This is a genomic window from Flavobacterium flabelliforme, assembly GCF_017948675.1.
Classification (GTDB): Bacteria; Bacteroidota; Bacteroidia; order Flavobacteriales; family Flavobacteriaceae; genus Flavobacterium; species Flavobacterium pygoscelis.
In genome coordinates, this window is the sequence record NZ_JAGFBU010000001.1 from 346,029 (window position 1) to 461,371 (window position 115,343).

Annotated in this window: 95 protein-coding genes and 4 tRNA genes (1 of these 99 only partly in view); 13 read left to right on the top strand and 86 right to left on the bottom strand. The window is 31.5% G+C overall.

Annotated features, from left to right (window positions below; genetic code table 11):
* The 6 genes from J3S90_RS01465 to J3S90_RS01490 form a co-directional block, all read right to left on the bottom strand.
* On the bottom strand, positions 1-251 hold the 5' end (the start) of the coding sequence (locus J3S90_RS01465) for a C40 family peptidase (protein ID WP_210644241.1). The gene continues 1,120 nt to the left of window position 1, outside the view; the window shows 251 of its 1,371 coding nt (coding positions 1-251); its start codon is at positions 249-251; its stop codon lies beyond the left edge, outside the window.
* Positions 252-881: 630 nt separating this feature from the next.
* Complete coding sequence (locus J3S90_RS01470; protein ID WP_210644243.1) at positions 882-3,143, bottom strand: aconitate hydratase; 2,262 nt, start codon at positions 3,141-3,143, stop codon at positions 882-884.
* A 288-nt stretch (positions 3,144-3,431) separates the two neighbouring features.
* Positions 3,432-6,203: a bifunctional aconitate hydratase 2/2-methylisocitrate dehydratase gene (locus tag J3S90_RS01475; RefSeq protein ID WP_188049622.1), complete on the bottom strand. Its 2,772-nt coding sequence runs from the start codon at positions 6,201-6,203 to the stop codon at positions 3,432-3,434.
* Positions 6,204-6,570: 367 nt separating this feature from the next.
* Positions 6,571-7,200: a PAS domain-containing protein gene (locus tag J3S90_RS01480; protein WP_188049621.1), complete on the bottom strand. Its 630-nt coding sequence runs from the start codon at positions 7,198-7,200 to the stop codon at positions 6,571-6,573.
* Positions 7,201-7,370: 170 nt separating this feature from the next.
* Positions 7,371-8,324, bottom strand: a complete 954-nt coding sequence (locus J3S90_RS01485) for an AAA family ATPase (protein ID WP_210644245.1) — start codon at positions 8,322-8,324, stop codon at positions 7,371-7,373.
* Positions 8,325-8,441: 117 nt separating this feature from the next.
* The gene (locus J3S90_RS01490; RefSeq protein WP_210644247.1) at positions 8,442-9,875 is read right to left on the bottom strand and encodes a peptidylprolyl isomerase; all 1,434 of its coding nucleotides are present in this window, start codon (positions 9,873-9,875) and stop codon (positions 8,442-8,444) included.
* 494 nt (positions 9,876-10,369) lie between these two features.
* On the opposite strand from J3S90_RS01490, the gene J3S90_RS01495 reads away from it, so the two are divergent.
* Positions 10,370-11,959 carry a peptide chain release factor 3 gene (locus tag J3S90_RS01495; RefSeq protein ID WP_188049618.1) on the top strand — a complete coding sequence of 530 codons (1,590 nt, stop codon included), beginning with the start codon at positions 10,370-10,372 and terminating at the stop codon, positions 11,957-11,959.
* A gap of 80 nt (positions 11,960-12,039) precedes the next feature.
* Here the strand turns inward: J3S90_RS01495 and J3S90_RS01500 are convergent, their stop codons facing one another.
* From J3S90_RS01500 to J3S90_RS01595, 20 genes are all read right to left on the bottom strand, one after another.
* Positions 12,040-12,399 (bottom strand): hypothetical protein, encoded by a 360-nt coding sequence (locus tag J3S90_RS01500; protein WP_210644249.1) that lies wholly within the window; start codon positions 12,397-12,399, stop codon positions 12,040-12,042.
* 411 nt (positions 12,400-12,810) lie between these two features.
* Positions 12,811-13,122, bottom strand: a complete 312-nt coding sequence (locus J3S90_RS01505) for a DUF3467 domain-containing protein (protein WP_188049616.1) — start codon at positions 13,120-13,122, stop codon at positions 12,811-12,813.
* A gap of 3 nt (positions 13,123-13,125) precedes the next feature.
* Positions 13,126-17,439 carry a DNA-directed RNA polymerase subunit beta' gene (rpoC, locus tag J3S90_RS01510; RefSeq protein ID WP_188049615.1) on the bottom strand — a complete coding sequence of 1,438 codons (4,314 nt, stop codon included), beginning with the start codon at positions 17,437-17,439 and terminating at the stop codon, positions 13,126-13,128.
* Positions 17,440-17,737: 298 nt separating this feature from the next.
* On the bottom strand, positions 17,738-21,550 hold the full coding sequence (gene rpoB, locus J3S90_RS01515) for a DNA-directed RNA polymerase subunit beta (RefSeq protein ID WP_210644251.1): 3,813 nt from the start codon (positions 21,548-21,550) through the stop codon (positions 17,738-17,740).
* A gap of 274 nt (positions 21,551-21,824) precedes the next feature.
* Positions 21,825-22,193 carry a 50S ribosomal protein L7/L12 gene (rplL, locus tag J3S90_RS01520; RefSeq protein ID WP_188049613.1) on the bottom strand — a complete coding sequence of 123 codons (369 nt, stop codon included), beginning with the start codon at positions 22,191-22,193 and terminating at the stop codon, positions 21,825-21,827.
* 89 nt (positions 22,194-22,282) lie between these two features.
* Positions 22,283-22,795 carry a 50S ribosomal protein L10 gene (rplJ, locus tag J3S90_RS01525; protein ID WP_188049612.1) on the bottom strand — a complete coding sequence of 171 codons (513 nt, stop codon included), beginning with the start codon at positions 22,793-22,795 and terminating at the stop codon, positions 22,283-22,285.
* Between the two features lie 22 nt (positions 22,796-22,817).
* Positions 22,818-23,507: a 50S ribosomal protein L1 gene (gene rplA / locus J3S90_RS01530; protein ID WP_188049611.1), complete on the bottom strand. Its 690-nt coding sequence runs from the start codon at positions 23,505-23,507 to the stop codon at positions 22,818-22,820.
* A gap of 13 nt (positions 23,508-23,520) precedes the next feature.
* Positions 23,521-23,958, bottom strand: coding sequence for a 50S ribosomal protein L11 (rplK, locus tag J3S90_RS01535; RefSeq protein ID WP_121925843.1), 438 nt, complete (start codon positions 23,956-23,958; stop codon positions 23,521-23,523).
* A 68-nt stretch (positions 23,959-24,026) separates the two neighbouring features.
* Positions 24,027-24,578 (bottom strand): transcription termination/antitermination protein NusG, encoded by a 552-nt coding sequence (gene nusG / locus J3S90_RS01540; RefSeq protein ID WP_188049610.1) that lies wholly within the window; start codon positions 24,576-24,578, stop codon positions 24,027-24,029.
* A gap of 11 nt (positions 24,579-24,589) precedes the next feature.
* The gene (secE, locus tag J3S90_RS01545; RefSeq protein WP_188049609.1) at positions 24,590-24,787 is read right to left on the bottom strand and encodes a preprotein translocase subunit SecE; all 198 of its coding nucleotides are present in this window, start codon (positions 24,785-24,787) and stop codon (positions 24,590-24,592) included.
* A 16-nt stretch (positions 24,788-24,803) separates the two neighbouring features.
* A tRNA-Trp gene (locus J3S90_RS01550) sits at positions 24,804-24,874 on the bottom strand.
* A gap of 61 nt (positions 24,875-24,935) precedes the next feature.
* Positions 24,936-26,123 carry an elongation factor Tu gene (gene tuf / locus J3S90_RS01555; protein WP_210644253.1) on the bottom strand — a complete coding sequence of 396 codons (1,188 nt, stop codon included), beginning with the start codon at positions 26,121-26,123 and terminating at the stop codon, positions 24,936-24,938.
* Positions 26,124-26,176: 53 nt separating this feature from the next.
* Positions 26,177-26,248 (bottom strand) — tRNA-Thr (locus J3S90_RS01560).
* A gap of 182 nt (positions 26,249-26,430) precedes the next feature.
* Positions 26,431-26,511: transfer RNA gene (locus J3S90_RS01565), tRNA-Tyr, on the bottom strand.
* A 52-nt stretch (positions 26,512-26,563) separates the two neighbouring features.
* A tRNA-Thr gene (locus J3S90_RS01570) sits at positions 26,564-26,637 on the bottom strand.
* 91 nt (positions 26,638-26,728) lie between these two features.
* Positions 26,729-27,031, bottom strand: coding sequence for a ribosome hibernation-promoting factor, HPF/YfiA family (gene hpf / locus J3S90_RS01575; RefSeq protein WP_188049607.1), 303 nt, complete (start codon positions 27,029-27,031; stop codon positions 26,729-26,731).
* Positions 27,032-27,065: 34 nt separating this feature from the next.
* On the bottom strand, positions 27,066-27,962 hold the full coding sequence (locus tag J3S90_RS01580) for a tyrosine-type recombinase/integrase (RefSeq protein ID WP_210644256.1): 897 nt from the start codon (positions 27,960-27,962) through the stop codon (positions 27,066-27,068).
* 67 nt (positions 27,963-28,029) lie between these two features.
* On the bottom strand, positions 28,030-28,224 hold the full coding sequence (rpsU, locus tag J3S90_RS01585; protein ID WP_035670421.1) for a 30S ribosomal protein S21: 195 nt from the start codon (positions 28,222-28,224) through the stop codon (positions 28,030-28,032).
* 196 nt (positions 28,225-28,420) lie between these two features.
* Positions 28,421-29,590, bottom strand: a complete 1,170-nt coding sequence (locus J3S90_RS01590; RefSeq protein ID WP_188049605.1) for an acyl-CoA dehydrogenase family protein — start codon at positions 29,588-29,590, stop codon at positions 28,421-28,423.
* A 183-nt stretch (positions 29,591-29,773) separates the two neighbouring features.
* The gene (locus tag J3S90_RS01595) at positions 29,774-30,661 is read right to left on the bottom strand and encodes a ComEA family DNA-binding protein (protein WP_210644258.1); all 888 of its coding nucleotides are present in this window, start codon (positions 30,659-30,661) and stop codon (positions 29,774-29,776) included.
* 355 nt (positions 30,662-31,016) lie between these two features.
* On the opposite strand from J3S90_RS01595, the gene J3S90_RS01600 reads away from it, so the two are divergent.
* A complete protein-coding gene (locus J3S90_RS01600; RefSeq protein ID WP_188049603.1) occupies positions 31,017-32,495 on the top strand; it encodes an amino acid permease in 1,479 nt (492 codons plus the stop codon).
* 78 nt (positions 32,496-32,573) lie between these two features.
* On the opposite strand, the gene J3S90_RS01605 is transcribed toward J3S90_RS01600, so the two are convergent.
* From J3S90_RS01605 to J3S90_RS01795, 39 genes are all read right to left on the bottom strand, one after another.
* Positions 32,574-32,801, bottom strand: a complete 228-nt coding sequence (locus J3S90_RS01605; protein WP_188049602.1) for a PspC domain-containing protein — start codon at positions 32,799-32,801, stop codon at positions 32,574-32,576.
* Positions 32,802-32,893: 92 nt separating this feature from the next.
* Complete coding sequence (locus tag J3S90_RS01610; protein WP_210644260.1) at positions 32,894-34,168, bottom strand: DUF2851 family protein; 1,275 nt, start codon at positions 34,166-34,168, stop codon at positions 32,894-32,896.
* A gap of 120 nt (positions 34,169-34,288) precedes the next feature.
* A complete protein-coding gene (locus J3S90_RS01615; protein ID WP_188049600.1) occupies positions 34,289-34,771 on the bottom strand; it encodes a 3'-5' exonuclease in 483 nt (160 codons plus the stop codon).
* 156 nt (positions 34,772-34,927) lie between these two features.
* Positions 34,928-36,289 (bottom strand): pyridoxal-phosphate dependent enzyme, encoded by a 1,362-nt coding sequence (locus tag J3S90_RS01620; protein ID WP_188049599.1) that lies wholly within the window; start codon positions 36,287-36,289, stop codon positions 34,928-34,930.
* A 197-nt stretch (positions 36,290-36,486) separates the two neighbouring features.
* Positions 36,487-38,412 carry a putative porin gene (locus J3S90_RS01625; protein ID WP_210644262.1) on the bottom strand — a complete coding sequence of 642 codons (1,926 nt, stop codon included), beginning with the start codon at positions 38,410-38,412 and terminating at the stop codon, positions 36,487-36,489.
* A gap of 273 nt (positions 38,413-38,685) precedes the next feature.
* The gene (locus tag J3S90_RS01630) at positions 38,686-39,807 is read right to left on the bottom strand and encodes a glycosyltransferase (protein ID WP_210644264.1); all 1,122 of its coding nucleotides are present in this window, start codon (positions 39,805-39,807) and stop codon (positions 38,686-38,688) included.
* The gene (locus J3S90_RS01635) at positions 39,804-40,901 is read right to left on the bottom strand and encodes a glycosyltransferase family 4 protein (protein WP_210644265.1); all 1,098 of its coding nucleotides are present in this window, start codon (positions 40,899-40,901) and stop codon (positions 39,804-39,806) included. The genes J3S90_RS01630 and J3S90_RS01635 overlap by 4 nt, the downstream gene beginning before the upstream one ends.
* A gap of 219 nt (positions 40,902-41,120) precedes the next feature.
* The gene (locus J3S90_RS01640) at positions 41,121-42,119 is read right to left on the bottom strand and encodes a glycosyltransferase family 2 protein (RefSeq protein ID WP_210644267.1); all 999 of its coding nucleotides are present in this window, start codon (positions 42,117-42,119) and stop codon (positions 41,121-41,123) included.
* 3 nt (positions 42,120-42,122) lie between these two features.
* The gene (locus tag J3S90_RS01645) at positions 42,123-43,661 is read right to left on the bottom strand and encodes a glycosyltransferase family 2 protein (RefSeq protein ID WP_210644269.1); all 1,539 of its coding nucleotides are present in this window, start codon (positions 43,659-43,661) and stop codon (positions 42,123-42,125) included.
* Positions 43,658-44,800 carry a glycosyltransferase family 4 protein gene (locus J3S90_RS01650; protein WP_210644271.1) on the bottom strand — a complete coding sequence of 381 codons (1,143 nt, stop codon included), beginning with the start codon at positions 44,798-44,800 and terminating at the stop codon, positions 43,658-43,660. The genes J3S90_RS01645 and J3S90_RS01650 overlap by 4 nt, the downstream gene beginning before the upstream one ends.
* A gap of 66 nt (positions 44,801-44,866) precedes the next feature.
* Entirely contained in the window at positions 44,867-45,748 is an 882-nt protein-coding gene (locus tag J3S90_RS01655) for a hypothetical protein (protein ID WP_210644273.1), read from the bottom strand.
* Positions 45,748-47,181 carry an MBOAT family O-acyltransferase gene (locus tag J3S90_RS01660; protein WP_210644276.1) on the bottom strand — a complete coding sequence of 478 codons (1,434 nt, stop codon included), beginning with the start codon at positions 47,179-47,181 and terminating at the stop codon, positions 45,748-45,750. The genes J3S90_RS01655 and J3S90_RS01660 overlap by 1 nt, the downstream gene beginning before the upstream one ends.
* A gap of 22 nt (positions 47,182-47,203) precedes the next feature.
* Positions 47,204-48,277, bottom strand: a complete 1,074-nt coding sequence (locus J3S90_RS01665; protein ID WP_236023867.1) for a glycosyltransferase family 4 protein — start codon at positions 48,275-48,277, stop codon at positions 47,204-47,206.
* The gene (locus J3S90_RS01670; RefSeq protein WP_210644278.1) at positions 48,259-49,659 is read right to left on the bottom strand and encodes a hypothetical protein; all 1,401 of its coding nucleotides are present in this window, start codon (positions 49,657-49,659) and stop codon (positions 48,259-48,261) included. The genes J3S90_RS01665 and J3S90_RS01670 overlap by 19 nt, the downstream gene beginning before the upstream one ends.
* A gap of 6 nt (positions 49,660-49,665) precedes the next feature.
* Entirely contained in the window at positions 49,666-50,502 is an 837-nt protein-coding gene (locus J3S90_RS01675) for a GNAT family N-acetyltransferase (protein WP_210644280.1), read from the bottom strand.
* A complete protein-coding gene (locus tag J3S90_RS01680) occupies positions 50,499-51,422 on the bottom strand; it encodes a polysaccharide deacetylase family protein (RefSeq protein WP_210644282.1) in 924 nt (307 codons plus the stop codon). Before J3S90_RS01680 ends, J3S90_RS01675 begins: the two co-directional genes overlap by 4 nt.
* 121 nt (positions 51,423-51,543) lie before the next feature.
* Positions 51,544-52,341 (bottom strand): hypothetical protein, encoded by a 798-nt coding sequence (locus J3S90_RS01685; RefSeq protein WP_210644284.1) that lies wholly within the window; start codon positions 52,339-52,341, stop codon positions 51,544-51,546.
* Entirely contained in the window at positions 52,334-53,104 is a 771-nt protein-coding gene (locus J3S90_RS01690; RefSeq protein WP_210644286.1) for a class I SAM-dependent methyltransferase, read from the bottom strand. The genes J3S90_RS01685 and J3S90_RS01690 overlap by 8 nt, the downstream gene beginning before the upstream one ends.
* A gap of 40 nt (positions 53,105-53,144) precedes the next feature.
* On the bottom strand, positions 53,145-54,092 hold the full coding sequence (locus J3S90_RS01695; protein ID WP_210644288.1) for a polysaccharide deacetylase family protein: 948 nt from the start codon (positions 54,090-54,092) through the stop codon (positions 53,145-53,147).
* Positions 54,089-55,213, bottom strand: a complete 1,125-nt coding sequence (neuC, locus tag J3S90_RS01700; RefSeq protein WP_210644290.1) for a UDP-N-acetylglucosamine 2-epimerase — start codon at positions 55,211-55,213, stop codon at positions 54,089-54,091. The genes J3S90_RS01695 and neuC overlap by 4 nt, the downstream gene beginning before the upstream one ends.
* Positions 55,214-56,266: 1,053 nt before the next feature.
* On the bottom strand, positions 56,267-57,307 hold the full coding sequence (gene neuB / locus J3S90_RS01705) for an N-acetylneuraminate synthase (protein ID WP_210644293.1): 1,041 nt from the start codon (positions 57,305-57,307) through the stop codon (positions 56,267-56,269).
* Positions 57,308-57,331: 24 nt separating this feature from the next.
* Positions 57,332-58,054, bottom strand: a complete 723-nt coding sequence (locus J3S90_RS01710; RefSeq protein WP_210644296.1) for an FkbM family methyltransferase — start codon at positions 58,052-58,054, stop codon at positions 57,332-57,334.
* Positions 58,047-58,712: an acylneuraminate cytidylyltransferase family protein gene (locus J3S90_RS01715; RefSeq protein ID WP_210644298.1), complete on the bottom strand. Its 666-nt coding sequence runs from the start codon at positions 58,710-58,712 to the stop codon at positions 58,047-58,049. The genes J3S90_RS01710 and J3S90_RS01715 overlap by 8 nt, the downstream gene beginning before the upstream one ends.
* A gap of 8 nt (positions 58,713-58,720) precedes the next feature.
* Entirely contained in the window at positions 58,721-59,629 is a 909-nt protein-coding gene (locus tag J3S90_RS01720) for a glycosyltransferase family 2 protein (RefSeq protein ID WP_210644300.1), read from the bottom strand.
* A gap of 5 nt (positions 59,630-59,634) precedes the next feature.
* Positions 59,635-60,657: a glycosyltransferase gene (locus tag J3S90_RS01725; protein WP_210644302.1), complete on the bottom strand. Its 1,023-nt coding sequence runs from the start codon at positions 60,655-60,657 to the stop codon at positions 59,635-59,637.
* On the bottom strand, positions 60,657-61,346 hold the full coding sequence (locus tag J3S90_RS01730; RefSeq protein ID WP_210644303.1) for an FkbM family methyltransferase: 690 nt from the start codon (positions 61,344-61,346) through the stop codon (positions 60,657-60,659). The genes J3S90_RS01725 and J3S90_RS01730 overlap by 1 nt, the downstream gene beginning before the upstream one ends.
* The gene (locus J3S90_RS01735; RefSeq protein WP_210644305.1) at positions 61,336-62,556 is read right to left on the bottom strand and encodes a glycosyltransferase family protein; all 1,221 of its coding nucleotides are present in this window, start codon (positions 62,554-62,556) and stop codon (positions 61,336-61,338) included. The genes J3S90_RS01730 and J3S90_RS01735 overlap by 11 nt, the downstream gene beginning before the upstream one ends.
* Positions 62,553-63,461: a glycosyltransferase family 2 protein gene (locus J3S90_RS01740; RefSeq protein WP_210644307.1), complete on the bottom strand. Its 909-nt coding sequence runs from the start codon at positions 63,459-63,461 to the stop codon at positions 62,553-62,555. The genes J3S90_RS01735 and J3S90_RS01740 overlap by 4 nt, the downstream gene beginning before the upstream one ends.
* Before the next feature lie 10 nt (positions 63,462-63,471).
* Positions 63,472-64,725 (bottom strand): glycosyltransferase, encoded by a 1,254-nt coding sequence (locus J3S90_RS01745; RefSeq protein ID WP_210644310.1) that lies wholly within the window; start codon positions 64,723-64,725, stop codon positions 63,472-63,474.
* A 32-nt stretch (positions 64,726-64,757) separates the two neighbouring features.
* On the bottom strand, positions 64,758-65,888 hold the full coding sequence (locus J3S90_RS01750) for a glycosyltransferase WbsX family protein (protein WP_210644312.1): 1,131 nt from the start codon (positions 65,886-65,888) through the stop codon (positions 64,758-64,760).
* On the bottom strand, positions 65,875-66,780 hold the full coding sequence (locus tag J3S90_RS01755; RefSeq protein WP_210644314.1) for a glycosyltransferase family 2 protein: 906 nt from the start codon (positions 66,778-66,780) through the stop codon (positions 65,875-65,877). The genes J3S90_RS01750 and J3S90_RS01755 overlap by 14 nt, the downstream gene beginning before the upstream one ends.
* Positions 66,773-67,717, bottom strand: coding sequence for a glycosyltransferase family 4 protein (locus tag J3S90_RS01760; RefSeq protein ID WP_210644316.1), 945 nt, complete (start codon positions 67,715-67,717; stop codon positions 66,773-66,775). Before J3S90_RS01760 ends, J3S90_RS01755 begins: the two co-directional genes overlap by 8 nt.
* A 98-nt stretch (positions 67,718-67,815) precedes the next feature.
* The gene (locus J3S90_RS01765; protein WP_210644318.1) at positions 67,816-68,436 is read right to left on the bottom strand and encodes a methyltransferase domain-containing protein; all 621 of its coding nucleotides are present in this window, start codon (positions 68,434-68,436) and stop codon (positions 67,816-67,818) included.
* 2 nt (positions 68,437-68,438) lie between these two features.
* Positions 68,439-69,722, bottom strand: coding sequence for an ABC transporter ATP-binding protein (locus J3S90_RS15900; RefSeq protein ID WP_236023868.1), 1,284 nt, complete (start codon positions 69,720-69,722; stop codon positions 68,439-68,441).
* Positions 69,723-70,002: 280 nt separating this feature from the next.
* Positions 70,003-70,872, bottom strand: a complete 870-nt coding sequence (locus tag J3S90_RS01775) for an ABC transporter permease (protein WP_210644321.1) — start codon at positions 70,870-70,872, stop codon at positions 70,003-70,005.
* A gap of 237 nt (positions 70,873-71,109) precedes the next feature.
* Positions 71,110-72,543, bottom strand: a complete 1,434-nt coding sequence (locus J3S90_RS01780) for a RagB/SusD family nutrient uptake outer membrane protein (RefSeq protein ID WP_188049569.1) — start codon at positions 72,541-72,543, stop codon at positions 71,110-71,112.
* 18 nt (positions 72,544-72,561) lie between these two features.
* The gene (locus tag J3S90_RS01785) at positions 72,562-75,699 is read right to left on the bottom strand and encodes a SusC/RagA family TonB-linked outer membrane protein (protein WP_210644323.1); all 3,138 of its coding nucleotides are present in this window, start codon (positions 75,697-75,699) and stop codon (positions 72,562-72,564) included.
* Between the two features lie 381 nt (positions 75,700-76,080).
* Positions 76,081-77,487, bottom strand: a complete 1,407-nt coding sequence (locus J3S90_RS01790) for a RagB/SusD family nutrient uptake outer membrane protein (RefSeq protein ID WP_210644325.1) — start codon at positions 77,485-77,487, stop codon at positions 76,081-76,083.
* A gap of 4 nt (positions 77,488-77,491) precedes the next feature.
* Complete coding sequence (locus J3S90_RS01795; RefSeq protein ID WP_210644327.1) at positions 77,492-80,599, bottom strand: SusC/RagA family TonB-linked outer membrane protein; 3,108 nt, start codon at positions 80,597-80,599, stop codon at positions 77,492-77,494.
* Between the two features lie 355 nt (positions 80,600-80,954).
* Between J3S90_RS01795 and J3S90_RS01800 the strand changes: the two genes are divergently transcribed.
* Positions 80,955-81,614, top strand: a complete 660-nt coding sequence (locus J3S90_RS01800) for a ribonuclease HII (protein WP_210644330.1) — start codon at positions 80,955-80,957, stop codon at positions 81,612-81,614.
* Between the two features lie 68 nt (positions 81,615-81,682).
* Here the strand turns inward: J3S90_RS01800 and lipB are convergent, their stop codons facing one another.
* Positions 81,683-82,381: a lipoyl(octanoyl) transferase LipB gene (lipB, locus tag J3S90_RS01805; RefSeq protein ID WP_210644332.1), complete on the bottom strand. Its 699-nt coding sequence runs from the start codon at positions 82,379-82,381 to the stop codon at positions 81,683-81,685.
* A gap of 200 nt (positions 82,382-82,581) precedes the next feature.
* Entirely contained in the window at positions 82,582-83,316 is a 735-nt protein-coding gene (locus J3S90_RS01810; protein WP_210644334.1) for a hypothetical protein, read from the bottom strand.
* Between the two features lie 284 nt (positions 83,317-83,600).
* Here J3S90_RS01810 and J3S90_RS01815 point away from each other — a divergent pair, with 284 nt between their 5' ends.
* From J3S90_RS01815 to lysS, 3 genes are all read left to right on the top strand, one after another.
* The gene (locus J3S90_RS01815) at positions 83,601-84,833 is read left to right on the top strand and encodes a hypothetical protein (RefSeq protein ID WP_210644336.1); all 1,233 of its coding nucleotides are present in this window, start codon (positions 83,601-83,603) and stop codon (positions 84,831-84,833) included.
* A 14-nt stretch (positions 84,834-84,847) separates the two neighbouring features.
* The gene (locus J3S90_RS01820; protein WP_236023869.1) at positions 84,848-85,858 is read left to right on the top strand and encodes a hypothetical protein; all 1,011 of its coding nucleotides are present in this window, start codon (positions 84,848-84,850) and stop codon (positions 85,856-85,858) included.
* A 179-nt stretch (positions 85,859-86,037) separates the two neighbouring features.
* Entirely contained in the window at positions 86,038-87,741 is a 1,704-nt protein-coding gene (gene lysS / locus J3S90_RS01825; protein WP_188049561.1) for a lysine--tRNA ligase, read from the top strand.
* Between the two features lie 96 nt (positions 87,742-87,837).
* On the opposite strand, the gene J3S90_RS01830 is transcribed toward lysS, so the two are convergent.
* From J3S90_RS01830 to J3S90_RS01860, 7 genes are all read right to left on the bottom strand, one after another.
* Positions 87,838-88,863, bottom strand: a complete 1,026-nt coding sequence (locus J3S90_RS01830) for a cytochrome-c peroxidase (protein WP_210644340.1) — start codon at positions 88,861-88,863, stop codon at positions 87,838-87,840.
* 80 nt (positions 88,864-88,943) lie between these two features.
* Positions 88,944-89,816, bottom strand: a complete 873-nt coding sequence (locus J3S90_RS01835) for an MbnP family protein (protein WP_210644342.1) — start codon at positions 89,814-89,816, stop codon at positions 88,944-88,946.
* Positions 89,817-89,884: 68 nt separating this feature from the next.
* Complete coding sequence (locus J3S90_RS01840; RefSeq protein ID WP_210644344.1) at positions 89,885-90,256, bottom strand: hypothetical protein; 372 nt, start codon at positions 90,254-90,256, stop codon at positions 89,885-89,887.
* A gap of 1 nt (position 90,257) precedes the next feature.
* A complete protein-coding gene (locus J3S90_RS01845; protein WP_210644346.1) occupies positions 90,258-92,240 on the bottom strand; it encodes a TonB-dependent receptor plug domain-containing protein in 1,983 nt (660 codons plus the stop codon).
* Positions 92,241-92,245: 5 nt separating this feature from the next.
* Positions 92,246-93,172 carry a hypothetical protein gene (locus tag J3S90_RS01850; protein ID WP_210644348.1) on the bottom strand — a complete coding sequence of 309 codons (927 nt, stop codon included), beginning with the start codon at positions 93,170-93,172 and terminating at the stop codon, positions 92,246-92,248.
* 341 nt (positions 93,173-93,513) lie between these two features.
* Entirely contained in the window at positions 93,514-93,882 is a 369-nt protein-coding gene (locus J3S90_RS01855) for a PH domain-containing protein (protein ID WP_210644351.1), read from the bottom strand.
* Between the two features lie 95 nt (positions 93,883-93,977).
* Complete coding sequence (locus tag J3S90_RS01860) at positions 93,978-95,792, bottom strand: hypothetical protein (protein ID WP_210644353.1); 1,815 nt, start codon at positions 95,790-95,792, stop codon at positions 93,978-93,980.
* 265 nt (positions 95,793-96,057) lie between these two features.
* Between J3S90_RS01860 and J3S90_RS01865 the strand changes: the two genes are divergently transcribed.
* The 3 genes from J3S90_RS01865 (at position 96,058) to J3S90_RS01875 (ending at position 98,511) form a co-directional block, all read left to right on the top strand.
* Positions 96,058-96,654, top strand: coding sequence for a Crp/Fnr family transcriptional regulator (locus tag J3S90_RS01865; protein ID WP_188049553.1), 597 nt, complete (start codon positions 96,058-96,060; stop codon positions 96,652-96,654).
* Between the two features lie 2 nt (positions 96,655-96,656).
* Positions 96,657-97,889, top strand: a complete 1,233-nt coding sequence (locus J3S90_RS01870; RefSeq protein WP_210644355.1) for a hypothetical protein — start codon at positions 96,657-96,659, stop codon at positions 97,887-97,889.
* A gap of 67 nt (positions 97,890-97,956) precedes the next feature.
* Positions 97,957-98,511 carry a fasciclin domain-containing protein gene (locus J3S90_RS01875; RefSeq protein WP_188049551.1) on the top strand — a complete coding sequence of 185 codons (555 nt, stop codon included), beginning with the start codon at positions 97,957-97,959 and terminating at the stop codon, positions 98,509-98,511.
* 134 nt (positions 98,512-98,645) lie between these two features.
* Here J3S90_RS01875 and J3S90_RS01880 read toward each other — a convergent pair whose 3' ends face one another.
* From J3S90_RS01880 to J3S90_RS01910, 7 genes are all read right to left on the bottom strand, one after another.
* Positions 98,646-99,017 carry a group III truncated hemoglobin gene (locus J3S90_RS01880; protein WP_210644357.1) on the bottom strand — a complete coding sequence of 124 codons (372 nt, stop codon included), beginning with the start codon at positions 99,015-99,017 and terminating at the stop codon, positions 98,646-98,648.
* 121 nt (positions 99,018-99,138) lie between these two features.
* Positions 99,139-99,906 (bottom strand): ABC transporter permease subunit, encoded by a 768-nt coding sequence (locus J3S90_RS01885; RefSeq protein WP_210644360.1) that lies wholly within the window; start codon positions 99,904-99,906, stop codon positions 99,139-99,141.
* The gene (locus J3S90_RS01890) at positions 99,890-100,612 is read right to left on the bottom strand and encodes an ABC transporter ATP-binding protein (protein ID WP_188049548.1); all 723 of its coding nucleotides are present in this window, start codon (positions 100,610-100,612) and stop codon (positions 99,890-99,892) included. Before J3S90_RS01890 ends, J3S90_RS01885 begins: the two co-directional genes overlap by 17 nt.
* The gene (locus tag J3S90_RS01895) at positions 100,609-101,838 is read right to left on the bottom strand and encodes a nitrous oxide reductase family maturation protein NosD (RefSeq protein WP_188049547.1); all 1,230 of its coding nucleotides are present in this window, start codon (positions 101,836-101,838) and stop codon (positions 100,609-100,611) included. Before J3S90_RS01895 ends, J3S90_RS01890 begins: the two co-directional genes overlap by 4 nt.
* 165 nt (positions 101,839-102,003) lie before the next feature.
* Complete coding sequence (locus J3S90_RS01900; RefSeq protein WP_236023870.1) at positions 102,004-103,020, bottom strand: nitrous oxide reductase accessory protein NosL; 1,017 nt, start codon at positions 103,018-103,020, stop codon at positions 102,004-102,006.
* 62 nt (positions 103,021-103,082) lie between these two features.
* The gene (gene nosZ, locus J3S90_RS01905; RefSeq protein WP_210644362.1) at positions 103,083-105,056 is read right to left on the bottom strand and encodes a Sec-dependent nitrous-oxide reductase; all 1,974 of its coding nucleotides are present in this window, start codon (positions 105,054-105,056) and stop codon (positions 103,083-103,085) included.
* 25 nt (positions 105,057-105,081) lie between these two features.
* Complete coding sequence (locus J3S90_RS01910) at positions 105,082-105,570, bottom strand: c-type cytochrome (RefSeq protein ID WP_210644364.1); 489 nt, start codon at positions 105,568-105,570, stop codon at positions 105,082-105,084.
* A gap of 191 nt (positions 105,571-105,761) precedes the next feature.
* On the opposite strand from J3S90_RS01910, the gene J3S90_RS01915 reads away from it, so the two are divergent.
* A complete protein-coding gene (locus J3S90_RS01915; RefSeq protein ID WP_210644367.1) occupies positions 105,762-106,202 on the top strand; it encodes a hypothetical protein in 441 nt (146 codons plus the stop codon).
* Positions 106,203-106,252: 50 nt separating this feature from the next.
* On the opposite strand, the gene hemL is transcribed toward J3S90_RS01915, so the two are convergent.
* The 5 genes from hemL to J3S90_RS01940 form a co-directional block, all read right to left on the bottom strand.
* Positions 106,253-107,539 carry a glutamate-1-semialdehyde 2,1-aminomutase gene (hemL, locus tag J3S90_RS01920; protein ID WP_210644369.1) on the bottom strand — a complete coding sequence of 429 codons (1,287 nt, stop codon included), beginning with the start codon at positions 107,537-107,539 and terminating at the stop codon, positions 106,253-106,255.
* Between the two features lie 34 nt (positions 107,540-107,573).
* Complete coding sequence (locus J3S90_RS01925; protein WP_188049542.1) at positions 107,574-108,485, bottom strand: glucosaminidase domain-containing protein; 912 nt, start codon at positions 108,483-108,485, stop codon at positions 107,574-107,576.
* Positions 108,478-109,374 carry a 1-aminocyclopropane-1-carboxylate deaminase/D-cysteine desulfhydrase gene (locus tag J3S90_RS01930; RefSeq protein ID WP_210644370.1) on the bottom strand — a complete coding sequence of 299 codons (897 nt, stop codon included), beginning with the start codon at positions 109,372-109,374 and terminating at the stop codon, positions 108,478-108,480. The genes J3S90_RS01925 and J3S90_RS01930 overlap by 8 nt, the downstream gene beginning before the upstream one ends.
* Before the next feature lie 90 nt (positions 109,375-109,464).
* On the bottom strand, positions 109,465-111,297 hold the full coding sequence (locus J3S90_RS01935; protein ID WP_210644372.1) for a T9SS type A sorting domain-containing protein: 1,833 nt from the start codon (positions 111,295-111,297) through the stop codon (positions 109,465-109,467).
* A gap of 485 nt (positions 111,298-111,782) precedes the next feature.
* On the bottom strand, positions 111,783-112,121 hold the full coding sequence (locus tag J3S90_RS01940; protein ID WP_210644374.1) for a hypothetical protein: 339 nt from the start codon (positions 112,119-112,121) through the stop codon (positions 111,783-111,785).
* Positions 112,122-112,241: 120 nt separating this feature from the next.
* Between J3S90_RS01940 and J3S90_RS01945 the strand changes: the two genes are divergently transcribed.
* The 3 genes from J3S90_RS01945 to J3S90_RS01955 all read left to right on the top strand — a co-directional run bounded on the left by J3S90_RS01945 (position 112,242) and on the right by J3S90_RS01955 (position 115,102).
* Positions 112,242-112,424: a DUF5522 domain-containing protein gene (locus J3S90_RS01945; protein ID WP_210644376.1), complete on the top strand. Its 183-nt coding sequence runs from the start codon at positions 112,242-112,244 to the stop codon at positions 112,422-112,424.
* A 105-nt stretch (positions 112,425-112,529) separates the two neighbouring features.
* Positions 112,530-114,512, top strand: a complete 1,983-nt coding sequence (locus J3S90_RS01950) for a urocanate hydratase (RefSeq protein WP_210644378.1) — start codon at positions 112,530-112,532, stop codon at positions 114,510-114,512.
* Positions 114,513-114,559: 47 nt separating this feature from the next.
* Positions 114,560-115,102: a DUF4136 domain-containing protein gene (locus J3S90_RS01955; RefSeq protein WP_188049538.1), complete on the top strand. Its 543-nt coding sequence runs from the start codon at positions 114,560-114,562 to the stop codon at positions 115,100-115,102.
* Positions 115,103-115,343 lie beyond the last annotated feature (241 nt).

The following is a 115,343-nucleotide window of genomic DNA, read 5'->3' on the forward strand; positions in this document are numbered from 1 at the left end:
TGAACAACTTGACTTGAAGTGGTAACTGTCTTAGTTGAAGAGGCAACAGGAATTAATAATATTGAATTTAGTTTTAGAAGATTTTTAGCTTTGGGATTTAATTTTAAAATCGCACTTTGTTTTACTTCATATTTCTCTGCAATGCTGGATATAGTTTCTCCTTTTACGATAGTGTGTTTTGTTATTTTTTCTTGTGAAAAAAGCACGATGCTATTTAAAAAAACTAGTATTACAATTACTCTTAAACTCATATTCATTTATTTCAAATTACTTATCCCTGGATATTTTTATGACGATTTCGGGATATAATTATTAAATTTCGCCATTATGAATTTCTAAAAAATTAGGAAATTCTCTACATAAAATTGCTTTATAACTTCATAGAAAATATCTATTGATTAATGTACAAACAGTAGAATTCTAATAAATGCTAATATAGAATTATTTATCAAAAAACACACTATTTTGTTTCAAAATTTTCAAACATTCTTATATAATAACGGTATTTTCAAGTTTTTCCGCTGTTTTTTGAATATTTCAATAGCCTTAAACTATAATATACTTAGATTTTTATTTTTTATTACTATAGTAGTAACCTTATTATAATAAATCGGTATTCTTAAATGAAAGAACTAATCAAGGATTAAAAAAACATTCTTTTTTTTTATAAATAAAATTAGACTCCCAAATTTATTGTGGTTTTGTAAAAAATAAAATGAGTCAAAACCTTTTAAAATAACATAAAAAAAAATTCAAAATTAAATGTAAAAAAAATGTTTAGTACTTAATTTGCAGTTTTTAAAAAACAACAAACCAAGTCCTAAACACTTTATATTGTAATAATGTTTTTTTTTTAAAAGATCAATTTAAGATTTTTTAAATTATGCTTCAGCTGCAATTAAATTTAGTGCCGAACCAGCAACAAACCAACCAATTTGTCCTTCATTATAGGTATGATTTGCCATTATAACATCTGTTGTTCCGTCAGTATGGACAAATTCTAATGTTAATTGTTTTTCTGGAGCAAATTCTACTAAATCTAAGAAATTTATAGTGTCATCTTCCTGAATTTTATCATAATCCGCTTCGTTTGCAAAAGTCAATCCTAACATTCCTTGTTTTTTAAGGTTCGTTTCGTGAATTCGAGCAAAAGACTTAACCAAAACCGCTTTAACACCAAGAAAACGAGGTTCCATAGCAGCATGTTCACGAGAGGAACCTTCACCGTAATTATGATCTCCCACAACTACTGAAGGAACACCAGCCGCTTTATATGATCGTGCTACCGAAGGAACAGTATCATAAATACCGGTTAACTGATTCTTAACTGTATTTGGTTTTTGATTGAAGGCGTTAATAGCACCAATCAACATATTATTGGAAATATTATCTAAATGTCCACGGAAACGCAACCACGGTCCAGCCATAGAAATATGGTCTGTTGTACATTTTCCAAAAGCTTTGATAAGCAATTTAGCCCCTGTAATGTTTTTTCCATCCCAAGGTGCAAATGGAGCCAATAACTGTAAACGTTCTGAATCTGGATTTACAGAAACTACTATATTCGAACCATCGTGAGCGGGTGCTTGAAAACCGGGATCAACCACATCAAATCCGTTAGGTGGTAATTCATCTCCAGTTGGTTCTTCTAAACGAACTTCTTCACCATCTTCGTTAATTAAAGTATCTGTCAAAGGATTAAACCCTAAATCTCCTGCAATTGCCATAGCAGTAACTAATTCTGGAGACCCTACAAAAGCTAATGTATTTGGATTACCATCCGCTCTTTTTGAGAAATTACGGTTAAAAGAATGCACAATTGTATTTCTTTCTTCTTTCTCTGCTCCTTCTCTATCCCACATTCCGATGCAAGGTCCGCATGCATTTGCAAAAACAGTAGCACCAATTTTCTCGAAAGTATCAATAAATCCATCACGTTCGATTGTGTAACGAATAGTTTCAGAACCTGGATTTATAGTAAACTGCGCTTTTGTTTTTAACTTTTTATCTGCAACTTGTCGTGCTAAAGAAGCTGCACGTGAAATATCTTCGTAAGAAGAGTTAGTACAAGAACCAATTAAGCCAACTTGAATTTGTAATGGCCAATCATTTTTAATAGCTTCTTCTTTCATTTTAGAGATTGGAGTGGCTAAATCAGGAGTAAATGGACCATTTAAATGAGGCTCTAATTCAGATAAATTAATCTCGATTACTTGATCAAAATATTTCTCTGGCTCGGCATAAACTTCAGGATCACCAGTTAAATAAGGCGCAATTTTATCTGCAGCATCGGCAACATCTGCTCTGTTAGTAGCACGTAAATAACGCCCCATCGAATCATCGTAACCAAAGGTTGAAGTGGTAGCTCCAATTTCAGCACCCATATTACAAATTGTACCTTTACCAGTACAAGACATCGCTATCGCTCCTTCACCAAAATATTCAACAATAGCGCCAGTTCCTCCTTTTACAGTCAGAATACCAGCTACTTTTAAAATAACATCTTTTGGTGCAGTCCAACCTGATAGTTTACCAGTTAATTTTACTCCAATTAATTTAGGAAATTTTAATTCCCAAGCCATTCCTGACATTACATCTACTGCATCGGCTCCACCAACACCAATGGCAACCATTCCTAAACCACCTGCATTAACCGTGTGAGAATCGGTACCAATCATCATTCCGCCTGGGAAAGCATAATTTTCAAGAACTACTTGGTGAATAATTCCAGCTCCTGGCTTCCAAAAACCGATACCATATTTATTAGAAACTGATGATAAGAAATCAAAAACTTCATTACTTTGTGTTTTGGCTCTAGCCAAATCTTTCTCTGCTCCTACTTTTGCTTGAATTAAGTGGTCGCAATGTACCGTAGTAGGAACTGCTACTTTGGGTTTTCCAGCGTGCATAAATTGCAATAATGCCATTTGTGCAGTTGCATCTTGACAAGCGACTCTATCCGGAGCAAAGTCAACATAATCAGTGCCTCGCGTAAAAGCCTGAGTAGGTTTTCCTTCCAAAAGGTGATTGTACAAAATTTTCTCAGTTAAAGTAAGTGGACGACCAACTATTTTTCGTGCTTCGTCAACACGACTTGTCATGTTATCATACACTTTTTTAATCATTTCAATATCAAAAGCCATAGTATATAGGTATAATTATTATTCATTTTTTAAACACTACAAGTTACAAAAAAATAGTATAGCTCACAAAAGTTAGGAGTCTGAATATTTCTAAACAAAAAGTTAAACTACTAAATGTTATTTAATCACAAATAATCAAGATAAAGAATAATCAAGATAAAGAATAATCAAGATAAAGAATAATCAAGATAAAGAATAATCAAAATGAATTTGCATTTTAGCAAAGTGTAAAAACAAAAAAAGCCTGAATTAAATCAGGCTTTTAAATAATATATAAAATATAGAATATTATTTAACTAACAATTTATGAGAAGGTGCAAATTGAGTTAAATTAATTCCTTTTACTGCCGTTTTATATTCATCTATTGTAGGTGTTCTACCTAAAATAGTCGAAAGCACTACTACAGGAGTTGATGAAAGTAACGACTCCCCTTTTTTACCTTCACTATCCTCAACAACTCTTCCTTGAAAAAGACGTGTAGAAGTTGCCATTACAGTATCTCCTTTTGCTGCTTTTTCTTGGTTACCCATACAAAGGTTACAACCAGGACGTTCTAAATATAACATCTTTTCATATGAAGTACGAGCAACACCTTTTGGAGCATTATCATTGAATTCAAAACCAGAATATTTTTGTAAAATATCCCAATCTCCTTCAGCTTTAAGCTCATCTACAATATTATAAGTAGGAGGCGCTACAACTAATGGTGCTTTAAACTCAACTTTACCATATTGTTCGTCAATATTCTTAAGCATTTGAGCCAAAATTTTCATATCACCTTTATGTACCATGCAAGATCCAACAAATCCAAGATCTACTTTTTTCACTCCACCATAAAAAGACAACGGTCTAATGGTATCGTGCGTGTATCTTTTAGAAACGTCAGCATTGTTAACGTCTGGATCTGCAATCATTGGCTCATTGACTATATCTAAATCAATAACAACTTCAGCATAATATTTAGCATTTGCATCCGGTACTAAAGCTGGTTTTACACCTGATTTAATTTCCTCGATTCTGTTATTTGCTATATTGATCAATCCTTGAAGGACTTGTTTTTCATTATCCATCCCTTTATCGATCATGATTTGAATTCTACCTCTTGCAATTGCAAGTGATTGAATCAAAGTATCATCTTCAGAAATACAAATAGAAGCTTTCGCTTTCATTTCTGCAGTCCAGTCTGTAAAAGTAAAGGCTTGATCTGCAGTCAAAGTCCCTAAATGAACTTCAATAATTCTTCCTTGGAAAACATTCTCTCCACCAAAAGTTTTAAGCATTTGAGATTGTGTAGCATGAACCACATCACGGAAATCCATGTAAGTTTTCATTTCTCCTTTGAAAGTAACTTTTACAGATTCCGGAATTGGCATTGAAGCTTCACCAGTAGCCAGTGCCAATGCAACTGTTCCTGAATCTGCACCAAAAGCAACCCCTTTGGACATTCTGGTATGAGAGTCACCACCAATGATAATTGCCCACTCATCTACAGTAATATCATTTAAAACCTTATGTATAACATCGGTCATTGCAGGATAAACTCCTTTTGGATCACGTGCAGTAATTAAACCGAAGTCATTCATAAATTTCATTAATCGAGGAATATTTGCTTTCGATTTATTATCCCAAACGGAAGCAGTATGACAACCTGATTGGTAAGCACCGTCAACGATTGGAGAAATAACCGTAGCAGCCATAGACTCTAATTCCTGAGAAGTCATCAAACCAGTGGTGTCTTGCGAACCTACAATATTTACAGTAACACGAACATCAGAACCAGCGTGTAAAACTTTACCCGGAGTGTTTCCAACTGCATTTTTATTAAATATTTTTTCTACAGCCGTAAGACCTTGCCCTTCAATAGTAACTTCTTTCGATGGTGCAAATACTGGCACAATACCAATACCTAAAACCTTTGATGCAAAAGTTTGCAGTTTTTTTCCAAATACAATTGCATACGAACCACCCGCTTTTATAAACTCCATTTTCTGAGGAGTAAATGCCTTAGAAATATCGATTAATTCTTGATCGCCATTATATAATTTCTTAGTTTTTGTATTAATAGTAAGTACTGTTCCGGTAGCAACAGAATAGGCTTCCTCTAAAATAACATCACCATTTTCATTACGAATTGCATTGCCGTTTTCATCTAGTTTTTTAACCCAGTTTTTAAGATCCAAACCAATACCGCCCGTAACATCTACAGTGGTTAGGAAAATAGGAGAAATTCCATTTGTCCCAGCAACAATAGGAGCAACATTAATAAAGGGAACATATGGACTTGCTTGTTTTCCTGTCCAAAGTGCTACGTTATTTACACCCGACATCCTTGAAGAACCCACACCCATAGTTCCTTTTTCAGCAATTAACATCACACTTTTATCTGGATGCTGCATTTGTAAAACTCTGATTTCATCTTGAGCTTCAGGAGAAATTAAACATTTCCCGTGCAATTCTCGATCCGATCTTGAGTGCGCTTGATTTCCTGGAGAAAGTAAATCTGTTGAGATATCTCCCTCACCAGCTATGTAAGTAACTACTTTAATTTCTTCAACTACTTCTGGAAGTTTAGTAAAAAATTCCGCTTTAGCATAACTTTCTAAAATTGCTGCAGCAATAGGATTTCCTTCTTTGAAAGCTACTTCTAAACGATTTGTATCTGCTTCGTATAAGAAAAATTGTGTTTTAAGAACTTCAGCAGCATCATTTGCGATAGCAGCATCACTCCCTAAAGCTAAATCTAGCAAAACCTCTATAGAAGGACCACCTTTCATGTGAGATAATAACTCAAAAGCAAAAACAGGAGTAATTTCTTTAACGACTGCTGTTCTTAGAATAATTTCCTTTAGAAATACCGCTTTTACAGCAGCAGCAGGAGTAGTTCCAGGAACTACATTATAAATAAAGAACTTAAGAGATTCTTCTCTATTGGCATTATCTATTTCTTTAATTTGTGCAATGATTGCGCTTAGCAATTCAGAACCATCAATTGGCTTAGGATGAAGACCCTGAGCTTTTCTTTCTTCGATTTCTTTGAGATAATCGTTATAAATGTTCATAATAGCAGTATTTCAATGTTAAAGGCAGATTATTCTGATTGACTCAAAATAAAAAACCAAATAGTTAGGTTTTTTTTATTGTTATGCAAATTTAGTTATTTCATATGATATTAGAAAGAATTTAATAAAACACATCTTTCCAAAAATTATTATTATTAAATAGCCAAATTCATTGTATAAAGTTGCGAAAAAAACAAAATAATTGTTTTAAATTATAATATTATCATTGAATTTACTAATCTCTTTTACTATCTGTAATAGTAGTATTTTAGCTTGACACTTAAAAAAAAATTATAAATAAAAAACTGGAATTGCATTTTATTAAAATACAATTCCAGTTTTTTATTTTTGTTTATTTAATATAAATCTACCTTCCAAACAATCTTGAGAAAAAACCTCTATTACCAGAGTCTTCTTCTACCTCTAATTCTTCTCTTTTTAAAGAATTCTGAGTTTTTTCATAATCTAAAATGCATTCCTCTACAAACTCTACATAGGTTCTTTTTTTCTCTTCTAAAAAACCAATTAAGTAACGCTCACTCGCTTCCATTCCACTCGCTTGCTCAATTTGCAACAATCTTTTATACAAGGGCTCAATGTGTTTACTAATTACTTCTTGAGGAACAGCTTTTCTTCTTCCAAAATAATGAGTAATCTCTCCATTAGAGTCTTTAGAAATTTCGAAATCAGTTACTACCCAATAGTATCTTCCAGATTTAGCTAAGTTTTTAACAACCGCATAAAAATTCTTTCCCGCTTTTAAGTTATCCCAAAGTACTTTAAAAATTACTCTAGGCATATCTGGATGCCTTATCATACTATGAGGTTGAGACATTAATTCGTAATCCTCGTATCCACTAACATCAACAAAAACTTCATTGGCATATTCTATAATTCCTTTAGAATCTGTCTTACTCATAATTGTTTGGGTTTTATCCCAAGAAACCTCTTTATCAATTGGAATTGGTCTTGTAAAAATCACATTGTTCTGGCTCATATTAAAGTATATTTTGTGAATAAATTATACGCAAAAGTATGATTACAATCACAAACCAAATATGATTATTATCATGACATATAAAAAAAATCAACAAAATAATCCTAATTTGAAATTAGAAAGTTTAAGCTTTAATGATACACAAATAATAGATTATTGCTACTTACTGATTACATCAATTTAGCAATAATCATTTCTTCGGTTATCCCCTCTGCATCTGCTTTGTAATTTTTAATAATACGATGACGCAAAATTCCAGTTGCAACAGCTTTAACGTCCTCTATATCTGGAGAAAACTTACCATTAAAAGCAGCATTTGCTTTAGCAGCCAAGATTAAATTTTGTGAAGCTCGCGGACCCGCACCCCAATCTAAATAGTTTTTAACAAACTCATTTGAAAGCGGATTATCAGGTCTAGTTTTACTTACCAACGCAACAGCATACTCAATTACATTATCAGCTACTGGGATTCGGCGAATTAAATGCTGAAAATCAATTATTTCCTTTGCCGTAAATAATGCATTTATAGTAGTTTTAACATCCGAAGTTGTACGCTTTACTACTAAAACCTCTTCTTCAAATGAAGGGTATTCTAATTTTATAGCAAACATAAATCGATCCAGTTGCGCTTCAGGCAAAGGGTAAGTTCCTTCTTGCTCGATAGGATTTTGAGTAGCTAGAACAAAATAAGGCAAATCTAACTTGTAATTTTCTCCCGCAATAGTAACAGAGCGTTCTTGCATTGCCTCAAGTAAAGCCGCTTGAGTCTTAGGAGGTGTTCTGTTAATTTCGTCTGCTAAAACTATATTTGAAAAAATAGGCCCTTTTATAAATTTAAAGTTTCTGTTTTCGTCTAAAATTTCACTCCCTAAAATATCAGAAGGCATTAAATCTGGTGTAAATTGAATTCTTTTAAAATCTAAACCTAAGGCTTGAGCCAGCGTATTTACCATTAATGTTTTTGCCAATCCAGGAACACCCACCAACAAAGCATGGCCTCCAGAAAAAATGCAAAGCAAAATTTGATCTACTACTAAATCTTGGCCTACAATTACTTTTGCTATTTCATTTTTTAATTCATTTCTCTTTTGAACTAAGTTTTGTATTGCAACGACGTCTGACATTTATTAAGTATTTAAAATTAAAAAGAGTTAGCATTATGAAAACATAAAACTAACTCTTTTTATTTATTTAACGAAAAATTATTTAAGCTCTTGTTACTTCTACGAAGTAACATCCAATTATTTTTTTAACCAATTATTTGTAAAATCACAGTCTCTGTATTCACCAATAATTTTAATATAGGTTTCTTTAATTTTTTCATCAAACCATTTACCTATAGCAGTAATTTGTTTACTTTTTAATGCTAAATCTTTTATTTTAATATAATCTTTAGCATAATCTGCTGCATGCTCATCAATTCTATTAGTTACAGTAATCAATTTAAATTTTTTCTTACCTTCTTCAGTTTGATCTAAAATTGGTTCAGAAATTTGATTGGTTTTCAAATTAGAAACTTGGCTATAAAAAACAGGATCCATTTTTGTTAATTCAAAACGAGTATCTTGTGTTTTAGGATTAATCAGTGCACCACCATTAGCTCTTGTTTCTTTCTCATCAGATAAAGTTCTCGCCGCTTCAGCGAATGTAATTTCTTTATCTTCAATTCTCTTTTTAATCAAAGTAATTTTCTCTTTAGCCTCCGCCAAAGAAGCTTCGGTAGCAACAGGAGCTAATAAAATATGTCTCAATTCTATCTCTTGTCCTTTAATCTTCTCTACATATATAATATGAAAACCAAAATCAGTTTCAAAAGGAGCAGAAATCTCACCTTCTGCCAAACTAAAAGCAACATCTTTAAATTCTTTTACAAATGGTGTCTTACGATTCATTTTATAATATCCTCCTGTTGCTCTAGATCCAGGATCTTGAGAATATAAAACTGCTTTTGTAGAAAAACTCGACCCTTCTTCTATTTCTTTTTTGAAACCATTTAAACGGTCAATAACTTTTTGCTTATCTTCAGCCGAAACCTTTGGAGTAACAACAATTTGTGCTACTTCTAATTCTACACCAAAGAATGGCAAATCATTTTTAGGAATTGTTTTGAAGTAATTACGTACTTCTTCTGGAGTAATTTCTACTGCATCTACAATTTTCTTTTGCATTTCAGAAGTTAACCTACCTTCTTTTAAGATATCAGAAAAGTAGCTTCTGAATTCTTCTTCAGAATCTTTTTTATAATATTGAACTACTTTTTCCATAGATCCGATTTGCTCAACCATATAACGTAATCTATCTTCCATCATACCTTTAACCTCAGAATCTGTAACAACAATACTATCCTGAACAGCCTGATGAGCATATAATTTATCCTCTAATAACTTCCCTAACATTTGACATCTTGTGATGTCTTTTACAGATCCGCCTTGAGCTGAAATTTCTAGAAATGACTTGTCAATATCTGAATCTAAAATGATATAATCACCAACTGTTGCAATAATGCCATCTATTTTAAGCTTTCCTGTTGATTGCTTTTTAATTATTGGAGAGGAAACCACGGAATCTTTAATAATCTCTTGAGCACTTGTAACGAAACTTGTAAAAACTAAGAGAAAAAAGGCAAGTGCAAATCTATTATTAATGAATTTCATTGGTGTTTTATTTATTGGCATTGGTATAATTTAATATTAAAAGGGAATAAAGTGTGCTATTATTAGTTTTTATAAAGAACTAAATATTTTCGGCAAATATACAGTTTTAAGAATCAAGTTTATAAAGTACATAATACAATAGACATTTTCAAATTTTAAAACAAACAAAAATAGTAATTCAATTAGATAATACAAGTTTCCTAAGTAGTATTAACAAAAAATTATATCGCATTTTTTTCATTACTCAAACTCTTTAGATTGCTTATAATAAAACAGCAAAAATTACCCTAAAATACTGTAGCATTTATTTAAAAAAAGATTAGTTCAATAATTAAGACTGCATAAAAACATCTTGATTAATTGAAATAAATTAAAAAAAAGATATTAAAAATAATATTAAATAAGTCAATTATTAATCTTGCATTAAATTTTGAAAATCCAACAGAGTAATTAAAGGATAGTATTTTTTTAATTGGCATTTATAAATAGTACTTTTGCACCCTATTTATATAAATATGGGCTTTTTAGAAGAAATACAACGCAGAAGAACTTTCGGGATTATCTCACATCCTGATGCAGGAAAAACAACACTTACGGAAAAATTACTACTTTTTGGTGGTGCTATTCAAGAAGCTGGTGCTGTAAAAAATAATAAGATAAAAAAAGGTGCAACGAGTGACTTTATGGAGATTGAACGCCAAAGAGGTATTTCCGTTTCCACCTCTGTCCTAGCATTTAATTATAAGGACAAAAAAATAAACATTCTGGATACTCCAGGACACAAGGATTTTGCCGAGGATACTTTTAGAACATTAACAGCTGTTGACAGTGTTATTGTAGTAATTGACGTAGCTAAGGGTGTGGAAGAGCAAACAGAAAAATTAGTAGCTGTTTGTAGGATGCGAAAAATTCCAATTATCGTGTTCATCAACAAATTAGACCGAGAAGGAAAAGATGCTTTTGACTTAATGGACGAAGTAGAACAAAAACTAGGTTTAAGGGTTACCCCTTTGAGTTTCCCGATAGGAATGGGTTACGATTTTCAAGGTATTTATAATCTTTGGGAGCAAAACATTAATTTATTTAGTGGAGACAGCAGAAAAAACATCGAAGAAACGATCGCTTTTTCAGATGTACAAAGTCCTGAATTAGAAAAAATTATAGGTCAAAAACCAGCCAATACACTTAGAGAAGAAATAGGATTAATTGACGAAGTATATCCAAAATTTGATCGTCAGGAATATCTAGATGGTAAATTACAACCCGTATTTTTTGGTTCTGCTTTAAATAATTTTGGAGTAAGAGAATTATTGGACTGCTTTGTTCAAATTGCTCCTTCACCAAGACCAAAAGATTCAGAAACGCGATTGGTTGATCCAAAAGAAGAAAAAATGACCGGTTTTGTATTTAAAATCCATGCTAATATGGATCCTAAACACAGAGACCGATTGGCTTTCATAAAAATTGTTTCTGGAACTTTTGAAAGAAACAAACCGTATTATCACGTACGCCAGAAGAAAAATTTAAAATTCTCTAGTCCAAATGCTTTTTTTGCTGAGAAAAAAGAAATTGTAGATATTTCTTATCCGGGTGATATTGTAGGTTTACATGATACTGGAAACTTCAAAATTGGAGATACATTAACTGAAGGAGAAATCATGAGTTTCAAAGGAATTCCAAGTTTCTCACCGGAACACTTTAGATACATCAACAACGCTGATCCAATGAAAGCTAAACAATTGGACAAAGGGGTTGATCAGTTAATGGACGAAGGTGTTGCGCAGTTATTTACGCTAGAAATGAACAACAGAAAGATCATTGGAACTGTTGGAGCACTACAATACGAAGTTATTCAATATCGTTTAGAGCATGAATATGGCGCTAAATGTACGTATGAAAATTTTCCTGTTCACAAAGCGTGTTGGGTAAAACCAAACGATCTTAAAAGCGATGAGTTTAAAGAATTTAGACGTATTAAGCAAAAATTCTTGGCGCACGATAAATATGGACAACTCGTATTCCTTGCAGATTCAGATTTTACGATTCAAATGACTCAAAACAAATATCCAAATGTTAAGTTATTCTTTACATCAGAATTCGAATAATAATAATTCTATATTTAAAACATAAAAAAAACGCTAATTTAAAAATTAGCGTTTTTTTTTATGTTTTAAAATGATTTCAATTAAGCAATCATACTATCCAAATCTACTGCTTTTTTTAAAAAAGCTTTGATCAATAAACGATTAGGTGCTGTTCCGGAAATAATCACTTGTTTTTTAGTATTGTTCCCTTCTGTCGAAATTGAACTTTTTGGATCTTGTTTGGACCCCATAAACCACAAAACAAAGTTCATGCTATTTGAAGAGGAAACTGTAGAAACATTTTCTTTTTTAGTTGAAGGAGAAATAGTAACTGATGCATCTACAAGGAAATCATTTTCAGTTTGAGCTGAAACAGAAGTACTACTTATTAACATAAAAACGAATAACATAAGACCTGTAAAAATGGTTTTTTTATTTATTTTTAAAGAAGAGTATTGCATGTAAATCTGTTTTTAAATGATATTTTAATCGCTATCTTATTTCGAGTGCGAAAGTATAGCATTAAAGAGATAGCAAAAAATAATTCCGACAAACCACCTGAATACTCGTTTAAAGGACATATTCCTATTTAAAATTAAATTATCAAAAACAAAACAAGGTTAAAATCACTAATTTTTTAATTTACAAAAAGTAATATTTAGCTTCTTAGACACTATTGCGAAAGAGATTAAGATTTTTTTGGTCTAACTTACTTTTAAACGACCAGAGAACAATAAAACTTATAATTCAGTTATTGGTACTTTAAAAAGGAATGTGTCTTTGATAGTTAAATCATACACGTTTCAGACAAAAAATTAAAGAATAGCTTTAAAACAAAAAGGCTTTCACCGAAGTGAAAGCCTTTTAAAATATTATGCTTGTCCCGCGGGACCAAAATTAAGCGGAATTGGAACTTGTTCCGTTTCTTTGATTTCGCCATGAGCTACTTCAAATCGATGGATATTTTCCCCAATAGCTTTAAATAATCTTTTAGCATGTTGTGGTGTCAAGACAATTCTTGATTTTACCTTAGCTTTAGGTATACCAGGCATGATACTTACAAAATCTAAAACAAATTCAGATGAAGAGTGATTGATAATAGCCAAATTAGAATAAATTCCTTCAGCCGTTTTTTCGTCTAACTCAATATTAATTTGCTCTTGTTGTTGATTAGAATTACTCATATCTTAGTAAATATATTCCTCTTTATTAGCCATCATATCATTGTAATCCTCTTTAGAACCTACAATAGTATTATCATATTCTCTCATACCAGTTCCGGCAGGGATTCTATGTCCAACAATAACATTTTCTTTCAATCCTTCTAAGTAATCGATTTTACCTGCAACAGCAGCTTCATTCAATACTTTAGTAGTTTCCTGGAACGATGCAGCAGAAATAAATGATTTCGTTTGAAGCGAAGCTCTGGTAATACCTTGTAATACTGGTGTTGCAGTTGCAGTAACAACATCACGAGCTACAACAAGATTTTTATCTGTACGTTTCAATAGAGAGTTTTCATCACGCAAATCACGAGGCGTAATTATTTGTCCTTCTTTAAGCGCACTAGAATCTCCAGCATCTTCAACCACTTTCATACCATATAATTTATCGTTTTGAACGATGAAATCTTTAGTGTGAATCAATTGGTCTTCTAAGAATAAAGTATCACCTGGATCCTGAACTCTTACTTTACGCATCATTTGACGTATTACTACTTCAAAGTGTTTGTCGTTGATTTTTACCCCTTGTAGACGGTATACTTCTTGAATTTCATTAACCAAATACTGTTGAACAGCTGCTGGTCCTTGAATTCTTAAAATATCATCTGGAGTAATAGCTCCATCAGACAATGGCACACCAGCTCTTACGAAGTCATTTTCTTGAACTAGAATTTGGCTTGATAATTTAACCAAGTATTTTCTAATATCTCCGAATTTAGATTCGATAACAACCTCACGGTTACCTCTTTTGATTTTTCCAAAAGAAACAACACCATCAATCTCAGAAACCACAGCTGGATTAGAAGGATTACGAGCCTCTAACAACTCTGTAATTCTAGGTAAACCTCCTGTAATATCTCCTGATTTAGAAGAACGACGAGGGATTTTTACCAATACCTTACCTGCTTTAATTTTCTCACCGTTATCAACCATCAAGTGGGCTCCAACTGGTAAGTTGTAAGAACGAATCAATTCACCATCTTTACCGTAAACCAATAAAGTTGGGATTAATTTATTAGCTCTTGATTCAGAAATTACTTTTTCTTGGAAACCAGTTTGCTCATCAATTTCAACCATGAATGATTGACCTTGCTCTAAATCTTCGTAAGCAATTTTACCAGTAAACTCAGAAACAATAACTCCATTATATGGATCCCATTTACAGATTACATCTCCTTTTGCTACAGACTGACCGTCTTTAACAAAAATACTTGAACCGTAAGGGATATTATTAGTACTTAATAAAATACCTGTTTTCTCATCAATTAATTTCAATTCAGTAGAACGAGAAACTACAATATCAACTGCATTACCTTCACTATCTTCTCCTTTAACCGTTTTCAAATCTTCGATTTCAAGTCTACCAGCGAATTTAACAACAATACTAGATTCTTCAGAAATACCTCCCGCAACCCCTCCAACGTGGAAAGTACGAAGTGTTAACTGTGTTCCTGGTTCTCCAATAGATTGAGCTGCAATTACACCAACTGCTTCTCCTCTTTGTGTCATTTTTCCAGTAGCTAAGTTTCTACCGTAACATTTAGCACAAATACCTTTTGTAGCTTCACAAGTTAATGGTGAACGAACTTCAACTTTCTCGATTGGAGAAGCGTCAATTGCTTTCATTATAACTTCTGTGATTTGCTCACCAGAATGAATTAAGATTTCATTATTCAAAGGATTAACTAAGTCTTGTAATACTACACGACCTAATATTCTTTCTCCTAATGACTCAACTATTTCTTCATTTTTCTTCAATGCTGAAACTTCAACACCTCTAAGAGTACCACAATCATCGATATTAACAATAACATCTTGAGATACATCATGCAATCTACGAGTCAAGTAACCAGCATCCGCTGTTTTCAACGCCGTATCCGCAAGTCCTTTACGAGCACCGTGAGTAGAGATAAAGTACTCAAGGATTGAAAGTCCTTCCTTAAAGTTAGAAAGAATCGGGTTTTCAATAATTTCTCCACCACCAGCAGTCGATTTTTTAGGCTTAGCCATCAAACCACGCATACCAGTTAACTGACGAATTTGTTCTTTAGATCCCCTTGCTCCAGAATCAAGCATCATATACACTGAGTTGAAACCTTGTTGGTCTTCTCTAATGTTTTTCATTGCTAACTCTGTTAATTGAGCATTCGCTGAAGTCCATACATCAATAACTTGGTTGTAACGTTCGTTATTAGTAATAAGACCCATGTTATAGTTCATAGAAATACCTTGAACTTGTTCTCTAGCGTCAGCAATCAATTTTGGTTTTTGATCTGGAATTCTAATATCACCTAATGAGAATGACAAACCACCTTTGAAGGCAAATTTGTACCCCATGTCTTTCATGTTATCCAAGAAAGCTGCAGTTGTAGGCACATCAGTAGAACTTAAAACGTGACCAATAATATCTCTTAAGTTTTTCTTAGTCAATACATCATTGATATATCCAGCTGCTTCCGGTACTACTTCATTAAATAATACACGCCCAGCAGTTGTTTGAATGATTTGGTACACTAAATCACCAGCTTCATTAAAGTGTTTTGCTCTAATTTTAACTGAAGCATTCAATTCTAATCTTCCTTCATTCAAAGCAATATTTACTTCTTCAGCAGAATAGAAAGTGATTCCTTCTCCTAAAATTTTCTTTTCAGGAGTTGACAAACGTTCTTTGGTCATATAATATAGACCCAAAACCATATCCTGAGAAGGTACTGTAATTGGCGCTCCATTTGCAGGATTCAGAATATTGTGAGAACCCAACATTAAAAGTTGTGCTTCCAAAATAGCTTCTGGTCCTAAAGGCAAGTGAACTGCCATTTGATCCCCATCAAAATCCGCATTAAATGCAGTACAAACTAAAGGGTGCAATTGGATTGCTTTTCCTTCAATTAATTTTGGTTGGAATGCTTGAATACCTAATCTGTGCAAAGTAGGAGCACGATTCAGTAATATTGGGTGACCTTTAATTACATTTTCAAGGATATCCCAAACTACTGGCTCTTTCTTATCTATTATTTTTTTAGCTGATTTTACAGTTTTTACAATTCCTCTTTCTATCAATTTACGGATAACGAAAGGTTTGTATAATTCTGCTGCCATATCTTTAGGGATACCACATTCAGATAATTTTAATTCAGGCCCAACAACAATTACCGAACGGGCAGAATAATCCACACGTTTACCAAGTAAGTTTTGACGGAAACGTCCTTGCTTACCTTTAAGGGAATCAGATAATGATTTTAATGGTCTGTTTGATTCTGTTTTAACAGCAGATGCTTTTCTTGTATTATCAAATAATGAATCTACAGATTCTTGCAACATACGTTTTTCGTTTCTTAAGATAACTTCTGGAGCTTTAATCTCCATTAATCTTTTCAAACGGTTGTTACGTATAATTACACGACGGTATAAATCATTTAAATCTGAAGTTGCAAAACGACCTCCATCAAGTGGCACAAGCGGACGTAATTCTGGTGGAATAACTGGAACTACTTTCATAATCATCCATTCTGGACGATTCTCACGGTTCAAGTTAGACTCACGGAAAGATTCAACAACTTGCAATCTTTTTAATGCTTCCGTTTTACGTTGTTTAGACGTTTCATTGTTTGCATTATGTCTTAATTGGTAAGACAATTGATCTAAATCAATTCTAGCCAATAAGTCCATAATACACTCTGCTCCCATTTTAGCAACAAATTTATTAGGATCAAAATCATCCAAATATTGGTTGTCAGCAGGAAGAGTATCAAGAATGTTCAAATATTCTTCTTCTGTAAGGAAGTCTAATCTTTGAACTGATTCCCCTTCTGCATTTTTAGCAATACCTGCTTGAATTACTACATATCTTTCGTAGTAGATGATCATATCTAATTTCTTAGATGGAAGTCCAAGAATATAACCAATTTTATTAGGAAGAGAACGGAAATACCAGATATGAGCAATTGGCACAACAAGGTTGATGTGACCTACTCTATCTCTACGTACTTTTTTCTCAGTAACTTCAACACCACAACGGTCACAGATGATCCCTTTGTAACGAATTCTTTTATATTTACCACAAGCACATTCAAAATCCTTTACAGGTCCGAAAATACGCTCACAGAAAAGTCCATCACGCTCTGGTTTGTGCGTTCTGTAGTTGATAGTTTCTGGCTTTAAAACCTCTCCTCTTGACTCTTTCAAGATAGATTCTGGCGAAGCTAATCCTATCGAAATTTTATTGAATCTTTTTACAGGATTCTTGTCTTTATTATTGTTATTTCTATTATTGATCATAGTTTTTACTATTGATTTATTTGCAATTAAAAATTGATTTTTATAATAGTCGAAAGTTTGAAAGTTATAAGTCAAAAGTCACATAGGGCTTTAAAAACTTTATAACATTAGACTTTAAGACTATTAAAACACCTCGAGTTACTTCTCTAAACTTCAAACTAGTTTTGAAGCGCTAGTTATAAAAAACAGTGTTTTTTATAAAAAATCGGAACGGTTTACGGGTATAAATCCTAAAAACTTATATAAATGCCAAAGTAGAGATGCGATTAATCACATCTCTACCGTAACAAATTTTAATCTATTCTTCTAAACGAATGTCAAGTCCAAGACCTTTTAATTCGTGCATCAATACATTGAATGATTCTGGCAATCCTGGTTCTGGCATAGACTCTCCCTTAACGATTGCTTCGTAAGTTTTAGCTCTACCAATTACGTCATCCGATTTAACTGTCAAGATTTCACGTAAAGTACTTGATGCTCCATAAGCTTCAAGTGCCCAAACCTCCATCTCTCCAAAACGTTGACCTCCAAATTGTGCTTTACCTCCAAGTGGTTGTTGTGTAATCAAAGAGTACGGTCCGATAGAACGGGCGTGCATCTTATCATCAACCATGTGTCCAAGTTTCAACATATAGATAACTCCAACTGTCGCTGCTTGGTGGAAACGTTCTCCAGTACCACCATCATAAAGGTGTGTATGTCCAAAACGTGGTATTCCAGCTTCGTCAGTCAATTCATTAATTTGATCTAAAGTTGCTCCATCAAAAATTGGTGTAGCAAATTTTCTACCCAAGTTTTGTCCAGCCCAACCTAATACCGTTTCATAAATTTGACCAATGTTCATACGTGAAGGTACCCCAAGTGGGTTCAATACGATATCAACTGGCGTTCCGTCTTCCAAGAAAGGCATGTCTTCATGACGAACGATACGAGCAACAATACCTTTGTTACCGTGACGTCCTGCCATTTTATCCCCAACTTTCAACTTACGTTTTTTTGCAATATATACTTTAGCTAATTTCAAAATTCCAGCTGGCAACTCATCACCAACAGTAATTGTGAATTTCTCTCTACGTAATGCACCTTGTAAATCGTTCAATTTAATTTTATAGTTATGAATTAAATCATTAACCATTTTATTAGTTGCATCATCAGCAACCCATTGACCTTTACTTAAGTGAGCAAAATCTTCAACAGCATAAAGCATTTTTTGAGTATATTTTTTACCTTTTGGTAAAACTTCTTCACCCAAATCATTCATTACCCCTTGAGATGTTTTTCCGTTTACGATCAAGAACAATTTCTCTACTAATTTGTCTTTTAATTCAACAAACTTAGTTTCGAATTCCATTTCAAGTGCTCCTAAAGCATCTTTATCTTGCGTACGTTTACGTTTATCTTTAACTGCTCTTGCGAACAATTTTTTGTCTAAAACAACACCATGTAAAGAAGGAGACGCTTTTAATGAAGCATCTTTTACATCACCTGCTTTATCCCCGAAGATTGCACGAAGCAATTTCTCTTCTGGAGTAGGATCTGATTCTCCTTTTGGAGTAATTTTTCCGATAAGAATATCGCCAGGTTTAACCTCTGCTCCAATTCTAATCATACCATTTTCATCTAAATCTTTAGTAGCTTCTTCAGAAACGTTCGGTATATCGTTCGTTAATTCTTCGTTACCTAATTTAGTATCTCTCACTTCTAATGAATAATCATCAACGTGAATAGATGTGAAAATATCATCACGAACTACTTTCTCAGAAATAACGATTGCATCCTCAAAGTTGTATCCTTTCCATGGCATAAACGCCACTTTCAAATTACGACCTAAAGCCAATTCACCATTTTGAGTAGCATATCCTTCAGATAATACTTGTCCAAGAACCACTCTATCCCCTTTTCTTACGATAGGTTTAAGGTTGATACTTGTTCCTTGATTGGTTTTTCTAAATTTAATTAGATTGTATGTTTTCTCATCAGATTCAAAACTAACCATTCTTTCTTCCTCAGTACGGTCGTATTTGATAGTGATGATGTTTGCATCTACATATTCTATAACTCCATCTCCTTCAGCATTAATCAATACTCTAGAATCAGAAGCTACTTGACGCTCTAAACCAGTTCCAACAATAGGAGCTTCAGGACGAATTAATGGTACGGCCTGACGCATCATGTTAGATCCCATCAAGGCTCTATTCGCATCATCATGTTCTAAGAAAGGAATCAAAGAAGCAGAAATTGAAGCAATTTGATTTGGAGCTACATCCGTATAATCAACTCTTGTAGGTTCAATTACAGGGAAATCACCTTCTTGACGTGCAATTACGTCTTCAGCAGTAATTTTACCAGTACCATCCATTTGGATATTTGCCTGAGCAATCATCATTCCTTCTTCTTCTTCTGCGCTTAAGTAAACTGGAGTAGACTCTAAATCTACCACTCCATTAGTTACTTTACGGTAAGGTGTTTCAATGAAACCCATTCCGTTTACTTTAGCATAAACACCAAGAGAGGATATCAAACCAATGTTTGGTCCCTCCGGAGTTTCAATCGGACATAAACGACCGTAATGCGTATAGTGAACGTCACGTACCTCAAATCCAGCTCTCTCTCTCGAAAGTCCACCAGGTCCTAGTGCAGATAATCTTCTCTTGTGCGTAATCTCAGCAAGTGGATTCGTTTGATCCATAAACTGTGACAACTGGTTTGTACCAAAGAAAGAGTTGATAACTGATGATAATGTTTTAGCATTAATCAAATCAATTGGCGTAAACACCTCGTTATCTCTAACGTTCATTCTCTCACGAATAGTTCTAGCCATACGCGCTAAACCAACACCGAATTGTTGAGACAATTGTTCTCCAACTGTTCTAACACGACGGTTTGATAAGTGATCAATATCATCAATCTCTGCTTTAGAGTTGATCAATTCGATCAAATATTTCACGATAGTTATGATATCTTCTTTGGTCAAGACTTGCTTTTCCATTGGAGTATCTAAACCTAATTTTTTATTAATTCTATAACGACCAACTTCACCTAAGTTATAACGTTGATCAGAGAAGAATAATTTATCTATAATACCACGAGCAGTTTCTTCATCAGGCGGTTCTGCGTTACGCAATTGTCTGTAGATATGCTCAACAGCTTCTTTTTCAGAGTTTGTTGGATCTTTTTGTAACGTATTATGAATGATGGCATAATCACCTTGATTAGCATCTTCTTTATGTAACAAAATAGATTTAACGTTAGAATCAATGATTTCTTCCACATTATCTTTATCGATAATTGTATCTCTATCAAGGATTATTTCGTTACGTTCGATAGAAACAACCTCACCAGTATCTTCATCTACGAAATCCTCATGCCATGTATTTAATACACGAGCCGCTAATTTTCTACCGATATATTTTTTAAGACCTGTCTTAGAAACTTTAATTTCCTCAGCAAGGTCAAAGATTTCAAGGATATCCTTATCTCTTTCGAAACCAATTGCACGGAATAAAGTAGTTACAGGTAATTTTTTCTTTCTGTCAATATAAGCATACATTACGCTGTTTATATCTGTAGAAAATTCTATCCAAGAACCTTTAAAAGGAATTACTCTGGCAGAATATAATTTAGTTCCATTTGCGTGGAATGATTGACCAAAGAAAACACCTGGAGATCTATGTAATTGCGAAACAACTACACGTTCAGCACCATTGATAACAAAAGTACCACTCGGCGTCATGTAAGGAATTGTACCAAGATATACATCTTGAACAATTGTTTCGAAATCCTCATGTTCTGGATCTGTACAATATAGTTTTAACCTTGCTTTTAAAGGTACACTATACGTAAGACCTCTTTCTATACACTCTTGAATAGTGTAACGTGGTGGATCTACAAAATAATCAAGGAATTCTAATACAAAGTTATTTCTTGTATCAGTAATTGGGAAGTTTTCCATGAAGGTATTGTAAAGCCCTTCGTCGCCTCTTTCGTCAGATTTAGTTTCTAATTGAAAAAAATCTTTAAACGATTTAACCTGAACATCTAGAAAATCTGGATATTGAGGTATGTTTTTTGTAGAGGCAAAATTTAATCTTTCAGTCTGATTTGTAATCATCAATGGAGAAATTTTGATTAAAAAAAGTAGTTTTTGTGCAAAACACTGTTTAATTTATAAAACAATCTATACTTTTTTTTTATAATCGATACATCTTTAAAAATAATTCAAGAGAGACTCTTTCCTATATTTTCTTTCATCGTATTGATTTAAAAACCTATTGTATTTATGCTATTTTATAATAAAACTTAAAAATAATTTTATTATACGAAAAATGGTTTAGGCCTTGGAAAAACATCCAAGACCTAAACCTTATTCTTAAAACAGAGATAAACTATTTAAGTTCAACCTCAGCTCCAGCTTCTTCTAAAGATTTTTTAAGACCTTCAGCCTCTTCTTTAGTTACACCTTCTTTAACTGTACTTGGTGCGCTATCAACTACATCTTTAGCTTCTTTCAAACCTAAACCTGTAAGTTCTTTAACTAATTTCACAACAGCTAATTTAGAAGCACCAGCTGCTTTTAATACTACTGTAAACTCAGTTTGAACATCTTCAGCAGCAGCTTCACCACCACCTGAAACTACTACAGCTGCAGCAGCTGGTTCGATTCCGTACTCATCTTTTAATATTGTTGCTAATTCGTTAACTTCTTTAACTGTAAGGTTAACCAATTGTTCTGCGAATTGTTTCAAATCTGCCATTTTTTCTATCGTTTTAAAATGATTTGTAAAAATATAATTTATTTATTGTGCGCTTTTTTAAATAAAATTAGAGTAGAACTCTATTTTTATTATGCTTCCACTTCTTCTGAAGCCTCTTCGCCTTTTGCGAATTGGTTTTGAAGTGCAGAAATAACTCTTTGAGCTGGTGATTGCAATAATCCAATGATTTCGCCGATAAGCTCTTCTTTAGATTTAATAGTTGCTAATGCATCTAATTGATCATCTCCAATGTAAACTTCAGCATTAATATAAGCTCCCTTCAATACAGGTTTAGCCGATTTTTTGCGGAAATCTTTGATTATTTTTCCAGGTGCGTTAGCAACATCTGAAATAAAGATAGCGCTACTTCCAGTTAATACTGATGGTAAATCACCATAATCATTATCAGAAGCTTCCATTGCTTTTGCAAGCAAAGTATTCTTAACAACCTCTAATTTTATACCTGCTTTAAAACAAGCTCTTCTTAAGCTTGAAGTAGCCTCTGCATTAAGTCCAGAAATATCAGATACATAAATAATATTTGTACCGGCTAACTGTGCAGTTAAATCTTCAATCGCGATTGATTTTTCTTCTCTAGTCATACTAAAAATTTTTAACTACCAATTATACTGCTTTAGGATCCAATGCAATTGCAGGACTCATCGTGCTAGTTAGGTAAATACTTTTGATGTAAGTTCCTTTAGCCGCAGTTGGTTTAAGTTTGATTAATGTTTGAATAATTTCGTGAGCATTGTCAATAATTTGTTCAGCCCCAAAAGAAACTTTCCCAATTCCTGCATGCACAATACCAGTTTTATCAACTTTGAAATCGATTTTACCAGCTTTAACCTCTGCAACAGCTTTTGCAACATCCATAGTTACAGTACCTGTTTTAGGGTTAGGCATTAAACCTCTAGGTCCTAAAATACGACCTAATGGACCTAATTTACCCATAACAGAAGGCATAGTGATGATAACATCAACATCTGTCCAACCGTCTTTAATTTTTTGTAAATAGTCATCAAGACCAACAAAGTCAGCTCCAGCAGCCAAAGCTTCCGCTTCCTTATCTGGAGTAACTAATGCCAATACTTTAACATCTTTACCAGTTCCGTGAGGTAATGTTACCACACCTCTTACCATTTGATTCGCTTTTCTTGGATCTACACCCAAACGAACTGCGATATCAACAGACTCATCAAATTTTGCAGAAGCAACTACTTTTATTAATGCCGCAGCATCTTTAAGAGAGTATAATTTGTTCTTTTCAATTTTTGAAGCAGCCTCTTTTTGCTTTTTTGTCAATTTTGCCATGTCTTTCTCTTAATTAAAAAGGAGCTTCTCCTGATACAGTTATACCCATAGATCTAGCTGTTCCAGCAATCATGCTCATAGCAGATTCGATTGTGAATGCATTTAAATCTACCATTTTATCTTCAGCAATTGCTTTGATAACATCCCAAGTAACGCTAGCTACTTTTTTACGATTTGGCTCACCAGATCCAGACTTTAGCTTTGCAGCTTCCATTAACTGGACTGCCGCTGGAGGAGTTTTTACAACAAAATCAAATGATTTGTCTTTATACACAGTAATTTGTACTGGGCATATTTTGCCGGCTTTATCTTGTGTTCTAGCATTAAATTGCTTACAGAACTCCATGATGTTCACACCAGCAGCTCCTAAAGCAGGTCCAACCGGTGGCGACGGGTTCGCAGCACCTCCCTTAACTTGTAGTTTAACTACCTTACTAATTTCTTTAGCCATTTTTTAAAAAATTTAACACTGCAATCATTGGAAGCGATTGCGATGGATATTATAGATGTAACAAAAAATTATACTTTTTCAACTTGCATAAAACTCAACTCCAATGGTGTTTTTCTTCCGAAAATCTTAACCATTACTTCCAGTTTACGCTTCTCTTCATTAATTTTTTCAACAGTTCCGTTAAATCCATTAAAAGGTCCATCAACAACCTTAATAGTTTCTCCAACGTTGAAAGGAATAGAACGAGTATCTGTATTAACAGCTAATTCATCTACCTTACCTAACATTCTGTTTACTTCTGAAATTCTCAAAGGAACAGGCTCACCACCCTTAATTTCCCCTAAAAAACCAATAACACTTGTTATAGACTTAATAATATGAGGTATTTCTCCAACAAGATTAGCCTCGATCATAACATAACCAGGGAAATAAACCTTGTCTTTGATTATTTTTTTTCCTTCTTTTACGGTAACCACTTTCTCAGTAGGAACTAAAACTTGCGAAACATAATCAGTCATTTCTAATCTTGCGATCTCAGTCTCAATATATGCTTTTACTTTATTTTCTTGTCCACTTACTGCTCTAACGACATACCACTTTTTAACATTATTATCTGCCATAACAAAAAAATTTAAGCTTTTATCCAGTTAAAAAATCCAGCTAAAGCTTTTGCGAAAATTTCATCAACTCCCCAAGTTGCCAAGGCGAATAATACTGAAAAAACGGCAACAACAATCGTTAGACGTTGCACCTCAGGCCATTCTGGCCAAGTTACATTTGACTTTAATTCCTCAAATGCTTCCGATATATAATTTACAACTTTTGTCATTATGATTAGTTTTTTGCACGGGCGGAGGGATTCGAACCCCCATCAACGGTTTTGGAGACCGCTATTCTACCCTTGAACTACGCCCGTATGTTAAAAGCCAGTTAGATTTCAGTTAAGAAAATTAACTGGCTTTATATAATTTTTAGGATTAACCTACAATTTCAGTTACTTGACCAGCACCTACTGTTCTACCACCTTCACGGATAGCGAAACGTAAACCAACGCTCATTGCGATTGGGCTTAATAAAGCTACATTGATAGTTAAGTTGTCTCCTGGCATTACCATTTCAACACCTTCTGGAAGAGTAATAACTCCTGTAACGTCAGTTGTACGTACGTAGAACTGTGGACGGTAGTTATTATGGAATGGAGTATGACGTCCACCTTCTTCTTTTTTCAAGATATAAACCTCAGCTTTGAAAGTAGCGTGTGGTTTTACTGATCCTGGCTTAATGATAACCATTCCTCTTTTGATAGATTCTTTATCAACACCTCTTAACAATAAACCTACGTTATCTCCAGCTTCACCTCTATCAAGGATTTTACGGAACATCTCAACTCCTGTAATAGTAGAAGTTAATTTTTCAGCCCCCATACCAATGATTTCAACAGCATCACCTGTATTAGCAATACCAGTTTCGATACGACCTGTAGCAACAGTTCCACGACCAGTAATTGTAAATACGTCCTCAACTGGCATCAAGAAAGGCTTTTCAGTATCTCTGATTGGCTCTTCGATCCAAGCATCAACAGCTGCCATCAATTCAAGAATTTTAGGTACCCAAGTTGGATCATTATTCAATCCTCCTAAAGCAGAACCTTGGATTACTGGACAGTTATCACCATCATATTCATAGAAAGACAATAAGTCTCTAATTTCCATTTCAACTAACTCTAACAACTCAGCGTCATCAACCATATCCACTTTATTCATGAATACAACCATTCTAGGAATACCAACTTGGCGACCTAAAAGGATATGCTCACGAGTTTGAGGCATTGGTCCATCAGTTGCAGCTACCACAAGAATAGCACCATCCATTTGAGCAGCACCAGTAACCATGTTTTTTACGTAATCCGCGTGACCTGGACAGTCAACGTGAGCGTAATGACGATTAGCAGTTTCATATTCAACGTGAGATGTATTAATTGTAATACCTCTTTCTTTTTCTTCAGGAGCATTATCAATTTGATCAAATGATCTTGCTTGACAGTAACCAGCATCAGATAATACTTTTGTGATTGCTGCTGTTAAAGTAGTTTTACCGTGATCTACGTGTCCGATCGTACCAATATTTAAGTGTGGTTTCGAACGGTTAAAGGTTTCTTTTGCCATTTTACTTAATTTTTAATCTTGTTATATATTAATTTTTATTTCTTACTTACTTGAGCCAACTACGGGAATTGAACCCGTGACCTCTTCCTTACCAAGGAAGCACTCTACCTCTGAGCTAAGTCGGCAGAGAATGATGTTATGGTTTTAAACAATCAATTGTTTTACCAATTGAAATCTTTCCACACACTCTTATTCGGATTAACTCCCAAAAGGTCGTTGATCCTGCACCGAAGTTTTCGGTGCTCAAACTTTTAAATCAAATTTACTAGAAAGAAAACTTTCGGATAAATCATTATTTAAAAGATTGTGGGGAGAGCAGGATTCGAACCTGCGAAGTTTACACAGCAGATTTACAGTCTGCCCTCGTTGGCCGCTTGAGTATCTCCCCTTTTTCTTATCAATAAAACCATGAACATTTTCCAATCGTATTGGAAATTTAGAGCCGGCGGAGGGACTCGAACCCACGACCTGCTGATTACAAATCAGCTGCTCTAGCCAACTGAGCTACGCTGGCAATATCAATAAAAAAAGTCCGCTATTTCTAACGGACTGCAAATGTAGAGATTTTATCTATGAATCAAAACATTTTTTTAAAAAAATTTATATTAAATATGAGAACTTATCTTTTCTTTTCTTTTTACTAACAATCTCTCTAACGATTCTGAGGAAAGTTCTATAGCTTCTTCAAATGTTTTACATTGTTTTTTTACCAGAAAATCATCACCAGGAACATTAATTTTTATCTCTGCAATCTTATTCTCCTTGTCACTTGTGTTTTCAACTTTTAAAAAAACATCGGCAGAAACGACTTTGTCATAATACTTTTCAAGTTTATCTAATCTATCTTGAACAAAATCTACTAGCTTTTTGTCAACTGTAAAGTTAACTGCATGAACACTTACCTTCATAATTTTCTTTTTTAATTATTAATCATTCTCAAAATCACTTTCGTCCACGAGGATGAGCATCTCTATGCACACTTTTAAGCCCCGCTAAACTATTATGTGTATAGACTTGGGTAGAAGCAAGGCTAGAATGCCCTAACAACTCTTTAACTGAATTCAAATCTGCACCATTATTAAGTAAATGCGTCGCAAAAGTATGTCTGAGTATATGCGGGCTTTTTTTTACCTTTTCTGATACAGTACTAAAGTAAGTATTTATTAATCGATACACAAAAGTTTCATTCAATTTTAACCCTTTTTTATTGAGAAAAAAATAATCGTCATCTACAATTACAGACAAACCAATCCTTTCCTTTAAATATAACGAAAACTGACCCAGAACTACAGGCAAAATAGGAATTAGACGTTCTTTATTTCGTTTTCCTAACACCTTAATCAAAGCATTGGAAAGATCAACACTTTCAATCTTTAATTGAATTAGTTCTGCCCTTCGGATACCTGTTGTATAAAACAAATCAATTATCAATTTATCTCTAACCTCTTCAAAACCACTTCCGTTTTGCATTTGATTTAAAACAGCATCTACTTCGTTTTCAGAAAATGGAATTTGAATATTTTTAGAAACTTTTAGCGCCTTATGTTTGACTAACGGACTAAGCGGAATTTGTTTTATCTTCAATAAAAACTTGTAATAAGCTTTTAAAGAAGCCATTTTTCTATTTACAGAACCATTGGTGACTCCTTCATCAACTAACGAAATAATCCAATTTCGTATGTCATTGTAATCGACATGATCTATATTTTCTTGATTATAATTAACTTTGCTAAAAGACTGAAAAGAACTAATATCAGCACAATAAGCCATTAAAGTATGAGGTGAATACTTTTTCTCGAACTGTAGATAATCCCGAAATGCATCTTGATTTGTAGCCATAAAAAAACCGTTAGCATCAAAGTTATAAATTTTTGATGACTAACGGTATTTTATTTAATGGAATCGATTAACTCTCTAAGTTATCTCTCATATTTTGGATATAAGCCGCTTTTTGAATTTTGATTCTATTGGTTACTGAAGGCTTAATAAAAGCAGTACGTGCTCTTAGTTGACGAACAGTTCCTGTTTTATCAAATTTTCTTTTGTAACGTTTTAACGCTCTATCGATATTTTCTCCGTCTTTAATTGGTATAATTAACATAATATAGACACCCCCTTTCTTTAAGTGTGCAAAAGTAATCAAACTTCTCAATTATAAGGCATGAATTAAGGAAAATTTAAAAATATAAAACAATTAAGCTTTACTGTCACAATCAAACCAATAAAAAAAGCCAATTCATCAATGACAAATTGGCTTTTTTGATATAAATAAATACCTGATTAAATTTAAATACTAATTATTCAACAGCAGGTTTATAATTTTTATTATCAATAATCATTTTGGATAAAATTTCTTTTAAAATTTCAGAGGTACCACCACCAATTGGACCTAAACGACTGTCTCTTAACAAACGTGCCAACGGATACTCTTCCATATAACCGTAACCACCTAACATTTGCAAACAACTGTAAATTGTTTCATCTGCTACTTTAGTAGACTTTAATTTAGCCATGGTTGCCTCTTTAACCACATATTCGCCTTTATCTAATCTTGCTACAGCAGCATAGTTAAAGACTTTGCAATGCTCTACATCTGTTGCGTGCTCAACGATTGTATGTCTTAATGCTTGGAATTTATCAATCGTTCTTCCAAAAGCTTCTCTTTGAGACATATATTCTATAGTATAATCTATAGCATACTCTGCTCTAGCATGACCGTTGATAGCCATAATCAAACGTTCTAATGCAAAATGCTGCATAATATATGGGAAACCTTTACCTTCTTCTCCCATCAAATTTTCAACAGGAATTTCGACATTATCAAATGCAATTTCGGCAGTATCTGAAGCTCTCCAACCCAACTTGTCTAATTTTGTTGCAGAAATTCCTTTTGTGTTTTTATCAACAAGAAGAATACTTATTCCTTTATTTCCTTGACTAGGATCTGTTTTAGCAGCCACTACATAGTAATCTGCATAAACACCATTTGTAATAAAGGTTTTAGATCCGTTAATGATATACTTATCCCCTTCTTTTATTGCAGTTGTACGCATTCCTGCTACATCACTACCACCAAAAGGTTCACTAATACACAAAGCTCCTATTTTATCACCAGCAATACTAGGTACTAAATATTCTTGTTTGATTCTCTCATCCCCTTCAGCATTCAAATGCGTCATAGCTAAATATGAATGTGCCCACATTGCAGCAGCAAAACCTGAAGATTTAATTTTTTGAAGTTCTTCTAGAAAAACAACCGTGTAGAACAAATCTAGATTTAAACCTCCATAAGCTTCAGGACATCTGATTCCAAAAAAGCCCATTTCACCAAACTTTTTCCATATAAATCGTTCAATTGTACCTGTTTTTTCCCATTTTTCAATATGAGGCACTACTTCTTTTTGTAAAAATTCTTTCAAACTTTTTCTAAACAATTGGTGCTCTTCTGTGAAATAAATTGATTCCATATAAATTCTATCTTTTTTTTAACAAATTAAGTTTACTAAAACACATCGCAATAGCAATGTATCTCAGCGTTATTATTTTTAAATGTCGTAAATGAGTGATATGTATAAATCTAAAAAGAACAGGTTGCAAAAGGAAGATTTTACAATTAATTATAGATTTTAGTAGTACCCAATTATAGACTTTTAATTAAAGTCCAAATATAAAGTAATTATTTTTGCTTTATCAACAGGAAAAGCCTTAACTTTTGTTAAATCCTCAATATTTTTAAAATCACCGTTCATGCTTCGATAAGTAACAATCTCTTTAGCTAATGGATATCTAAAATAATAGAACTTTGATAATTCCTTTAAAGAAGCATTATTAATATCTATTTTTTTTATTTCAGGAAGTGCACCAATCTTAAAATGAAGATTTAATTTCTCAATTACTTCGGGCGATAATCCCCAAACGTCATTCATTTGTTCCATAGAAACAAAGCCACCAATAATTTCTTTTTGTTTCAAAATACGCGAGGAGATCACTTCACCTATTCCATAAACTTTTATTAAATCCTCTTGTGTTGCTTGATTTATATCTATGACAACTATTTTATCTTTTTTAAGAAAAACTGGATTAGAATTTGAATCATATTCTTTAAACTTCTTTTTATTGTTTACCCAATCAGGGAATTTAAAAAAAGGTGCTATCTTCTTTAATAAGGAATCTGATATTTGTGTTAGTTTTTGAAATTCTTGTGCCGAGTTAACAAATTTATTTTCTTTTCTAAAATTTAACAAACGGTCTATTTCTGCAACTGACATTCCTAGTTTGTATCCTTTGTAATCAGTAATGAAATTTGGATTAAAAAGATAAACCACATTACTCTGGCTTTTATCATTACGTTGTATAGAATCGAATTCTGCTTGTAGGGAAAGCCACTCTTGTTTACCAGCCTCTTCTTTGAAAACAATTGAAAAGTCACCGAAAAAATAAACAAGCTGTAAAGAAATTATAATTAACAACAAGAATAAAACTCCTATTCTCTGTTCCTTAGAAAAATTAAAATGAGATCGAATATTTTTAAACGCCATTAGATACCTTAATTTATTTAAAAATATAACTAATATTCAAAATAATACACTTTTCACCTATTTAATTTATAAATAAAATTACTACAAATAGAAAAACCTTGTTCCATAAACATCTGAAACATTTAAAAAATAAAAACACAATTACTTACTCTTACTTGAAAGCAAAATTTAAAACACAAGATTCAAAATAAAAATTTTAACAAGATTTTCTTATTCAAGAACTAGTATTAATGGAGTGAAAAACGCTGAAAATTGTAAAAAACTATATTTTATCAGTGAAAACTTTAATTATTGTTTTTATTTTTTACAAAAAACAATACATTTGAGATCTAAAAACAACAAAACCAAAAAACATATGTCAATTTGGAAAACGAAACCGCTTTCGGTTTTACTAAATGAAGCTTCAGAAGATGAAAAAGGATTAAAGAGAACACTATCTGCAAAATCACTTGTAGCGCTAGGAGTTGGTGCTATTATTGGTGCGGGATTATTTTCTCTAACAGGTATTGCAGCAGCAGATAATGCCGGTCCAGCAGTTACACTCTCTTTTATATTAGCCGCAGTAGGATGTGCATTTGCAGGACTATGTTATGCTGAATTTGCCTCTATGATCCCTGTAGCAGGAAGTGCTTACACCTACTCTTATGCTACAATGGGTGAATTTGTAGCTTGGATAATCGGTTGGGATTTAGTGTTAGAATATGCCTTAGGAGCCGCAACAGTAGCGGTCAGTTGGTCTCAATATGTAGATAAATTTCTCGGGAATTATGGTATTCACATACCGCAATCCATCTTGCATGGTCCCTGGGACACGACACCAGGAATCATTAATTTACCCTCCATATTAATTATCTGTTTACTTTCTGTTTTACTAATACGCGGTACAAAAGAATCTGCATTAATAAATAACATACTTGTTATTTTGAAAGTTACCGTGGTAATTGTATTTATTGCTTTAGGATGGGGCTTTATGAATAGCGCAAACCACACACCTTTTATACCTGTAAATGAAGGAGAAGCTCTTTTAAGTTCTGGTAAGATGTCATTTCTTAATTTCTTTAGTAGTGATTATTTTGGTCATTATGGATGGAGTGGTATCTTAAGAGGTGCTGGAGTTGTATTTTTTGCTTTTATTGGTTTTGACGCCGTATCTACTGCTGCACAAGAAGCAAAAGATCCACAGAAAGGAATGCCAATTGGTATTTTAGGATCATTAATAATTTGTACTATATTATACGTTCTTTTTGCTTTTGTTTTAACTGGTTTAGAAAACTACCTTAATTTTAAAGGTGATGCAAGTCCGGTTACTACTGCATTTGCAAAAACAGGATACACCTTCTTAAATTCTGCACTTACGATTGCTATTATTGCAGGATATACATCTGTAATGTTAGTAATGTTAATGGGACAAAGTAGAGTTTTTTACAGCATGAGTGTAGATGGTTTATTACCTAAATTTTTCAGCACTTTACATACTAAAAACAGAACACCTTACAAAACGAATCTTCTTTTTATGGTGTTTGTGAGTTTGTTTGCGGGATTTGTTCCTGTATCAGACCTTGGACACATGGTAAGTATTGGTACATTGTTCGCTTTCTCACTTGTTTGTATTGGAGTAATTGTTATGAGAAAATCCAATCCAGATGCAGTAAGAGGTTTCCGCGTACCATTTGTACCATTGTTCCCTATTATAGGTGTACTAATCTGTTTAGTATTAATGGCTGGCTTACCTATTGAAAGTTGGGAAAGATTAGCAATTTGGATGGTTCTTGGTGTTGTAATCTATTTTTTATACAGCAAGAAAAATAGTAAATTAAACAATCCAGAAAAATAATTTACCTCAATTAATAAAAAAAAGGATTATAAAGTAGTACTACTTTATAATCCTTTTTTTTATTAATCAAATTATAATTTATAAATCAAATACAGAAGTTCTTTTGGCACGAACTAAATCTTTAAGCCTAATCCAAAAAGCCAAAGTAAGATAAACGCCAAAACCTAAACCTACTGTTACAAACGAAATGTATATAAAGAATAATCTTACCGTACTTGCTCGCATCCCTAATGTATCTGCCAAACGAGAAGAAACATGAAAACCATGTTTTTCAAAAAAGAACTTTAGTTTTATAATAGCAGACATTGCAACTTAAATTTTTAGTTATTTACAAAATTACAAAATAAACCCATTCATGAGTTACAAATAAGCTAATTGAATTATTATTTGATTATTAATTAGTTATTATTTTTTAACAATTCTATTCCAATTACACATTCTAAACATCTACTATTATTACAATACTCTTTTTTAAGTTGTAGCAATGATTGCGTTTCTAAAGCATTCTTTGGTTTAATTCCAAAAGAAATAAACTTATCAATAATTGCATTTTTCTCAGCAGAAACTTCAGTTAAAAGTTCCATTAAATCCTCAGAAACTTCTTTTCCTAAACTTTTAGCATAAGCGAATTGCAATGGAATAATTGTATTTATGAGAATTAAATCAATAAAAGATTTAGAAAGTGTTTTCTTTTTTTTGGGACTTTCTTTATCAAACTGATAATGATTTTGCCAATAGGGAGCTGCGCAAATTTGAAACAGCTGATAACTCTCTTTCAAAGATTGTAAACTACTTATTTTTGAAAATAAGTTCTGATGCGTATGGTATAAATTAGCTAATTGTGACAATCTTATAGTTGGGAAGTTATCCGGTCGGTGTTTAAAAAACTGTACCGGTGGAACAACTATTTTATCTAATTGGTATTTATGTAACAAATAAAAATAGCGGAATTTTAAATCTTTAAAATAGTTATCTTCTTTTTCGTTATCTAATAATCCTGCAGTTCCAAAAATAAGAGCTTCAAGATTTTCGACTTCAAAACTTTCTTTACGAATTACTGAAAAAGGAATAGATTGAGCAATTTTCATAAAAATTTCACCGTTTGTATTCAAACCGAAATTTTTTGCTAACAAACAAAATAAAACAGATTCCCAGTCTTGATTCGTTTTTTCTAATAAATCAAAAATTGGTTTTGATTTTGTCTCTAGACGTTCAAAAAAAAGACGCTCTTGCCAATTTTTAAACGTAAATTCATCAATAGTTCTCAAATCTTTTTCGCAATAAATCCATGATTTAGGTGCGACCAAAGAATGGTAATTATTTAGAGTATCAGAATCTACATAATCCTTAAGTTCTAATACCGGAATTTCGCTATTATCACTTCTAAAAACTGCTGCATCATTTTCCCATACTACATGCAAAATTACATTTTCATAACCGGAATCTTTCTCGTGCTGGTGGAGATACCAATCCGATGATTTAAGATGAATCTCTACGTTTCCCGCCCATTTCTGATTTCCAATTTTAATTTGTGCATTGAAAAAATCGGGACCTGCAAGTTCTAGATACTGCCCAACATGGATGATCGTAAGGTTCTCTAAGTTCGAGGTTTTTAAATTTAAGGAATCAAACTTCTTGAATTTCCAGAGATAATGTAGAAAATCTTCTTTCATCTTTACCGTATTAGATTGAATACTAATGTAGTAAAAATAATTAAAAGTAAGTTATTTCGAACATAAATCGGAATTACATCCCTTTTAAGAATGGTAATTGAAAGATTATGAAGTAAATATTTAGCGCAGTAAGTACAATTTAGCGCAAGCACGAGCATCAGATAAAGCTTCGTGATGATTTAATTGAATATTCATTTCTCGGCAACAATCACTCAACTTTGTTGGTTTAAGCCCTTTAGCTTTATATATTTTTACGGTACATTCCCAACGAGAGGCAAGGTTTAAATCGTCATAATCTAAACTATAAAGCGCCATAGATTTAGACAAAACATTCCTGTCGAAACTTTCGTTATGCGCCACTACAATTTTGTTTTGCAGCCTTTTTTTTATTTCTGGAAAAACCTCGGCAAAACTTTTCGCATTCATGGTGTCTCTAGGATGAATTCCGTGAACTTGAATCGTAAAAGGAGAATATAAATTATTTGGAGGTTTAATCAAACTGACAAATTCATCCACTATTATTCCGTTTTCTACTGAAACAATCCCAACAGAACATGGATGAAATGCAGTTGCTGTTTCAAAATCTATTGCGGTAAAAGTCATTTTTGGGAGTAAATTATTGAATTAAAAATTAAGAGAGATTCTTGTGTTTTTTTTTATAACACAATCACTTTTAATTAAAAAAGCCACAAATTAAAATAGTTAACGAAAAATAAATTTTAGCTAAATAGTCTAACTCGTGGCAAAAAAAAAAAAATCTTATTTTATAGAACCAATAATATCGTATTTCGTAATAATGTGGTGTGCACCATTTTCTAATTCGACCAATACGGCTGCATTATCTTTAGTAAATAATTTTGAAACTTCTTCTATAGCAGTTCCTTTTTTTACAATTGGGAAAGGTTTACCCATAATATCCTTAATCGGTTTATCGGCTACATCTTTATTAGCTACATAACTTTGAAACAAATCACTTTCATCTACAGACCCTACAAAACCGGTAATATCTATTACTGGTATTTGAGATATTTTATATTTTCGCATGCGTTCGATAGCGTGTGAAACTAACTCTTCTGTACGAACTACGATTAATGGTTTAGTGATATGATCTTTGATTACATCTTCTGCTTTTGTAATTTCTTCTTCAAGAAAACCTCTTTCACGCATCCAATCATCATTAAACATCTTTCCTACATACCTGCTTCCTGAATCATGAAATAAAACAACAACTACGTCTTCTGGTTTAAAATGTTCTTTAAGTTGTAACAAGCCTTTTATGGCAGCTCCGGCTGAATTTCCGACAAAAATACCTTCTTCTAAAGCTATTTTTCGGGTATAAACTGCTGCGTCTTTATCTGTTACTTTTGTAAAACCATCTATCAATGAAAAATTTACATTTTCTGGCAAAATGTCCTCTCCTATTCCCTCTGTGATGTACGAATAAATTTCATTCTCGTCAAAAATTCCTGTTTCATGGTATTTTTTAAACACCGATCCGTAGGTATCAATTCCCCAAATTTTAATGTTTGGATTTTTTTCTTTCAAGTATTTTGCAACACCCGAGATTGTTCCGCCTGTTCCTACTCCTGAAACAAAATGAGTTATTTTCCCTTCTGTTTGCGCCCAGATTTCTGGTCCTGTTTGCTCATAGTGTGCAATAGCATTGGATGGATTATCGTATTGATTTACATACCAAGAATTTGGTGTTTCTGTTGCTAATCGTTTGGAAACTGAATAATAAGAACGTGGATCTGTAGGCTCAACATCTGTAGGACAAACGACTACTTTTGCTCCAACAGCACGAAGAATATCCATTTTTTCTTTAGACTGTTTATCTGATATTACACAAATTAATTTATAGCCTTTAATGATTGCTACCAGAGCCAATCCCATTCCTGTATTCCCAGAAGTTCCCTCAATTATAGTTCCACCTGGTTTTAAGCGACCATCAGCTTCTGCATCTTCAATCATTTTAACGGCCATTCTATCCTTAACAGAGTTTCCGGGATTAAAAGTTTCTACTTTGGCCAATACTAGCGCCTCTACTTCTGCGGTAACTTTATTAAGTTTTACTAAAGGAGTATTCCCTATAGTCCCTAATATATTTTCTGCGTATTGCATTTAATTGTAATTTTTTAGATTGTAATTTTTTAGAAAAACTTTTGCAAAGATACGTTTTTGTTACAAAACATTCTTATGAATGCTATTTTGCGTTCGTGATAGTAGCGACATCCTTTGCTTGCGTTCTTAAGCAAGGAAAGATATAGCGGATAGCACGTTAAAACGCCATGAAAAATTACAAAAACTTTTTTGTGAATTTAGTTGAAGAAATTCCAGATTAAACCAAAACGAATGGTAAAATCGCGGGAAGGATTAGTGGGAGAAGCATAAAAATCATTGCCCATAAATGAGGAATTAAAATGTTCTAGCTTGAAGTAAATTCTGGTTCTTTGCACTTTGGCATTTACAAAAAAATCAAGATTAGGATGATTGCCTATTTGCTTGTTGGTTTGTACAAAAAACTCGCCTATCACAGGATTATAATCATTCGCAAAATACTTAGAAAAGTAATTTAATGTTACTCCTGTTTGCAGAAACAAAGCTTTTTTGAACATGTATGTTGTATAATAAATCGTGTTTCTGGTTACTATATCTGGAACGTTTAAAATTTCATTTGTTTGCTTTACTTTTTGATACAAAATGGTGTTGTCTAAAGCAAATTTCCCAAATTTAAATTCTCTACTGGCTTTTACCGAAAGGTAATTAATGGTACCATCATATTGCGCTGGGCCAATAATTTGAGTTCTAGCTGTTTTTTGAAGATCGGTAGAGTTGTCCTTGAAATACAAATGATCCTTCATTACTGACAAATATACTTCTGCATTTATCCAAGGTGAAATGGCATTGGCTTTTATAACATTAATTTTTTCGTTTTTAAAGTCATTTGACCAATTGTACTGCACATAACTACTCTGGTACAAATTATAATTGCTATTAGGCAGTTTGTTGATGTTTTGATACTGAAAAGCCAGCTGAATATCGTCATTCCAATCGTATTTTAATTGCGCATCGAGATTAGAAAGAGATTGTGCTGTAATAGATCTTGAATATAAAAATGTACCGTTCCATTTATCATGTCTGTACTCATACTGTCCGCCGGCACTATTGATTTTTTGGCTAAATGCACTAGGAATCGTGTTTTGATTGTTAAAAATAAGGATTCTGTTGTAGTAATAATTGGATCTGAAATCATCTGCAAAAAAAACAAATTTCCCTAATGTAGTATTTTCATAAACCAGACCTGCGCGATTATACATCTTATTGTACCTTGTTTGATCATTGATTCCGTAGTCTAAGAATGAATTTCCAAAACGTGATACGATTTTATTTCCCACAAAAGAAGGAATAGTGGCTTGATAGAATTCGAAAAACTTATTTTCGTAATTGAACTGATGCGTAATATAAAGATTGTTGGATCCTTTTTCAGGGTTGATTCTAAAGTTATGATCTACAAAAATTCTCTTCCCTTTTAAGAATGACTTAGCATCGTTCAAAAAAACTTCAAAACGTTGTCGATTGTTATAGTTAGGATCTTTACTTTCAAAATCTTGAATGGTGGTGATGCCGCCATTCTCACCGTTTAAAATATCTTGATAGGTATAATGCGCATTTGCAAAATAGCGTTTGTTTTTAGTATTATAACTTGTTGTAAATCTAAAATTTCCTGTACTAGCAAGTTGATTGATATATTCGCCCTCTGAACGCAAACCTTTATAAGCTATAGAAAAATTAAGATTTTCAGAAGTGTTTAAGGTAATAAAGGCATCTACTGATTGCCCTTTTTTGATGGTGGTTTTAAAATACAATTCGGTTACAGGAGTAGCCACAGAATAATATCTAATTTGGTTGGCTTCTAAAAAATTAAAATGCTTTGCTTTAAAACCAAATTCTGGATAGGGAGATAAGTTCGTGAGGCTATATTGTAGCGTATTGTAAGTTTGTCCCTCATTTGCAAAAGGCAAAAGACCAAAAGTATCTTTTCTTAGATAATTATGACTGTACTCTTTTTGAATAGTCAATGAAGTATCGATATAGGTAGTATCTCTCTCTAAAGTAATTACTCTATAAAGGTCGATTGGAGCTATTTTAATTTTTGTTGTATCCTTTACTTGCTTTGGCTGACTTGGAGTTTGCGCAATACATATATTAGTTAATAATAATAAAAGAAATATCGCTTTTTTCATAAATAAATAAACAGGAATTAATTGCTAAGCAAAAATAAGATTAGTGTTGAGTTTTACCTCAAAATTATAAAAACCAAAGGTAGTTAAATAAATAAAAAGATGTGATTAAAGCTGATTCAATATCATTTTTAAAACTTATTCCTCTACTAAAACTATAATTAAATTTATCAAGATTTTAATTACTGAATAAAAATAGCCGGGGAAATTTATTAACTATTATGCTACTCTTTGATTTTAAACTACAATTAAGATTTAAAATTGTATCTAACTGCGCTAGGATTGCAACAGCATTTTTTTTATTTCATTTTCAAATACCTCTAAGGTATAATTTCTAGACCAATTGGCAGCAAGAATTTGTTTTTTATCAAAAACCTGTGGACTATTAAACACAGTTTCGATCTGCAAAATATCTTGTTCAAAGTTCATATTTAATAGAATCCCACGATTGTTCTTGTCTAACATATAAGGAACACAAGAAACCGGAGTGGAAATTGGAACACAACCCCAAAACATTCCTTCGGCAATGGCTTTGGGCCAACCTTCACTCTTAGAAGGTAAAATTACAAAGTGACTTTCTTGATAGGCTTTTTTTAAAGCTGCTTTGTTTTGATTCCCTTTTAAAATAACAATTCCATTTAACTGATTGGCATAGCAATAGTGTTCTAAATTCTTTCGTTCTTTTCCGTCACCATAAAGAGTTAATTTAACTTTATATCCTTTTTGAAACAATCGCTGTACTAACTGAATGGCATACAATGGGTTTTTACCTGAAACTAAAGCGCCAACAAAAACAAAATCAATCGTTTGCTGAAGAGTCTTTTCTAAAATAGGTGTCTTTTCGGCTTCTGAATACGTTGCGGTAAAAAAGGGTTTTATATTTTTTGTACTTCCCTCCCATTCTCCATAGACTAAAACGGTCATGTTACGAGTTAAAAAAGTATTCGACAAAATCCATTTTTGTAATTTATATGTCCAAGGTTGTTGTGATTTTGGATCCCAATTACCAGCATATTTAACTGTTTTAGGTTTTGATGGAAAAGCAATTTGAACTAAACAACCTAACAAACCAATATTTCCAGGACAACGCAAGTGAATGTGATCGGCAGAACGCATGGCTCTGAAAATTTGCCAACTAATTTTTGGTGTTTTTATTACTGTTCGAAATAATCCCTTTAAACTCAATACATCAAAATTATCAATGGATAAAAACTTGATTTTAGGATGAATATAAGAACTATCAATTGCTGTTTTATCCGTGAATGTTAATGGAGCAACCACAATAAGTTCTGTTGCATATTTTGCCCAAATGTTCATTTCATTTACATAAGGGGAATAGGCAAAATAGTCGTTTTCGTATTTTAGATGAGGAACGTGAGTGATGATGAGGAATTTCATAGTAATATGTCTGAAAATTTATTACAATAAGTACTAATACTAAATTTTTCCAGAAAAGTTTTTCTAGCCTCAAAACCCATACTTACTTGATAATCAATATTATTCTCCACTCTACTAAATAAACTTACCATTGAATCAATATTAGGATCGAATTTAAAGCACTCTTTACCATCTGTTAGATAATCCGCTAATCCTACCTCATTAGATATTAATAGTGGGGTTTGATTCATCAGCGATTCTATTCCAACGACATTAAAAGCATCAAACTTTGATGGAATTATTGAAAAATGACATTCGTTTAAATAATCATCAATTTTATCATATGAAATTCCTCCAAAATATTCAATAGAACTATTATTTTTACTCAATTCTTTTATCTCATTTTCTTGTGCGCCTGTACCAGCAATTTTTAAAATAATTTTAGAATGCCTAAATTCCTTTTTATACAGTAAATAAGCCTTGATTAAATCTACTACTCCCTTAGAATTATCTAATCTACCTAAATAACTTATTATAATAAAATCGTTTTCAATATTTTTTTTATTTTCAAATCTATCTATCATTGGATTTAAAAGTACAATTGCTTTATCTACATTGTGAAATAATTTCAAATCTTTTTTAGCTAGTTCTGATGGGCAAACAATTATATCACAGAAGAATTTGTAAAATATTTTTTTTCTAATAAATTTAACTTTTTGCTTTAATGATGTTTTTTTTTCGTCCAATAAAAGCTGTTCAGATAAAGTATGATAATAGACATATGTGTTTACCCTTCCTAAAGAAAGTAACTTTGACATCGAGACACTAATATTGCTACCTACAAAATGCCCAATTACAATATCTGGTTTATATTGAAAATACAACTTACTGAACCAAAAAAAATCTTTTAAAGTAGTGGGTCTTTTTTCTGTCGGCCAAGAGTAAATAATGATACTACCTTGAGTTTTTTTTATTGTAAGTTTTTTTGAAAAATACGGTTTATGAGAAATGAAAATAACTTTATGTCCTAAATCACCCAGATGATGCGCCAAGCTATAACTCATACTAGAAAATGATATTTCGCTAAAATTGTGACTGATAAGTATTGTTTTCATTATTATTTTTTAATTCTATGGCGAAACATTATATCCTAAATAAATTTGACTTTAGCACTTTAATTGCATTTATATAGTTTGTGATTTTTATTACTAATTATGAGATATGCCATCCCTATACTGAAAAAAGTAATCACATTAATGCAAAATTTTTGTAAACCATGCGTCATTATTATTTATTAAAATCAAAAGGAATATTTTTATTGATTTAAATAAATTTCATTTTTCTCTCGGCTTATCAAAAAGCAAACTCCACAATCCAAAGGTTCTTCCTAGTGCTTCTGTAAAAGCTTGTTTTCTTTTAGAGGTGGTTACTGTATTAGAAAATTTTATCAAAGTTAATAGTATCGTAATTGCATACCATTTGAATTGATCTTTACCAACAGGTTTTGGATTTTTTACCCTCCAAACATACCAACCGTTGCGCACTACCATTCTCCCATATTGGTACTGATTGGGTCTGCCAGAAGCATCGTGATAATGATATAATTGAGCCGCTGTATTTAGATATAATTTCCCTTTTTTCGCCACTCTTATACAAAAATCGGCGTCTTCATATAAACCGTAGCCTTCAAAATAAGTAGAAAACTGAAAGCTATTAAAAACTGTTTTTTTAAAAGAAGAAACTCCACCCATTAATTGTTCTACTGGATATATTTCTCCACTAGGTGGCAAAAAACCAACACTTCTGCCGTGTGAATAAAGACTAGAAAATCCAGGAGGGCAATCACTATCCAAACCTAACTTTTTTCGTAAAACAAAACGTGAACTCTCTTTGCGTTTCCAGCCATCAAAATAAAATTCCTTTTTCGAGGCCTTATATTCTTTGCCAACTTTTTTCCATTCTGTTTCATTAATGATGTAACCTCCAACTCCTAAAGCGTCAGGATGAATTTTATAGGTAAGTAACAATTTTTCGAAATAGTCAACTTCTAAAACCGTATCATCATCCAAAAAACAAATAATTTCGGAATTCGAATTTACCTTAGTAATTCCAAAATTACGTTGTTTGGTTAAACCTCTTTCTTGATCAGAAACTAGAAAATAAACTAGATTTTTAAACTGATTATCTTGCAAGGCAGTTTGTGTCTCTTGATTGAGAGAGCCATCAACAATTAAAATTTCATCTGGATAAATAGTTTGTTCCTTAACCGATTGCAATAATTGAAACAATGGTTTTGGACGCATATAAGTGCATATGATTAGAGAAAATTTCATGAATTAATTTATTCTTTTTCCTAAAGCCAAAAGATTTTTGGCATAAAACAGCGATTTTTTAAATTGAATATTTTTGTATGGAATACGTACTAATCGGTATAAAAAAGAAGTTTTTTTTCCTTTGAAAAGATATAAAAAAAAATGCTTTTTCTTATATTCAATAACTTGTTGCGGAGTAAAATGTTTTAGGATTCCATATAGTACCGTAGGGCTTGGAACAGGCTTAATTGTTTTTACTGGAACTTCTAATTCCCATGCTTGAGCCTTTCTCTTCTTACCAGTAACTTTAGCTTCAAGCCCCCAAAATCGATAACCTCCAACTGGTGGTTTGAGATGTAAATTTACCGAAAATGGATTATGTAAAACTGTAACACCTATTTTTGATAATGACATTCCAAAATCGCTATCCTCTCCATAACCGCCATCAAAATTAACATCGTTTCCATGTAATTGCGAAACAAATTCCTTTTTTACACAGGAATTAGCATTACTAAACATTTGCGCACTACCAGCAATCCATCTTTTATTGCCTAGTATCTTTAATTTATTTTTTAAATCTTGTAAATCTTGATTTTGATGATCTGCTCTTATATCCAATCCATTACATGCTCCTGAATTATTGGTTTGTAGAAAACGAATATGATTTTCTATAAAATCAGATGGAATTCGAATATCATCATCTCCAAAAACAATATAATCACAATTACACAAGTCAATAGCTTCATTTCTTGCTCGACAACTACCTTTAGATTCTTGCCACTTTACAATTAACTCGAATGGATATTCTTTTTCTTGATATAGACTTTCATTCCGATCAATTTCTGGAGTAGCATCAACTACAACTACTTGAGTAACTCGATAACTTTGATTCGCCAAATCTTTCAACAATTGTAAAGTATAATCTTGACGAAACATTGTTGGTATTATATAACTTACTGATGGATTATCAACAATAGGTTTTAATTCTTTAGGCTTTACTATTGGCTTAAATAAGATTTTATTAAACCTGTTTTTTGCGTAAAAAAAAGCACTCCATTCGGTAAATTTCCAAAAACCTTGTCTGTAAATCATATACAAAGAATGCTCAAGCTTAAAATTTTTGATAAAAAAAGTATATCGATCTCGTACCGATATGTTTATGTTTTCTTTTTCATTACTAGCAAATAAACCTTTTGCATACAATGAAACAGCACCAGAGTTTCTAATCGCATTATATCCAAAATCTAGTGCCTGTATTTGCGGATTCGTATAATCATTATCAAACCCATTTAGTGTTTCCCAAACTGATTTTCGAACAGCAAAATGATTGGGATTAATTCTCCAGCTTACACATTCGTCCAAATTGTCAAAATCATTAATATACCAAAAAAAAACTGCTGTTTGATACACTAATTCCGTAAATGCATTTTTATAACCCTGTTCAAAAGAACTATGCCAAATATCTCCAGATCCATTTGAAAGCTGTTCTAATTTTTCAAAATCGGGATTCCCATTATATAATATAATTTCTCCTGAATCTGTCATATATTCTTTTAATATCATTTTCTTGAGAATTGTTTATAAAAAGCCAAACTTTGTTTTGCCACAACCGAAATACTGAATTTTTCTATTACTTTTTTTCTTGCTGCAATTCCAAACTCTTGACATAGTTTTGAATTAATTAGCAATGTATTAATTTTTGAAGCGTATTCCATATGATTTTCAGGAATAACTAAAAAACCGTTCACTCCATCATCAATTACTTCTGTTCCCCAACCGATATTAGAAGCTACAATGGCTTTTTGCATCGCCATAGCTTCTAGCCAAGATACCGGTAATGCCTCAGCAAATGTGGGAAAAACACAAACCGTTGCAGCTGAAATATGCCTATTTATTTCTGGGTAAGGAACACTCCCTAAATAAGTAACATTAGAGGATGCCTCTTTAGTAAATAATTTCCGCATCATTTCCCAGGTCGATTTGTTTCCGGTAATAATATCTGGAACGTCTTTACCTACCAAAATTAACTGCGCTAATGGATTCTTACGAATAACTTCATTAAAAATAAAAGGAAGTTCTAACAAGCCTTTTTTTCTAATTAGACTTCCAAAATATAAAATCGTATTTTCATTTTTAGAGTTACTTGCAACAAAAGAATTAGTATCTATAGCATTAGGAATATTCGTGAATTTTTTTTTAATGCCAAAAATTTCATTTGTCAAATTGGCTGTAAACTGGCTTACCGAAAGCAAACCATCTGCTTTTAATAATGCTCTTTTTTCATGAAATTTATTTATCCATTTTACAGGACGATTGTCTAAATGACAAAAATAGGTATCAGAACCATTTAATCGAATTATAACAGGACACAGGTGAGGTTGTATAAATGAGGTGATGCCCGTCCAATCTGGGGCCTCGACGATATCTATTTTTTTTTCTAGATAAAGTTTATTGATTATTCCTTGTATTTTTTTTCGAGTAAAATACCAAGAAAGCCCTTTAATTTTTTTATTTTTTATCTGTTGAATACAAATCCCATTGTCATCAAAAATAGCGTCTTCTTTTTGTCCATACACTAAAACACGTACCGAACATCCTTCTAACAAAAGTCCTTTTGCTAGATTTTTAATACTCGTCCCAATTCCTCCAGAATTGCCTGTTTTAGCATGAGGATATTCTGGGGTTAGAAAAGCTATTTTCATTTTGTTTGATAATTAAAAACTAAATTGTACAGTACTTTAATAAAATAATGTATTCGACAATAATATCTATTTTTTTATAAAAAAATCATTAAGAATTCGAGTCGTAAAAAGTCGCGCGCCTGCATCATTCATATGCCCGCATGAAGAGAAATATTGATCGCCTTCTACAGCATTTTCATAGTTATGAATTTCGGGATATATTTTTTTAACTTTCTCAAAATAATCCAATCCTTTTGTATTACTGCACATCGGCGTCATTACGGCAATTAAATTGATGTGATTTTCAGCACAAATTTTCTTGATCTCATCATAATATTTATTTTGAATCGGCTTAAGAGCTCTGATATCATTTTTCATATTTCCTTTTTTATTTTTTGATAAGGAATAGAACCCCAAATTTTCTAAAACATTAGTCTTTTTATGAATTGCAGTGTAAAATACTTCTCTAAAACCAATTTTATTTTCATATTTTATATATCGATAAAACGGTATATAATACAAGGCATCAAAATCCTCTTCTGACATAAAGTGCTCTTTAATAACATTTGAATTATGAATGTAGGGCAGAAACTTAGCGGAAACACCTTCCGATTGTTTAAAATTAGCTATACTTAAATCTGCGTCAAGAATTATATTTTTAATCTTATATTTTCTTTCGATCATTAATTTTAAAAGTAATGATGTCTCAAATAAATGACTACCACTTATTCCAAAGTTAAATGTTTTCAGTCCTTTATCTTCGAACATTTGAGATACAAAATGATTATTAGCTCTAGACGATCCTAAAATAATTACATCATATTTCTCAGGACCTGAATTAAAGACAGTTTCTATTTTACCCCTATTCTTGGATTGCAAGAAAACTAAGGTATATAAACCATCTAAAATTACCAAAGACAAAAAAAGGACGCCTATTATTTTAACTAAATAAATTAAAAAATTTTTCATTAAAACTGAAAATATATAAATTCTTTATAATCTGAAAAGGTTCCAAAAGCAGCAATTGCTACCATTGCTAACGCTAATTTAAGTAAACTCCATTTTCCTGAAATGGGTTCTACTTGTGTTCTAGAACGCCATTCAATCAAAACGAATACAAAAATCATACTAACTAATTCATAATTACTACGATCATTGGCTAAGAATTGGAAATTAAATTCACGATTGGTAAACATCCTCTTTATATAACTGAAAGCTTCGCCGATTGATTTTGCTCTAAAAAAGATCCAAGCAAAGCAAGTTATCGCAAAAGTGATTACAATATTAAAAAAAATGTTGACCGATTTTAAATCCCAATTTAATGAAACCATTTCTATATTAGAACGGTTCTTTTTTAATAGCAATAAGGGCAAAAAATAAAGCGCATTGATGAAACCCCAAACGATGAAAGTCCAATTGGCGCCGTGCCAAAATCCACTCACTAAAAAAATGATAAACGTATTTCGAATTTTCATCGCCATTCCACCACTACTTCCTCCTAACGGAATGTATAAATAATCCCGAAACCAAGAAGATAATGAAATGTGCCAACGACGCCAAAATTCGGCTATATCTCGAGAGAAATAAGGGTAATTAAAATTGCGTAATAAATCGATACCAAATAATTTAGACATTCCCAGTGCCATATCCGAATAACCAGAGAAATCACCATATATCTGGAAGGCAAAATAGACCGCGCCCAATAGTAATGATAGGGAATTCATGGAGGAATAATTATCAAAAATTGCGTTGGCATAAGTAGCGCAAGTATCTGCAATTACCACCTTTTTGACTAATCCCCAAATAAACTGAAAAATTCCTTCTTTAGCCTTTTGATAATTAAACTCTCGTTTTATTTTTACTTGTGGTAATAAATGCGTGGCTCTTTCTATGGGACCTGCCACCAATAATGGAAAGTAACTTACAAATAAAGAGTAATCAACAAAGTTGTATTCGGCTTTAATCCTTTTTAAATAAATATCGATTACATACGATAAACCGTGAAAAGTATAAAAAGAAATCCCAACAGGAAGAATAACATTGAGTAACAAAGGGCTTGTTTGCAAGCCGAATCCGTTGAGTAAATCCGAAAAGGAATCTGCAAAGAAATTATAATATTTAAATACACCTAAAAAACCAAGATTGACACTGATACTTAACCAAAACCAAAATTTTCGAATACTTTCTTTTTTGGCTTTCTCAATTTGAATACCTGTATAATAATCTAAAAATGTAGAGAATACTAACAGAAATAAAAAACGCCAATCCCAACAGGAATAAAAATAATAACTCGCTATGATTAATAGCGCATTTTGAGTGCTTTTGTTTTTATTGAAAACAAACCAATACAAGATAAAAACAATAGGCAGAAAAATAGCAAAAGCAAAGGAATTGAAAAACATCTTGTCGTAGTATTGAACTTTATTAAATGATTTTAAAATGATTGTCGACCATGCTATCTAATGAAAAAGCTTTCTCAATTAATGTTCTGGTATTTTGAGTAATTTTAAAATCGCCCAAATATACTTTTTTTATTACGTTTTCTAAGGAATCAATATCTTTAGCTTTGATAATAAAACCATTTACAGTATTGGTAATTACTTCCTCATTACCGCCTACATTTGTGGTAATTACCGGTACATTTGCTGCCAAACTTTCTAATACAGAAAGACTAAAGCATTCCATGTGAGTGGGTTGTAGCATGTAATCATACTGACAAAATATTTCTTTTAAATTGGGTTGACTTCCCATAAATTGAAAATTATCAGTTAATTTTTTTTCTTTAATTAATTCAATCAATTTCTCTTTATAAGGTCCTTCACCAAAAATGGCTATTTTAATTTCATTTTTAATTTCATCAGGCAAAAGCATCACGGCTTGTACTAAATCCTGAATCCCTTTGGACGCTCTTAAGTGAGAAGCAACCATAAAAGTAGGTTTGAACTTATTTCTCTCGGTTCTTACTTTTATATCATTTATTAAAACTCCATTATAAATAGGAATTGTTTTATTTTTTAAACCACTACCAAAGTCTTTTAAAATCTCATTCACGGTATAATTAGAAACACCTACAAATAAATCTATGTATTTAGAAAACAAAATTCCTTTTAGTCTTTTCTGGAGTCTTTTTTTGAAAGGATATCCGTTAATAGGCCTTGGATTGTGATCTACTACAATAATTTTGGCTGTAGTTTTTTGTTTAATTTTATAAAAAAAAGGAGTACATAATTCTATAAAATGAGTAATTATAGACTCATAGTTAGAACTGTTTTGAGTGCAATGATTTAGAAAAAAAGATTCTATGCTTTTCGCTTTATTTTCAAAAATAGTAAGTTTTGCATAATCGCCATGGCTGGATTGGTTTGGAAAAAACCAATCGACCTGAATGTTATTCTGTTTACATTTTGCATCAAACTGCCAAAAAAAATAATCCATGCCGCCTACTCGCTCGGGCAAGAGTTCGTAATTACAAAGAACCGCTATTTTTCTTGACTCCATTTTCTTAAAATTGTTGCAATTCGTTTAGAAGTTCCTTCTAGCGGTTTTCCGATTTGTAAGTTATTAAAATCTTTTCTTTCTCTACTTTTATCATCTCCATCTGATAAAATTTTATTGATTGCATTCAAAAAGCTCTCTTCATTTGTAACTATCTCACTAGCTTTAGAATCAACTAACTTTCTCAAATGCTCATATTTCAGAAACTTTTGGTCATCAAACATACAGTTTATAGTATTTCCAAAAACTGGATTGATAACAGGTTTATCAAAAATAAAAGCATCTAAAGTTATTGTTGATAAAACATTAATATTAAACTCACAATGCTGTAGTAAAGTTTTTAGATCATCTAAGTCTTGAACAGATGGGACTCGCTGTGTCCAAGCTTCTTGGTGTCCATATCTTGTTATAGTCCAATCTGGAAAATTCCATTTAATAAATTCATATTTTTCTGCAATTTCCTTGAATCTATCCGGATCCTCAGCTGGCGAAGTCCTTACAATAAGATTAACCTCTTTCTTTAATTTATTAGTTTGAATAAAATTAGCTAATAAATCAAGGTAAATTGGATCATTTTCGCTACTTGAATCATTACAAGTAAAAAATACAATTGGCTTTTTGCTGTCAAGATTAAATTTTTTTATTAAACTTTCTTTAGCATATCCAACTTTTGCATAAGTAAAAGGCTCAAATTGTGGTGTTCCAACAACTTCTACTTGATGCTGTTTTACCGATTTATAAAAGGTTAATAATTCAGTTTTCATTAAGTTACTCCAAACAAGATAATTATCAAAATTTCCAGCCATTCTTCCCTTAGATGCTAAATTATCCCAACTAAAAATGAAAGTAGCCGTTTTTATATTTTGTTTTTGAGCGACAAAAATCAATGGAGCGATAAAAGGAGGTCTTTGATGTGTAAAGAATAATAATGTTATTTTATTGTCTTTTAATAATTCTTCGTATTGTTTAGTTACTTTATTGTTTTTAAAGGAATTTTGTTGCCAATAATTATATCTCAATATCCATTTTTCAGAATGGAATAGGGATGTGAATTTTATAATAAATCTAGTTGCATAACCTCGATTGGATTTTGATTTCGTTTTATTGCTATTGAAATTATCTTGAATACCAAAATTATTGTTTTTATTCAATTGTAAGTGAGCTACTTCTTTAGCTTTTCTAAAAAACCAATTTTTAAATTTTTCAGTAAAAACATCTAATTCAATTATTTCACATTTCAAATTCAAATCATCATAAACTGATTTTGGTAAACAGGAAAAAATTATAACGTTATCAAAATTAGATTTTGCTTCTTCAATAAATTCTGTTAATATATAATTTCGAAAACCAACACCATCTGTAATTACAATACCTAAGTTTTTCATGATTTCTTATATAATACTTCCTACTCTTCCATGATCGGAATGAGATCTTTTTATAATAAATTCTTTGCATAATGGTTCCTCAGAAAGAAAGGTAACATCACAAAAATAATTTTCTTCTAATGGATTTAATCGCCAAGGCACAACCGATTTAAAATCTAAAACCCAACCATTCTTCTCCAAATCTATAGTTTTTAAATCATTCCATGAAGTAATATAATCCATCCAATTATATCCTATTTCCCAAACCTTATTTTCTAATTTCTGCAAATTATCAAATGAAACTACTCGCAAACCTCCAACGTTTTCTTGACTAACTGCTTCAGAATCTCCGTTCAATATTATTCCTTTTATTGAAGGTTGCTGAAAATAATGAGAATCTTTATTTTTGAAGTTTTTAATATCAACTTGAACCTCTGAGCAAACATTCTTTAAACTTATATCTTTTAAATTTGGATTTATTTTAACATAACGAACCAAATCATAATATCTAATCCAGCGCATATTTTTATATAAGCCTAATCCAGCTTCATTAGCTGAAGTTGCCGCTAATGGATAATAATCGCGAGCAAGGTCATATAGTCTTCCTAAAATCCCTTTGCCTCTAAATTCCTCAGTTAGATAAACATTAATAATCCAAGCTATGTTTCCTTGAAAATTTGCTCCAACATGTCCTACTATTTCATTATTAGTATTTAAGCAAATAAATGAACGACCATATTTAGGATTTCCGTACTGCCATTCCCAAAATAATTTGTTTTGTAATGGATGGTCATTTCTATAAATTTTAGTAAAAAAAATTAATAATTTTTCCCAATCATCGATTATTGCTTCTCTTAAAATCATAGCTCTTCCGATATTATATTCACATCAGATAAATCATTACAGTCATACCGATTTAAAAGAAGCTTATTATTATTTTTATTATTACTACCTCTTGTTGTTGTAAATCCAAATTTATAGCCTACACTTTTTGCATTATTAGCAACCTCAGCATTACATGCGTCTGGTGTTCCGTAAGGATAAGATACCATAGAAATAGTTGACTGAGTTATTTTTTCGAAAAATAATTTAGAATTTTTAAGTTCAAATTCAATTTCTGTTTGAGACAATAAACCAATTGGATAATGATTATGAGTGTGACTACCCAAAAAATTTCTTTTACTCAAATCAACAATCTCATTTTCACTCATATAAAGATTATTTAAAATTTCACATTCATCAAAATAAATATTAAAAATATTTTTTATTAATTTTTCTTGAAGAGAAAAATTAATTTTAAAATTAAGTAAATATTTAAGTGATGCATCCTCTGGATTATCATAAACATATGTGCTTTTAGCTTTAATTAAATCAGACTTTGATAGCAAAAAGGATTGACCTTGATTATTCAAAATTTTAGTAAAATCTTTAGTCGATATAATGCTTCTCAACAAATGTATTTTATGAACTGTACTAACTTTTTTATCTTGAAAATTTCTTGAATTTGCAAAAAACATAGCAGGTATTCTTAATTTTTCTAAAATAGGCAAGGCAAATTTATATTGCTCTTTAAGACCGTCATCAAAAGTGACAAAAAAATATTTATTTTTTGAGTTTAAAATTTTATCGCTATTAATTATTAAATCATTAGCACTAATATAATCTCCTTGACTTTTTAAAGAAATTAACTGTTGTTCGAATAAATCTGGAGTAACTCCAAAAATACTTCGAAATTTAGACGTAAAATCCTTCCTAATGTAATGATAATTAATAATTATTAACATAAATAATAATATATGTAAAGATTAGTATTAATATAAAGTGATTTTTAGTTGATTTTACAATCACTTAGAATAAAATTTCTAAATCCTACTCCGTCTGTTATAACTATTGCTAGTTTTTTCATTACTTTAATTTTAAACAAATTCGCCTATACTGTTTTTTAATCATTTGTTCAATTGCAAATGTTTTCTTTTTGTAAAAAATAATTTTCGACTTTTGCTGTTTTCTATTAATTTCAAAATTTAAAGCTTTACCTAATAAATTATTTATTCTTTTGGTATGTTTTTCACTTAAACCATAACTTCTAGCATACCAAGTATGGCATAAAATTATTTCATCATTAAAAATCACGTTATTTGAAACCCCATCTTCTTCCATAACAGAATCTAAAAAAAGAAATTTCTTTCCTTTTCTTCTTAACCATAAATAGAAACAATAATAAGGTTCATAAAGACTTGAAATATCATATTCATAAAACAATTTTGCAACTTCATCATCAAATTCATTTTCAGTAAGGAACTGATTGCTAAGCATTTCTTTTTCATTCCAAATAACTTCAATTTCTTTGAAATTAAGTATTGAAAAAAACGTATTAATCAAATAGGGATTGTAATTCCGATGTGAAATAATCCCACCATCGCGAACCCCGCAAACTGTTATATCATTATTTTTCATTTTTTCAATAATAGAAAAAACAGCTTCTGAATTTTTAAAAACTACATCTTCGTCTGCCATCACTAACCATTCAATTCCTTTTCCTTTCAATTTATTAATCATAAACAGAATACTATGAATTCCGTGCATGCCATTTCTTCCATCAATTACATATTTCTGAACATTTTCAGGAAATAATTGAACTGTTTTTTGATAAAGTTCAAAATTAGCAACAGTAGTTAAAATAGCAATAGGGGATTTATTCATTTTTTATTTGATTATTTTTCAAATAAGTTGATGGTTCATTATTTTCTCCTTTATATATAAAAATCATATTGTGGTAAAAATGCATTGAAACAATATGCTTGTCATAATAATTTTTTTCATATCCATCTATCATAAATTCCTCATTGTTTAATGCTTCAATTAATCTTTTAAAATAGAAATAGATGGTTCCATCTTGATTAAAATTTTCTGATGTTCCACCATATTCTTTCCAATAGGAAGTTTGCGTATCTTCAATTACATAAATACCGCCATTCTTAAGTTTAGGAAATAAATATTCGAACGTCTTTATTACGTGTTCATTAATATGACTACCATCATCAATTATAATATCTAAATCTCCAATCTCTTCACAAATTGACATTAAAAATTTTTGATCAACCTGACTTCCTTGATAAATTTTTATTCTATGCTCTTCATGTGGTGATTTGTCATAAATATCAAGTGAATATATTTTACCTAAGCAAAAATAAGCCTTCCACATACGTAATGAATTGCCTCCATTCGTTGGAATATGGTAACCTCCAACTCCTATTTCCAATAATTTAATCTTTTTATATTTAAATGGACGGAAATGTTTTTGATAATGTTTTGTATAATAATGATATCCCCATTTATCAGTTCCAAATATTTTTGCTAAGGTTGTTAAATTATTAAAGACAAAAAAAGCTTTAATTTTATTGACTAAATTTTTTGTTTTGAGCTTGGTTTCGCTATCGAATTTACTTTTAATATTTTTTATCATCTTATGTTAAAATGTGACTGAGTATTTTAAATTTTAAATTCTACCAAATTTTAAAATTATATTTTTTAATATAATTTCTTAATTCATTATCCTTAATATTAGGCATCAAAATTCTATAAATTTTTCTACTGGCTTTATTTTTACTACTTGAATAATAATTATTAGCTAATAAAACTGCTGACAAATTCAAATCATTCATAACCTCAATTGTATCTTGATTATAGGAACCATGAGGCAGAGCCAGATATTTTATATTCTGAGTTATTAATTCGTTTAAGTTTTGTATCGATAATTGCAACTCTTTTTTTTGCTCTTCATAACTCAAAGTTCCTAAAGAGTAATGGTTATGTGTATGTATTCCTATTGAAATCAAAGGATGCTCTGATAAAAACTTCAACTCTGAATTTGTCAATGAACGAAATTCTTCTCTATGTATAAAAGAGATATTATTTATCTTTTCAAACGCTAAAAACCATTCCTCTTTGTCTTCATTTCGCAATGCATGAACAAAATCAGTAAGAATCTTATAGGAACGATTTGATTTTGAAATTGCGTTATTTTGATTCGGAACAAAAAATGATTCCTTGCAATTGGAATAATCAAAAACCAAACGGTCCCACCAAAACTCGTCTTTAGAGTCTATATTTAAAGTCGTTACAAAAATGGTTGCAGGTAGCTGATATTTCTCTAATAGCGGTAATGCATTTATAATATTATCCGCATAACCATCATCAAACGTAATTACAAGTCCCGTTTTTTTTAGAGAAGTCCACTCTTCCTCTAGTCTTAGAATTTGAAAATTATTTTTATAAAAAAGTAAATGCTTTTCAAAATTAGAAATATCAACTGACAATCCTGTTAATTTTTCTCCAACGGAATTATTAATTCTATGATACATCATTACTAAAACAGGTTTACCAAATAGAAGCCTACTTTTTACCTTTAAAGAAATATAGTACCAATTTTTAATTGTCTTTAAAAAACTCATTCTCTGTCTCTAAATTGTTTTTGGTGATTCAACTGCCAAATATTCTCTTTTTGAAGACACTCGAGAAATAATGCTGTACTATTTCCTTTTCCAAAACTGGCATCTGACCTTTTAATTTTATGAGTATCAATAACTGATAAAGCTTCTTTGATTGCTTGAAATCCATAATCAACATTAATAATATCGGCTTGAACTGCTCTATTTTGTTGACGTGTACCTATATTTATAATAGGAATTCCATAATAAGGTGCTTCCCGAATTCCTGCGCTACTGTTACCTATTATAAACTGACTATTCTTTAATAATGTCAAAAAATATTCAAACCGAAGTGACGGAAAAATCCGGAATCGGGAATTGTCTTTTAATTTTTTATATTCTTCTATTATAAATTGGCTTCCCAAATCATTATTTGGATAGATAACTACATAATTATGATTATCGGCTGCTAATGATTTTACAAAAGTTTCTGCATACGATTGCATATGATTTACCTCGGTCGTAACAGGATGAAACATTACAATGGCATAGTTTTCAAAACTAATATCATAGTATTTTTTTACAACCGATAAATCAGGCAAATTATCCGAAAACATAATATCAATATCGGGTGAACCAATGGTAAAAATGGAAGATTCTATTTCGCCCATTTGCTTCAATCGTTTAGCGGCCTCATTATTAGACACAAAATGTATGTGGCTCAATTTACTCACACTATGACGAATCAATTCATCCACAGTACCTGATAATTCTCCTCCTTCTATATGAGCTACCAAAATATTATTTAAAGAACCTACAATAGCACCTGCTAAAGTTTCTAGTCTATCGCCGTGAACAACAATCAAATCAGGTTTGACCTGTTTACAGTAAGCCGACAACCCTTCGATGGTTTTTGCCAAAGTTAAATCCATCGTAGTCTCATGAGTATGATTTTCGAAAGTATGAATGTTTTTAAAATTACAGCGCTCAATTTCAATGAGGGTATATCCATATTGCTCCTGCAAATGCATTCCTGTAACAAAAACAAAAACTTCAAAATCTTGATCCCTATCAAGAGTTGAAATCAATGATTTTATTTTGCCAAAATCAGCTCGTGTTCCTGTTAGGAAGAGTATTTTTTTCATTCTAAAACTTTCAATTTTAATTTGGACTAAGGCATTTAGCTAAGATGATCTCGAATGCGCTCTACTGGACAAATCTTCTATATTACTGTCACGTCAAGCGCAGTCGAGACGGTTTTTTATTTAATACTTATTAAGATCAATCTCGACTGCGCTCAATTTGACAATTTTATTTCCTTGCGCTCGATTGGAAACTTGTTTTATTCTGCTGTCATGTCGAGCGAAGTCGAGGCGCTTTTTTATTCTTATTGTGCTCAATCTCGACTGCGATCGATTGGACAATGTTATTTGGTTTTTCTCAATTGGACAAACCTTTCTATATTACTGTCACGTCGAGCGCAGTCGAGACGTTTTTTTATTCTTATTAAGCTCAATCTCGAATGCGATCGATTGGACAATGTTATTTGGTTGTTCTCAATTGGACAAACCTTTCTATATTACTGTCACGTCGAGCGCAGTCGAGACGTTTTTTTATTCTTATTAAGCTCAATCTCGACTGCGCTCGATTTGACAATGTTATTTGGTTGCGCTCAATTGGACAATTGTTTTATTCTGCTGTCATGTCGAGCGAAGTCGAGGCGCTTTTTTATTCTTATTAAGTTCAATCTCGACTGCGCTCGATTTGACAATGTTATTTGGTTGTGCTCAATTGGACAAACCTTTCTATATTACTGTCACGTCGAGCGCAGTCGAGACGCTTTTTTATTCTTATAAAGCTCAATCTCGACTGCGCTCGATTTGACACTTGTTTTATTCTGCTGTCATGTCGAGCGAAGTCGAGGCGCTTTTTTATTCTTATTGTGCTCAATCTCGACTGCGATCGATTGGACAATGTTATTTGGTTGTGCTCAATTGTACAAACCTTTCTATATTACTGTCACGTCGAGCGCAGTCGAGACGTTTTTTTATTCTTATTAAGCTCAATCTCGACTGCGCTCGATTTGACAATGTTATTTGATTGCGCTCGATTGGACAATTGTTTTATTCTGCTGTCACGTTGAGCGCAGTCGAGACTGTTTTTTATTTAAAAACTTTATTACTAAAATGAATGGAATTTCATTCAATATCATCCCAAACTAATTGTTCATCATTTTTAATATCTCTAGTAGCAATTTTACCAAGAACATCATTAAAATGTACCGCTAGTATTTTTCCTGTTCCTGGACGTTTTACCCAAATATTTTCTTTAGAAAACACTTCCCCTTTTTTAATATTTGTTATAGAACAAACCGTTGCAAAAGCAAAATCAATTGTGACTTGCTCTTCGTCTGCTGGTTTTTTAGTTCCACCACGCATCAATGCTATTTCGGCTGAAGAGTTAATTAATTCTTGACAGGCTTTTTCATCCATACTACAAACAATATCTGGACCTGTACGTTGCATGTGATCTGTAAAATGACGTTCTAAAATACTCGCTCCCAAAGCTACTGCTCCTAAACAAGCATTATTATTCAACGTGTGATCTGACAATCCGAAGACTTTGTCTGGAAAAGATTCATACAATTCGACCATTGCACCAAAACGCACCAAATGAATTGGTGTTGGATATAAATTGGTGGTGTGTAACAAAGCTACTGGAACATTGTGTTTGTCAAATATCGCTACTGCTTTCTGAACACTTTCGATCGTATTCATTCCTGTACTCAAAATAACAGGTTTACCAAACAAAGCAATGTGCTCTAATAAAGGATAATTATTACACTCACCTGAACCAATTTTGTAGGCGGGAATATCAAATTTTTTCAATCTTTCGGCTGCTGCGCGAGAAAAAGGAGTTGATATAAAAATCATTCCTTTATTTTCAACATACTTTTTTAATTCTAATTCGTCCGCTTCATTGAGTGAACAACGTTCCATTATTTCATAAATAGAAACATCCGCATTGCCTGGAATCACTTTTTTAGCAGCTCCACTCATTTCATCTTCTACAATATGCGTTTGATGTTTTACCACTTCAGCACCTGCTCTTTTTGCAGCGTCAACCATTTCTTTGGCTGTTTGCAAAGAACCTTCGTGATTGATTCCGATTTCAGCAATAACTAGTGGCGGAAAATCTAAACCTATTTTCCTACCTGCGATTTCTATGTATGGGTTCATAATTTTAAATTTTTTTGCGAAATTTTAAAACTTATTATTTATAAATAAAGCATCACTCTTAGAAGCTAAACCGTCACCAGTTAAACTAAAATCATAAAATTTAACTAATGAAAAATCATTATTCTCTAAATAAGAAAAAATCTCACCTACTGAAGATTGTTCAAAAAAATTTAAATCAAAAAACAACTCGATCAATACAAATTGAATCTTATTTTCAATCATCATTTTTTTTGCCCCTTTTAAAACTTTCAATTCAAAACCTTCGGTATCACTTTTTAATAAATTGATTTTTGCAATTTGATTTTTAAAACAATAATCATCAACTGTTGTAACATTTACATCATAAGTTTCAATAATATGAGCTTTTCCGTATGACCTTTCTAAAAATGAATTCATTGCGTCCCATGAATACTCGTTAAATTTCAGAATTCCTTCAATATCTCCCATCGCTGTATTATTCATTACAACATTTTTTTTGTCACTATAACTCAAAATCAAATCTTTAAAACAATATTTACTCGCTTCAAAACCATATACAAATGATTCAGGGAAAATTTCTAAAATTTTATTTAGAGTTTGTCCATGATTCATTCCTATGTCAAAAACAACTGGTTTATTTGTTTTAATTTTAGCCTTACATGCTAAAAAGGGATTAGAATTTTGTAATTGAATATTATTAATCTTAGATATTTTGTATCCCATACTAAATAATAATTCTTTAAGATATTTCTTTAATGACTTATTCATTACTATAATTATTTAATATTAATTCTGAATATTGAAAATCCTCTACGGTATCAATATCAATCGTAGCAAAAATATGATCTACTTCAAAAGGGAAAGCTTTATCAGAAATAATTATATCTTCTTGAATCAAATTTGCTTTTGTTATATAAAGTAATCCATTTTCATAAAATAAAGGTTCTAAATCCTGAGAACGTTGTCCTATTGTATAGTTAAATGGAATAAAAACACCATTACTAAGTTTTCCTAATTTTTGATGATTTCTAGTAACTGTAAATAAACTATCACAATTGTTTTTTTGATAGACTTCAAAAGCATCCTTTAATAATTCTTTTGGACGTAATGGATTTGTGGGTTGCAACAAAATAACATTCTCTACCACTTCTCCTATTTGTTCTAATACATTTTTAAGTGCGGAAACTGTTGGCTCTAAATCTCCTGAAATAGCAACTGGTCTGTCAATTACTTTTACACCATATTGTAATGCAATATTCTTTATTACCTCATCATCTGTAGAAACATAAATATCATCAATAAAATCGTGCTGTTGCGCATATAAAATGCTATGTACTATAAGAGGGATACCTCCCAATGCCAATCTGTTTTTATAAGGTAATCTCTTCGAACCTCCTCGTGCTGGAATTATTGCGATGGTTTTCATATAACAGTTTATTTATCCCCTGGTCTCCAATACAATTTAGTTTCTTCTAGTTTCTGATATTCCTTATATTCCTTCATTGACAGCCTATTTGAATTTTTAATAATCTTTGGAATAGCCAACAAAACATCTAACATAGCTAACAAAACTGCTTTTAATGCTTTCAAATCACCTTTTAACACTTTCGTTTTTAGTTGAATCCAAAGTGTATAAAATAATTTTCGAGGAATAACTGGAATTGGATAAAATAAAAAATAAAGATACCAACCCGAACGTAAGGAACGTTGCAAACGCAAACTATAATCGGTGTCTTTTTTTCTAGCTTTAACATTTACTCTATGATTTACTAAAACCTCGGGTAAATAATGAATTTCCCATTTGCTTTTAAATAACTGATACGATGCAAAATCTTCTTCTCCATAAAACACAAACCAAGCTGGGTAATTTGGAACCTCTCGCCAAGCAGCCATACGCCATACATTTGCACCTCCTGCAAAACTTTTCATTCGATGTGAAACCTCATTACAATCTGTGCTTTCTGGTGCTTCTAAATCCCAAAAAATTCTAAAACTCAACAATCCTATTTGGGGATTCGCATCAAAAGCTTTTTGAATAATGACTAAAGGATTTTGTGTAACAAAATGCAAGTCATCATCTATTGAAATAGCAAATTCAGCCGTTGTTATGCTCATGAGTCTATTGCGACTGTAAATTAACCCTTCACTTTTTTTATTTTGAATTAATTGGATTTCTGGATAATTGGATTGTAAAAATGACACTGTATTGTCTGTAGAGCCATCATCGCAAATAATACATTCGACCTCTTCTCTAATTAATAAATGTTGGATTTTAACTAATGTAAATGCTAAAGCATCTTTACGGTTTTTGGTAGTGATAAGTATAGAAAAAGTAGGCTTCATATATTTTAATAGTTCTGTGCGATATCTTTTGGCAATCTTTTATTAATATAGAAGTGACGAAGAAAAAAATTATTTTTTAATAATTTATTGAATAATTTATTTTTAATAAAATACATTATTTTATTACTTTTTAAAATAGACCTAGAATATAAAGGAATCATTCTTTTACTTTCATCTTCTAAATCATCTAATACTTTTTGCATCCACTCTTCATAAACGTTCCCCATATGATAGGCATAATTATTCTCCGTTGTTAAACGCCAACCTCCTTTTTTAGTAACTGGAACATCAAACAGCAATCGATCAAACTTTGAACTTATATATTCATCTATTTTTATTTTTAAATTTTGTTCCAAAACTTCATTCTTGTAGGTTGCCACAAAATGCCCAGAACCAATTACTGCTTTACAATTTGAACTGTCTGAAATCGTTAATTGATAACGCAAATATTCTTTATTATAGTCATTATCCCAACCAATGCTTTTATAAAAATGTTTTATTCCTTCTGGGTTAATAACCTTTGTGAATTTTAATTTATTTGAAAAAAAATTATCAAATAATACATTCGCACATAAATACGAAAATGATTTTAATTGAGGGACTATTCCAACAACTCCAGCTTTAGGAAACGTATTAAAAACTTTCATTGTTTCATTTTGCCATCCATTCAAAAAAAGAACATCGGCATCAGCTATAGTTACATACATAAAATAATGTCCTTTCAACCCTTTTAATACTGCATTATTTTTACCAATATTTGTGGTATGAATGAGTTCCTTTATAAATCCATTGTTATAAAGTCCATTGAGATAATTCACTACTTCCTCACAACTCCCATTATTAACAATAGTAATAAAGGTTTTGGAATGAACCGTTTTAAACAAAGAATTCAAGCAAAGTTGTAAAATTTTAAAACAGTCGCTGAAATACCCTTCGTTATTAGGAATATAAACGGGAATGATTAATTGATGAAGATAATTAATCTTTTCGTGTTTTCCGTTTTTACGTGGATTGGTTCCTACTCGCATTATAATCTAATATCTTCAAAAAAAACATTACCTAAATCTCCACTTATTAACGTTTTACATATTATTCTATATTCTTTACTCTGCAAATATTTTGTAATTTCACTTTGCAAATCATTTTTCAAATCAGTATTAGATTCTACTAAAATTATTTTTGGTCTGAATCTTTCCCAATCATTAGATTGTAAAACTTCCAAATCAAATCCTTCAACATCTATATCTAAAAAATCAATCACTTCATCTTTTTCTAAATGTTTCGATAATATTGACTTTAAACTAACTGTTTGAATCTCTTTTTTTTCTACAATTTTATTTTCTAAGTTATGTTCTTTTATAAAACTATAATCTAATGTATTCATAGAGGAAAAAGCATCTTCTAACATATAATAGGTCAATGTTTCATTACCTATCCCTACAGCATTATTAATAAAAATATCTGATTTCCTTTTTTTGGTAAATAGTGTTTGCATTTTAGGATTAGGGTCAACGCAAATTCCTTTCCAACCTCTCAAATGAAAATAATAAGAATTAGAAGCTTTAACAGGATCCCAACAGCCAACATCAACATAAACGCCTATTCTATTAACCTTTAAAATTTGTTTTAACTGCATATCTTCTCCTGATTTAGAAAAGCTAATATTATATCTTTTATAAATTTTTCTCTTTATAATTTCTTTTATTTCATTTATCATCTTCTAAATGATTAAGTATTTTATACAACTGCTTTTTAAAATTAGCATCGGAGAAGTAATCTCCAAATGGGTTTACTTTTTCGTTAGAAATCATTCTATGATCTATCAAAGCCTTTAATTTTTCTTTTATCTCTTGTACATTATTCATATTTGCAATGAACTTTTTGTCTGTAATAATTTCTCTCAATTCGCTTTTTTTAGGAGAAACACATAAAACAGGTTTGCCAAAAGCAGCCAAAAAAGGTGCTTTTCCAACTAAAACATTACAATACAAAGGGCCGTTTTCGAGAATAATAACAATATCACTGTCGTGAATTTGCTCATTTGATGAGTTAGAAAAATTCAAACAATCCAAAATCTGAAGATTTTCTATTGAGCTAAATTTTTGTTTTAATTGTTGTATTCCATCTCCTTTCAGTCTTAATACAAATTCTGTATTTTCTTTATAAATAACATCTTCTTGCAATAATTCTTGATAGGCAATCAATAAATTCTCAATATTTCTACCAAACATCAAAGCTCCATGATAAGAAATGCTAATCTTTTTATTTTTAGCTAACATTTGACTTTTATCAGACAAATCAAATACTGTCTCATCAAATTGGTGTGGCAAAGTATAAAACTTCTTTTTTGATGCATATAAATGTTCTAAATCATGAGACATCCATTGTGCGGAACTCGAACAGGTTTTAGCTTGACCAACGATTTGCATCATTCGTTTCAACCTGAAAAATTCTAATTTAGAAAAATTAGTTTTAGAGCCAACATACCAAGATAGTGGATATGGATCGTGAAAATTAATTATTGTTTTTTTTAGAATTGGTAAATTATGAGTTGCCAAAATCATTTCGTGATCTATTCCTGCACTTCTAATAAAAATATGATCGTAAATTGTATAATCTAACAATTCAATAACTTTTGCATATTGTTTATGAATATAACGTTCTTTTAAAGAAACATGAAACAACCTCCAATAAAACCTATTCCAAAATAAAGTCCAGAAAGGAACTTTAGTGTTGACGATATGTTTTTTAATTGTATCAACGGGTAACAAATCCAAGCGATCTTCAGTTTCAGAATGTGCAATATAAACTGAATCAATTACAGATTTTGGATAGGTTTTTCTCAATTTAGCAATAAAAGAACGAGAAACGATACCCTCACTTGTTCCTGAAACCCTTAAATCTTGAACAATAACTAAAAACCTCATCTAATACTTTTTTTTATCTTTAAACTTAAAGTGAAAAATCTTTTGAACTGCAAGAACTTAAGATACAATGAAAAAAGTTGTGACCAACGCTTAAGATTTTTCTTGTTATCTAATAATGTTTTTTCAATACGATTAAAAATTTCTTGAACTAATTGCTTAGATAATTTAGTGTCATACTTATGTAACAAAAAATGGTAAAACTGAAACGTAGCAATATTTTTGATTACACTATCATCAGTTCTGCTTGTAATATTTATTCCACTTAATCTAAAATAAACTATTGCTTCATTAATAGTGAAAATTTCTTTCCATCTCGAGAATTCTAAGACTGCTAATAAATCACTATACCAAGCCAAAGGAAAATCTTTAAATTGTACCTTATCTACAACTTCCTTTTTAAAAACATACTCGCTCAAAGAACTGCGAGTTCCTCCTTTAAACTTTCTAATCAAAAAATCACCTGCTATTTCTATTTTAGGATGTTGATGAATTTTGGATATTGTTTTACCGTTTTTATCAACAACCTGCGTTGCAAAGCGTACTACAGTACTATCCAAATCTTCTATTTCTTTTAAATTTGAATAAAAAGATTCGACACAATTACTTTCAAGCACATCATCATCCCCCAAAATTATAATCCAATCTTCATTACTAGAAAGGGCAATACATCGATTCCATTGCTGAACTAAAGATATTCCTCCTAGATTTTCCTCAAATTTTTGATAAACAAAATTAAATTGATCTTGATATTTATCTAGTAATTCTTTTGGATTATCAAGACTCGCATCGTCTCCGATATAAACTTTGAATTGTTTATTGGTTTGATTAGCTAAGGATTCTAAGGTTGCTCCAAAAAAATTTATTTTATAATAGGGAATTACTATTGAAAGCTTTATGTTTTTCATAAATAAATTATTAATCAAGATAGGCTTTTAGACGTTTTTCAAGCAAGATTTCTTCATCAAAATTCTCAGAAAAATACTTAAAACCACTATTACCTAAATCAATTAAAAAATCACTTTTGCCGTTTATTTTATCAAATACTTCTAGAAAATCTAAAGAAGAATTAAAATGAATAATATGATTTAATAGTTCTGTAGTTTTATATAATCCTTCACTCGCAAAAGGTGTAGAAATGACAGGTATTTTATTTGCAAAGGCTTCTAAAATTTTAGTTCTTACTCCACTCCCTGACAAAATTGGACCAACCAAAATAGAATTTTCATAAACGGACTCAAGATTTTTTATATATCCTGTAAAAACAATATTCTTATTGTTTTTATATTTTTTTTTAAAATTTCCATCCCAAAAGCCTGTTATATAAATAGGCCAATCAATAATGTTAGAGTTTGGTAGAAAAATAGTGTCTAAAAACCACTCTAAACCTTCTTTATTTGGGTAATGAAATTCACTGCCAATAAAAATAAATTTATTAAAAAAAGGAGACACTTCTTGTTTAACTATAAGCTGCTTTGGAATCCCAAAAGGACTGATTAAAACAGGCGCCTTCAATTCTTTTAAATAGTATTTATCCTCTTCGTTAAAAACAATAATACTATCCGCTCGATTCAACAAAGAGTTCTCTATAACCAAAGTGATATTTTTTATATAATCTCTATAAACTACATTAGAACTACTTAACAAACTATTTCTCTTGCTTCTTATTTCGTGATGCACAAATACTTTTTTTATATTCTCTGGTATCACTGAAAGCAATGAAATAGTTTCAAAGAACTCTAACTGTATAATATCAAAACTTTGATTGTTAACTAGATCAATAAAAAATTTGAGAAACTTTTCATTTTCATAACAAAAATTACTATCAAAACTAATAATGGTAGGAGCATTATTAGTTTTTGAATAAAGATTGAAAACTTTGTTTTTTAAACGTTTTTTAAACTTATCAAAAATTTGATTAATAGTATTTAAAACCGAAAAGTTTATTGAGTTATCCTCTACTACTTTATAAACAAAAAATGTTATTTGAGGAATCTCTTTTTTAAGACTTTCAATGTTTCTTTCTTGATTTTCATTATTAACAATTGTACAAAAACTAACTTCAAAAATAGTTGCCAATTTTTTTAAAAAGAAAAACTGTGCTATTGCTCCACCTTGACTTAATGGATAAGGTATTTTTTTTGAAACTATTAATAGTTGTCTTTTATTCATTATTTTATTACTAAATTCTAATAAGATTAAATTCAATATTGTTTTGGAGGCAAAACAGTATTCTTTATTTTATTAATTACTTCTAACCATTCGCGTGCAAAATTAGCATCAGGTTCTAAATGATTTCCCTCTGCCCATTCATTCCATGATTTAATAACTACAAAAGGAGGATTTTCTTGATTATTTTTTACTTCTTTTAAAGTCATTTTGAGATGTTTTCCCCAATTTTCAGGTGTAGCATTTTTAAAAATCATTGCTTTCTTACCAATCCTTGCTGAATTATCCCAATTAGGAAAAACGCAAGCAATATATTTTTTGTGAATAAAATTAACTTTAAGTTTTTCAATAGCAATACCATAATCTAGAATAAATGGATTCCATTTTACTAATGAGAAATGAAACTTTTTATTTACTTTTCTTTCGACTTTACCAAAAAAAGTTCCTGATCGAAATTTAAATGATTGCTCATACCGCATAGCATTAAAAACATCAACACCTACCTGCCCATAAATTTCAGGATTTGACATTACAGTTTTAGGGTTGGCATGAGTAGCTACAAACCAAACACCATCAAAACCATTTATCTTTGCTAATCTATTAAAAACTTCCAAAAATAAATCTATATCAGGAATATCATCAAATTTATAAACATGAAACATAGGTTTATTATCAATCTTTATATACCGTTCATCTTTAAAAAAAGGAAGTAAATAGTCAAAATAATCTCTATATCCTTGCTCTCCTTGATAGGTTTGTTCAATTAATACCTTATTATTATCTAAACCATGCCAAATTCCTTTCCAAGTTTCATTAGCCCAACAAAAGCAAAAGGGAAAGCTTATGTTTTTATTTTTGAGCATTGCTTCAGCAGGTTTTTCCAATAACATTTTACCATTACCAAACCAATATTGATAATATATAAAACCATCTATACCATATTCTTGCGCTAATTGAGCTTGTTGTTCTTGAACTTCTGATACTCTTAAATCATAAAAACCTAGCTCTCCTGGCAGAATTGGTTGATTATGTCCTTTAAATAAAGGTTTTGCCTTAGCAACATTGGTCCATTCTGTAAATCCTTTTCCCCACCACAAATCATTTTCAGGAATGGGATGATATTGAGGCAAATAATAAGCTAGAAATTGTATTTTATTTTGAGGCATTTCTTGAATTAAATATTTTTCTTTTTATTATTAAAAAAATTGGAGGCAAAAACAACTTTAAAAAAGATTTAAAATTGCTTAATTTTAAAAATGAAATATTGCCTGATACATTTTTTTGATTTGTACTTTTAACATTAAAAATAGATTGATACAATAAGTCACTATTCCATTTTTCTTTTAATTTTTTATTATTGGCATTCATTAAATTATTTTTCCGCATCATACTATTCTCATGAAGTCTAACTAAAACTTTTGATTTTGGAAAATATCCAATATGATGAAAACTTATGTCATTAATAGCGCAACGTAAATTAAAATCCCAATCTTCGAGAGAATTAAGTTGTTCATCAAAATTGCCTATTTTGTGAAAAATACTTTTTTTATATAAAGGGGCACATATTACAAATGGGTTTTTAATGTCAAAAAGTTTTTTTAAATCTATTGTGTCATCATAATTAATTATGGTTTCAGGTATGAAATTGTTTCGTCCAATAATTCTTAAATTAGAAATACCTTCATTATCTTCAAAATATCTGTAACCCGAAATTAGAACATCAATATTTTTATAAAAAAATTGAGATTGGCACTGTAACTTATTACATTCTAAAACATCATCACTATCTAAAAACTGAATATAATCTCCAATAGACAAATCCAAACCAGCATTCCTGGCACTACTTAAACCTCCATTTTCTTTATAAATATATTTAAAGCGAGAGTCTTTTTCTAACCATCGTTTAGCTATTACTTCAGTATCATCTGGACTGCCATCATTGACGATTATACATTCCCAATCCGTATAAGTTTGATCCAAAACTGATTGTAATGCTTCCGATAAATATTGCGCTTGGTTGTAGCAGGGAACAATAATGGAAATTAATGTATTATTCATAAAATAATTTTCTGTACTGGTCTTTGAATCTTTTTATATTAAAGTTTAAAATTGCATATTCCCTAGCATTACTTGAAATAGAAAAATAAAGAGCTTTGTCCGAAACGAGCCTTTTTATTATTAATTTTGAAAAATCTAAAAAATCTAAATATTCCACAGGACCTAAATATCCGTTCTTATGATTTATTATATGCTCCGATATACTACCAACATTTGTTGCTATAACTGGAATACCTAGTTCCATTGCTTCCATAATCACTAAGGGAAATCCCTCACGTGATGAAGACACAATTAAAAGTGAGATCTCTGAGAATTGTTCTCTAATAGTTTTTTGCTCGTTACAATTTTCAAAGTATTTAACATTTGGGAAGTGGGTCTTATAAAAATCAAAATTATCACCAATAACTTTAGATTTTATATTTAAATCTTTAACTATATCAAAAAACAATTCAGGTCTTTTTTCAGGAGAATTCCTCCCTACAAATCCAATTGTAAAATTTTCAAAACGAGAATCAATATCATTTTTAAAATCAGATATAAGAATTCCATTAGGAATAATTACAAATCGATTTAATAGTTTTTTTTCGATATTGTTTTCTTTATACAAATGTTCATAATCGATTTTTGTTTTTTGATTTATAACAACTCTCTTATCAATTAAATCAACAAATGGTAATGATGAAATTTCCATCCCTTTTTCGGGAAAAGAAAATGCATGTGTTAAATCTATAGATTTTACCTTTCCTTTTAACCTAGAAATGAAATTATAAAAAACATTACTATTACAGCCAAAAATTGTCACAGGAAAAATATAAGAAATAATTTTAATAAAATAATATGCGTATTTCCTTCGCCTTTTGCTTGTAATAAAAAAACAATAAGCATTGTCTTTAAATTCTTTTGAAATATGTGTTGAATCAGAGTAATCAAAAAACACAAATGGCTTATATTTTAAAGACTTAATAATGTTTATATGTACACGCTCAGCACCACCAATTTTATGATAGGGAATTATAAAAAAAAACTTATTAAAAATTATACTTTTTCTGCTACACAACATATCATTTTATCATCTTCAAGAAGAATTACATCAATCACTTTAAGTTCAGAATATTTTTCAATTTGGTTTTTTAGAGTATAGGGACTATACCAGCAATTATGATCAGGATGGACAACTTCAATAAAATAATCTTCTCCATAAAAATTTCTTCTTAAGTGTTCCTTAGAAAAACAATTTGGAGCCGTTATTAAAAATATTTTAGATTTAATTTTAGAAACATTTTCTAAAAATGTTCTAACATTATCAACATGTTCTATCGTTTCAGGAATCAAACAAACATCATAATTTTCGTTGACATCTTTGAAGTCACTAAAATAATCTTGAGATACATACTTTTTTAAATTTTCAATTCCCTCCTTGTCAATATCAAAACCATGTAAAATATTTGTTATTTCATTAAGTTTAATATGTAAATTCTCATTAGGATCAAAAATAGGCCAATCTGTACATCCAAAATGGATTACCTTTTTATCCCTACAGTATTCTTCAAAAAAAGCGAACCTATTTTTTTTTCTTTTATGTACAACTTTTTGTACCCAATAATTTGAGAACTGTTCGTAATTTTTTTTAATTTTTTTTCCAAATAAATTTTTCATAATCAAATAAATTTCCATTCTAACATTGGCGTTATATTACCTATAAATGACGTATTTACAAATTCAATCTTTACCATATCTTTAATTTCAATAACAATACATTCTAATGCTTCGAAATAATTCTCTCTACTATCTCCAAACCATATTGAAATTGTATATAATCCATCAACTAAACGTGGATTAATAATTTTCAATAATATTTCTCCAGACAAATACTTTATGCAATCTGATTGTTTCATATTGTGTAAAACTGGGTTACCACCAAAAACTGCATTTCCAAATTCATTATATACAACAAATCCTAGATTAGGAATATTTAATTCATATTTGGAATTATAAAAAGCATTAATAACAATATCTTTTTCCTGTTGCTCCACAGAAACACTAACTAATGGAGAATCAACAAAACTTTTTGAATTGGAAATTTTATTGTCTTTTAAATATTGAGAAATTGCTTCATCTATTCCTCCTTCAAATACCACTTTTCCATTTTCCAAAACAATTCCTCTAGTACACAAACTCTTCACCGCCGCCATATTATGACTCACAAACAAAACAGTCCTTCCGCCCTCTCTAGAAATATCCTGCATTTTACCGATAGCCTTTTTTTGAAATTCAGCATCCCCAACCGCTAGTACTTCATCAATTACTAAAATCTCAGGTTCTAAAAATGCGGCAACTGCAAAAGCCAAACGAACGGTCATTCCAGAACTGTATCTTTTTACAGGTGTATCAATATAGCGTTCACAACCAGAGAAATCGATAATCTCCTCTAGCTTTGAGGCAATTTCTTTTTTGGTCATTCCTAAAATAGCACCATTGAGAAATATATTTTCTCTTCCGGTCATTTCACCATTAAAACCGGTTCCTACTTCTAACAAGGAAGCAATACGACCTCTTGATTTTATACTACCAGTGGTAGGCGCTGTAACTTTAGATAATATCTTGAGCAAAGTAGATTTACCTGCTCCGTTCTTACCAATTATCCCAAGGACTTCTCCTCTTTTTACTTCAAAATTGATATCCTGTAACGCCCAAACATAATCACTATTTCCTTTTGTAGAACGGTCATTGACATCGCCAATTTTTAGATATGGATTTTCCTTACCTCTTATTTGGTGCCACCAACGATTTAAATCATGACTCAGCGTACCTGTGCCGACTTGGCCTAAGCGGTATTGTTTGGAAATATTTTCGGCTTTAAGAATAACATCTCCATTCTTCTCTTCAACATCAAAAGAAGTGGAACGAATGTTTAATTCCTTATTTCGTAATTCTTTGTCCATTATTTACTTTGAGTTATTTCTTCTTCTTGTTGACTGTTTATTATAAGTGCAGTTTTTGGGTGGTCACTTTTATAAATAATTAAAAATCAAATACTTTAACAGTTTTCTTAAATCAATTTTTAAATTTTACAAACACAAATAGGCGACTATTTTACACGGCTTCGCATACTCAGTCACAGGAATGAAAGAGATAAATTACACTTTATTTTACTTAGGCAACGTTACTTTTATTTTAAAAAAAAACCTATTATTATGTCTTAAACAGTACATCTTAAAAAGATTATACTGTATCTATAAAGTTCTTTTCTGTTCTATTAAAAATTAAAACTCCTACTAAAAATAAACTTATTGTTACCACAGTTGTATAAATTAATCCTATAACAGAAACTTCACCCACATTTAAGAGCATGTATCGGGTACTTTCAATAACATAAGCTAAAGGATTGTATTGTACAAGCCAAGCATAATGAGGTATTTTCTCTTTAATCAATGCCAGAGGGTACATTACTGCAGATACATACATGAGCAACTGTACTCCAAAACCTATTAGATAACTAAAATCCCTGTATTTGGTAACCAATGAAGAAATAACCATTCCCAAACCTAAGCCTAATATACCCATTAAAACTATTAGAAAAGGAAAAAATACAATCGCAGGGTTAAAATGTAAAGCAGCACCTTGAAAGTAATAAAGGAGATAGAAAACAATAAAAATAAAAAATTGAATTCCGAATTTAATTAGATTAGAAATTACAATTGAAAGCGGAACAATTAGTCGCGGAAAATAGACTTTTCCAAAAATACCTGCGTTGCTACCAAAGGTATTAGACGTTCCGTTGAGACAGGCCGTAAAATAATTCCATATCGTTATTCCTGCTAAGTTAAATAAAAACGGAGGAACACTGCCTGTGCTTATTCCTGCTAAATTATTGAATATAATAGTAAAAGTAATTGAGGTAAATAACGGCTGAATCAGATACCAAAGCGGCCCTAAAACGGTTTGTTTGTACATAGTTACCACATCTCTTTTGACAAAAAGAAACAATAAATCTCGATACTGCCAAACTTCCTTTAAGTTAAGTGTGAAAAATTTATTTTTTGGCGTTATCTCAAACAACCAATTGTTATTTTTCTTTTCTGAATGATTCATTTATTTATGCTATAATCTATTACTAAAGTCTTTCTTAAGATAAACTAATTTTTCAACATTTCACATTAACTGGTTAGTATAAAAATGTTATTAGACAAAAAATATAAATTTAGTAGACAAAAAAAATAGTGTAAAGGTAAATCATAAAAACGTATAAATAAAAAAAGCACCCAGTTATTAAACTGGATGCTCTTTCAACTAATTCTAAAACTTAATAATCAATATAATTTTATTTTATTAGTCATTAGGAAGACATAATTTATTATATAAAAGCTCATTTAATGGTATTGGCCATATGTACTGAGAATCTGTTGTAGCTACAGATGGAGCACCACCCTTTGCAGGGAAATTTTGTGCTAATCTCATAATATCTGGAGATCTAAAACCTTCACCTAGTAATTCAATCCTTCTTTCTATTGCAATTTGATTTAATAAATCTTGAAAAGTCGCAAAAGACGCCGCCGTAAATATAGTAGTAGCATCTGATCTACCTCTTACTGCGTTCAATAATTGAATAGCTCTTGCATCAACTGTTTTATTATCTCTTACAATCGCCTCTGAAAGATTTAAAAGTACTTCAGCATAACGAATTACAGCAACAAAATCAGGATCTGAAGCATTTTTAGTCCATTTATTCAAATACGTTTTTCCTGAATTCACGACATTTAAAGCTTTTCGTGCATCAGTAGACTTCCAACCAGCATTTGAAAGGATTCCTGTAGGAAGCAAGGAATATTCGCCAGTACCAACAGTTGGATTGTAATAACTAACTAATGAATTTTGCGTTCCAGGAATATCTGTAGGACTATAAGCAAATGAAAACATATTCTCAGTGGTTAATGCAGGAGTAGCAAAAACAGCACCTATAGTAGGAGCTAATTTATTTGAAACTCCGGTAATAGAAGAGAAAGGCGCTGACATTGTAACTATTTTATTAGCTTCAGCAATAACCTTATCATATTTATTCATACTTAAATATACTCTAGTTTTTAATGCAATAGCAGTATTTTTATGCGCTCTAGTAGTATTGTCATAGGCATTCGCATTAGTCAACTGTAAATTTGCCTCAGCGTAATCTAAATCAATTATGATTTGGTCATAAACAGCGGCAACTGATGCACGAGCTAAATCACTACTTCCGCTATTTGTTTCGGGTTTTAAACGCAACGGTATTCCCGGTTTTGAACCATTACCATCCCAATAAGGTCTAGCGTACAAAGTAAGCATAGAATAATAAGACAAAGCTCTTAAAAAAGATGCTTCAGCTTTATACTGAACTTTTAATGATGCTGGAATAGGAGCTCCTTCTAAACCCGCAATAACAACATTACATCTATTAATGGCTAAGTATCCAGCGTACCATAAATTATTAACTTCGTTAGTGCTAGATTGTAAACCAAAATTCCATGTAAATAAGTTGGTAACACCATTAGATCTATCATTATTAAACTCTTCCCCACGCACGTCTTGATAATTAAAATATCTTCCGCCATAAAATTGTCCTGTTTTGACACCACCATACATACCCAAAACCTGCTGTAAAGCTCTATCTGGTGTTTCAAATGCAGTAACGTCGCTAATTCTTGTTTGATTGACAGGTGACAAAGCATCTGTGTCGGTACAAGAAGATATTGCTATTGAGGCAATAAGTAATAAATATATTTTTTTCATTATTTCTTTTCTTTAAAATTATAAACTTAGATTTAACCCAAATGAAAACGTTCTAGCAATAGGTGCTGAATTTCTATCAACACTTGGCGAACCATTTGAATTTCCGTTTGTCGAAATTTCTGGATCAAATCCTGAATAATTAGTAAATGTAAAGGCATTCTGCACACTTAAATAGAATCTTAAGTTAGAAAGTTGAACTCTATCTAATAGACTCTTAGGTAAGCTATATCCAAAAGCAATATTTCTAACTTTCACGAAATCTCCTTTCTCTAGATTATCTGAAATAGGCATAGAAGAACCATTTGAAATATTATCACCAAAAACAATTTTAGGAATATCTGTTACATCTCCTGGGTTTCTCCAACGATTTAGAACATCAGCCGAGTTATTCCAAACTCTCTGATCATGCAATCCAGCTTTTGTACCATTATACACATAGTTCCCTCCAGAGAAATACAAAGAAACATTTAAATCAAATCCTTTATACATAAATGTATTTGAAAAACCACCGTAATACTTAGGTAATGCTGGCCCTAAAACAACTGCATCTGCTGCTTGATTAGCCGCACGAGTAACAGACCCATCACTTACTTTAGTCCATCTTGAAGCTACTGGAGACGCATGATCGTACTGAACCGCTGTACCATCTCTATAATAAAAAATTCTTCTTCCGTTAGCAGGATTTACTCCTCCCGTTTTCACAATATAAAAGTTTCCAATAGACTCATTTACTCTAGTGATACTTGTGTTTTCTAAAGCAGTAGCAGTAATAATATCAGAATCATTAGCATCTAAAGATAAAACTCGGTTTTTTTGAGTCGAAATATTAAAACTTGTATTCCATTTAAAATCACCATTAGACAAAACTTTTGCGTTTAAAGTCAACTCATAACCTGTATTACTCATACTTCCAACGTTAGCCAAAATTGAGCTATCTGGAATTCCTGTAGAAGAGGCTTGTGGAACACTTAAAATCAATCCATCAATATTATTTTTGTAATAGCCTAATTCTCCTGTAATACGATCATTAAACAATCCAAAATTCAAACCAAAATCTGTTTTTTTACTTGTTTCCCAAGTTAAATTTTTATTTCCCGCTTGAGCATAAAAAAGTGTTGGATTTGTTCCGTTTAGACCTGCATTAAAGAAACTACTTGAAGCATAACTAGCAATTCCTTGATTATTTCCTACAAGTCCATAACTAGCTCTCAATTTGAACTGATTTAATACATTACCAATGGCAGAATTTTTAAAGAAATCCTCTTCAGAAACCGTCCAACCTAAAGATCCACCATAAAAATTACCCCATTTATTTCCTGGTGCAAAAGCAGAATAACCATCTCTTCTCCCGTTTATAGAAAAGTAATATTTTTTATCATAATCGTAATTAACGCGTCCAAAATACGACTCAAGATAATTTTCAATCAATAAGTTACCCGCAGGAACTATTGTACTATAACCTCCTTGGTATTCATTAAAAAAAGGATCAGAAACCGTTTTTCTTGTAGCTCCCCAAGCATCTGTTTTAGAATATTGTCTTTCAGTACCTAATAAAGCACTAAAATTATTTTTTTCAGCCAAAGTAAGATTGTAATCTAATATATTTTGAATTGATTTTCTAGTATATCTATTCATTGTATTACTTGCTGTACCTTTATCAGTAAATCCGTCTCCTTGAAGTGGCCCTAAGAAATCTTTATTTTCTATAATTAAATTATCAATACCATACAAAGATTTAAAATTAAGTCCTTTAGCTATTTTTAATCCTATATAAAAATTAGAAATAATATGATCATTTTGAGCAATAAAAGTATTTGTATCGGTCAAGTATTTAGCATTAACATATTGCAACGCCGTTAAATTATTTCCATAACCTATCTGGTTTCCTCTTAAATTATAGGTTCCATCATTATTGAATGGTCCCACGTTTGGAGCTTGAACAAATGCTAACCTTGCTGCACCAGAAGCAGCAAAAGCAGCACCGTTTGCAGAACCCGTATTTAAGCCATTAGTTTTAGCATTCGTGTAACTAAAGGTACCACCAATATTAATCCAACTATTTACTTTTTGATCTAATGTGAAACGACCTGTTTGTCTTCTAAAGTCATTATTAATAAACATTCCTTCTTGCTCTAATTGACCCGCTGATAAGAAATATTTAGTATTTTCAGTAGCACCAGAAATACTAAGATTATGATTGAAAGCAACACCAGTTCTGTAAGCATAATCATACCAATTGGTATCTACAAGATTACCATTAGCATCTTTCATAGTATAAAAACCTCTTGTAGTACCATTTGCTGGTGTTCCAAAATTAGCTAGACCTTCATTTTTAATTTCAGTAAATTCATTTGCGTTTAAAAGTGGAATTAAATTGTAAGCACTTGTAAAACTAACAGAAGAGTCAAAGTTTATAGAAACTTTCCCTAATTTTCCTTTTTTAGTTGTTATCAAAATAACACCTGCAGCTGCTCTTGAACCATATATTGCTGCAGATGAAGCATCTTTCAAAACCTCTACACTTTCAATATCAGCTTGATTAATATCTGACAATGGATTATTAGCAGCATTACTTTGATTTAAATTGTCTCCATTCCAAGAAGGAACTCCGTCAATTACAATTAAGGGGTAAGAACTCAAATTAATAGAATTTACACCTCTAATACGTATTACTGCTTGATTTCCTAAAACACCGTTAGGAGAAGATGCATTAACACCAGATGCAGCTCCTGATAATGATTGATCAAAACTTTGAACAGGAATGTTTTTAATTTTGTCACCACCAATCTTAGAAATGGCTCCATTAACATCTCTTTTCTTTTGTGTTCCGTATCCAACAACAACAACTTCATCTAAATCCTGCGAATCAGATTTCATTTTTACGTTTATCGTATTAGAAGCACCAACAGTTACAGACGAACTATTCATACCGATAAACGAAAACTGTAACACTTCTCCAACTTTAGCCTTTATGGAATAGCTCCCATTAAAATCAGTCTGAACTGATTTTTTAGTTCCTTTTACTATAACATTTGCACCTGGTATAGGACCAGTAACATCTGAAACAACACCCGTTACAGTTTTCTCTTGTGCAAAAGCTAACTGCATAGATAACGCTATCAATAGCGTGTAGATCCATTTAAATTTTAATCTCATTTTTTTGTTTGGTTTAGTTAATTATTCAGCAAACATCTTAATAAATTGTTAAATAAACTATTTTTAACATAAAATATTAAATTATTTAACATTAAAAAAGTTAAGATTACAGTAAACATAAGGGTTAACGTTACAAACAAAAAAAATACAACACTTTAAAACCATCTAATTAATCATTAAAACAGACTAAAATAACTAAGAAATTTAAAATTTAAACAACACAGAATAATAGTTATCAAAAATTTGACGTTAGATTTAAAATGTAAAAAATAGAATTATATTAAACTTGAGTTTAATTGTTAAAAAAATAGCTAAACTTTATATAAAAAAAAGGCTATCCATTTCTGGATAGCCTTTTTAAAAGATAATGGACTAATTAAATTAGTATCCTTTATTTTGAATTGTATTTGAATTTGCATTTTTCTCTCTCAATGGGATAGGAAATGCATATCTATAACTACCATATGCAATACCTGGCAAACCTAAATCATCATAAGTTTGTCTAACCGCATCAACAACTGGCATATTCATTTTTGTTCTTGCAATGTCATCAAATCTAAAACCTTCAAAGCATAATTCTTTTCTACGTTCCAAAATGATATTATCAACAGATACTGTAGCATAACCTACATCTCCACGGTTAGTTGCAACTTTATTTAAATTTGTCAAAGCAGAAGGATCAGCAGCATTAAGTCTGAAAGAAGCCTCAGCATTTATCAACAACATTTCTTCAAATCTGAACAAAACGACGTTAATATCAGCTTTAACAAATTTACCTAGATTTCTAATACGTGATTTAGCATCTAAACCAATCATAGTTCCTCTAACATCTGTAGCAGAAAACTGATTTTTTAAATCTTGCAAAACAACGATATCACCATAAGCAGTATTGTTATAAATATTATATAAACTATCATTTCCTCTGTTATCATCAGCAAGGAAGATTAATTCAAAAATCGAATTCGCAGGCTGGTTAATTTTGAATGATTCAGCATATTCTGAAGCAGTAAGAACTCTAGCAGCACCACTAATTAAAACTTCATTTGAAGCAGCTTTAGCGATCGACCAATCACCAAAATACAACGCAACTCTAGCTTTTATAGCATTAACAGCTACAGTTCTGATAGATTTTTTTCCACCAGTATCTAAAGTCTTGTCCATAATCTGCAAAGCTTTGTCTAAATCTGCGTAGATAAAAGTTTTTACTTCACCAACAGTACTTCTTTTAGGCTTCATTTGTGTAGGATTCAAATATTCCTTAACATAAGCAACTCCTAAAGAATTCATATCTCCGCCACCAATACCAACATGTTGTTGACCAAAAATACGTACTAAGTCATAATGTACTAAAGCACGCAATGCCAAAGCTTGACCTTTTACATAATTAATAGCAGCTGCATGATTAGCAATTTGTGGATCAACTGCAATATTTGAATTTATGATGATATTACAAGTTGCAATCACACCATACATCTGTAAAAAAGCAGAATCAGCATCAGCATTTGAATTAATCATATCCATAGATCCAGAAGTTACAAATCTTCCAGAGTTGGCATTGGCATAAGTATTATCAGATCTAACGTCTCCAAAAACAATTACGTTTCTTCCGTAATATGTCTCAGAAGTCATTCTGTCATAAGCACCGCCAAGTAAACCTTTTAAATCACTTAATGTTTTTATTTCAGTACTCGGTTTATTCGTACTCAAAGTAGGCTCAAGATCGCTATCCGCACAAGAATTTAGAAAAATTCCTGAAAAAATCAAGGCACCAAATATTATTTTTTTCATCTTATTATAATTTTATATTAATTGCAAATACAACAGATTTTACAGGAGGACTAACTAAACGAGTTAAACCGTCTGCTCTTACCTCTGGATCATACTTCATATTATCATCTTTCACAAAAGTCAATAAATTTGTTCCTCTTAAAGATAAATCAAATCCATCAAGTCTCATAGCTTCAACAATATTTCTATTGAATTTATAACCAATTACTAAATCTTTCATTCTTAAATAATCACCATCATATAAAAATCTTGATGATGTAGAAGCAGCACTTCTTCCTGAGTTAAGTTCCATTTTTGGAGTAGAAACTATATCACCTGGTTTTTGCCATCTGTCCATTAAGTTTTCTGTACCATTAAATGAAACGAAAGTATTTGTACCATTACTTTGAGTATAAGAAGCCCAGTCTTCAAAAACTTTATGACCACCTGCAAAGTAAAAAGCAACATCTAAATAAACACCTTTGTAGTCAACATGAGTACCAAAACCACCAGAAAAAACTGGAGCTGATTTTCCTTGTATAGCTACTTTTGCATTGTTGTAAACTGAAGTTGTAGCTCCATCAACACCATTGATGTACCATAATGGCAAACCGTTAGCTGCATCTACACCTGCCCATTTACGCATGTTCCAAGTATTAATAGACTCACCAACTTTAGTTATTCTAGTACCTGAAGAAATTTCAATATCATTCCCTAGAACATCTTTAGCAAGTTTTTCAACATTGTTATCATTGTGAGCATAGTTTCCAGAAATAGACCAATTTAAATCATTCCCTCTAATAATACTATAGCTTAAATCAACCTCAACACCTTTATTTACAACAGAACCAACATTCATTAATTGAGATGTAGAACCTTGAGTTAATGAAATCGGCACACTTTGCAATAAGTCAAATGTATTTCTGTTATAGTAAGACACACTTCCAGAAACTCTATTGTTTAATAGACCAAATTCTAAACCAATATCAGCCGTATGGTTTTTTTCCCATGTCAATAATTCATTACCTACTTGAGTAGGATAGATAATCGGAGCTGAATCATAACTAGAATCAAAACCTAATAATCTTTGGTATGAATTTTCATTAATACCACTGTTTCCAGAAGTACCGTAAGAAGCTCTAAGTTTTAAGTTGTTAAAAATTGAACCGTCCATAAATGCTTCGTTATGAATATTCCAAGCAGTACCAACTGACCAGAAATTACCATAACGGTGAGTAGGAGCAAATTTAGAAGAAGCTTCTCTTCTAAAAGTAGCATCTACAACATAACGTCTGTCATATCCGTAGTTAAACAAACCTAAATAAGAAACATTTAACCAATCTGTAAAATTAGCATAAGTTGATTTATTTTTTGAAACAACATCTAAATAAATTAAATCATCAGATCCAATATTCTCACCATAACCTCCTAAAAAATCATTCTTGTTTTTTTGGTATTCAAACAAAGCCGTAGCATCAAAACTATGTTTATCTAACTTAGCGTTATAGTTAACAGAGTTTTGAGTTACCATATTAGTATTTCTTCTAATATTTTGTTCAATACTACCATTACGATCTTTACCATCACCATGAACTCTATTGTTATAGTTATGATAAGTATTCATATTATAATCTAAAGAGAAAACAGACTTATACTTGAAATTATTGTTTATCTTCCACTCTAATGTGTTATTTGTTCTAATTCCAACTAAATCATTTGTTCTTACATTATTTTCTAAAGTATAGAATGTATTATGTAAAGAAGTCCAGTATCCAATATCAGTTGTTTTTGAACCTGTTCCGATATTATAAGAACCATCAGCATTATATGGATTAATCCAAGGGTTCATAAAGTACTTCGTTAAATTTGGATTACTAAATGTACCAGATCCTTCTAAAATACCATCTTGTTTAGCCTCAGAAAAAGAGTTAGTAGTACTAAATTTCAATGACTCAGAAAGTCTTCTTGATACTGCTAAAGTCCCAGTAAAACGTTTAAATTCTCCACCAATAACAGTAGCTTCCGTTTTATTGTATCCTATAGACGCGTTAAAAGTAGTTTTATCATCACCTGCAGAAACAGAGAAGTTAGTATTCTGAACTACAGCACTTTTGTTTTTCAACAATTCACCCCAGTCATAACTTTTTCCATTCCAATCTGCTAAGCTTCCAAAATTCGCATCAACACCTTGCCCTGCAGCTGTATTTAACAACCAATTTTCTGCACCAGCTCTTGTGAAATTATTTGCTGCACCATAACTATTAAAAGCAGCATCTAAATACAATTCTTTTCTTTGATCTCCTGTTAATGGTTTTCTACCATCTACAGCATTACTTTGAAACCCGATAGAGTTACTAAAAACATAAGATGGCTTCCCAACTTTACCTTTTTTAGTTGTAATTACAATTACACCATTAGAACCTCTAGCTCCATAAGCAGCAGTTGCAGAAGCATCCTTCAAAACAGTCATAGTCTCAATGTCGTTACTATTTAAAGTAGCCAACACAGAAAATGAAGATGAAGTCGCAGCATTACCATTAACTCTATTATCATTTGCACCAGAGAAATCACCACTAATTACTGGAACACCATCAATAACATACAATGGTTGATTATTAGCAGAAATAGAACCAATACCTCTAATACGAATATCCTGAACAGACCCAGGAGTTCCAGATGAACTAGAAACCTGCAAACCTGCTACTTTACCCTGCAAAGCTTGATCAACAGATACAGTAGGTATACCACTCAAAGTACTTCCAGCAAGTTGCTTAGAACTTCCTGTCATTGTACTTTTTGCTTTAGACACATACCCCATCACAACAACTTCTTCCATTTGTTGTGCACTTGCTGTCATCTTAACATTTGCGATAGAAGCATTAACAGTTACAGAAACACTGTTCATACCTGTAAATGAGAAACCTAAAACTTCTCCAACTTTCGCTTTGATAGAGTAACTTCCTGTAAAATCAGTTTGAACTGATCTATTCGTACCTTTAACAATAACATTTACACCAGGAATAGGCCCTGTTGCATCTGAAACAACTCCACTGATAGTTTTCTCTTGAGCAAAAGAAAACTGCATAGACAACGCTAATAAAAGCGTAAAGATCCATTTGAATTTTAATCTCATTTTAATTTATTTGAATTAGTTATGCTACAAAAATGCTAATTTTTTCTTAAATATTACACAACACAACCTTAGGAAAAGAAACATTTAACATTCTTATGATAATAATTTAATAAAAATCATAATAATTTCAATAAAAATTGAAAATAAAGGTTTAAAGAAACCAAAACAACAATAAATACTTAGGAATGAAATACTAAAAAAATCATATAAATACTACATCTAATGTTATGTAAAAGTTAAAAAATTATTAATTTTAACATTAACAACAAAATCATTTTTAAAATCCTTTAAAAACGAATTTATTTAAAATTTTAATACTTAAAATTTACTTTATTTGTAATAAAATACAACAATTATGCTCCATCCTTATTTTTTTGCACAAAATCTTGAAGCAGGAACCGATGAAGCTGGCCGAGGTTGTCTTGCCGGACCAGTTACGGCTGCCGCAATAGTCTTACCGAATGACTTCAAAAATGAAATACTAAATGACAGTAAAAAGTTATCTGAGAAAACCAGAAGTCAAATACGCCCTTTATTAGAGCAACAAGCCCTAACGTTTGCGGTAACTCATCTCGAGCCTTTAGAAATAGACCATATAAACATATTGAATGCTTCTATAAAAGCAATGCAGCAAAGTGTATTACAATTGAATCCAAAACCAGAATATGTAATTGTAGATGGCAACACTCCTTTTATCAGGAAAAAAGGATTTATAAAAACAAACGGAAAAATATTCAGCGAATCAGAGATTAAAATATTAACTGCTATACCAAGCACTAGCATTGTCAAAGGAGATTCAAAATACATGAGTATTGCTGCTGCATCCGTTTTAGCAAAAACCTATCGTGATGAATACATGGATAAAATACATGAGGAGTACCCAATGTATAATTGGAAAAAGAATAAAGGCTACCCTACTAAAGAACATAGAGAAGCCATTAGAAAGTATGGAATAACGAAATACCACAGAATGACATTCAAGTTGCTTCCAGAGCAATTAAAATTTGAATTATGATTTTTATTTTTTTGTTGTTTTTAAACAAAAAAAAACATAATTGCATTCCAATTGATTGATTGATTTTATTACACAAATTTTGCTTCAAATAATTCTTTGAAGTGTTTCAAGACTTTTTGTTTCACTTCTTCTTCATTTACTTTTTCAACACCAAGTTCTACATTTAAAGAAGTAACTGCTTTACCGCGAATCCCACATGGAATAATATTATCAAAATACCCAAGATCGGCATTAACATTCAAAGCAAATCCATGCATGGTCACCCATCGTGAGGCACGGACACCCATAGCACAAATTTTCCTAGCAAACGGAGTTCCCACACCTAGCCAAACTCCAGTCTCTCCTTCACTGCGTCCTGAAGAAATTCCATATTCCTGAAGCGTTAAAATAATAGCTTCTTCTAAAAAACGCAAATATTTATGAATATCGGTAAAAAAGTTTTCTAAATCCAGAATAGGATAACCTACAATTTGACCAGGACCGTGATAAGTAATATCGCCACCTCTATTAATTTTATAAAAAGTAGCCCCTTTAGCAGCTAGTTGTTTCTCAGATAATAATAAATTACTTAAATCTCCACTTTTCCCTAATGTATAAACATGCGGATGTTCTACAAACAAAAAATAATTGGGTGTTGCTAAATCAAGTTCCTCTCTTCTATTTCTAATTTTGAGATCGACAATTTCTTTAAAGAGCTGTTCTTGGTATTCCCAAGTGGCTTTATAATCCTTATTTCCTAAATCTTGAAGTTGTATCGTTTTATTCATTTGTGATTACAGAGAAAAATTAATCAATTTAGTTTCTGTCATTGGTGAGTGACAAATTTACAATTTATTATTTTGTTTTTTCCAAGAATCAACAATCGCTTGATAATATTGAGGAATCAATTTTTAAATAAAAAATTCACTCCTAATATCTTTAATTATTTTGGATAGTAATCAAAAAGCTATGCTAATCAAAAATCCCATTACTCTAAAACAACTTCTAGTATTGTACTTTCAGGATCTTGTAAAGAATCGGATATAAGAAACCTTAGTGAAACAGATAATTTATCATTACTTACTATTGCTGCTGTATTCGAAACGTATTTTATTTTTTTAGGAAAATGATAATCTAAAACATAAGACTGATTCATTTTTACATCGCCAAGTTGCTTTAATAATGCTATCATTCTTGCTTGCTGTTTCTTTAATTCTTTTACATCGGTAATCGTAACGCTTCTTTTAAATACATTTCCATCAAAAGAATAACTTACTTTATAATAATGCTCCTCTGCAGACAAGGCATAATTATGTCGTAAGTCATCTGCATACTCTTCCGTTTTATATAAGTCAGGAACAGCTTCGATTTTATCGAATTTACAAGAAATTACAGTTCTGAATTCTTTATCAAAAGAGTTTTTTTTGATATGTACATTCACCTCTTTGTACTGATTAAAAACTGACTTTTCATGCAAGGGTAGTTTAGAAAAATTTTCTTGATATTTTGATATATATTCTTTAAAAACATAGCTACTATCTATAAAATTATTTTCTTTAGAATAGTCTTCACCAACTAATTTCATATAACTTGATTCATCGCGCAATCCTTGAGTGGTTATTGTTCCGCTACCATCTTGATTTAAAAAAAAAGTTTCAGTCATTTGACAAGCCGAAAAAAACAATATTATAAATAAGGAGAAAAACGGTTTCGATTTTCGCATAATTTTTTTTCAAATATAGCAAAAATCTGACAATTAAAAGATTTTGATTTTTGACATTTATAATTTAAAAAATAAAAATATACTTTAATTTTTGAAAGAGAAATAACACATTACCAATATATTTATTAGCAGCAAGCAAAATGATTTTAAAAAAAAAAACAATATTAATTTTTTTCCTATTAAAAATATCAAAAATTAATTAATTTAAAACCAAATTTTAGTTTAATTAAAAAAGAACCAAATTTGCAAAATATAAATAAAAAAAACTTTTTTCAATTAATTAAATGCAGAAAAAAACCTACAAAAAAATTTTGCTTATAGTATTAATCACCCCATTTTTAATACTTAGCAGTTGCGACAGCGACACCAATTATGCTGCTTATGAGCCCCACTACAAAGCAACTATTGACGGATCTAAACTTCCTAAAGAAAATCGACCAATGACTATGTTTGAAGACTCAGAAAATCCTTCAAAAATGTATGACAAAAGCGACCGATGGTTTAGGGTAAATCAACCTTTACAAGTGATTCAAAAAACAAAGGATTCCGTACAAATATCTCTTTACTCTCCTGTAGGATTATCTGATGTAAAAATTTACGCAAAATTACCAAATTACGACAAACGATTTGTCATTTATCATTTTACAAACATCCCTGCTTTTCATCGTTCTTTTCATCAAATTCCTTTAGTGGCTGAGAAAAATGATTATTTATTAGAATCTGGCAAAACAGTAACTATTGATCAAATTACAGGGTTTTCATCTGGCTCAATCGAATTTTCGGTAGAATCTACGGATCCCTTATATGCTAAATTTAAAAAAATAAAATCTTCTCAATTGGTTCAATTTCACGATGGGTATCATTTGGCCGAATTAGGAAAGTATTTGCCAATGAATCCTGTATTGGCTAAGGAAGCGATCACTATGATCATCAATTATTCTTATGCCTTGAGTCATCCCATTTACTATGATACTTTTGTAAATTTTGACAAATACAAACAAGAACAAGCAGCTGTAGCTGGAAAACCAATCAATGGAGCATTAGATTGGCACGGAAACGCTGAGGATGCTGACGGAAATTATGATTACTATTCGAAAGCTGAAATAGAGCAACAATATAAAAATTATGTTGACAATAGAAATCTTCATATAGCAATGGTTGGTGGCGATTCTGCTTGGGGAGGTGGTGCTTTAGCATCACAATGGGAATCTGGATACATAACAGGACATTGGACAGGAGAAATGTCAGTTTGGTCTCATGAATATTCTCACCATACTGGATATAGCCATAGTAGTAATTTAGCGAACAGTGGCGAAGGTGGAGGCCAACAAGAGATGTTAACCCAGTTTTACAAATACTTGATTCATATAAACGACTTACCCTTTATAGATCCAGAAATTTTGAAAAGTTGGACTAAAAAAGAATATCTAAACACTACTTATAAAAAACCAGTTTTCAAAATAAATGCCAATAATCCATTTTTGTTAAAATACAAAGGAACAGGGAAATGGAATTAAAAAATACCTACAAAATGAAAAAAATAATTTCCTATATATTCTTACTTTGTTTACTGACTAATTGTAGCAAAGACTCTTCAGAAACCGATACTCCAACGAATTATAATTATTATTACCCTACTGAAGATACTAGTATCTCGGCTACTGAAATTGGAGATGGAACTAAAAATTTGGATCCAAAAGGAATTGCGGTTTCGAACTCCAAATTATACATTTGCAACGGAGATGTTCTAGAAATATTTGATGCAGAAACTTTGGCATATATCAAAACAGTAGCCAATTACACCAAAGGTTCTACAACCATACCCTTTAGCAAACTTTCGTCGATCTCTATTGATAACGGACGAATTTACTTAGGAAGTGTAGATTCTAGACTTTTTGTGATGGATGAAAAAACAACTAACGGAATCAATACTTTAGGAAATGGTCAATGGTGGACTACTTTTGTACACGTATTTGGTGTTACAGTAAAAGACGGATTAGTCTTTGTTAAAGAAAAAGAACAATCAATTAAAGTTTTTGAAACTTCACAAATCACCGAAACTAGCAATTGGAATTTAACACCAATCGCAAAATTAAATACAACCACTGGTTTTGACGAAATTTATTCGATGGATATAAATTCAGGAAATCTAGTAGTTGCCGGTAGAAATGCAAAAGGTTATTTGTATTATCCTATAAAAGCAATTCGAAATAGCGCTGCAAATTCACCTACAACTGCTTTGGCCCCAGCAAAAATAGCCCTTTCAGAAAGCCGACCTGTAGCAATCACTTTTACAACAGAATGGGCCATTGCATCAGAAAGTGTAGGGAATTCAAACCTATTGCGTTTGTATCCTATAAATGAATTCATAGGGCAAACTTACAATCCACGAGTAAATGCATCCGATATTATGGGCAATAATTCCTTTGGAACTATAATTAGCACTGCACAATACAAGGATCGTATATTTTTATCAGACAATACCAATAAAAAAATAAGAATTATAAAACTTAATAAAGCAACGATAGCAGAACAAAAGTAAAAGACTTGATTCGCTAAAAACGAACTTTTAAATTAATTCAACTTAAATACAAATTAGGCATTCTTAGAACTGCTTAATTTGTATTTTTTTTTTTGATACATATAAACCAAAACCTTTGCTTTTAAACTTTATACTTAAAAACAAAAACTTATCTTTGCATTCTTAAAAATTAGAACACAATGGCATTATCTGAACAAGAAATCATCCGAAGAGAAAAACTTCAATCGCTACGCAACTTAGGAATCAATCCTTATCCTGCTAATCTTTTTCCTGTAAATCATACTTCGAAGCAGATAAAAGAGCAATTTGAAGACGGAAAGAAGGTTATTGTCGCTGGCCGTTTGATGAGTGTAAGAGACCAAGGAAAAGCTTGTTTTGCTGAATTGCAAGATAGTGAAGGACGCATTCAATTGTATGTGAATCGCGATGTTTTGTGTCCTGAGGAAGACAAAACCATGTACAATCAGGTTTTTAAAAAATTAACAGATCTTGGGGATTTTATAGGAATTGAAGGAGAATTGTTTACTACCAAAGTTGGTGCACAATGCATTCGTGTTGATGTTTTCACTTTCTTAAGCAAAACGTTGCGTCCGTTACCTTTACCAAAAGTAGATGAGGACGGAAAAGTACACGATGCATTTAATGACGCCGAATTGCGTTACAGAATGCGTTACGTAGATTTGACTGTAAATGAGCATGTAAAACAAACATTTATTAAGCGTACAAAATTGTTTAACGCCATGCGTACCTTTTTTAATAACGCTGGATATCTTGAGGTAGAAACCCCTGTTTTACAACCTATTCCTGGTGGTGCAGCAGCACGACCGTTTATTACACACCACAATTCACTTGACATTCCGTTATACATGCGTATTGCAAATGAATTGTATTTAAAAAGATTAATTGTTGGTGGTTTTGAAGGAGTTTATGAGTTTTCTAAAAACTTCCGTAACGAAGGAATGGATAGAACCCACAACCCAGAATTTACTGCCATGGAAATATATGTAGCTTACAAAGACTACAACTGGATGATGGAATTTGCCGAGGAGCTATTAGAATATTGCGCAGTGGCCGTAAACGGGACTTCGGAAGTTACTTTTGGTGAACACCAAATTAGTTTCAAAGCACCTTACGCTCGTGTGACAATGACCGATTCTATTAAACATTTTACTGGTTTTGACATTTCTGGGAAAACGGAAGCGGAACTTTTTGAGGCTGCAAGAGGAATGGGAATTGACGTTGATGCTACGATGGGTAAAGGAAAATTAATTGATGAAATTTTTGGTGCCAAATGCGAAGGAAATTATATTCAACCAACCTTTATTACTGATTACCCAAAAGAAATGTCACCATTATGCAAAGAACATAGAGATAATCCAGAATTGACAGAGCGTTTTGAATTAATGGTTTGCGGTAAGGAAGTGGCCAATGCCTATTCTGAATTGAATGATCCAATAGATCAAAGAGAACGTTTTGAAGACCAAATGCGATTAGCCGAAAAAGGAGACGATGAAGCTACGGGAATTATTGATGAAGATTTTTTAAGAGCTTTAGAATACGGAATGCCACCTACCTCTGGAATGGGAATTGGTATGGATCGTTTGATTATGTATTTGACCAATAATGCTTCTATTCAGGAAGTATTACTGTTTCCTCAGATGAGACCTGAAAAAAAACAAGTTCAGATTGAATTAGAAGACGATGAAAAATTAATTGTAGCATTACTGCAAACCAATAATAACCAAATGGAATTTGGATTATTAAAAACAAAATCAGAATTAAGTGGAAAAAAATGGGATAAAGCCATGAAAAATTTAGCTGCTCTTGGCATGACGGAAGTAGTAGTTGATGGTGATGTAAAAGCTTGCAGATTAAAAGAATAAAACTTCATTTAGAACATAAAAAAAAGGAACTCAATTGAGTTCCCTTTTTTTTATGCAATACTTTTTCATCACATTTTAGAATAACACTTTTTAATCTCAATCACCACCCAAAAAATGAGTATCAGTCAATGTTTTCATGAATGAAATTAAATCTATTTTTTCTTGTTCATTTAGCGGAATTCTATTTCCATTTTCTTTAAAAATGGGATCTAAATTATCCGTTAGTATCACACCATTATCTAAATAATCTAATAGTTGTCTTAGAGTAGCAAATTGTCCAAAACTCCCGTAAGGAGCAGTGACTTCAATGTTTCTTAAAGTAGGAACACGAAAACTCATATAGTCTTTCTCGATACCAGTGACCCTCCCTCGTCCTCCTTCATTAGAATCTGTATTTAACGGGAAACCAATATTTCTAAAACTCTGATCCGTAAACAATTCTGTACTATGACAACTGTTACACTTTTCTTGAAAAACTTGATATCCACGAGCTTCAGAAACTGAAAAAGATTCATTCTCTTTTCGTTTCACTCTATCATATTTACTATTGGCAGAAATAAGTGTGTATTCGAACTGGGCAATACTTTTGTAAATCCTTTCTGGAGTAATATTTTCGTCTCCAAAAGTCTTTTTGAATAAATCTCTGTACGCTTTATCAACATTAATTTTGTCAATAACCTCTATAATTGAAGAATTCATCTCTTCATGAGTTATTATAGGAACTATAGATTGCTTTTCTAATTGTAATTTACTTCCATCCCAATTGTAAAAATTCAGGAACGCCATATTTTGAATAGGCGGCGTGTTCCTAAGCCCTATCCTTGCAAAAATCCCTATAGCTTTAGCATTGTTGTCTGCAAAAGCATTAGCTTGTATATGGCAACTCGAACACGCAATAGTATTATTAGCACTAAATCTTTTATCAGAGAATAATTTTTTACCTAATTCAACACCTAGTTTCGTCGGTCGATTTGTATAAAATGCGTTATTTAATGCAGGAAAACCAACAGGGATTTCTAAAGCAATCGTTTCATTCTCTAAAAAAATGGCCTCATAATCATCGGTATCACTACAGGAAAGACAAAAGACAATGCAACTTAAAAAGCATATTATTTTTTTCATTTTAGAAAAATTTAGTATGAATAAAATTAGAAATAGAGCCGTTCTATTTTTCAACTTTAAACGGCTCTAAAACTTATTATCTAGTTTTCTACCGCTAGGATAGAAAACATACCTTTTACATCAGTTGTGCCATTACCACCTAAATTATCAACAAATTTCACCATTTGTAAAGCGGTATGAATATTAGGAGTAGCATTACTGCTTCCGCTTGTTCCAGTTGATAAAGTAATTGCTGTAGTACCACTTAATAGTTTATTGAAATCTGCTTTGATAGTTATTTTTGGTGGATTTTTACCTACAATAGCTTTAGCTGTAAGCTCTAATGTAATGTCTCTGTAAGCATCAACACCTTGAACATAAGAAGTCGCATCTCCTTTATTTCCTTCTACAGTACTTCCGGTGTGAATAGACATTTGTTTATTGTCTGCCCCATAAAAACCCTCTAATTTAGTAAAGCGATATCCAGTACCCCATTCCCACATCATTTCAGTATCATTTGCACCAGCAGCAGCATAAAAACTTGGAAATTTTACTTGGTCTAAGGCATTTAAAACCTGTTTTACACCTAATCCAAATTTTATTTTAGCATACTCACCAACTGGTATATTACTCATAACATAGTTTAAAGACGCCTCTTTAGATTGATCTACAATGACCGCACCTTTATCAAGATTATTTACATTATAAGGCACTTCTGTTCCATCTGTTTTTACAAGACGAATGTTACTTATTACATATTTCAACTCAGAAAAGCGATGCACTTGTCCTGCTCCAGATGTCTTTACAGAAGCCGTTGTAGAAGCTGCATCACCCAGAATAATTGTTGTATTGTCAAATGTATTATTGAACTTTAATGCCACACTATTAGCTACCGGATTTTCATCATCGTTGCTACAAGAAACAACAGCTAAAAGAATAGCTGGCATTAAAAGATATTTTTTAAAATTTTTCATTTTTATTTATTTTTAAAACTATTTGTATTTTATTCGTTTTTGTAATTATTATTCAATCTTTTGACTCCTTAAACTACAAGCGGTGGCGGAACAAAAACATCTAAGTAAGGTTCAGAATGTCGAATTTCTGAGTAACCAATTTTTCTAGGAAACGCAATAAAATAAGGAGCCTTAAAAACAAAATCAGCTCTATAAACAAAAGTCAAGTCAAAGTTTTTATAAAAATTTTTAAGCTCTAAATCTTTACTTTCGGTTTGTTTTAATTCTTTTTTTAAATGGCATTTTCCATGACAATTCAATTCTGGACGATTTTTATTTTCACAAAATTCTTTTTCTATAACATCTTGATTGAGTTTGAAGCGCAAAATCACTAGTGCTTGCTGAGAGGTAATCAGCAAGAACAAAACGGACATAAATACACTAAAAAAAGATTTGATCATTTTAAAAATTAAATTTTAAAGAGGTAAAAACATTACGTCCCATTCTTGGAATATTACCCCAGTCAGCGTAAGTACTGTAATATTCATTCAATATGTTTTCTGCACCAACCTGAAAAACCGTTTTTTTGTTTTTGATATTAAAAGTATAATCTGCAGAAAGATTCCAAATCATGTAATTAGGCGTTTGATCTTCTCCATATTCTGGACTGTAATTAATTTGTTCAAAATCACCATTCAATAAAGTTTGAAAACCAATTTTTTTGTATTTGTAATGAAGAGAAGTATGGTAGCTAAGTGGGCGAATAAATGGCAAGTTTTTACCTTCATCATCCTTTGCTCTCGCGTAGGTTAAAATCCCTTTCCAATGTAGATTAGGCATTATAGCAAACTCTGAATTTAAAGAGAAATTAAACAACGTAGAATGGTTTAATTGTGTATATCCTTTTACTCCAATAGATTGATAATTCATAGGACTTCCGAGGCTTAAAATTCTACCGATAATATAATTTTCGATAAAGAAATAATTTACTTTAGCTTGAATGTTTAATTTTTTATTTTTAAAACCTGCGCTAGCATTACCTTCATACGATATTTCATTTTTCAAATCAGGATTTCCTATATAATCATAGCGATCAAAACTATTGTAAATATAATAGCCATACCCTTCAGAAATTGATGGAGCCCGTTCTCCATAGCCCGTTCCTACTGAAAAATTAAAATTAGCAACGCTAAGTTGATAGCTGGTATGCAAACTGGGAAGTATTCTAGTTTTTTCTTGAGATGCTCCTGGATGAAAAATCCAATTAAATTCGACATACTTAGAATAATTATAATTCAACCCTAAAGAACCTCCAAAATTCAGTTGACTTTTTTCGGAGAACTCCCATGAATTATTCATTGCTATTCCTGTAAAAGCGGTAGTTACAGAAGGCCAACTATAAGCAAACATAGTTCTATTTTTGCGGTCTTGCGGATACATTCGCATTTCTGCAATAGATAAATTATTATAGGCATTCAGTTGAATTTCCGATGAGAAACGATCCTTTTTAAGATTAGCCTTAGACAACAAACCATAAGTTGTGCTCCAACCTGGCATGTCCATATGAACAAGATTTTCTGGTCTTGTAGTATCATCCATATAATGCTCTATAGCGTTAAAATAGATTTTAGTATCTATAACTCGTATTAATCCTTTTTCAAACAATTGTTTGTAAGAAACTGAGGTAATTAATGCTCTAGAAAGCCATAAATCCATTGGTAATGCAGGAAAACCAACGTCTTTTGCCTCATCAAAAATAGCTTCAACTCTAACCGATGACAACGCACTGGTTTTAAATGCTAATCCCAATGAAGTATTGAATTTATGGTATTGAGAGTGTTTAACTTCATTGTCATTTCCATCTTGGTAATTACCCGCATCACGGTACGATATACTTGCGTCAAAGACCAATTTTTCTCTAGAATACGATACGTTTCCTAGATTAAAAAATTGTTTATTGTTAAATTCAAAACCGGTTTGATAGGCTCCATTCCATTTCTTTTCAAGACCAAAAGAGGTGCTTTTTCTCTTTAGATCAATGCTTCCTGCTATAGTTGCGCCGTGTAAGCTACCTTCTTGACCTGATTTTATATCAATACTAGAAAGAGTATTGCTTTCTAAATACGACGTAACAGGATCCATCTTATCGGTACAAGCACCAAAAATATGCATGCCATCAATAGTTACAACAGAACGCTCCGTACTCATATTATTTAATAAAGGTTCCCAGGCATAAGCTCCTCTTTTTATAAAACTAATACTGCTAGAAGAAGCTAAAAAATCATCAACAGAAACTGCCATTTTCATTGCTGTTTCTATTTTCTTTTTGGTAGCTGAAATTAATCTTACTTCGTTAAGAACAATGATAGTATCTTTTTTTATTGGTGTATTTTGTGCAGTAACAACTACTTGAAAAAACAGCAAAACTATTGTTAGTAATCGCATTACAATTAGAATAAGATATTAATAAAAAGATCACTTTTTGCTCCTTCAATTCCTGGCGTAAATTCATTTGAAACTTGCGTTCCTTTGATGGTTTTTCCGTTTTGATCTAACATTATAAAATTCAATGTCCAATTGCCCGTCATAGTATAATTCACAATTCCATAATACAAACCATCTTCTTGCTGAACTAAATTTTTATTATTAATAGACGAGTGATTTCCCATGGAAGGTTCTGGCATTCTTGGATCTAATAGTAAGGTATAACCTTTTACTTGAGAATATAAAAACTGTGATGGGTCGGGAAAAACTCCCGGAGAATTTAAAGGCGGATCGTATTGATAAATTCCTGCAACTAATTTATTTTCTGCAATTTTTGGTTTTTGAGGCCCCAGTAAAGCGATAACATATTCTTTTCCATCCTTTCCTTTAAATGTTGTCATATTCAGATTTTTATTAGGCTGTGCTTTTATAACAACATCTGGCGCAACAGTGTAAGACTCATTATTTACTGTAAAATCTATGTATATTTTCCATTTTATACTAGCATCACTCTCTTCTAAAAAAACAGAATATCCCAAATAATATTCTTCGTTGGGCTTGTATTTTAGTTGATACTCATGGGGACAAGAGGATTTTTCTGAATTTAAAGCAGTTTTAATAGGTAAAAATTTCACTACTGCTTTTTTTATAAATTGATTGGTTTGAGTATCTAAAATCTTAACACGAATTTCATTATAGCCTTTGTAGAAAGTTCCATTTAATGATTCGATACTTACTTTATAAGCAGCAACATTAGACACAGACACTTCTTTAAACTCATAATATTCAGTAACATCAGTACTTATTTCGGCTTCGTAATCTGTTTTATTTAAAGTACACGAATGAGTAACTGCAATTAAAATTGCAACTACATAAAATTGAAAGGATTTCATTATTTATTAATTTCAGCTAAGCATCTTAATATCATAGCAAACGATGTAGCAGAATTATTTGTTATTTACATTTCTGTATAAAAACTAATAAAACAATACATACCTGTAGCATTACTGTTTATAATGAGAATATGTAAAAATTCTATTATATCAATATCGCAACAAACACTAGAAAATCAATGAGACTTAAGATTAAGAATAATTGTATTTTTTAAACCATAAAGGTCATAGTTCTCTAATAAACCTATTACATATAGAGGCATTCAACAAAATTAAGTTTAAGTACAAAAAGAAGTACTAAACCCAATTTTATTGAATTTTAGAAGAAACTATTCCAAAAATTAAATAAAGAGAGGTGGTCTAAAAACACGATTAGCCAAGGAGAATGTGTAGATTATTTTATTAGAAATAAAATTCTTTTTGATAAAGTTTTTATAAAAAATAAAAGGGGTATTATATTGAATTTCGTTACAAAAAAGGATGTTGTTTTCAAAAGAGAAAAAAATATGTTTTTCTTTTCCTTTTTCTGATTCAGAAGCCTTGGCAAGCTCCTTCATTAAGTGGCACTTTCCGTTACAATGCATCATGGGCTTGTCCTTATTGATACAAAGTACTTTTGAGATATAATCATAGTTTACCACATACTCTAAAACCGGAAGAATTGGTTTTATAAGCAGTATTAGTACCACTATGAATATGATTTTTCTCACGATGCGAAATTACAAAATTATGATATGAAAATTTGTTTTAAATAGAATAATTTCAGAAATAAATTATTCTATTTAAAACAAATACTTAGCCCAAATTAAGCGAACTGTAATTCTGGAATAACAATCTTAATTAACTCTTGTTTATAGGACTCAAATTGATTTAAAATCTCCTTTTTAGTTTTTTGAAAAAAAGAATTCCCTGAAAATAAATCTTCATAATAACCAATTCCGATAATTAAATTATTTTTAAAGGCATTCCATTTTTTTATTTGTGCAGCAGTAATTTCATCAGAAACAGATTCGATTTCATTTTGTAAATAATCCAAATACATTTTCAATTCTTTTACAAACAGATTAGGACGATCTGTTGTGTTTAATACAGATACTTTACCGTAAATATGTTGCATCATTTGAGACAGTGAAACTTCATGATCAAAATAGGCCATATTAGGTCCAGGACAAATAATGACACCTTGTGCTTGACCTTTTATTTTAATATCATTTTCAAGATAAGAAGCATTAGCTAAACCCACGCAAAGACAAGCTTTCTCGGTAATATTATTTTTCTTTTTTTCAAAAATTTCTGCAGATAGCGTTTTTTTTTGTAATTCTAACTCGTCTAATTTTAGATCTTGGTATTTTTTTGAAGAGGTACAAATCCCTTTTACATCATATTCTTTGCTAAGTGCTAAAAAACGTTTTGGACAGGAACTCCCAGCCTTATTTTCATTAATTCTTTTTTGTTTTAATAATTCGTTGGTAGTTCCGCGTAACGTATTAAAAGGAATTCCTAATGGTGAGATATGACTTAAATATAAGTCTTCCTCTTTAGCTCCTGCCAACAATGCTCTTGTATGTTTATCTACTGAGGTTGCTTCTGGAACCAGCAAAAACGGCGAACCCCAACCAACAGAATCTACTTTGTAATGTTCTAAAAGGAAATCATGCTCCTCAGCAGTTCCCACTCCTCCTTGTACCGTTATTTTTAAATCTAAAGGCTCTTGAGGTATGTGCATCTCCTTTTGACCCAAAGCCTTAACCATTAACTCATGTGCTGACTGAATTAATTGTTCCTTTTTTTGTTTAAATTCTTCTAAAATAGGCCCCAACAGATACCCTTCTGTAGCAAAAGCATGTCCGCCGCAGTTTAGTCCTGATTCTATTCGATATTCAGAAACCCAAAGTCCTTTTTTGGCTAAAAAATTACCTTGAATCATAGCCGAACGAAAATCACTTACTTTCAATGTAATTTTCTTTTTTAATTTGTCATTTAAATCAGGGAAGAAAGCAGAAAAATTTTCAAAATAACTGTATAATCTCGGATTCATCCCAGCAGATAAAACAACTGATGATTCTAAAGTACTATTAGCAAAACCTCGAAGTGCTGCATGTGCATCATTAAAAATAATAGGCAATTGTTCCTCCTTTATAAAATTGTCTTTATCCAATTTTGTCATGATATTTACATCGATATCGCCAGGAGTTAAATGTTCTTCAAGATAGTTTTTGATTGTTTCCTTTAACGCTAATCCATCATCCATCATGTTTTGCAAACCAGCTTTAATACCTGATTTATCGGATAGCATTGTGATATAATTTTCTAATGCTGTTTTACTTTCAGAAAGTTCTGTTTTAAAATTTTCGAATTTTTCCTTAACAATTTTATCTACTAAGTTTAAATAAGAGGTGATACGTTCTGCACGATAATCATGAATTTTTTGAGTTATTTCTTGATAAGGCAGATCAAATTTTGCGCTGTAAAAAGCATTCATTTTTTCGATAAGTTCATCATCCATAATCGAAATAACAGACGATATGCCATACTTTCCCACTCGTATTGGACTATCAATTGTATAGGCTAGCCCCATAACTGGAATATGAAAAGTATGAAGTGGTTTAAGTGTTGTCATATAAAATAATTTATTAGATAGACGACAAAATTCGAAAAAGAAAATTTAAAAAAAACTGATAAATATCATACCTTTTTGTCCTTTATTAAAATACCTTAGCACTTCGAACTGTTTTATAGCACTTTAGCTTAAACTATTTATTTTTATTGAACTATTTATTACTAATATTCTGATTTTATTAGATAACTTTATAACAATCCGATTTGTAGTATATATTGATAAATAATAGAGCCGAAATAAAACATTTCTAAATTTTGATTACATTATGCAAATAGACATAGACTTACTATTCTCTTGGGGCGCTGTAGCCAAAAAGTACAAAAAAAATGAAGTCGTTTTTAATGAAAGTGAAGAAGCTCATTTTTATTATCAAATAATTGATGGTAGCGTAAGAATGTATAACTCTAATGATGAAGGAAAAGAATTTACACAAGGACTTTTTAGCAAAGGAGAAAGTTTTGGAGAACCTCCTTTATTTATTGATCAATTATATCCTTCAAAAGCAGTTTGCCTACACGATGCTACGATCATAAAATTATGCAAGGAAAAATTTCTAAAAATCTTAGATGAATATCCTATTATACTGAAATCATTTCTGATTTTACTCGCCAGAAAAACCCACTCAAAATCTATTACTTCTAAAGAAATAATTAATCAAACTCCTGAATTTAGAATTATTGCTTTTTTAGAAAAACACAAGAGAAAATCCGAATGTTGTGCGTCTGACAAAAAAATCATTCCTTATACCCGTCAGGAAATTGCGAACTTTACAGGCTTACGTGTGGAGACAGTAATTCGGGTTTTTTCAAAATTAAATGACTGCAAAAAAGTAGAAATCATAAATCACAAAATATACTTTTAAAAATGAAACTTAATATAAAATTTTGGCTTAAATTCTCACTCATAAATCTTTGCATAGTAGCATCATTAGGCGTTTTGATGCGTTATAAAATAGGATTTGAATTTCCTTATTTCAATCAGAAAAACATACTGCATTCCCATTCTCATTTTGCCTTTGCCGGATGGATTACTCATACACTAATGACCTTAATGGTCTATTATCTTCAAGATAAAATTGGCGTTCTCGATACAAATAAATATAAAAAAATAATCATTGCAAATCTCATTTGCTCTTACGGAATGCTAGTCTTTTTTATCATTCAGGGCTACGGAATGTTTTCTATATTTTTCTCTACCGCCTCAATCCTAGTTTCCTATGCTTTTGGATATTACTACCTCAAAGATTTAAAAAAAATAGATACTGATTTAGCTGCCATAAATTGGTTTAGAGCAGCAGTCATTTTTAATATTATTTCCTCTTTTGGAACTTTTTACTTAGCCTACATGATGGCTAGTAAAAATGTAATACAAGACTTGTATTTATCTTCAATTTATTATTTTTTACATTTTCAGTATAACGGTTGGTTTTTCTTTGGCTGCATTGGGTTATTATTTGGGTTTTTAAACCTAAAAAAATCAGATCATTCCTTTTTTGAAATTTCCTTTAAATTATTTGCTTTTGCTTGTATTCCAGCCTATTTTTTATCAATTCTTTGGCTAAAAGTTCCCGTATGGATTTACATTATAACAGCATTCGCAGCTACAATACAAGTTTTTGCTTGGTTTAAATTATTGTTTATTTTAATTAAAACTCAAAAAGAATTCATTAATAATTTTGCTCCTTTATTGCGCTACATTTTATGTTTTGTTGCCTTAGCGTTAAGCATTAAATTCATTTTACAACTAGGTTCAACTATTCCGGTTTTAAGTCAAATGGCTTTTGGTTTCAGACCCATCGTAATTGCTTATTTACACTTAGTTTTACTAGCCGTAATTTCATTGTTCTTGCTATTTTATATATATGCCAAACATTTTATTATTTTGAATAGCAAAATAAAGATAGGCCTTATTATTTTTTCTTTAGGCGTGTTTTTCAATGAGCTCGTTCTAGCTGTACAAGGTGTCGCCTCGTTCAGTTACACAATGATTCCCTATGTCAATGAGATTTTATTTGGTGTAGCGCTACTTTTACTTTTAGGAATAGGTTTAACTGCTTATTATTCATTTAAAAAGACTAAAATTAATCCTGCCTTATGATTCCAATCATAAATTAAAAAATGGATAATGAAGTACTTTGAGGTACAAAACCTAAGTAATATTAATTATGAAAAAACCAATTTTATTATTAGTTGCCACCTCTTTACTAACTTTTTTTGGATGCAAAGAAAGTAATGAAAAAGTAAGTGAAAAAGCTACTCCTGAAAGTGAAGTTCCTGCTGTAGGACAATCTGCAGTAAACGATGAAATTTCAAGTCCTAACATTGTTCAAACAGCGTCAAAGAGTAAAGACCACACGACATTAGTAGCAGCTGTAAAAGCCGCTGGATTAGTAGATGTGTTAAGTAATGCGGGACCATTTACCGTTTTTGCACCTACCAATGCTGCTTTTGAAAAACTACCAAAAGGTACTGTTGAAGGCTTATTAAAACCTGAAAAAAAGGATGATTTAAAAAATATTTTAGAATATCACACCTATGTTGGTAATTTAAAAACCGATTATATGCAAGATGGTCAGGAATATGAAGAAGTAAATGGTGGAAAAATAAAAATAACAAAAGTGGGGGATAAAGTTTTTGTTAATGGTTCTGAAATCATTGCCTCAATTACAACTGCAAATGGAATGATTCATGTCATAAATGATGTTTTATTGCCTAAATAAAATTATTAATTCAAATGCCAATTAAAAAAGCGCAAAGTAAATTGTTTTGCGCTTTTTTTTAAGTCATTACTTTAAAAAAAAGTAATAGCTGTAATTTTAAAATCATTATTAGTTTTAAAGATAAATAAAAACGATTATTCGATTGTTTTGTACATCATAGCCATTGCAATATTGGCGGCTCTTTTCTTTACTTCGCTAGCTTTTTCCCCAACAAATAACTCATCAACAGTTTGATCAAATAAAAGATTCCATTGTAAGAAATGCGATTCATTCATCTTACTTTTTTGATGTAATTCTTTATGCTTGACAATAGGATTACCGGTATAATTACCATTGCAAAATAAAATATTATCCCAAAAATCATACATTTTAGATAAGTGATCTTCCCAGTTTACATGTGCAACTTCAGTAAAAAAATAGCCTATTTTGGCATCTTTTTTTACTTTATCATAAAAAGTATTCACCAGCTTAATTATATCATTTCTATTTCTAATAGTTGATTTCATTTTGATGATTTTTGAGTTGAAAATTCACTAAAAGCTTAACATAAATAATAGTTTATAACCTTGTTTATTATTTAACATTCAAATTAATAATATCATTCCTCTAAAAGGCTTTAAGAAGAACTTACAAATCTTTATTTCTAAATTTAACGAGAGAGATCAAAAAGGGAACAATAATCCAGGTACACAGCAACAAAAAAGAAATTAATAAACCAACAGAAGTTCCAAAAAAATCTTTAAAAATTGCTCCAGTATAACCCATCATGGCCGAGACATCTAAATGTAATAAAATTTGTATTCTTGCTAAATCTATGGGGCTAAATCCAGTGACAATTATCATTGCTTTCTCTATTGGATAATCAGACAATTGAAATAAAAGGAACAGTACTAAACCATCAAAAAGCAAAGCAAAATACAACCATGCCATAATTGCAATCCCAATTCCTTTTGCCTTATCTCGTGTAAGAATAGAACTGAGGAATGCCAAAGCAACAAAAACCAATGTGATGAGCGAACCAATAATTAGCATCATTAATCCAACACTATCCGGTGCATTTATCAAAAGAGGAATTCCGGCTCCTACAAAAAAAGCTAAAACCATAGACAAAGACAGCCCTAAAAAAAGACTCAGCCAAATTTTCTTTCTTTTAATTGGTTGACTTAATAATAGCTCAATAAACTCTGAACTATTGTACAAATAAATAGTTGCAAAAAGAATAGAAACCAATGGAACCGTAAATAAGATAATATTTAAAATAGTCAATAATCCTTTTGCTGAATTATCTTCTAATCCAAAAGAACTCCAAGAAAGAACAGCTAGAATTAAAGTATATGCGACAATAATCTTATTTTTAAGAATATCTAGAAAAATAATTTTAATGATTCTGTTCATTGCGTTTATTTTTTAAAATTTTGGCAATAGCCTTTGAAATTTTTTGTTCGTTTGTTGCTTGGAGTAAATCAGCAATGGTTTGGTGAAAATGTACAGCACCATCTTGCATATATATAATCTGCGTTATCAGATCATCTAATTCACTCAAAAGATGAGAAGTGATCAAGATTAGTTTTCCTTTTTCTTTTTCTTTTATAATCTTTTCTTTCAAAATTTCTGAAGCCAAAGGATCAAGTCCAGCTGTAGGTTCATCTAGAATTAGCACTTCGGGATCAAATAAGAAAGCTAATGTTGCACTTACTTTTTGAGTAGTTCCGCCAGATAAAGTTCGCATTTGCTTGTCAACAATCTTTTCGAGTTCAAAAGCTTTTATTAAGTCTTCGTCTAAAACTTGATTGGAGTTCCTAATATTTTTTATCATTTCTATAATCTGTCCCACAGTCATATAATCAGGATAACGACCAATTTGAGGCATATAACCAATATTTTCTCTGTACTTAAATTCTTTTAAAATTGATTTTTGATCCAGCAGAATATCTCCTTTTGTGGGAATCACCATTCCTAGAATTGTTTTGATTAAAGTAGTCTTTCCACAACCATTGGGTCCAATCAGAGCAATACATTCTCCTTTTTGAAAACGAAGATTTATGTTATTTAAAACTTCTAATTTCCCGAAATTTTTATATATATTTTTTATTTCAATCATAATGGTAAAGAATGCATTAATGGAGAATTATCAACAAAATTATCCGGTGTAATACTTGGTAAAACTTTTTCTGATTTATCGAGAAGAGTAATCATAAAACTCCGAAATAAGAGCATTGCAGCAGGATTTTTTTCGACTAGAACGGCAAATAAACTTAATGGATGATAGGGAACATCTCCTACTCCATCTTTATTTAAATCATAGCCTTCATATTTATCCCAATAGTTGGTATTAAACTTGTTTAAAACCAAACTTCCGTTGGTTCCCATATCAAAAGTATTGGCGATGAAATTATTATTCACAATTTCATTATCCATACAACTTGCCTGAATTTTCATAGCCCAACCATTGGCCTGAAATACATTTTTTTCAATTAAAATTCTATTAGTTCCTTCCATGTGAATTCCAGAAGTATTTCTAGAAAATTTATTACCAATAATCTGACTGTCCGAAATTTCTTTTAGGAACAAACCGTAGGCACTATCTCCCCAATTTTCTTCAAAATAATTATTAAACATCTTGACATTCTTGGTGAACATCACCGAAACTCCAGCACCATTATTCTTAAAAACGTTTGTAATATAAGCATCATCATTTGAGAACATAAAATGCAAACCATATCTAATATTCTTGCTTGAAATATTTCTCCATATCACAGAATTCGTCACAAATTCAAAGTAAATACCATCTCTGTGACCAGATATTTTATTAGCAATAATCTGAAGGTTATCACTTTTCCAACAATGAATTCCGTTGCCTATTTCTTGTTCCTCTTTTCCATAGGCAATAATTGTATTGTTCTTTATAAGACAGTTTCTTCCATTTTGAATATAGATTCCAAAGAAATTATCATCTAAAATATTATTCTGTATTATGACATTTTTTTTGTTGTAAACTTTTATACCACAAGGATCTTCTAATGTAGCATGTCCGGATCTAATGACTTTAAAACCATCTACAACAACACTATCCGCTTTTACAGAAAGAACTTCATATTTTTTTTGACCGTCAAGAATAGGAAAGTCTTTACCAATAAAAACAACTTTCTTATCGATAATAATATTACCCTCTTTATAAGTTCCTTTATGAACAATAATAGTATCTCCTATTTTAGCTAAATAAATTGCCTTTTTTATGGATTTTATAGATTTTTTAGGACCTACATCAATTATATGCGCGTGCAGGAATGAAGAAAACAACAGCATTATGAACAATATTTTTTTCATTATTTTTTTTAGATTAAGCAATTCCAGCATAAATAATTTAGCGCTATATAGGTATTTAAAAGCATCTGAAATTATAAAATTTCTACTTAAAAAAAATTATAGTTTTATAAAATAAAGGAATTGAAAAACAAATTTTACGTTTGTTATGCTACAAAAAATAAAGATTTATTTTGTGAATACAGCATCCCAATTCATGGGTTCAGCTTCAAACTTAAGCTGAAATTCTTTAGCTACTGTAGCATCAGAAAAAGCAATAACTCCACCTCGCATTGGGCTTAAAATGTCTGTCCCCGAAATAAAATGAGCACTTTCTGCCGCTATTAATACATTATTCTGGTTGTAATCATTAACAAAATAAGAAGCCACTTTGGTATCCGGATTTTCTTTACCGTACTTTATCATGCACATAATGTCGTCAAACTTGTAAGTTCTTCCTTTTACCGTAATTAATTCTGCTCCATATTTACCATCGGCAATACTCATTTTGCAAAAATCACAAGAATCTATATTTAATTTAATTGGAGTTGGCTCTGTTTTAGCACAAGAAATAAATGATAAGGAGAAAGCAAATAATAAGACGGCAGTTACTTTAGATTTAGAAAATCGTTTTAACATATTAGACTCTTTAAGCACAAGAATAAATAAAAGCACTCCTGAAGCAATCAACATCCAACCTCCAATATCCGGAATCGAATACGCTCCAAAATTCAACAATTGCTTATATCCTAACATCGGTGGTTGATAAGACATTCCTGGTACTCTAATGGCTGCATTGGGATCTAAATTATGTCCGTATTCATAGTTCCATCTGTAAAAATCTACTGCGGCCAAAACTCCAAAAACAATTAAAGAAATAAATAACGCATATAATCCTTTTTTCTTTCCAATCAGTGCAACTACTAAAGCACTTATTGCAAAAAGACCAAAGATATAAGGTAGAATTGTAAACTCTATAAAATCTTCTTTATGCAAGGTTTTCATGCCGATATAATGGTTAAGCCCATTGATAATATCAACATCTCCCGCAATTTTATTCGCATGTAATTTAAGAACTAATCCCTCTGGATATTGTGGAGCAGAAAGTTCGATTCTCCACATTGGAACAAAAATAGAAGATAGCAATAGTACCATCACTACCAAAAGCATAACTTTTGAAAGTATTGTAATTTTTGAATTATTCATATTTTTTATTATTAAAAAGGGAACAAACTATTTATTTGTTCCCTTTTGAATTTCAAGTACTATTATTTAGCTGGCATATTAGTTCCCAGACTAAAAGTGAGAGGAACGGTACTTCCTACTGGAGATACCCTAACATAACCTTGCATTTCTTGGTGTAGCGCACTACAAAAATCAGTACAATAGAATGGATAAATTCCAACTTTTTTAGGCAACCATTTTAGAGTTGCAGTTTCTCCAGGCATGATTAAAAGTTCTGCATTATCTGCCCCTTTTATAGCGAAACCATGAGGTACATCCCAGTCTTGTTCTAAGTTAGTTACATGGAAATAAACCTCATCACCAACTTTTATTCCCTCAATATTATCAGAAGCAAAGTGAGAACGGATAGAAGTCATATATACATCAATTCTATTTCCTTTTCTAACTACTTTAGCTTCTTTCTCTCCTTTAGTAACAAAAGGATTGTGATTTTCTTCAATTTTGTAGAACTTTAGCTGGCCATTGTTTCTAATTAAATCTGCTGGTGCTGCTTGCGCGTAATGTGGTTCACCAATAGTTGGATAATCTAATAATAATTTCATTTTATCACCACTAATGTCGAACAACTGTGCACTTTGCGCCAATTCTGGGCCAGTAGGTAAGTAACGATCTTTGGTAATTTTATTATATACAACCATATATTTACCAAATGGTTTTCTACTATCACCACCTGGAATCATTAAGTGTCCTGGTGAATAATAAGTTGGATGTCTATCTAAAATTTTCAAGGTTTTAATATCCCATTTTACCACTTCTGAAGAAACAAAGAAAGTAGTGTAAGCGTTACCTCTTCCGTCAAATTCAGTGTGTAATGGTCCTAATCCTGGTTTTTTAACTTCACCATGCAAAGCTGCTTCGTATTTTATAACTGGAATTCCATCGTAATTACCGTCAAATTGTTTGTTAGCAATTGCTTTTACCATTTTGTCAAAACTAAAAACAGGAATCAAAGCGGCTAATTTTCCACTACCAACAATGAATTCACCTGTAGGATCAACATCACAACCATGAGGAGATTTAGGACATGGAATCATGTAGCAAATGTCTTTTAAAGCTTTAGAATCAAGTACTAGAACTTCATTTCTCATTTCTGATTTGGCAGAATGTGTTTTCTCATCCCAAGTATTGTGAACATATTTTGCCGCTATTTTTTTCCCTTTACCGGCTTTGATATACTCTTCGGCTTTTTTCCAGTTAACAGCCATGATAAAATCTTTATCTTTCTGAGAAGCATTCACTTCAAGTAAAGTATTAGCTTGTTCTGTATTGTAACAAGAAAAGAAAAACCATCCGTGAGACTTCCCTTTTCCAGCATGACTTAAATCCCAATTGACACCAGGAGTTTCAATCTGGAAAGCGATATCCATCTGACCTTCTTTACCAACTTTTACAAAACTCAAATACCCTTTAAAGTTTTCTTTATACGTATTAATAGGTACGTCTCCATTAGAATTATCCGGCGGAACGCTAAAACGAGTTCCTGCAACAACATATTCTGTGTTTTCGGTAATAAAAGGAGAGGAGTGATTTCCTGCACTATTAGGCAATTCAATAATCTCTACAGTTTTGAATGTTTTCAAATCCACACGAGCTATTCTAGGCGTATTATTGGCATTGGCAAAAATCCAACGACCATCAACTTCACCATTGGTCTGTGACATGTCTAAATGGTGTTGGTCGTCCCAAGGCACAAATCCATGAGAAGTATTCAGCATGGGCTTTGATTCTTCACTATATCCATATCCGCTTTGAGGATCTACAGAAAAAATAGGAACCACTCTTAATAAACGAGCACTTGGCAAAGCGTAAACACTCATTTGTCCACTAAATCCTCCTGAAACAAAATTATAAAACTCATCGTATTTACCAGGGGCAACATACACTTTTTGAGCAGCATCACCACTTACCGCATCGGCTGTATCTTTAGGTCTACAAGAACCAAAAAAGACACTCGCAAACACAACAGCAATACTGGTTTTTACAAAAATATTTTTCATACTTTTTTATTTATTATTTTTTGAATTATTTTACTCCGTCGTTTTTACGCATAAATTCAAGTAAGTTTCTTGCATCAGTATCAGACAAGGCTTGATTTGGCATTCTAACCAAACAAAGTTCTAGTTGTGCTTGAAGTTCTGGATCTTTATCAATCATTGGGTCTGGATTTGTGATAAAGTTCATTATCCATTCTGGTTTTTGACGTGTTGTAACCCCTTTCCATCCTGGACCTACTAATTTTTCATCCGTTAATTTATGACAAGAAGAACATTTTACAGATTGAATTTTCTCTCCTTCGGCAGCCATAGCAACATCTAGTTTGGCTCCCAAGTCTACTGATGTGTGTTTCCCTATTCCTCTATTTGGATCATAAGTTGCGGCATCAGTAGTAGAAGTAGCTGACCCGTCAGTTGGAGCAGCAGTATCTTTTGAGAAATCATCGGTGGTTTTCGTTTTATCGCCACATGAAGTTAACATTAAGAATGCAACTACAAAAAAAGTTAATTTGTACATAAAATTGTTTTTAGAATTGTTTAACAAATTTGCGAATATTATTATTTAATTATTATGACTTGAATCATACTTATAAGGATATATTCGCTTTTTTTAACTTATAGTTAAGAAATCAAACGATAAACTTTTGTTAATGATTAAACTTTAAAACATCATAATTGTCTTATCTCTATAACTCTTAAATTATTAAAATGAAAAAATTAATTATTGCTGCATTATTAGTTGTTGGTATGACAACCTATGCTCAAAACAAGAAAGATGGCTCAGAAAGAACAAAAATGGAACGATTGACACCGCAAGAGCGTCAAGAAAAGCAATTGAAAAAAATGACTGCTGAATTAAGTTTAAATGCCAAACAGCAGGAACAAATCAATCAACTTTTAACCGATCAGAAACTGAAAAGAGAAAAGATGATGGATAAAAATAAGACATCAAAAGAAGAAATGAAAATGCAGCATGAAGCTAAAAAAAGTGAGATGCAACAAGAGAGAAAAATTCTAGAAGATAAAATGAAAGTTATTTTAACTCCTGAGCAATTTACTACTTGGAAAACAAACCAAGAAAAAAACAGAGAAAAAGTAGCAAACAGAATGAAAGAAAGAAGTAATAAAAGAACTGAAATAGAAAACTAAAAAAAAAAGCTTCGGACAATCCGAAGCTTTTTTTTTTAAAATAATAAATATTATAATGTTTGAGCCACTTTATTAATGGCTGCTATCGTAAAATCTAAATCTTCGTAGGAAAGAGCATCGGTAATAAACCAAGTCTCATATGCTGATGGAGCAATATATACTCCCTCATTCAGTAATCCATGAAAAAACTTTTTAAACCTTTCATTATCTCCTTTAGCTGCAGATTTAAAATCAGTTACCGGATTACTATCAAAATGAACTGAAATCATAGATCCAATTCTATTGATCGTAAAAACAATATTATGAGCTTTTAAAACTCTATCAATACCTGCATGCAAATAAGCTGTTTTATCTTCTAATCTTTTAAAAATAGTAGGATTAGAATCTAATGCTTGAAGCATAGCCAATCCTGCAGCCATAGCCAATGGATTCCCTGACAAAGTTCCTGCTTGATATACCGGACCTAGCGGAGCTAAATAATTCATAATTTCTTCTCGAGCTGCAAAAGCTCCGACGGGTAAACCTCCACCAATAACTTTTCCGAAGCAAACAATATCTGCTTTAATATTTAAAAGTTCTTGAACACCACCTCTCGCTAGACGAAAACCAGTCATAACCTCATCAAATATCAAAAGAATACCGTTATCAGTACACATTTGGCGTAAGCCTTCTAAAAAACCTTTATTAGGAGGTATACAACCCATATTTCCGGCAACAGGTTCTACAATTATTGCAGCAATTTCATTTTTATTAGCTTCAATTAGAGCGGCTACATTATCTAAATCGTTGTAAGTTGCTAATAAAGTATCTTTTGCAGTACCAGCAGTAACTCCTGGACTATTGGGCGAACCAAATGTAATAGCCCCACTTCCAGCCTGAATCAAAAAGGAGTCAGAATGACCGTGATAACAACCTGCAAACTTAATTATTTTATCTTTTTTTGTAAAACCACGTGCTAACCTAACAGCGCTCATACAAGCTTCTGTACCAGAATTAACGAATCTTATTTTATCAATATTCGGTACCATTGCAACCGCTAAAGCAGCTATCTGTGTTTCTAACTCTGTTGGCATCCCGAAAGAAGTTCCTAATTTTGCTTTTTCAATTACTGCACTTACTACTGGTTCATATGCATGACCTAAAACCATAGGACCCCAAGAATTGATGTAGTCTATTAAACGATTTCCATCTTCATCATACATATAGGCTCCTTTTGCACTCTTTACAAAAATGGGAGTTCCTCCTACTGCTTTAAACGCTCTAACTGGTGAATTTACTCCTCCTGGTATTACTTTTTCTGCTTCAGCAAATAGCTGACTACTTCTTTTATATAACATGTGCTAAATTATAAATTGTTGTTGTTGTTCTAAATTATTTAACTACTAATTTCTGACCGATAGAAAGAGTATTGTCTGATAAATTATTTTTTTGTTTTAAATCTTCAACTTTTAATTCGAATTTTTTTGAAATAGAATAAAGTGTATCTCCTTTTTGAACAATATAAGAATCTAAACCATTAGTAGCAACAGTCCTTGTTTCTACAGTCAGTTCTTTTACTAACTGTTTTTCATTAGACACAAAATTAGGATCTAAAACCATACTATCATATTCGTGCAAACTATATCGATCAATATACGATATTAGTTTATCTGGATATTTAGGATCTGTAGCGTAACCTGCAGCCCTTAATCCTTTTGCCCAAGCTTTATAATCCCCTTTTGAAAGTGTAAATAGTTTAGCATATCTGCTTCTACCGGTTAAAAACAATGCGTGATCCCTAAAAGATTCTGAAGGATTATCATACTTTCTAAAACACTCTTGGGCTGCATCGTCATCATGCTTAACACTCTCTCCAGTCCAACCTACATGGCATTTTATTCCAAAATGATTATTAGAACTTTTAGCTAAATCTCCTCTTCCTGCACCAGATTCTAGAATTCCTTGTGCTAAAATAATACTTGCTGGAATCCCGTATGTTTTCATGTTACCCATAGCAATGTCTTTAAACTGATAGATATACATCTTAATAACATCATTAGTAACTACAGTCTTTGAAGTAGATACAATTACTTCTGTTTCATTATTTTTGCTATCAACTCTGCCTTGATTAGTAGCAATAGGTTTTGAAATTACGGTGCCCTTTGGTGGATTTTTTTTAGTATTTCTAACTATTTCAGATTTCGATTTTAGAGGTGCATTTTTACTAGTTACAATAACTGGTTTAGAAGCATTACAACCTATTAAGGTAAGAATCGTAAATGTTAGTAGGATTTTTTTAAACATTGATTGTTATTATTGGTAGTTGTTTCTTTATTAATTTATTATTCATCCCTTTAATTCCTTGGATTCCTCCGGTATGAATGAGTAAAATTTTTGAGTTATTTGGAAAATAATTCTTTTTTATTAAATCTATAACGCCAAATACCATCTTTCCAGTATATATAGGATCTAAAGGAATTTGAGTTTGCAGATAAAAATCATTAATAAATTGAACAAGCTCATTATTTATTTTTCCGTATCCGCCAAAATGATAATCAGTAATTAAATCCCAATTTTGACTTTTTACAAAACTACGAATTTCCTCTTTTAAAAAATCACCTTTTAAAGCTGGAAATCCTAAAACTTTTTGATCTGGCAAGATACTATTGATTATACCCGATATAGTTCCTCCAGTGCCTACAGCAGCACAAATATAATTAAAATCGGCATCTTTATCCGTCAGAATCTCTTCACAGCCTTTTATTGCTAATTCATTTGTACCTCCTTCAGGAATCAGATAAAATGATCCAAATTTATTTTTTAATTCTGCTAAAAATAAAATTTCATTTTTCTGGCGATAATCTTCTCTACTAACAAATTCAAATTGCATCCCACAATTTTCAGCAAATTTTAGTGTAGGATTGTCATCAATTTTACCCCTGAGTTCATCGCCGCGAATTATGCCAATAGTTTTTAAGCCATTCTCGAATCCTGCAAAAGCAACTGCAGCAATATGATTTGAAAATGCACCTCCAAAAGTAAGTAATGTTTCCTGATTTTCTGCTTTGGCCTGAAGCAAATTATATTTTAGCTTTCTAAATTTATTTCCCGAGATAAAAGGGTGAATCAAATCTTCTCGTTTAATTACTAAAGTAATAGAATTGGGAAGCGCTATTTTTATTTCTTGATTCAATGGAATTGGTTTTTGTACAAATATAATTTTTATAAAACAAAAAATGCAACCTTGACTGGCTGCATTTTTTGTACTTTTTTTTAAAGTATTCTAATTTTTAATTATAATTTTTTTTCCAACTACTTGTTTATCTTTTGTAACCATTTTAACTATGTATATCCCATCTACTAATCCAGACGTAGCAAATTTGTAAGAAGCCTGATTACCAATATCTTTTTTTGTAAAAATAACTTTTCCAGCAACATCATATAAACCGCAAACATCAAGATCCATTAATAAAGGATTATCAATAACCAAATTTTGGTTTTCGTTATTTTGGTAAATCATAAAATTCTCTTTTACAGCTTCTTCAACTCCAAGACTTCTATCCGTTTTAAAAGTTATTTCAAATTGTGTATTATTTTCTCCTGGAGGCAATATCAATTCGTGAAAATCATTTTTAATATCATAATATTGATTATTAACTTTATCGTGTAGAAAAATGGTATTGGCTTGCGTAAAATTTATTATTTCATTTACGGTAATTTTATAGCTAGCCTCTTTAGCATTTCTAAAACCAATTGGAATTTTTTTATCATTATCGAAATTCAATACATTGATCACAAATTCAGCATCTTCTATAAGAAAATAAATATCGGCTGGTGTTCCTTGACTAGAAGAACCACCGTCCATACCATGATCTATACCATCTGTTGCTTGAGGAACAAATCCTAAAGCTAATTGACGCACTCCTTTATTATTCAAAAGTGTATTAATTCTTATCTGAGGAACTTGTTCATCTGTCACTTGTGAGTAATCAATGCCCGATACCGATTGTGTATTTGCAAAAGGATTCGTATTTTTTTTAGCTTTAGAATCACTCTTTCTAGCAATAGGAGTAGAAGAATCTGGAGTTTCTCTCACAAATGTTCGATAACTATTTTTCATTTCAACCACACCATCAACTTTACCATCTATTAAAAAACCTTGTCCTATTGGTAAATTTCTTCTTTGATAATAATTACCAGTTCCTACATTACCACCAGCATTACCAGAACCATCGTAAGAATAAAATGTAGCTGGCGTGTATATACCAGGACTATTGATATCAACAGGAACAAAAGTTCCGTAACCTCCTTTATAGTCTGCTAAAAAATGTGAATTTACGGTGTTATCTTGTTCCCAAAAATAAGCTGTTCCGGAACAATTTGTCTCAGTAAGTAAAAAAGCAGACAAGTCAATTGTAGAGGGATAAGGATTTCCTGTTAAGGTATAATTTTCGAATTTTACGGGTATAGAAATAGTCCCATCATTTGGCTTTCCTCTAAAATCATAGCGTTGTCTGCTACCCGGGTTATTTTGAACTCCATTAACGGAAACAGTATTCGTTCCCGAAGTTCCTTTCATTGTGAATCCTTCGCCAGCTAAAATACTATTTGGAGCTCCTGCATCAATCCAACTAGAGTATTCGGTAGAAGTCGTTAATTTAGTTACCCAATAAGGAGCAATTGCTAATGGAACTGAAGTCCCATTATAATTATTCATAGGCAATATGGTGGCGGGAGTAGATTGTGTTACATTTAAAACATCATTCAATTGATTAATACCAAAAGGGGAGTTTCCAGAGTTTGCATCGCTACCTCCGACTGGGGAACACCAATAGTTATACTGGTAATCATTTACAGATCCTTCCTGAAAAACAGATAAATTACCCAATCCTTTATTAGTACTTGTACCTGCTGAACCTTGTACCAACTGGGCTGTATCCCTCAAATATAAAAAACTACTTACCGCATTAAGTTCTAATTCCTTTTCTATATAAATAACTTCATTTGAAGCATAAACATAAGTATCTGCGCTAACAAACATTTGTGCATTCACAGAATTCTGAAGTAAAAATCCCGTTGCTACTAATAGGCTTTTTTTAAGTATTTTTCCGTACATAGGTTTGTGAATTAAGTTGTTGCTGATTTTTTTATTATAAAAACTTCAAAATAAAATAATTAAAAAAAATATTTTTATTAGCTTGAATCAAAAAAAGATTGCTTTAGAAAACATCAATTATTGATAGTAATTAAGCCATTAAAATAATTTTTATCTAAAATACAGAAAAAAGAATAAGTTAAACCACTAAAACACCGATAAAAAGTATAAATAATCGTTGAAATACATCTTTAGTCTAAAAAAAAGATATTTTTCTTACGTAAAATAAAAATAAAAATTGTTCGAAAAAAAATTAGTTGGCGTAAAATAAAATCAGAATAATTTGTGGAAAATGCAATAACTAAAGATAAAGAAAAAAACACAACCTATTACAAATTCTCTTAGGATTTGGATATTGCAATAGTGCGAAAAGAAATTAACTGATTTAATTTAAAGAAAAAGTAATTCTTTAAAAGCTTTTCAATCAGACATTAAGACTATTTTAATTATTTTTTCGAAAGAATGTAATAATAGAACCTAAAAAAAGAGCGTGTTTTTAAATAATTAAAATCAGATTCGTTGGCGTACGCTTCTCTTTCAAAACTAATATTTCTGTAGGCTAAATTTGAGTTTCTGTAATATAAAAGTCGAAAACAGTATTCAAGTAAATACAAAATAAAAAAAGGAATAACCAACAATTCCAATTGTTGTCGAAGATGAATTTTTTCATGGTTCAAAAAAACGGCATTTTCTTTATCAGCTTCCTGTTTTGCAAACACAAAAGGAAATACCGTTAATCCACGATATCCATTAGGAATTAAATATTTAGTAACAATCAGAAACATTCGTTATAAAATTTATAAATTTGTATTTAAAATTTGGCTTAAATTAAGTAAAAAGTCAGTTCTTAAAATGACAATTCTAGAACACAAATCCAAATTAATTTGCAATTGAATGGTAAAGATATGAATAACCAAAGTAATGAAAATAAAGTGATAGAAGGCGAAGATTTTTATTTCACACCAGAAGGTTATAAATGTTTTACAGAAAAGCACCATTTAAAAAGAGGCTATTGTTGTAAAAACGGTTGTCGTCACTGTCCTTATGGCTTCGATAAAAAAACAGGTGCCACAAAAAAACAACTATAGAGCCTAACCGCATTAAATGAATAAATATTTAAATTCACTTTATTTATTGCGGTACGTAATCAAAAATATTTCTACTACACTACACAAAAAAACAGCGCAGAAAAAATGACTTTTAAAGAACAAATACAACAAGGGATTCCAACTGTTTTACCCAAACAAAAAAACTACGAAACAGCAATAAATCATGCACCAAAACGCAAAGAAATTCTCTCAACAGAAGAGAAAAAATTAGCGCTTCGCAATGCACTTCGTTATTTTGATAAAAAACATCATCCCGAATTAGTTAATGAATTTACAGAGGAATTAAATAAATACGGTCGGATTTACATGTATCGTTTTCGTCCCGATTATGAAATGCGTGCTCGTCCTATTGAAGAATATCCTGGAAAATCAGAACAAGCAAAAGCGATCATGTTGATGATTCAAAACAATTTAGATTATGCTGTTGCACAACATCCACATGAATTAATTACTTATGGTGGTAATGGTGCCGTTTTCCAGAATTGGGCGCAGTATTTATTGACGATGCAATACTTATCTGAAATGACCGATGAGCAAACATTAACAATGTATTCGGGACATCCAATGGGTCTATTTCCTTCTCACAAAGAAGCTCCACGGGTTGTAGTAACCAACGGAATGGTTATCCCAAATTATTCTAAACCGGATGACTGGGAAAAAATGAATGCTTTAGGTGTTTCTCAATACGGACAAATGACTGCTGGAAGTTATATGTATATTGGTCCACAAGGAATAGTACATGGAACAACAATTACTGTTTTAAATGGTTTCAGAAAAATTAAGAAACAACCAAAAGGAGGTTTATTTGTAACCTCTGGATTAGGAGGCATGAGTGGTGCGCAACCAAAAGCAGGGAACATTGCCGGTTGTATTACCGTTTGTGCTGAGGTTAATGCAAAAATTACACACATTCGTCATAGCCAAGGATGGATCAACGAGGTTATAGAAAACATTGACGAATTAGTTTCAAGAGTAGCTTTGGCTAAAGCCAATAATGAAACAGTGTCCATAGCGTATCTAGGAAATATAGTAGACGTATGGGAGAAATTTGATATAGAAAACATTCATATTGATTTAGGTAGCGACCAAACTTCATTGCACAATCCTTGGGCTGGAGGCTATTATCCTGCTGGAGTTTCATTTGAACAAGCCAATGACATGATGGCTAACGATCCTGATTTATTTAAACAAAAAGTACAAGAGACATTACGTCGTCATACTACAGCGATAAACAAACACACTGCTAAAGGAACCTATTTCTTTGATTACGGGAATGCTTTTTTATTAGAAGCTTCTCGTGCTGGTGCAGATGTTATGGCAGAAAACAATATCGATTTTAGATACCCAAGTTATGTGCAAGATATTATGGGACCAATGTGTTTTGATTATGGCTTTGGTCCATTTCGTTGGGTTTGTGCATCAGGTAAACCCGAAGATTTAGCTAAAACGGATGCAATTGCTTGTAGTGTTTTAGAAGAAATGGCAACAACTGCTCCAGTTGAAATTCAACAACAAATGCAAGATAATATTCAGTGGATTAAAGGAGCTCAAGAAAACAAACTAGTAGTTGGTTCTCAAGCTCGAATCTTATACGCAGATTCAGAAGGCCGTGTAAAAATTGCAGAAGCCTTTAATCAAGCAATTGCTAAGGGAGAAATAGGAACCATAGTTTTAGGTAGAGATCACCATGATGTATCAGGTACCGATTCGCCGTATAGAGAAACTTCAAACATATATGACGGCTCTCGTTTTACAGCCGATATGGCCATCCAAAACGTAATTGGAGATAGTTTTCGTGGCGCAACATGGGTTTCTATTCACAATGGTGGTGGCGTAGGATGGGGAGAGGTAATTAATGGTGGATTTGGTATGGTTCTTGATGGGTCTAAGGAAGCTTCAAAGCGCTTAGCATCAATGCTTTTTTGGGATGTCAACAATGGTATTTCAAGAAGGAGTTGGGCTCGCAATGATGGAGCAATTTTTGCTATAAAAAGAGCTATGGAGACGCAACCTTCATTAAAAGTTACACTCCCAAATATAGTAGATGACACTTTATTAGATTTTTAAATTTTACATAAAACCTTTATAACTATTAGTAATCAAATTAACCTATTATGAAAGCAATTAAATTTATACCCGTTTTTCTACTTTTAGTACTTGCTTCCTGCAGTTCTGTAAGAGTATATTCTGATTATGATAGTAAAGTAGACTTTAGTCAATACAAAACCTATGCGTTTCATAAAAAAGGAATTGATAAAGTTGAAATTTCAGAATTGGATAAAAAAAGAATTCTTTACGCTGTTGATGCTGAACTTGCAAAAAAAGGGATGACTAAAAGTGAGAATCCAGATCTTTTAATAAACATATTCACAAAGGAGAGAGAAAGAATAGATGTAAATCAATTCAATGCGGGATTTGGTTATGGTTGGGGATACGGTTGGAATCCTTATATCTGGGGAGGTCGAAACACTTCTGTTACCTCATCAACTGAAGGAACTCTTTATATCGATTTAATAGATGCCAAGAAAAAAGAATTAGTATGGCAAGGTGAAGGAATTGGCTACCTCACCAATAATAGAAGTGAAAAGGAAAAAGTAATCAATGAATTTGTTACTAAAATACTTGCACAATTTCCTCCTTCAAATGTAAAGAAATAATTTTATTTTATTTACATTTGATTTTCTAAGAAAAAAATGAGAAATTCTATAAACATTATCGTCGCTATTATAATTATTATTGTTCAGCAATAATAGCGGAGTCTTGTATAAAAATATTTGTATCAAACCTCCTAATTTAGGAGGTTTTTTTTGTTTTAAACCTATGCTAAGTCTATCTAAAAATTCTATTATCATTATTATCATCATTCGTTTTACGTAACGAGTCAGAATAATAGTGCTC

Coding starts and splice junctions, on each gene's coding strand:
- J3S90_RS01470 (WP_210644243.1), bottom strand. CDS start 3,143: ATGGCTTTTGATATTGAAATGATTAAAAAAGTGTATGATAACATGACA.
- J3S90_RS01475 (WP_188049622.1), bottom strand. CDS start 6,203: ATGAACATTTATAACGATTATCTCAAAGAAATCGAAGAAAGAAAAGCT.
- J3S90_RS01480 (WP_188049621.1), bottom strand. CDS start 7,200: ATGAGCCAGAACAATGTGATTTTTACAAGACCAATTCCAATTGATAAA.
- J3S90_RS01485 (WP_210644245.1), bottom strand. CDS start 8,324: ATGTCAGACGTCGTTGCAATACAAAACTTAGTTCAAAAGAGAAATGAA.
- J3S90_RS01490 (WP_210644247.1), bottom strand. CDS start 9,875: ATGCCAATAAATAAAACACCAATGAAATTCATTAATAATAGATTTGCA.
- J3S90_RS01495 (WP_188049618.1), top strand. CDS start 10,370: ATGGGCTTTTTAGAAGAAATACAACGCAGAAGAACTTTCGGGATTATC.
- J3S90_RS01500 (WP_210644249.1), bottom strand. CDS start 12,399: ATGCAATACTCTTCTTTAAAAATAAATAAAAAAACCATTTTTACAGGT.
- J3S90_RS01505 (WP_188049616.1), bottom strand. CDS start 13,122: ATGAGTAATTCTAATCAACAACAAGAGCAAATTAATATTGAGTTAGAC.
- rpoC (WP_188049615.1), bottom strand. CDS start 17,439: ATGATCAATAATAGAAATAACAATAATAAAGACAAGAATCCTGTAAAA.
- rpoB (WP_210644251.1), bottom strand. CDS start 21,550: ATGATTACAAATCAGACTGAAAGATTAAATTTTGCCTCTACAAAAAAC.
- rplL (WP_188049613.1), bottom strand. CDS start 22,193: ATGGCAGATTTGAAACAATTCGCAGAACAATTGGTTAACCTTACAGTT.
- rplJ (WP_188049612.1), bottom strand. CDS start 22,795: ATGACTAGAGAAGAAAAATCAATCGCGATTGAAGATTTAACTGCACAG.
- rplA (WP_188049611.1), bottom strand. CDS start 23,507: ATGGCAAAATTGACAAAAAAGCAAAAAGAGGCTGCTTCAAAAATTGAA.
- rplK (WP_121925843.1), bottom strand. CDS start 23,958: ATGGCTAAAGAAATTAGTAAGGTAGTTAAACTACAAGTTAAGGGAGGT.
- nusG (WP_188049610.1), bottom strand. CDS start 24,578: ATGGCAGATAATAATGTTAAAAAGTGGTATGTCGTTAGAGCAGTAAGT.
- secE (WP_188049609.1), bottom strand. CDS start 24,787: ATGACAAAAGTTGTAAATTATATATCGGAAGCATTTGAGGAATTAAAG.
- tuf (WP_210644253.1), bottom strand. CDS start 26,123: ATGGCAAAAGAAACCTTTAACCGTTCGAAACCACACTTAAATATTGGT.
- hpf (WP_188049607.1), bottom strand. CDS start 27,031: ATGAAGGTAAGTGTTCATGCAGTTAACTTTACAGTTGACAAAAAGCTA.
- J3S90_RS01580 (WP_210644256.1), bottom strand. CDS start 27,962: ATGGCTACAAATCAAGATGCATTTCGGGATTATCTACAGTTCGAGAAA.
- rpsU (WP_035670421.1), bottom strand. CDS start 28,224: ATGTTAATTATACCAATTAAAGACGGAGAAAATATCGATAGAGCGTTA.
- J3S90_RS01590 (WP_188049605.1), bottom strand. CDS start 29,590: ATGGAATCAATTTATTTCACAGAAGAGCACCAATTGTTTAGAAAAAGT.
- J3S90_RS01595 (WP_210644258.1), bottom strand. CDS start 30,661: ATGGCGTTTAAAAATATTCGATCTCATTTTAATTTTTCTAAGGAACAG.
- J3S90_RS01600 (WP_188049603.1), top strand. CDS start 31,017: ATGTCAATTTGGAAAACGAAACCGCTTTCGGTTTTACTAAATGAAGCT.
- J3S90_RS01605 (WP_188049602.1), bottom strand. CDS start 32,801: ATGTCTGCTATTATAAAACTAAAGTTCTTTTTTGAAAAACATGGTTTT.
- J3S90_RS01610 (WP_210644260.1), bottom strand. CDS start 34,168: ATGAAAGAAGATTTTCTACATTATCTCTGGAAATTCAAGAAGTTTGAT.
- J3S90_RS01615 (WP_188049600.1), bottom strand. CDS start 34,771: ATGACTTTTACCGCAATAGATTTTGAAACAGCAACTGCATTTCATCCA.
- J3S90_RS01620 (WP_188049599.1), bottom strand. CDS start 36,289: ATGCAATACGCAGAAAATATATTAGGGACTATAGGGAATACTCCTTTA.
- J3S90_RS01625 (WP_210644262.1), bottom strand. CDS start 38,412: ATGAAAAAAGCGATATTTCTTTTATTATTATTAACTAATATATGTATT.
- J3S90_RS01630 (WP_210644264.1), bottom strand. CDS start 39,807: ATGAAATTCCTCATCATCACTCACGTTCCTCATCTAAAATACGAAAAC.
- J3S90_RS01635 (WP_210644265.1), bottom strand. CDS start 40,901: ATGAAAACAATACTTATCAGTCACAATTTTAGCGAAATATCATTTTCT.
- J3S90_RS01640 (WP_210644267.1), bottom strand. CDS start 42,119: ATGAAATTTTCTCTAATCATATGCACTTATATGCGTCCAAAACCATTG.
- J3S90_RS01645 (WP_210644269.1), bottom strand. CDS start 43,661: ATGATATTAAAAGAATATATGACAGATTCAGGAGAAATTATATTATAT.
- J3S90_RS01650 (WP_210644271.1), bottom strand. CDS start 44,800: ATGAAAATAGCTTTTCTAACCCCAGAATATCCTCATGCTAAAACAGGC.
- J3S90_RS01655 (WP_210644273.1), bottom strand. CDS start 45,748: ATGAAAAATTTTTTAATTTATTTAGTTAAAATAATAGGCGTCCTTTTT.
- J3S90_RS01660 (WP_210644276.1), bottom strand. CDS start 47,181: ATGTTTTTCAATTCCTTTGCTTTTGCTATTTTTCTGCCTATTGTTTTT.
- J3S90_RS01665 (WP_236023867.1), bottom strand. CDS start 48,277: ATGGAGTCAAGAAAAATAGCGGTTCTTTGTAATTACGAACTCTTGCCC.
- J3S90_RS01670 (WP_210644278.1), bottom strand. CDS start 49,659: ATGAAAAACTTAGGTATTGTAATTACAGATGGTGTTGGTTTTCGAAAT.
- J3S90_RS01675 (WP_210644280.1), bottom strand. CDS start 50,502: ATGATTTTAAGAGAAGCAATAATCGATGATTGGGAAAAATTATTAATT.
- J3S90_RS01680 (WP_210644282.1), bottom strand. CDS start 51,422: ATGTTAATAATTATTAATTATCATTACATTAGGAAGGATTTTACGTCT.
- J3S90_RS01685 (WP_210644284.1), bottom strand. CDS start 52,341: ATGAATAAATCCCCTATTGCTATTTTAACTACTGTTGCTAATTTTGAA.
- J3S90_RS01690 (WP_210644286.1), bottom strand. CDS start 53,104: ATGATAAAAAATATTAAAAGTAAATTCGATAGCGAAACCAAGCTCAAA.
- J3S90_RS01695 (WP_210644288.1), bottom strand. CDS start 54,092: ATGAGTTTTTTAAAGACAATTAAAAATTGGTACTATATTTCTTTAAAG.
- neuC (WP_210644290.1), bottom strand. CDS start 55,213: ATGAAAAAAATACTCTTCCTAACAGGAACACGAGCTGATTTTGGCAAA.
- neuB (WP_210644293.1), bottom strand. CDS start 57,307: ATGAACCCATACATAGAAATCGCAGGTAGGAAAATAGGTTTAGATTTT.
- J3S90_RS01710 (WP_210644296.1), bottom strand. CDS start 58,054: ATGAATAAGTCATTAAAGAAATATCTTAAAGAATTATTATTTAGTATG.
- J3S90_RS01715 (WP_210644298.1), bottom strand. CDS start 58,712: ATGAAAACCATCGCAATAATTCCAGCACGAGGAGGTTCGAAGAGATTA.
- J3S90_RS01720 (WP_210644300.1), bottom strand. CDS start 59,629: ATGAAGCCTACTTTTTCTATACTTATCACTACCAAAAACCGTAAAGAT.
- J3S90_RS01725 (WP_210644302.1), bottom strand. CDS start 60,657: ATGCGAGTAGGAACCAATCCACGTAAAAACGGAAAACACGAAAAGATT.
- J3S90_RS01730 (WP_210644303.1), bottom strand. CDS start 61,346: ATGATAAATGAAATAAAAGAAATTATAAAGAGAAAAATTTATAAAAGA.
- J3S90_RS01735 (WP_210644305.1), bottom strand. CDS start 62,556: ATGAGGTTTTTAGTTATTGTTCAAGATTTAAGGGTTTCAGGAACAAGT.
- J3S90_RS01740 (WP_210644307.1), bottom strand. CDS start 63,461: ATGAAAAACATAAAGCTTTCAATAGTAATTCCCTATTATAAAATAAAT.
- J3S90_RS01745 (WP_210644310.1), bottom strand. CDS start 64,725: ATGAATAAAAGACAACTATTAATAGTTTCAAAAAAAATACCTTATCCA.
- J3S90_RS01750 (WP_210644312.1), bottom strand. CDS start 65,888: ATGCCTCAAAATAAAATACAATTTCTAGCTTATTATTTGCCTCAATAT.
- J3S90_RS01755 (WP_210644314.1), bottom strand. CDS start 66,780: ATGAATAATACATTAATTTCCATTATTGTTCCCTGCTACAACCAAGCG.
- J3S90_RS01765 (WP_210644318.1), bottom strand. CDS start 68,436: ATGAAAAATTTATTTGGAAAAAAAATTAAAAAAAATTACGAACAGTTC.
- J3S90_RS15900 (WP_236023868.1), bottom strand. CDS start 69,722: ATGGACAAAGAATTACGAAATAAGGAATTAAACATTCGTTCCACTTCT.
- J3S90_RS01775 (WP_210644321.1), bottom strand. CDS start 70,872: ATGAATCATTCAGAAAAGAAAAATAACAATTGGTTGTTTGAGATAACG.
- J3S90_RS01780 (WP_188049569.1), bottom strand. CDS start 72,543: ATGAAAAAAATATATTTATTACTTATTGCCTCAATAGCAATATCTTCT.
- J3S90_RS01785 (WP_210644323.1), bottom strand. CDS start 75,699: ATGAGATTAAAATTTAAATGGATCTACACGCTATTGATAGCGTTATCT.
- J3S90_RS01790 (WP_210644325.1), bottom strand. CDS start 77,487: ATGAAAAAAATAATATTTGGTGCCTTGATTTTTTCAGGAATTTTTCTA.
- J3S90_RS01795 (WP_210644327.1), bottom strand. CDS start 80,599: ATGAGATTAAAATTCAAATGGATCTTTACGCTTTTATTAGCGTTGTCT.
- J3S90_RS01800 (WP_210644330.1), top strand. CDS start 80,955: ATGCTCCATCCTTATTTTTTTGCACAAAATCTTGAAGCAGGAACCGAT.
- lipB (WP_210644332.1), bottom strand. CDS start 82,381: ATGAATAAAACGATACAACTTCAAGATTTAGGAAATAAGGATTATAAA.
- J3S90_RS01810 (WP_210644334.1), bottom strand. CDS start 83,316: ATGCGAAAATCGAAACCGTTTTTCTCCTTATTTATAATATTGTTTTTT.
- J3S90_RS01815 (WP_210644336.1), top strand. CDS start 83,601: ATGCAGAAAAAAACCTACAAAAAAATTTTGCTTATAGTATTAATCACC.
- J3S90_RS01820 (WP_236023869.1), top strand. CDS start 84,848: ATGAAAAAAATAATTTCCTATATATTCTTACTTTGTTTACTGACTAAT.
- lysS (WP_188049561.1), top strand. CDS start 86,038: ATGGCATTATCTGAACAAGAAATCATCCGAAGAGAAAAACTTCAATCG.
- J3S90_RS01830 (WP_210644340.1), bottom strand. CDS start 88,863: ATGAAAAAAATAATATGCTTTTTAAGTTGCATTGTCTTTTGTCTTTCC.
- J3S90_RS01835 (WP_210644342.1), bottom strand. CDS start 89,816: ATGAAAAATTTTAAAAAATATCTTTTAATGCCAGCTATTCTTTTAGCT.
- J3S90_RS01840 (WP_210644344.1), bottom strand. CDS start 90,256: ATGATCAAATCTTTTTTTAGTGTATTTATGTCCGTTTTGTTCTTGCTG.
- J3S90_RS01845 (WP_210644346.1), bottom strand. CDS start 92,240: ATGCGATTACTAACAATAGTTTTGCTGTTTTTTCAAGTAGTTGTTACT.
- J3S90_RS01850 (WP_210644348.1), bottom strand. CDS start 93,172: ATGAAATCCTTTCAATTTTATGTAGTTGCAATTTTAATTGCAGTTACT.
- J3S90_RS01860 (WP_210644353.1), bottom strand. CDS start 95,792: ATGACAACACTTAAACCACTTCATACTTTTCATATTCCAGTTATGGGG.
- J3S90_RS01865 (WP_188049553.1), top strand. CDS start 96,058: ATGCAAATAGACATAGACTTACTATTCTCTTGGGGCGCTGTAGCCAAA.
- J3S90_RS01870 (WP_210644355.1), top strand. CDS start 96,657: ATGAAACTTAATATAAAATTTTGGCTTAAATTCTCACTCATAAATCTT.
- J3S90_RS01875 (WP_188049551.1), top strand. CDS start 97,957: ATGAAAAAACCAATTTTATTATTAGTTGCCACCTCTTTACTAACTTTT.
- J3S90_RS01880 (WP_210644357.1), bottom strand. CDS start 99,017: ATGAAATCAACTATTAGAAATAGAAATGATATAATTAAGCTGGTGAAT.
- J3S90_RS01885 (WP_210644360.1), bottom strand. CDS start 99,906: ATGAACAGAATCATTAAAATTATTTTTCTAGATATTCTTAAAAATAAG.
- J3S90_RS01890 (WP_188049548.1), bottom strand. CDS start 100,612: ATGATTGAAATAAAAAATATATATAAAAATTTCGGGAAATTAGAAGTT.
- J3S90_RS01895 (WP_188049547.1), bottom strand. CDS start 101,838: ATGAAAAAAATATTGTTCATAATGCTGTTGTTTTCTTCATTCCTGCAC.
- J3S90_RS01900 (WP_236023870.1), bottom strand. CDS start 103,020: ATGAATAATTCAAAAATTACAATACTTTCAAAAGTTATGCTTTTGGTA.
- nosZ (WP_210644362.1), bottom strand. CDS start 105,056: ATGAAAAATATTTTTGTAAAAACCAGTATTGCTGTTGTGTTTGCGAGT.
- J3S90_RS01910 (WP_210644364.1), bottom strand. CDS start 105,570: ATGTACAAATTAACTTTTTTTGTAGTTGCATTCTTAATGTTAACTTCA.
- J3S90_RS01915 (WP_210644367.1), top strand. CDS start 105,762: ATGAAAAAATTAATTATTGCTGCATTATTAGTTGTTGGTATGACAACC.
- hemL (WP_210644369.1), bottom strand. CDS start 107,539: ATGTTATATAAAAGAAGTAGTCAGCTATTTGCTGAAGCAGAAAAAGTA.
- J3S90_RS01925 (WP_188049542.1), bottom strand. CDS start 108,485: ATGTTTAAAAAAATCCTACTAACATTTACGATTCTTACCTTAATAGGT.
- J3S90_RS01935 (WP_210644372.1), bottom strand. CDS start 111,297: ATGTACGGAAAAATACTTAAAAAAAGCCTATTAGTAGCAACGGGATTT.
- J3S90_RS01940 (WP_210644374.1), bottom strand. CDS start 112,121: ATGTTTCTGATTGTTACTAAATATTTAATTCCTAATGGATATCGTGGA.
- J3S90_RS01945 (WP_210644376.1), top strand. CDS start 112,242: ATGAATAACCAAAGTAATGAAAATAAAGTGATAGAAGGCGAAGATTTT.
- J3S90_RS01950 (WP_210644378.1), top strand. CDS start 112,530: ATGACTTTTAAAGAACAAATACAACAAGGGATTCCAACTGTTTTACCC.
- J3S90_RS01955 (WP_188049538.1), top strand. CDS start 114,560: ATGAAAGCAATTAAATTTATACCCGTTTTTCTACTTTTAGTACTTGCT.